52 protein-coding genes and 1 pseudogene (2 of these 53 running past the window's edge) are annotated in these 115,343 nt (G+C 60.5%); 23 read left to right on the forward strand and 30 right to left on the reverse strand.

Annotated elements, in window-relative coordinates; all coding sequences use genetic code 11:
• On the forward strand, nucleotides 1–1,181 hold the 3' portion of the coding sequence (locus J3U87_RS08330) for a hypothetical protein (RefSeq protein ID WP_237382579.1). It extends 256 nt beyond the left edge of the window; 1,181 of the gene's 1,437 nt are visible here — the last part of the coding sequence; its start codon lies beyond the left edge, outside the window; the stop codon is at nucleotides 1,179–1,181.
• A 299-nt stretch (nucleotides 1,182–1,480) separates the two neighbouring features.
• Here J3U87_RS08330 and J3U87_RS08335 read toward each other — a convergent pair whose 3' ends face one another.
• The 3 genes from J3U87_RS08335 to J3U87_RS08345 form a co-directional block, all read right to left on the reverse strand.
• Nucleotides 1,481–6,709: a trifunctional serine/threonine-protein kinase/ATP-binding protein/sensor histidine kinase gene (locus tag J3U87_RS08335; RefSeq protein WP_237382580.1), complete on the reverse strand. Its 5,229-nt coding sequence runs from the start codon at nucleotides 6,707–6,709 to the stop codon at nucleotides 1,481–1,483.
• 2 nt (nucleotides 6,710–6,711) lie between these two features.
• The gene (locus J3U87_RS08340) at nucleotides 6,712–8,559 is read right to left on the reverse strand and encodes a response regulator (protein ID WP_237382581.1); all 1,848 of its coding nucleotides are present in this window, start codon (nucleotides 8,557–8,559) and stop codon (nucleotides 6,712–6,714) included.
• A gap of 292 nt (nucleotides 8,560–8,851) precedes the next feature.
• The gene (locus tag J3U87_RS08345) at nucleotides 8,852–11,011 is read right to left on the reverse strand and encodes a two-component system response regulator (RefSeq protein WP_237382582.1); all 2,160 of its coding nucleotides are present in this window, start codon (nucleotides 11,009–11,011) and stop codon (nucleotides 8,852–8,854) included.
• Between the two features lie 348 nt (nucleotides 11,012–11,359).
• On the opposite strand from J3U87_RS08345, the gene J3U87_RS08350 reads away from it, so the two are divergent.
• The 3 genes from J3U87_RS08350 (at nucleotide 11,360) to J3U87_RS08360 (ending at nucleotide 16,624) form a co-directional block, all read left to right on the forward strand.
• Nucleotides 11,360–13,336 (forward strand): sigma 54-interacting transcriptional regulator, encoded by a 1,977-nt coding sequence (locus J3U87_RS08350; RefSeq protein WP_237382583.1) that lies wholly within the window; start codon nucleotides 11,360–11,362, stop codon nucleotides 13,334–13,336.
• Between the two features lie 1,126 nt (nucleotides 13,337–14,462).
• Nucleotides 14,463–15,305, forward strand: coding sequence for a hypothetical protein (locus J3U87_RS08355; protein ID WP_420038292.1), 843 nt, complete (start codon nucleotides 14,463–14,465; stop codon nucleotides 15,303–15,305).
• 17 nt (nucleotides 15,306–15,322) lie between these two features.
• On the forward strand, nucleotides 15,323–16,624 hold the full coding sequence (locus J3U87_RS08360) for a DUF4785 domain-containing protein (RefSeq protein WP_237382585.1): 1,302 nt from the start codon (nucleotides 15,323–15,325) through the stop codon (nucleotides 16,622–16,624).
• A 1,020-nt stretch (nucleotides 16,625–17,644) separates the two neighbouring features.
• Here the strand turns inward: J3U87_RS08360 and J3U87_RS08365 are convergent.
• From J3U87_RS08365 to J3U87_RS08425, 14 genes are all read right to left on the reverse strand, one after another.
• Nucleotides 17,645–20,479 (reverse strand): tetratricopeptide repeat protein, encoded by a 2,835-nt coding sequence (locus tag J3U87_RS08365; protein ID WP_237382586.1) that lies wholly within the window; start codon nucleotides 20,477–20,479, stop codon nucleotides 17,645–17,647.
• A 349-nt stretch (nucleotides 20,480–20,828) separates the two neighbouring features.
• Complete coding sequence (locus J3U87_RS08370) at nucleotides 20,829–21,896, reverse strand: SpoIIE family protein phosphatase (RefSeq protein ID WP_237382587.1); 1,068 nt, start codon at nucleotides 21,894–21,896, stop codon at nucleotides 20,829–20,831.
• A 1,318-nt stretch (nucleotides 21,897–23,214) separates the two neighbouring features.
• Nucleotides 23,215–29,694 (reverse strand): carboxypeptidase regulatory-like domain-containing protein, encoded by a 6,480-nt coding sequence (locus J3U87_RS08375; protein WP_237382588.1) that lies wholly within the window; start codon nucleotides 29,692–29,694, stop codon nucleotides 23,215–23,217.
• A 4-nt stretch (nucleotides 29,695–29,698) separates the two neighbouring features.
• Nucleotides 29,699–30,766 (reverse strand): AAA family ATPase, encoded by a 1,068-nt coding sequence (locus J3U87_RS08380; protein WP_237382589.1) that lies wholly within the window; start codon nucleotides 30,764–30,766, stop codon nucleotides 29,699–29,701.
• A 15-nt stretch (nucleotides 30,767–30,781) separates the two neighbouring features.
• A complete protein-coding gene (locus J3U87_RS08385) occupies nucleotides 30,782–32,287 on the reverse strand; it encodes a trypsin-like peptidase domain-containing protein (protein ID WP_237382590.1) in 1,506 nt (501 codons plus the stop codon).
• Nucleotides 32,288–32,337: 50 nt separating this feature from the next.
• Nucleotides 32,338–32,685, reverse strand: a complete 348-nt coding sequence (locus J3U87_RS08390) for a CU044_2847 family protein (protein WP_237382591.1) — start codon at nucleotides 32,683–32,685, stop codon at nucleotides 32,338–32,340.
• 187 nt (nucleotides 32,686–32,872) lie between these two features.
• On the reverse strand, nucleotides 32,873–33,199 hold the full coding sequence (locus tag J3U87_RS35235; protein WP_420038259.1) for an ArsR/SmtB family transcription factor: 327 nt from the start codon (nucleotides 33,197–33,199) through the stop codon (nucleotides 32,873–32,875).
• Nucleotides 33,199–33,840, reverse strand: a complete 642-nt coding sequence (locus J3U87_RS08395) for an SRPBCC family protein (RefSeq protein ID WP_237382592.1) — start codon at nucleotides 33,838–33,840, stop codon at nucleotides 33,199–33,201. The genes J3U87_RS35235 and J3U87_RS08395 overlap by 1 nt, the downstream gene beginning before the upstream one ends.
• 480 nt (nucleotides 33,841–34,320) lie before the next feature.
• A complete protein-coding gene (locus J3U87_RS08400) occupies nucleotides 34,321–35,529 on the reverse strand; it encodes a glycosyltransferase (protein ID WP_237382593.1) in 1,209 nt (402 codons plus the stop codon).
• Nucleotides 35,529–36,341, reverse strand: coding sequence for an alpha/beta fold hydrolase (locus J3U87_RS08405; protein WP_237382594.1), 813 nt, complete (start codon nucleotides 36,339–36,341; stop codon nucleotides 35,529–35,531). The genes J3U87_RS08400 and J3U87_RS08405 overlap by 1 nt, the downstream gene beginning before the upstream one ends.
• Nucleotides 36,238–37,104, reverse strand: a complete 867-nt coding sequence (locus J3U87_RS08410) for an alpha/beta fold hydrolase (protein WP_237382595.1) — start codon at nucleotides 37,102–37,104, stop codon at nucleotides 36,238–36,240. The genes J3U87_RS08405 and J3U87_RS08410 overlap by 104 nt, the downstream gene beginning before the upstream one ends.
• Entirely contained in the window at nucleotides 37,095–37,373 is a 279-nt protein-coding gene (locus tag J3U87_RS08415; protein WP_237382596.1) for an acyl carrier protein, read from the reverse strand. The genes J3U87_RS08410 and J3U87_RS08415 overlap by 10 nt, the downstream gene beginning before the upstream one ends.
• An 11-nt stretch (nucleotides 37,374–37,384) precedes the next feature.
• Nucleotides 37,385–41,908, reverse strand: coding sequence for a type I polyketide synthase (locus J3U87_RS08420; protein WP_237382597.1), 4,524 nt, complete (start codon nucleotides 41,906–41,908; stop codon nucleotides 37,385–37,387).
• Nucleotides 41,909–42,054: 146 nt separating this feature from the next.
• Complete coding sequence (locus tag J3U87_RS08425) at nucleotides 42,055–49,233, reverse strand: type I polyketide synthase (protein ID WP_237382598.1); 7,179 nt, start codon at nucleotides 49,231–49,233, stop codon at nucleotides 42,055–42,057.
• A 1,635-nt stretch (nucleotides 49,234–50,868) separates the two neighbouring features.
• Between J3U87_RS08425 and J3U87_RS08430 the strand changes: the two genes are divergently transcribed.
• Nucleotides 50,869–51,702 (forward strand): class I SAM-dependent methyltransferase, encoded by an 834-nt coding sequence (locus tag J3U87_RS08430; RefSeq protein ID WP_237382599.1) that lies wholly within the window; start codon nucleotides 50,869–50,871, stop codon nucleotides 51,700–51,702.
• On the forward strand, nucleotides 51,699–57,080 hold the full coding sequence (locus J3U87_RS08435; protein ID WP_237382600.1) for a trifunctional serine/threonine-protein kinase/ATP-binding protein/sensor histidine kinase: 5,382 nt from the start codon (nucleotides 51,699–51,701) through the stop codon (nucleotides 57,078–57,080). Before J3U87_RS08430 ends, J3U87_RS08435 begins: the two co-directional genes overlap by 4 nt.
• 316 nt (nucleotides 57,081–57,396) lie before the next feature.
• Here J3U87_RS08435 and J3U87_RS08440 read toward each other — a convergent pair whose 3' ends face one another.
• A complete protein-coding gene (locus J3U87_RS08440) occupies nucleotides 57,397–59,211 on the reverse strand; it encodes a hypothetical protein (RefSeq protein ID WP_237382601.1) in 1,815 nt (604 codons plus the stop codon).
• Nucleotides 59,212–59,652: 441 nt separating this feature from the next.
• On the opposite strand from J3U87_RS08440, the gene J3U87_RS08445 reads away from it, so the two are divergent.
• Nucleotides 59,653–60,840 (forward strand): YcaO-like family protein, encoded by a 1,188-nt coding sequence (locus J3U87_RS08445; RefSeq protein ID WP_237382602.1) that lies wholly within the window; start codon nucleotides 59,653–59,655, stop codon nucleotides 60,838–60,840.
• A 34-nt stretch (nucleotides 60,841–60,874) separates the two neighbouring features.
• On the opposite strand, the gene J3U87_RS08450 is transcribed toward J3U87_RS08445, so the two are convergent.
• Nucleotides 60,875–61,513 carry an ECF-type sigma factor gene (locus J3U87_RS08450; RefSeq protein ID WP_237382603.1) on the reverse strand — a complete coding sequence of 213 codons (639 nt, stop codon included), beginning with the start codon at nucleotides 61,511–61,513 and terminating at the stop codon, nucleotides 60,875–60,877.
• Nucleotides 61,514–61,779: 266 nt separating this feature from the next.
• Here J3U87_RS08450 and J3U87_RS08455 point away from each other — a divergent pair, with 266 nt between their 5' ends.
• Nucleotides 61,780–64,623, forward strand: coding sequence for a serine/threonine-protein kinase (locus tag J3U87_RS08455; protein WP_237382604.1), 2,844 nt, complete (start codon nucleotides 61,780–61,782; stop codon nucleotides 64,621–64,623).
• A gap of 71 nt (nucleotides 64,624–64,694) precedes the next feature.
• On the opposite strand, the gene J3U87_RS08460 is transcribed toward J3U87_RS08455, so the two are convergent.
• The gene (locus tag J3U87_RS08460) at nucleotides 64,695–65,393 is read right to left on the reverse strand and encodes a hypothetical protein (protein ID WP_237382605.1); all 699 of its coding nucleotides are present in this window, start codon (nucleotides 65,391–65,393) and stop codon (nucleotides 64,695–64,697) included.
• Between the two features lie 398 nt (nucleotides 65,394–65,791).
• Between J3U87_RS08460 and J3U87_RS08465 the strand changes: the two genes are divergently transcribed.
• Entirely contained in the window at nucleotides 65,792–67,288 is a 1,497-nt protein-coding gene (locus J3U87_RS08465; protein WP_237382606.1) for a sigma-54-dependent transcriptional regulator, read from the forward strand.
• Nucleotides 67,289–67,509: 221 nt separating this feature from the next.
• Here J3U87_RS08465 and J3U87_RS08470 read toward each other — a convergent pair whose 3' ends face one another.
• Nucleotides 67,510–69,063 (reverse strand): J domain-containing protein, encoded by a 1,554-nt coding sequence (locus tag J3U87_RS08470; protein ID WP_237382607.1) that lies wholly within the window; start codon nucleotides 69,061–69,063, stop codon nucleotides 67,510–67,512.
• A gap of 350 nt (nucleotides 69,064–69,413) precedes the next feature.
• Here J3U87_RS08470 and J3U87_RS08475 point away from each other — a divergent pair, with 350 nt between their 5' ends.
• Together J3U87_RS08475 and asnB are read left to right on the forward strand one after the other, a co-directional pair.
• Nucleotides 69,414–69,950 (forward strand): glycosyltransferase, encoded by a 537-nt coding sequence (locus tag J3U87_RS08475; protein ID WP_237382608.1) that lies wholly within the window; start codon nucleotides 69,414–69,416, stop codon nucleotides 69,948–69,950.
• Nucleotides 69,951–70,011: 61 nt separating this feature from the next.
• Nucleotides 70,012–71,889: an asparagine synthase (glutamine-hydrolyzing) gene (gene asnB / locus J3U87_RS08480; RefSeq protein WP_237382609.1), complete on the forward strand. Its 1,878-nt coding sequence runs from the start codon at nucleotides 70,012–70,014 to the stop codon at nucleotides 71,887–71,889.
• A 24-nt stretch (nucleotides 71,890–71,913) separates the two neighbouring features.
• Here asnB and J3U87_RS08485 read toward each other — a convergent pair whose 3' ends face one another.
• Together J3U87_RS08485 and J3U87_RS08490 are read right to left on the reverse strand one after the other, a co-directional pair.
• Entirely contained in the window at nucleotides 71,914–72,663 is a 750-nt protein-coding gene (locus tag J3U87_RS08485; RefSeq protein WP_237382610.1) for a LytR/AlgR family response regulator transcription factor, read from the reverse strand.
• Between the two features lies 1 nt (nucleotide 72,664).
• On the reverse strand, nucleotides 72,665–74,386 hold the full coding sequence (locus tag J3U87_RS08490; RefSeq protein WP_237382611.1) for a sensor histidine kinase: 1,722 nt from the start codon (nucleotides 74,384–74,386) through the stop codon (nucleotides 72,665–72,667).
• Between the two features lie 208 nt (nucleotides 74,387–74,594).
• Between J3U87_RS08490 and J3U87_RS08495 the strand changes: the two genes are divergently transcribed.
• Nucleotides 74,595–76,349: a serine hydrolase gene (locus J3U87_RS08495; protein WP_237382612.1), complete on the forward strand. Its 1,755-nt coding sequence runs from the start codon at nucleotides 74,595–74,597 to the stop codon at nucleotides 76,347–76,349.
• A 1,879-nt stretch (nucleotides 76,350–78,228) separates the two neighbouring features.
• On the forward strand, nucleotides 78,229–83,799 hold the full coding sequence (locus J3U87_RS08500) for an ATP-binding protein (protein WP_237382613.1): 5,571 nt from the start codon (nucleotides 78,229–78,231) through the stop codon (nucleotides 83,797–83,799).
• Between the two features lie 69 nt (nucleotides 83,800–83,868).
• Here J3U87_RS08500 and J3U87_RS08505 read toward each other — a convergent pair whose 3' ends face one another.
• The gene (locus J3U87_RS08505) at nucleotides 83,869–84,132 is read right to left on the reverse strand and encodes a hypothetical protein (protein ID WP_237382614.1); all 264 of its coding nucleotides are present in this window, start codon (nucleotides 84,130–84,132) and stop codon (nucleotides 83,869–83,871) included.
• Nucleotides 84,133–84,733: 601 nt separating this feature from the next.
• Here J3U87_RS08505 and fabD point away from each other — a divergent pair.
• On the forward strand, nucleotides 84,734–85,693 hold the full coding sequence (gene fabD, locus J3U87_RS08510) for an ACP S-malonyltransferase (RefSeq protein WP_237382615.1): 960 nt from the start codon (nucleotides 84,734–84,736) through the stop codon (nucleotides 85,691–85,693).
• 333 nt (nucleotides 85,694–86,026) lie between these two features.
• On the opposite strand, the gene J3U87_RS08515 is transcribed toward fabD, so the two are convergent.
• The 3 genes from J3U87_RS08515 to J3U87_RS08525 form a co-directional block, all read right to left on the reverse strand.
• The gene (locus tag J3U87_RS08515; protein WP_237382616.1) at nucleotides 86,027–86,674 is read right to left on the reverse strand and encodes an HAD family hydrolase; all 648 of its coding nucleotides are present in this window, start codon (nucleotides 86,672–86,674) and stop codon (nucleotides 86,027–86,029) included.
• 79 nt (nucleotides 86,675–86,753) lie between these two features.
• The gene (locus J3U87_RS08520) at nucleotides 86,754–87,518 is read right to left on the reverse strand and encodes a nitrilase-related carbon-nitrogen hydrolase (protein ID WP_237382617.1); all 765 of its coding nucleotides are present in this window, start codon (nucleotides 87,516–87,518) and stop codon (nucleotides 86,754–86,756) included.
• Between the two features lie 115 nt (nucleotides 87,519–87,633).
• Nucleotides 87,634–88,800 (reverse strand): methionine aminotransferase, encoded by a 1,167-nt coding sequence (locus J3U87_RS08525; protein ID WP_237382618.1) that lies wholly within the window; start codon nucleotides 88,798–88,800, stop codon nucleotides 87,634–87,636.
• Nucleotides 88,801–89,009: 209 nt separating this feature from the next.
• On the opposite strand from J3U87_RS08525, the gene J3U87_RS08530 reads away from it, so the two are divergent.
• Nucleotides 89,010–89,888 (forward strand): alpha/beta fold hydrolase, encoded by an 879-nt coding sequence (locus tag J3U87_RS08530; RefSeq protein ID WP_237382619.1) that lies wholly within the window; start codon nucleotides 89,010–89,012, stop codon nucleotides 89,886–89,888.
• Nucleotides 89,881–90,726, forward strand: a complete 846-nt coding sequence (locus J3U87_RS08535; protein ID WP_237382620.1) for a cupin-like domain-containing protein — start codon at nucleotides 89,881–89,883, stop codon at nucleotides 90,724–90,726. The genes J3U87_RS08530 and J3U87_RS08535 overlap by 8 nt, the downstream gene beginning before the upstream one ends.
• 121 nt (nucleotides 90,727–90,847) lie before the next feature.
• Here J3U87_RS08535 and J3U87_RS08540 read toward each other — a convergent pair whose 3' ends face one another.
• Both J3U87_RS08540 and J3U87_RS08545 read right to left on the reverse strand, forming a co-directional pair.
• The gene (locus J3U87_RS08540) at nucleotides 90,848–99,490 is read right to left on the reverse strand and encodes a putative Ig domain-containing protein (protein ID WP_237382621.1); all 8,643 of its coding nucleotides are present in this window, start codon (nucleotides 99,488–99,490) and stop codon (nucleotides 90,848–90,850) included.
• A gap of 13 nt (nucleotides 99,491–99,503) precedes the next feature.
• Nucleotides 99,504–102,098 carry an S-layer homology domain-containing protein gene (locus tag J3U87_RS08545; protein ID WP_237382622.1) on the reverse strand — a complete coding sequence of 865 codons (2,595 nt, stop codon included), beginning with the start codon at nucleotides 102,096–102,098 and terminating at the stop codon, nucleotides 99,504–99,506.
• Between the two features lie 320 nt (nucleotides 102,099–102,418).
• On the opposite strand from J3U87_RS08545, the gene J3U87_RS08550 reads away from it, so the two are divergent.
• From J3U87_RS08550 to J3U87_RS08565, 5 genes and pseudogenes are all read left to right on the forward strand, one after another.
• Nucleotides 102,419–106,711, forward strand: a complete 4,293-nt coding sequence (locus J3U87_RS08550; protein WP_237382623.1) for an immunoglobulin domain-containing protein — start codon at nucleotides 102,419–102,421, stop codon at nucleotides 106,709–106,711.
• An 11-nt stretch (nucleotides 106,712–106,722) separates the two neighbouring features.
• Nucleotides 106,723–108,933: a cohesin domain-containing protein gene (locus tag J3U87_RS08555; protein WP_237382624.1), complete on the forward strand. Its 2,211-nt coding sequence runs from the start codon at nucleotides 106,723–106,725 to the stop codon at nucleotides 108,931–108,933.
• 216 nt (nucleotides 108,934–109,149) lie between these two features.
• Nucleotides 109,150–109,317: pseudogene (locus J3U87_RS35240) on the forward strand (hypothetical protein); the annotation flags it as partial.
• Between the two features lie 414 nt (nucleotides 109,318–109,731).
• On the forward strand, nucleotides 109,732–112,251 hold the full coding sequence (locus J3U87_RS08560; RefSeq protein ID WP_237382625.1) for a sensor histidine kinase: 2,520 nt from the start codon (nucleotides 109,732–109,734) through the stop codon (nucleotides 112,249–112,251).
• A complete protein-coding gene (locus J3U87_RS08565; RefSeq protein ID WP_237382626.1) occupies nucleotides 112,248–112,889 on the forward strand; it encodes a response regulator transcription factor in 642 nt (213 codons plus the stop codon). The genes J3U87_RS08560 and J3U87_RS08565 overlap by 4 nt, the downstream gene beginning before the upstream one ends.
• Nucleotides 112,890–113,227: 338 nt before the next feature.
• Here the strand turns inward: J3U87_RS08565 and J3U87_RS08570 are convergent, their stop codons facing one another.
• On the reverse strand, nucleotides 113,228–113,617 hold the full coding sequence (locus tag J3U87_RS08570; protein WP_237382627.1) for a VOC family protein: 390 nt from the start codon (nucleotides 113,615–113,617) through the stop codon (nucleotides 113,228–113,230).
• Nucleotides 113,618–113,757: 140 nt separating this feature from the next.
• Between J3U87_RS08570 and J3U87_RS08575 the strand changes: the two genes are divergently transcribed.
• On the forward strand, nucleotides 113,758–114,405 hold the full coding sequence (locus J3U87_RS08575; protein ID WP_237382628.1) for a CGNR zinc finger domain-containing protein: 648 nt from the start codon (nucleotides 113,758–113,760) through the stop codon (nucleotides 114,403–114,405).
• A 277-nt stretch (nucleotides 114,406–114,682) separates the two neighbouring features.
• On the forward strand, nucleotides 114,683–115,343 hold the 5' portion of the coding sequence (locus tag J3U87_RS08580) for a site-2 protease family protein (protein ID WP_237382629.1). The gene runs 53 nt beyond the window's last position; 661 of the gene's 714 nt are visible here — the first part of the coding sequence; the start codon lies at nucleotides 114,683–114,685; its stop codon lies off the right edge, out of view.

Raw genomic sequence — 115,343 nt, forward strand, 5'->3', positions numbered from 1 at the left:
AAACGCTCCATGAAGATGGCACGACCGTCCTGGCAGCCCCCTATCTAGGGTTTCGGCCTGCGGGCAACGTGGTCTACTGGCGCAAAACGAACCGCGCATCCCTGTTCATCATTTCCGCGACGACTCGGATCGACTTGGCAACCGGCCAATCTCATCAAAAAGCGGCATCGTCGTTTAAGTCGGTGGAGCCAACGGCACCCCAGATGAGCTTTGCCACAGCAGCGGAATTCGACGAGGAAACGCTCGTGGATTGTGCCACGACTTTCGTGATGTTTTCGGCCCCCGCCCTCGGGCCAGCCGGGATGGTCGCGGCCGCGGGCGTTGCGGTATTTCAAGTCCTGTTCAAAAATATCCTTCACAAGCCTAAAACCCCAAAGCTCGATTTTCAACGCCTGGCGAATGTGGTCGAACGGGTTGTCACCGCAGCATTTACCCGAGAAAAAATCCTCCACCTCAAAGAACAGATCAACGAAACGTTGAGATGGGTCCGCGCCTACTACGATTTGGGATGGGCGGATGACCCTGTCACTCGGGAAGATGTCAGATACCAAAACTTCATCTCGGGACTGGAGGAACAGTTCGAGCCTCATGCAAATGCTCTTCTCGACGCATTAGAGAAGGTCATGGACGAACCAGATTACCTGGAGTCCTATTTGCTGTTCATGACCGGTGCGAATTTGGCAAAAAGCATGTTTAACATGGACATTTTCGCCAGATCGAATGAATGGAATCCATCTGCCAATCCAAATTATTCGATTGGGACGACGTGCATTGACCGATACATCAAATTTGCCAAAGGCCAGAGGACGAAAATAGATGAGAAACTAGCCGCACGCGTTGCCCAAATCACGCCGGTTGACTTTTACTTTACCCGTTATACAAGTACCCATGGAGAGGGCGTGGTCTTTTTCAAGGACAATGCGACTGGAGAAACCCAAGAACAAGCAATCACTTGGCCGCAGAGGCCAGGAACCAATGCGCCACGAGATTCCGCATACTATACCGAACCGGAAAGATGGCGAAACGAGGTGCGCCCCAAGTACGTGGAGAAAGTGTCGGCAGAATGGAGTAAGCCATATTACAATGGCCGCGTCGAAAAGTCCCGCCAACTGGTAACCGATATGGAAAATGATTACAACAATACTTGGTTGCCTCTGAAAGATATTGACTTTTCTTCCTAACCATCGAAACCAAAATCCTGAAAAAACGGATTCACGACTTGCTCCGGGTGTCCCTTTCGGGCCCGGAGCATGTTCCACTCGGCGTTTCGTTTCGCGGAGCCGCCCCTTGGATCTTGGCGCCTTTTTCCTGACCGTCGCGACCAGTTGGCGTTGGAAATCCTGCCGGTCCCGAGGAACCATATCAACGCACGCCGCTGGTGCTTGCCCGCAGGTTGCGAACCGAAGTCAGGGTGATGGAATGATGCGCCCCAAAGCGTTTGGTGTCGCCGCGAATCGGTGACGCCGATCGACGGAACCCGTCAACTGGCCATGAGATTCGCGTTGGCCATGGTCGGCAGGATGATTCTGAAGGTCGTCCCACCGCCCAGCTCGCTGGTCACTTCCATCGTCCCGCAGTGCTCCTTGACGATGCGCTCACTGATCGCCAGTCCGAGGCCGGTCCCTTTCCCCTTCTGCTTGGTCGTGAAAAAGGGATGGAAGATCTTTTCCATGCACTCCGGATGGATGCCGGCGCCGTTGTCGGCGAATTCGATCACCGCCGAATCCACCAAATCTCCCGAGGTCCCCCAATGGGTCGTGATGGTCAGGGCGGCATCGGCACGCCCTTCCAAGGCATCGCGTGCATTGCAGATCAGGTTGATGAACACCTGCTCCAATTTGTGGGCGATGCCGTGGATGACCAGGGAGTCGCCGGCGAAGTTCCGGACGATACGGATGTTGTGCTGTTTGAATTGTTCACCGGTCATCAACAAGCTGTTTTCCAAAACCTGATGGAGGTTGACGGGAATGGGGACATCCTCGCCGGTCATCCGAGAGAAATCGCGTAGATGATTGACGATCTTCATCATGCGATCGGTGCCCATCACGATGTTGGAAAAGGTTTCGCGAATCGATTCCTGGTCCACCAGGTCCATGCCCAAATTCATCAACTCCAGTTGGGCACCACCGCGAATGAAGGCCAGGGGCTGGTTCAGCTCGTGTGCGACCCCGGTGGCCAATTCGCCGATCGCCGCCATTTTGCCCGAGTGAACGAGCTGATCCTGGGTCTCGCGAAGCTCCTGCGTTCGCTTTTCCACCTGGGCTTCCATATCGCCGTAGAGTTCGGCGTTCTCGATCGAAATGACCGCCTGGGCCATCAACAACCGCAGCACGTAGACGCGTTCTTCGGTGAAGCAGCGCTTCACGAGATTGTTCTCCAGGTAGATCACGCCAAAAAACTTGTCCTTGTGGCACAGCGCATCGCAGAGCACGGATTTCGGTTGGTGGGTGGCGATGTAGGGATCCGTCAGGAACCGCGGGTGATTGGCGGCATCGTCCAACACCAGCTTTTCCTTGGCGCGCGCGACATAGAGGGCGATCGATTGGGCGAAGGGCAGCGGTTCGTCCGACGATTTCACCTCGGATCCCATCGCGATGGCCTCGTCGAAGCACAGGTGCCCATCGCGCTGCAGGATGATGAACCCGCGTTGGGCCCCGGCGTTTCGCGCGGCGATCTCGAGGAAGGTCTCCAATAGCGGCTCCAACAGGATTTCGCCGGAGATGGCCTGCGAAGCCTGCATGATGGCCATCAAGTCGAACAGGGTCAACGGCTGTTCCAGTCCGCCGTCGGCCAATTCACCCTTGTCGGTGGCATCGCTCTCGGATCTCTTCAGTCTCATGCTCAGCGAGCTCAAGGAGGTTCCGAAGGTGTTGTCGAGTTGGGCCAATTTTGCCCTGGCCCCCCAAGAGGCGTAGTGCTTCGCGGCCTCCTTGACGTAGAGGTCCGTGAACCGATAGTGGCCCTGCGACAAATAGAACAGGGCCGCGCGTTCACAGGCCAACGCGGCTTCGGGCAGGAATTCCTCGTCGAGAGCCAGTTCGATCGCCTTGTCGAAGAGCGTCATCGCGTCGCGCATCCGCCCCTCGACGCGGGCCAGTTCCGCCGCGACCAAGGCGGCCTTGTTCTCGAAATTCGCGGGACACTCGGCCGACCATGCGTATAACTGCGCCAAGAGATCCCGTGCCTCGACGACCCGGATGAGGTCGCCCCCCTCGTCGAACCGGTGCAACGACAACAGCGCGAGCGCTTTGTAGAAACAGTGTTGCCAGACATTGATCATGCCCACCACACCACCGCTGTAGGATTCGGCCTCGTTCAGAAATTCGAGGGCGGCCGCGGGATTGCCGAAGTAGGTGGCCAGGATCCCCTTGCTCAAATACAGCGAGTAGAGAGAGGTGAGATTGTTTTTCTCCTTCAACACGGGCAGGTGGCGATCTTCGTGAAACACCTCTCCTTCGATGCGAAAATCCGGCAGCGGTCCCTCGATCAGGAAGCCGGTGGCCTGATGCCAAATTTTGGCGTAGGTGATACAGAACTCCTGCTTCAGCCCCGTCAACAGGTTCAGGTACTTCTTTTGCTGCTCCCAGTTCTCATTCAAGTGACGCCCGACAAACAAGATATAGGAGCAATAGAAGGCCGCGTTGTACGAGGCAAACTCAAAGCCACCCACTTCCAAGCCCGCTTGAACCCCTTCGATCATGGGGTTCAGCGATGCGCGTGCCGGTTCCTTCCAGTGGCGAATGTGGACGTTGAAGATTTCGTAGATCTGGGCCTTGATCTCCTTGCCGTCGTATTTGTCCAGAATGCGCAGGCCCAGCCGCCCGTACTCGTAGGCCGCCGCGGTTTGGTGCATGTCGCCGCACAGCGCCAAACCGAGCACCGCATAGGCATAGGCCGCATCCTCGCAATTGCCGAACTCGATGCACAGGTCCACCATGGTGAAGCACACTTTTCGGAAGGTGTCGGGGCTGGTCAAATAGGCGGGAGAGCCCGCGATACGCAGAATGTGGAGCGCGGCTCGCTTGTCGGCATCGGTCATGTCGTCCAAGTCGTACAGGTCCGCGAACGAAAGGCAGGCACCGCCGTCTTCCTGAAGTGACGCCGGTGGCGCCAAGGCCGGAAAAGACTCGCGAAGCGGCACGCCCAAACAGGTGAGCGCGTCGATGGCTCCGGAAATCGCCTCCTGCATCAGGTTCTCCCCGATACAAAACAGCATGTTCGCTTCGTAAACCGGAATCTTGTCCAACAGCGTGCGCGCGTGGGACAGCAGGATCTTCATCAGCTCTGCGGCCTCGGCGAACATGTCGTTGAGATACAGCAAGTTGAGTAGCGCCGTGTGAATGTCCAGCGAGAGCTCGTAGTGATCCTGCCAGGCATCTTCACCCAGATAGACCTTGGCGGCCCGCAAGTAGCTCAGGCTCGATTGAAAGGCGGTGGAGGTCTTGGCCTTGCGCGCCGCCGCCAGGTTCAGGGCGGCCAACCGGATGCGCTCGCCTGGATCGGTAATCAGGTCGGCGCCCACGTTGATCTGGTTGACGATTTCGAAAATCCGGCCATCCAGTTGGGCGTCCGGCGTGTTGGCCAGCAGAATTCGGCCGATCTTCAGGTGAATCTCTTTTTTACAGGCGTCGGGGTTCAGTTGGTAGGCGGCTTGTTGCACCCGATCGTGAAGAAATTTGAAGGCGTACTGGCGATCTTCGACCCATCGTCGCGCCGAATCGACGTCCTCCCCATCCGAGAGAAGCAGCAGAAAACCGGCACAGACCGCCGGCAGGATCTTGTGGAATACCTCCTGTCGCGAGGTTTCCTCGACCACCGCCAGGGTCGCCAGGGACAGTTGGTTTCCGATACTGGAAGCCGTGACCAGGGCCGCCTGGGTCGCGTCGGGCAATTTTTTGATCTTGGAAATCATCAGGTCGACCACATTGTCGGCCATCCGGGCCGACTTGATCCGCTCCAGGTCCCACGCCCATCGCCCGTTGGACTCCTGAAAGAAGATGACCCCTTCGTCGTGGAGGGCCTTCAGGAGCTGGATGGTGAAAAACGGATTCCCCTCCGTCTTTTGGTAGATCAGGTCCGAGAGCGGCGCGGCCTTTTCGAGCGGGAGCGCCACGGTCTCCGCGACCAATTGGTTCACCTCGGCGACGGCGAGGGGTCGCAGGTGGACATCGTGGATCGGTACGCCACCGGCCTCGATTTTCTGGAACATGTGTTTCAAGGGATGATTGGCGCTGACCTCGTTGTCCCGATACGCCAGAATCACCAGAAAGTGGTGCATCTCCGGATCGGTGACGAGGCGATCCAACAGGTTCAGAGACGCCATGTCGGCCCATTGCAAGTCATCCAGAAAGACCACGATCGGATGGTCCGCTCCACACAGATGCCGGACGAAGGTTTGAAACACCAGGTTGAAACGGTTTTGGGCCTCGCCGCCGGCCAGTTGCGGGATGGCCGGCTGGGGGCCGAGCACGATTTCCATTTCCGGAATGACTTCGGTGATCACCCGGCCATTGGGATAAAGGGCTTGATTCAAGTGAGTTCGCCAACGTTGCAGAGCTTCCTCGCTGGCGCTCAGAATGACTTTGGTCAATTCCTGAAAGGCCTCGATGAGCGAGGCGTAGGGTTGATTCCGCTGGTTCTGGTCGAATTTGCCCGAGATCAGGAAACCGTGGTTCTCGGCGATCAGGCTCTCGAGATCGCGCGCGAGCGAGGTCTTGCCGATTCCCGAATAGCCCGAGATCGAAATCAACCCGGCATCACCGCGGAACACCCGCTCACACTGGTCTCGGATGACGCGAATCTCTCGATCCCGGCCGAACAGGCGCTTGGGAATCGCAAACGCATGGTGGCGCTGCACCAGTGCGAGCGAAAACGTATCGCCCTGTCCCTCCGACCGGGCTCTCTCGAAGGCTTCCAAATCGCGAAACAATCCTTCGACGCTTTGATACCGGCGCGATGGGCTTTTTTCGAGCAGCTTCGCGGTGACTTGGGAATAGAAAAGCGGAATCTGGCAATTCGTCTCCCGCAGCGTCGGCGGCACGATCGCCATGTGGTGGTGGTAGAAATCGGATGGGGATTCGGCGACGAAGGGCGGTCGACCCGCCGCGAGGTAATAGAAAAGGGTCCCCAGCGAGTACACATCGGGCGATACACCCGTGATCTGATGGGAAAGCCCCAAATACTCGGGACACGAATGAGAAAGAATCTCCGTGTGGCTGTGTCGTGCCAAATCCGATTCCGCATCCTGGTGCCACACCTGCCAATCGTCGAATCCCAAAAGCAGCAAGGTGTTGGTCAGGGAGTTGATCCAAATGCCGCCTGGCACCATGGGCCCGTGCTGCATCCCTTCGCCGTGAAGCGCCATCAGGGCCAACGCCATTTGTTTCGAAAACAGCATCAAGCGCTCGGTGTCGGGAACGCCGTCGGGAAAGACGCGGGTCAGCGGCGAGATCGGCAGCGCAGGGAAGACCAACGTCGGCCCCAACGTGGTTTCACATAGATCGCGCGGTTTGACGAAGTGAGGCGATTGAATCCTGCACGACACGTCGTACTGGGTCTCGAGTCCGGTGCGCTTCCCGGGCGCGACGTAGCTATCGCGATAGGTCTTGAGAATGACCGGCATCTGGTTCGAGACATTGATCCCCTGGTAGTACTGAAAGGTACCCACCTGGTGTAGCAGCGCCTCCACGCGATAGTCGTATTCCCGCATGATCAACCTCTCGCCAATACGACCGGCCGAGTCACCAACGATTCGAGCTTCCGCAGCAGGTCACTCGGGTTTTGGGTTGGATCGATCACGCCCGCGAGCCCGAATTGGGAGATCGCCTCCGCTCGGGATGGAGGGTTCGGGGCCAACCCAACGAGCGGAATCCGTTTGGGCAGGACCGCCCGAAGCTCGCCCACCAAGTGCGGTCCCTCTTCGTCCAGGTGCTCGCAACGCAGCAACAAGGCGACCATTTCCTCCTGCCGTTCCAATTGCCGACAGATCACTTCGGGAGAATCGGCGATCATCATCTCGGCACCGTTCTGTTTCAGGGATTTGGCGAATTGGAAACCGCGCATGAGATCGCGGTCGAACAGGATCAACGGCTTCTCGTGAAAGAACCGGCCCTCGGAGGTCTGCTCCGCATGGCGTTCCGTCTCGCATCCGTCCGTTTCACGACGCTTGTCGATGTCCACGGATGGCTGCGCAGGGTTCGCCAGGGGAAGCGACACGTGGAAGACGATGCCCTCGGGCACGTGGCGCGTCACGCGGATGTCACCACCGACCATCTTGGCGAGACGGGCACTGATGGCGGGCCCGAGATCCATGCCCTGCCAATCGGCACGAGACAGAGGCTCCACCTCGCGAAAGGGCTCGAAGAGCCGCGTCCGCTCTTCGGGTGCCAAGTCGTATCCCGTGCGTTTCACATGTAAACCCAAGTGTGCCGGAACATCCATGTCCAGCGAAATCTCGACCGATTCGCGGCTGTAGCGGTGAATGCCACAGGTCGCCAGGTTTTCGACGATGGTGCCGAAGAGCGAAGGATCGATGAACAGGGCATCGGGCACCGAATCATCGCAACGAACGACGACGTCCGCATCGGTCCAGGCCAGGATTTGCTCGAGCCGTTCCCGACACCCGCTCAGCAGCTCCCGAACCACCACCCGTTCCGGCTCATTCTCCACCTGGCCGCTTTCCGCCAGATACAGCAGCACGACTCGTTGGAAATCCTCCAGCAAACGTGCCGGTGCCGAGCCGCCGTCATCGAGCACGAACCCCCGCTCGCCTTCCTGTCGCGGTTCGGGGCGCAGGGCGTCACTGCAATCCGGTCCCCCCACGGCTTTCAAACAGGCCTCGGTTCGTTCACACAGGCGGACCAGGGCATTCGCATAAAACCCCTTGGATCGGTACACCGACTCCAACTGACAGGCCAAATTGTGTTTGACGGCCGCCAGCTCCTTGCGATCCTTGACGATCTCTTTCTGCTGTTCCACGAGGCGTTGCCTTTGATGTACCAATTCTTCGTTCGACATTTGAATGGTCATGGTGAGGCTTTGCGATTCCTTGAGCAAAAAAGCTACGCGATCTTTTTCTTTGGCCAAGTTCTCTTCCGCCCTTTTGCGGAACGCCAACTCCTTTTGTAATTGTTTGTTTTTATCTTTCAATTCTGCTTCGTGCTTTCGCTTTTCCAGTGCATTATTTATGGCAAAAATGAGTTGAAACGGATTTTGCAACGGTTTTTGAATGAAATCAGAAATGCGATAGAGCGTCAGTAACTGAAACGCTTCGTCCAACTCACCGTGACCGGTCAGTACGATGACGTTGAGATTCCAACCTCTCGACGCGGCCTCTTTCAAAAAATCCCTTCCTCCCTGAACGGGCATGCGCAAGTCCAAGACGACGAGGTCGAAGGGTTCCTGTTCGTAGAGCGCCAACGCGACACTGCCGTTTTCGGCTTCGAAGCCGGCGTGATGCGTTCTCTTGACAATGTTCAACAGTAACTTTCGCACCATGGGCTCGTCGTCGACGATCAGTATCCTTTTCGAATCGAATGCACCCTGACAACTCTGCAACATGACCACTCCTAAAAACCCACCTTATCGCGTTCTCCCCTCGTGCGGAGAACGCGAAAAAACGAACCACAAGCACACAAGGTTTATTATCACAATGACTTATCGCGCTGTCATATACATTTCATCATCGACGACGTAGGCCGAAAGCCGTGGCCCGACTACCCATCGGCAACCCGCTACATCGATCGATTCTCTTTTCACCCAGAGCGATACACTCCCGCATTCGTGCTTCCATTCGGTTTTCACGCTGGAAGCATTTTCGAGTTTCGACATTCCGAGGTTAGGTCATTTCAATTCACAGTGCCGGTACACCGCGTTTTTCGAAAGGATATTTCAACGTCAATAGTTCGGTCAGGTCGACCAGGTTCAAAGGTTTCGAAAAATAATATCCTTGAAAAGCATCACATTGGTTCCGCTTCAAAAATTCTATATGTTCTTTCTTTTCGACACCTTCTGCCACAACCTTTAAATCCAGGCTATGTGCCAGTGAAATAATGGCTCTCACGATCGTATCCTCACAAGAGTCTTTACCGATATCCATGACGAAAGACCTGTCAATTTTCAGTACATCGATCGGTAAGCGACTCAAATAGTTCAAAGATGAGTAACCCGTCCCGAAATCATCGACAGCGATAGTAACACCGAGGTTGTGTATTTCCTGAAGAATGTGAACCGCGTATTTGGTATCTTCCATGAACATGGATTCCGTAATCTCGATCTCCAGGTTTTCCGGCTTGAAGCCGGTCTCTTTCAGGACTCGCGAGAGATTCCTGATGAAGTGCCCTTCCTTCAACTGGCGCAACGACACGTTGACGGCCAATTTCCAATCCTCGGAGATCAACCCCTGCCGTTGCAGGTTGCGGGTGATCCGGCACGACTCTTCGAACACCCAATCGCCGATCGTCGTGATGACCCCGGTACTTTCCGCGATCGGCACGAACTTTCCGGGACTGATCATGCCCAGTTCCGGATGGAACCACCGCACCAGGGCCTCCACGCCGATGATCTTGAACTCGTTGCCGTCCACCTTGGGTTGAAAATACACCTGGAACTCGTTCAGCCTGGCCGAAGCCCTTCTCAGTTCCAGAGTCAGGAGATTTCGCTCCATGACTTGCTCGTGCAATCGCGGCTCGAAAAATTGGATCTTGTTTTTCCCTGATTTCTTGGCGTGGTACATGGCCATATCGGCCGATTGAATAAGTTCTTCGGCCTCCGTGGACATGTCGGGAAATGTGGCGACCCCGATGCTGGAACTGATGACCGTCTCCCTTCCGTCGATGAGGTAGGGCTGGGACAGTGCCTTCCACAGCTTTTCGCTGAGTTGATAACAGTCGTCGAGCTTGGACAGGTCGTCGAACACCAGGCAAAACTCGTCACCCCCCAGCCTGGCCGCCAGATCTCCGATCCGAATGCACTCCTTCAAGCGCTTGGCGACTTCCTTGAGCAATTGATCTCCGGCTTGGTGCCCCAGTTGGTCGTTGACTTCCTTGAAGCCGTCCAAGTCGATGAAAAACAAGGCGAACAGTTTGGCGCGCCGTTTCGCCCGAGCGATGGTCGCCTCGAGGAATTCCCTGAAGAACGTGCGGTTGGCCAGTTCGGTGAGCTGGTCGTACCGCGCCAGACGCAACAGCCGCGCCTCCACCTCCTTGCGTTCGGTAATGTCGCGGAACACCATGACACCACCGGCATAACCCATGTCCTCCAGCGTCGCCGCATTGACCGTGAACGCCACGGGAAACCCCAATCCGTTGGATCTGTAGAGGGTATCGCTTTCGCGTTTGTAGCTGGAACCGGTGAAACAGGCCGCATAGATCGGGGTCAGCTCCCACTCGCCCACCCGGCTCCCATCGTATTTGGGGCCGAGGAATTCGAGCAGATGCCTGCCCGACAATTGCTCGTGGTTGCATCCCAATAGAGAGCCGGCCATCGGGTTGGCGAAGATGATCTTGCCGTTCAGGTCATAGCCGATGATGCCTTCACCCGCACAGTCCAACAACATGCGGTTGCGCTGCCCCGCCACGTGCAGGGACATCATGGTCTCTTTCAGCTTTTTGGCCTTGGCATCCATCTCGAGGAAGACGTGGACCTTGCTGCGGAGGATCTTGACGTCCAGTGGCTTGAACAAATAATCGACGCCACCGACCTCGTAGCCCCGTTTGATGTGTGCCTCGGATTTCATTTCCGCGGTGACGAAGATGATCGGCGTATCCTTGCTGCCCAGGTAACTTCTCATGAGCGTCGCGGTTTCGAAACCGTCGATCTCCGGCATCTGGATATCCAGCAAAATGAGCGCAAAGGAATGGCGCAGCACCAATGACAAGGCCTCCCTGCCGGAATGAGCCTTCACCAGTTGGGCATCCATGTCTTCCAAAATCTTTTCGATCACCAGAAGGGTGGATTGACAATCGTCGACCGCCAATATCATCGGTCGATCGTAATTTCGGTGTCCCTCCATGGATATCCTCCCCGTATTTTTTGCATTCTGGGGAAGGTAAAAAGGCAAGTCGTTTGCCAACCACCTCAAGATCCGTATAACTCGTTCACTTCAAAAGCCTTGAAAAGAGCACCTCGATCACTGGGCAAACCGTGACTCGCAAAACCACACAAAAAGCGGCCACTTTTGGCCGGGTCTCAACCGCAAACGCCCGAACCCGCCGAAATCGGGAACCGTGACTACCTGACCTGGGCAATCAGGCACCCACGGCACCCCGACCCCAGGAAATTCAAGTCCCCTACCGAACCCCCGATAAAACGAAAAAAGTTTCCCCATCGAAACGAGTCCCGAATGTAGTGAGATCGGTATATGAAACGCATCCTCGTGGTGGACGACAACACCATTTTCAGGAAAATCCTATGTCGTCAGATCCACGATTTGGGGTTCGAATCGGTGGAAGTCACCGACGGCCTCGCGGCGATTTCCCTTTTGGAAATGCGCAACCACGACGTTGGGCTGATTTTTCTGGATCAATCGATGCCGAAACTGAGCGGCATGGAAACCTATTTGGAGCTCAAGGAGTCGATCGACACCCTTCCACCGGTCATCATGATCACCGCGCACGACTCGCTCAACCTGGCTTTATCTTTCATGAAGGCAGGTGGTTGGGACTTTCTGGTCAAGCCCTTGGATCCCGATATCATCGGCGTAAAAATCCAGAAGGCCTTCCTGCAAAACCAAAGGGAGACGCGAGAAAACCCGTCCCAGCCGAAAAAGGCGCCGGCCCCTTTGGCCCCCGTTGCCTGCGAACACTTTCTGGGGTTTTGGTCCTGCTTGGACGATCGCGGGCTGCGGCAATGGTGGTCGCCGGGGTTTTATGACCTCTTGGGCTACACTCCTTCGGAAATTTCAGCGAGCGCGAGCCAATGGAAAAAGCTGCGTGGTGAAGGTGGTGAAGATTTCTTGAAGCGGCTACGGCGATCACCGGGCCCGGAGGACAGGTTCCTCACCGAGTGCAGGCTACGATGTAAGTCTGGAACGGTTCGTTCCTTTCTGGTCATGGGTTGCGGCGGTGCCGCCGACGCCGACGATCGCAACCTCTGGCGCGGGCTTCTGGTACCGATGACCCAGGCGGGCTCGAAGGATCGAGATTCGGCTGAGCTGACCTCGTTCCTCCAGCAAACCAACCAGCCGGCCGCCCTGATTCGAAACGGCACCTTGGCGATGTCGAACGCGTTGCTTCGCCAGATCGGTCGCGGTTCGGGAGGTCTGGAAGTGGGTTCCCGTGCCGCCGACGTTCAGGGTGAGATGAAGAGAAAAGGTTACCGGTCGATCGGCTTTCCGATCATCCAGGATCACCAGCCCAGCGAAGTCCGTTTCTTCTACCAACACGCCAGCGAACCTCCGGCGACGCGGGAAACCACGCCGCCTTCCGAACCGATCCGGTCCAAACTGGGCATGATCTTGGGCGCTTGTCCGGCCATGCAGGAGGTCTACCGAACCATCATTCGGACCTCCAAGTCGGAAACGGGGGTCATCCTCTACGGAGAATCGGGCACGGGAAAAGAGCTGACCGCCCGCACGATTCACAACCTGTCCAACCGATCGGGATGTTCCTTCGTGGCCGTGAACTGTGGCGCCGTGCCCGAGAGCCTGTTCGAAAGCGAGTTCTTCGGCTACAAGAAAGGCGCCTTCACCGGCGCGGACAAAGACAAGCCCGGCTTCTTCGACATCGCGAACAAGGGCACGCTCTTCATGGATGAAATCGGCGAGCTCAGTCTGGAAAACCAGGTGAAGCTGCTGCGGGCCCTGGACGATTACGGTTACATGCCGGTCGGTGCACGCAAACCCGTGCGGATGAACGTGAGGGTCATTGCCGCCACCCATCGGGATCTGGGCAAGATGATCAAAGAGGGCACGTTTCGGGAAGATCTCTTCTACCGCATCAACGTGATGACCATCCGGCTACCGCCCCTGCGACAACGCGCTGCCGACATCCCGATGTTGGCGAAACACTTCATGACCAACACGCCCAAGGGCCCGCATGCCAAGCTGTCCGCCAAACACCTCGAAGCGTTGAAGAATTACAGTTGGCCAGGCAACATCCGAGAGCTGATCAATGTCATCAGCCGCTTCAAAATTTTGGGTTTTCTGGAGTTCGCCCACACTTCCGGCGAAGGCCCCGAACCGGAATCGCTGTCCCTCACCGAGGCGGTCGAGGCGTTCGAGAGGAAAACGATCATCGAGAGCCTGGACCGTTTCGCATGGCATCGCGGAAAGACGGCGCAGGCGCTGCAGGTGCCCGAACGGACCTTGCGCCGCAAGATGAAGCGCTATGGTCTCTAACCCGAGTACAGGAAGCTTGGAAGGTAAGCCCTTCAACCCTAGACCGGTCTGGCCTTCGAGACATTCAAACCGGAACCCTGGAATCAAGGAAACCAGGAAGATCCCTGTCCGATCCCAACCCTGAGCTTTTCCTTTCCTGGCTTTCGCATTTCTTGGCTTCCTGATGAACACTACGGTTTCGCCGCCCGGCCCCCCGCAACAGAACCCACCACCCCCTGGGCTTCCAAAGGTCACTGCCCTCTTCAACCCGAGAGCGATCTGGCCTTGGGGAAATTAAAACCGGAACCCTGGAACCTAGGAACCCAGGAAGATTCCTGTCCGATCCCAACCCTGAGCTTTCTTTCCTGGCTTTCGCATTTCTTGGCTTCCTGATGAACTCTACGGTTTCGCCGCCCGGCCCCCCGCAACAGAACCCACCACCCCCTGGGCTTCCAAAGGTCACTGCCCTCTTCAACCCGAGAGCGATCTGGCCTTGGGGAAATTAAAACCGGAACCCTGGAATCAAGGAAACCAGGAAGATCCCTGTCCGATCCCAACCCTGAGCTTTCTTTCCTGGCTTTCGCATTTCTTGGCTTCCTGATGAACTCTACGGTTTCGCCGCCCGGCCCCCCGCAACAGAACCCGCCACCCGGTGGTAAACATCCAAGTTCCGTGAACGTAGCAGATCGGCCGGTCGACGTCCCCAAGAAACCGGGTTTCGGTCTTCAAGAGAGAACACGTTTCATTTCACTCACTTGCACGCACAAGCCCGAAGACGACCCTGCCGATTCGCGAGCTTTGGCCGACGAATAACCGGGCTTTCGGTAAAGAAAGTGTAAAGAAATTTGTTTACACCCGAGATCTTGTCTGCTAAGTTGAGCGGACATTCAAAAAATTACTTTCATGACTCCCCTTTCTTCGGGGTGCATTTTTCCCTTGATGTCGGGCCGCCTTTTTTGCGCCCGCACGGCTTCCTTCATTTTTACATCACTCGTTGGCTGGTTTTATTCCCACATCACCACGGCACGCCCGCATGGGTCGCGGGCCATTTGGGGGTCCTGTTTCCATACGACACCCTACCCCCCCGCCGTGAAAATATGCTATTGGAGAGAACATCATGTTTTCACGCATGCTTCTGGGGAAGCTGATGCGTCAGCTTTCGCTCGTCTTTTTGTTTTGTTGTACACCCTTTCTTTTCGCCAATACCGGCGTAGCTTTCGTGCACGGGACCGGCAGTCAAACCGATGCCCGCAACGACTATTGGACCGCGGAAATGATCGATTCCGTCCGCCAGGGATTGCCCAACGCCAATAACTACACCGTCATCAATTGCAATTTCGACAAGTTCATGTGGGAATCGGCCGCCGCCGGTTGCCTCGCGGGCCAATTGCTGGATTTCATCAACAGCAAGGGCATCACCGATCTGGTCGTCATCACCCATTCCAACGGCGGCAACGTCATGCGCTGGATTCTCTCGAATCCCACTTTTGATGCACGCTACCCGCAGATCATCTCGAAGATTCGCTGGGTCAACGCGGTCGCCGCCTCCAGTCTCGGCACCCCGTTGGCCGATGCCGCCGTCGCCGGGAACATCTTCGAACAGGCGGTGGGTTGGCTGTTGGGGTACACCTCCGACGCGGTCAAACAGCAGCAGGTCAGTTGGATGGCGTTCTACAACGCCAACTACCTCTACGGCACGTCCGGTCGTCCCGCCACGCCGGTCGGTTTTTACAGCCTGATCGGGACCGATGTGGAATCCAGCCCCTTCGATCCCGACAGCTACTGCGGCGGCTACACCCTCAACGTGGGTCTGGAAGTCACCCAGGAATGGTTGGACAACTGCTCCGACGGCTTTCTCGATTGCTCGAGCCAGGCCGGTGCCGGTCAAGTCTGGCTCTACGATACCCAGTTCAGCTCTGAACCGCTCAGTCACAATCAAAGCCGTCGCAAGTGCTTCGGCGTTGACGTGATCTTGCGTAACGATCTTTGAAGGGGAGGTTTGGAGACATGAACAAGACCATTTTCAAGCAGTTGGAAACCATCTGGCACAAAGGTACCCGAGGCCTGTTGAGCGCGGGCCTGGCCTCGACGATGCTCGTCTGGGGCGGCACCCCCGTCCAGCTCGAACCGACCCGAGACGCGGACCTGCACGCGGATCGCGTGATCCGGACCACCGCCAAGGCCCACCCCGTGGCGCCCGCGCCTTCCCGTGAGGCCGTTCGCTTCAGTTGGCCGATCGAGCGCGAAACCGAAATCGACCTGAACTACCGCAGCCACGAGGCCACCAGCAAGGGGTTCCGCCTCCTCGTTCGCGGCGAGGATTTCCGCAACGGCATCGCCCTGCCGCTGGAAACCTCGCGTGCGGTGATCGCGATCAACGCGGTCGGCGAAGATCGCGTGGCCTTGCGCGAAGCGGCCATCGACCCCCACGACGTCACGCTGGTGGCGAAAAACGGAACCGTCTTCCGCGGTGCGGAAGGCCTGGAGAAACTGGCCGCGCTCGAAGATTTGCAGAACGCACGCAAACAGCAGATGCCCGTGGCGACCACCATGTTCAAACTGGCGGGCCAGGTGGGTTCCGGCGAAGTGATGCTGTTCGCCGACAACATGAACCACGATCGCCAGGACCGCTACGTCATCCAAGTCTTGGAAAAGCACAGCGACGTGGCGCTCGGTCTGCGAACCGGCCGCGACACCTATCTGCCCGGCGAACCGATTGCCCTACAGGCCGATTGGCTCAGCGACACCTCGACCTTGACCACGGTTTCGCTGGAAGGCCGCATCGTCTCGCCCACCGGCAAGGTGCATCCGCTTCGGTTCGACGCCCGCAACCAACTGTCCCCCTTCACCTTGAGCGAGCGCGAAGCCGCGATCGCCGGATTGTGGCGGGTCGAAGTCACCGCGATCGGTGATGACGGCGTCCGGAAGGTGCGTCGCGACGTGGCGACCGCCTTCGCCCTGACCGAGCCCACCGCACGGTTTTCCGGCAAGGCCGAAGTCAGCCTGACCAAAAACGCACTCGTCGCCGGTCTCGAAGTGGAAGTCGGTTCGGCAGGCCGTTTCGAAGCGCGCGGCATCCTGTTCGGGACCGATGCGACCGGCGCCATGGTACCCGTCGCGGTGGCCCACGCCGCCGACTGGTTCCAACCGGGGCAACGCCTCCTGGCCCTGCATTTCGATGGGGAAACCCTGGAGCAGGCCGCGGTGGGTGCGCCCTTCGAAGTTCGCGACCTGCGCCTGATCCACCAGGATCGGCTGGGCTTGCTGCATCGCCAGGCCCAGGCCTTGCGCGTGGAGGCCATCGACTGAGCACGGGCACAACCAATTAGTGCCGACCCCCGTCGGCGCGATCCCTCTCATTGCAGACCGGAGTCGGAAACCCTTCCGTCTTCGTCAAACTCCCAGGGATGGCCGCATCGGAACGCGTTTCGGTGCGGCCTTTTTTTCGTTGGGTTTCCGATGAAAGGTATCAATCGAAGCGACCGAGCACAGATCGAAGCACCTCACCGGAGTTCGGGCCTACACCGGGAGGTTTCTTCGCGGAGCCGCCCCTTCAGGGCTGGTTTTCGGGAACTCCCAACAACCAGGGTTGCGGTGCCTCTGCGGCACCTTACCCTTCGCTGTAATGTGTGACCCTTACAGGGTCCCTGCTGGTGGCGCGCCTGCGGCACGCGTTTTAAATAAATGGTGGTCCAAAGGGACGTCCGGTCGCACCTTCAGCGCGACCCGGGGCAGGCCCATCCCAGCCTTGCGTTATGTCGGGATAGGCACCGTGAGCGACCAACCGGATGCCTCCATGGTCACCGCTCGCAGTCAACCGGTCACTTGGATGGGCACCGTCCGCGGCCTACCGGATGCCTCCATGGGCACCGTTCGCGGCCAACCGGATGCCTCCATGGGCACCGTTCGCGACCAACCGGATGCCTGGATGGGCACCGTTCGCGGCCAATCCTGGAGGGATGGCCAACCGAATGTTTGGATGGCTATACATAAAAACGCGTGCCGCAGGCACGCCACCAGCGGGCGTCCTGAAGGGACGACACAATACAGCGAAGGCGGTCCGGCGATCCGGTTAAAGAGCCGGAGGCGACGCAACCCTGGTTGTTCGAGGATCCCGAACCCCAGCCCCAACGGGGCGGGACTATGAAGACTCCCACCGAATGTGGCATGAACTCCTCAAGGGACCACAGAAGCGGCGACAACTTCAGGGAGATCGCACCACCTTCGAGAAACCCCTCGCGGAGCCGCCCCACGCATGAATCGCTTCGCATCATTCACGAACCGGGGCCTACCGCACCCGCTGATTCCACCTGGCGCGCAGGGGCCCTTCTAGTACTGTTCCGTCTTCGCGCGTTCCAATTCCTTTTTCAGCTCGTCGGAAAGGCCGGGCATGTTGAGGGCCCGGACCAAATCGGCATCCGCATCGGCCTTCAACCCCAATTGCCCACGCACCACACTCCGCTCGAGCAGGAGCCGCGCAATTTGAGGATGGTTCTCGCCGAAGGCCCGATGAAACACATCCAGTGCTTCGTTGAAGAGATCCAGCGCCTCGGCGGGTTTCCCCTGTTTCTGACGGAGATGACCCAGGTGCGCCAGGCATTCGGCCCGGTTCGAGTGATCGTTTCCGTAGATCTTCTCCAAAACCCCCCTGGCATTCACGAGCAGGTCTTCCGCCTCCGCCAAGCGGTCCAGGGCGATGAGGGCCCTCCCCAGGCTCATGCCGGCAAGGGCGGTCCGAGGATGATCCTCGCCCACATGTTTGGTGTAGATCTCATGGCCTTGGCGCATATGCGTTTCGGCCCGCACAAAATCCTCGGCCTCGAAGTACAATCGGCCGAGGTTGACCAGGGTGACCGCCATACGGGCATGACCCACGCCGAAGTCCCGCTCCTTTTTGGCCTTGATCTTCAGAAGATACCGTTCCGCCTCTTCGAACCGAGCCAACTGGATACAGGCCAGGGCCAGGCTGTTGAGCGTGATCAGCGTAAAGGGATGAAATTCGCCGTGAACCCGTGTGAAAATGGTGTGGGCCTTTTCCAGGTAGGCGGCGGCCTTCTCCGGTTGACCCATCTTTGCGTAGAGATTGCCCAAGCCGCTGTAGGAAATCCCCAGGTCGGGGTGATCGACCGGAAGATGGGATTCGCGGAGCCGAGCCACTTTTTGCAGCAGGGTTTCGGCTTGGGGATATTTCCCGTTGCGGTAGAGAAAATACCCGTAGTTGTATCGGGCCGTGTGAACGAGAAAATGGGTTTCCGGCAACTGGGATTCGAAAATGGCGTTGGCCTCCCGATGCAGCCGCTCCGCTTCGTCCATCTTCCCTTCACGGCCGTACATGACCGCCAAGAGGCCGTAGACCTCGCCCAAGGTGACATTGGTGAGACCGGCGGTCTGCATGTATTCGGCCGCTTCCTCCAGCTTTGCGGCACCCTCGTTTTCCCGCTCCATGTACATGTAGAGCTCACCCAAGGCCGCCAAGGCCTCCACGTGGTTGAGGCCACCCCGCTGGTGATCGCGCCAGTGAAGCAGGCTTTCCTCGAGATGCCGTTCGGCCTGGGGATAGAACCCCAACTTGGCGTAGGCGGCACCGATGGCCGTCAACAATCGGGCCCGAGTCGCGGGTTGCCCGGCCAAATCGCGCCTGATCCGGTCCGCACCCGTTTCCAGCAACTCGCGCGCGGTCACTTCTTCGCCACCGGTTTTGGAAGGGTCGTTGTGGGCGAACAGGCTTTGCATGAAGCGAACGACTTCCGCCGATTCCCTGTTGGCCATTTCCGCCTTGACCCGGGCGGCCTCGGCCCGCTGTGCTTCGGACAGGGCGATCCCCTTTTCCTTGGCCAGGCGATAGGTGTAGTAACCGGTGAGCGCACCGATCGCCAGGAAAAAGAGAACGGCGATACTCAGCGCGGTCTTGTGGCGATTGCAGTACTTTTTCCACCGGTAGAGCAGGGAATCCTTGCGGGCCGTAATGGGTCGGCCTTCCAGGTAATTGCGGATGTCCGCACCGAATGCGTTGACCGAGCCGTAGCGCCGCTGGGGTTCCGTATCGATGGCACGCATGACGATACAGTCCAGATCACCCCTGAGTTGGCGACGGCGTTGCGTGGGAGAGATGTCCCCGTATTCGAAGAAATCGACGGGCTTGCCGCCGTCCTGCATCACCGCCTCACTGGGCAGGAGCGGCGCACCGTCGAGAATGCCCCGTTCCATCTCGCGAAGGGTTCTGCCCTTGATGCGCAAGGGTTTGCGGTCGGTCAGCAGCAGGTAGAGCACCAAACCGAGCTGGTAGATATCCGTTTCGGCCGTGATCATCAGGCCGAGGAACTGTTCCGGTGCCGCGTAGTCCGGTGTCATGATCATGGCGCCGGTCCGGGTCAGGGCCTCTTCCTCGGTTTCCTCCAGCAGTTTGGCGATCCCGAAGTCCAACAAATGAGGGGTCCCGAACTCGTCGACCAGAATATTGGAAGGCTTCAGGTCGCGGTGCACGATGAGGCGGCTATGGGCGTATTCCACCGCCTGAACGATGGGCAGGAACAGTTCCAGCCGTTGCCGGATGGAGAGATTTTTCTTCCTGCAGTACGCGTCGAGTTTCTCACCGCGGATATACTCCAGCGCGAACCAGGACCGACCGTCATCACTCACGCCGCCGTCGATGAACCGCCCGATATTGGGATGGTCCAGCCCGGCCATGATCCTGCGTTCCCTGAAAAAGCGCTGCATGATGTCTTCGGTACTGAGGCCGGGCTTGATCAGCTTCAACGCGACCTTTTGGTTGAAGCCTTCGCCCGTCAGGGATGTGACGGACTCACCCTTGCCGGCAGCGCCTCGGCCGCCAGGTGAATCGCCTTCACGACCCGTTCCCAACCGTTGGGCCAAATAGACCTCGCCCATGCCGCCCTGCCCGATTTTCCGGATCAAACGAAAGGGTCCGATCACCGGACCCGGGGCCAGCTTGTCGTTGATTTCGGCTTCTTCCCGATCGCCGTCGGCCAACGCATCCGGGAACGGATCCACAGCCACCGGCTCGAAATCCAAAGTGGGTTCCCAAGTCTGGACCGGGGAGGCCTGTACCCCATCCTGGAGCGGCAGCGATTCCGTCGGGAGGGTCCGCTCCTGAGGGGTTTGGGCACATTCCGCTTCGCTGGGGTTTGGCTTTTTCTCGGACATAGGCGTTCCCGATTGGCTTGCCTGGAATGGGCCAATGTTCCCTGAAGGTTGGGTATTGAGTTGCGAGGGACTTGTTTCGCAGAAATTCTATCACGGAAATTTGGATCTCGGCGCGGGCTTGCGTCGGCGGACCCGGGTCCCGGCGACACGCTTTTCGAGAGCCGCGCGGCAATCGTCGCGCCCACTCGGGTGTACGAAAGCAGAAGAGCGAAGCCGCCACCCTCCAGGTCATCAACGTTGGAAAGGCCACGCTTCGCTCACAAAAAATACGTGGTGGTTTGCTGGCCGCGACCGCGAGCGGCTCACTCGGAGCGATCGCTTCGAAGTTCGCGGCTAGCGGGGGACCGGGTTACATCTCCTCGTCGGTCAAGCCCTTGACGATAATCAGCGATTTGTCGTCGAAGTGGAAATAAGGCATTTCCTTGATCGCGTTGAGCACGTGCTCCACGATCAGGTGGGCGCCGATCCCGGCTTTGACATAGGGCTGAAGAAAATGGCAGAACGAGTGGATGTCCGGATCGGATTGCTCGCTGATCAGGTTTTCATCGGCCTGGTACAGATCGAATTGCGTGATGCTGTTCATGTCCGCGTTGTCTTCGTAGCGGTAATACCCGATGGGATGATCGGGCGAACCCAAGGCGGGGCAGAAATCCTCGAGGCATTCCGACTCGAAGCAGCCGTCGGTCGCCAGGATCAGGTAATCGCCCGCGTGCAGGCGCACGTTGTGCGGCACATAGGGTTTGTAGAATTCGTCGGTATGGGAGAAATAACCCAGGGGCGGACCGCTGTTGGGCTCCAGGTAATAGAAGCGATTGCGTTGCGAGCTGTAGTAGAAGACCGGCAATCCGGTGCACACGAAATTGAAGGCGCCGGTGTCCACGTGGAACTGACCGTGCAGACCCACCGCACCCCGCGTCCGTGTGGCGCGACTGGGATTGGTACTGCGCACCAATTCCTGGGTGACCGGACCCTTGAGCAGCTCGTTCAGCTCGGTGAAGATATGGTTTTCGATCTTGCGGCGATCGCGAATGTGGGCATCGAGAATGTTGAGCAAGAGCCCGCGTATGTGTCCCGCCAGGAAAAACGCCTCGTAACCGTGGTTGGCCGTGTCGAATATAGATAAGCCCACTTCCCTGGTGGGAGAACTGGTCTCGGTCAAGGGTTCGTAGTCGAAACCGACGACGAAATCGCCACCGATGCTGACGTGATCGGGGATTTTGCACGCCTCGAGCAACGGCTCGAGATCGTATTCGCTGTCCCCCAAATGCGCGGTATTGGTATTGCGGGACTGACCCGCGAACTCGAAGGCACCTTTGCGAAAACCGAAACTCATTTTGTATGCATTGAATCGATTTAAATAGTCACGCAAAAACTGGGTGAGAAAGACTTTTTCCATCGGGTGCAATTTAGTTTCCATCTGATGACCGAGTTCCATTAAGCTCGTTAACGTTGCCATAGAAATCCTCGATAGTCCATAAACACTTTTTGTATCCGACCGGGTTCCTCACGCGTTTTTGTCCGTTCGGTCGGAGCGTGCATCGTTCGAAAGACAATCGCCGCACCTTGTCACAAAAAGACGAACAAGGCGAAAGGAGCCGCGGCGATCGTGTCGCTGTCAGGCGTCGCACCGGTGTCGACCCCCTTTCTAAACTACGTTTGATGACTGGGCTTAGCCTTATAAATCCGAGGCCTTTCCGTACTTTTTCCCGTTGGTTACGACACCTTTTCCCAGCCCGGACGGCAAGTCCGGCGGCGGTGTGATTTCGACGCGGGAAAAACGGTCGAGAATCCATCGCTCGGCGAACGAATCGAGCTGTCGAAGGTGTCGCGATGTCGCGAAAAAGGGAAACCATAGCCGGCGGACTGGCTACGCTTTTCGATGGGCTCGAAAGCCCAAGGTGATATTCCGTATCGCTACCTCTTAGTATGAAAAACGCTTCGCCCTGGGATCGCGAAGGTCCATTGATGCCGCACGGGCTTAATCTAGGAGAGGAAGAGCTTCAAAGAAAGAAAAGCATGCCGTGGAAGAGCAAAAACGTGAGCTTCACGGCATTTTGAGCATACTTGCAAACCTGGCTGCTACACCCGGCGCCACCGAATGACTTCGGCGGCTTCGACCTTCACGGGCGGGGCCCCGTCAAAAGGGACGGTTTGGCATGAGAGAGCGTGAAGTTCGGCCGAGTAAGTGGCCGGAAGGGCGGAATCGAGGCTCTCGAAATTTATTTTTCTTTTTTGAGAGCAGTTTTTTACGATCTAAGACGAGTCTATCGAAATCGGTTTCCGCTGAAAACCCCTTTACGCCGCTGCTCAAAACTTTCGTGACCGCCGTCAAACTCGCGCCATTTGCTTCTCTGAAACAGGCCTAAGAACAAACCTCATATAAATATCACAAACCGAATTTTCGCCGTGGCCTGCCGCGTTTGTTCGTGATTCTCAAATCACTGGCCCTGCTCCCGTGAATCTGTGTCGCTCTCCTGGAACGAATGGGTGCATTCGGCCTGCGATGGGTCTTGCCGGCGTCGAAGCTAAATCAGGAAGCCAGGAATAATGGAAACCAGGAAAAGCAAATACAGGGTGGGCCACCAAATGCTGTTCCCATCCTGGTTTCCATGGTTCTTGGTTTCTTGCTTCAGTTTTTGGGAGAAGGATCCGTGGCCTTTCGTCAGAAACCAAGTCGGGTGTTTCGTTCCCGAAATCGAGCTGGGCGCCTTCCGCGTTTGTTCGTGATTCTCAAATCACTGGCCCTGCTCCCGTGAATCGTCGATTGGCCGAATCAGAAAGGGCTTCCAGTCCACATCGGCTCCAGGGGTGAAGGGATTGCCCACCGTTTGCGGTACGTGCTGCATGCGGCGCTCGTAGCCGCTGGTGGCGTCGGACACGCCCGGCACCGGCTCGGCCGATTGGTAGCGGGTGCGGTCCACTTCCCTGCCCTGGCCGTCCACCAAAACCACATCACCCCACGCCAAGTTCAGCGGCACCACCGGATCGGCGATGTAGTTGAAACTCATTGGGACGACGATGTCACGAGACGCCGTCACCACCATTTCATCATCCATCTCGCTCGGGTCCATTTGGAAATCCAATTCGCGGGTTTCCCCTGTTTTGAGTGAGATCTCGGACCGAAGGGTTTGGAATCCGGTCATGGCCGCTGTCACTGTGTAGGAGCCATCCACATGAAAGAGGCGTACGTCGTAACGCCCATCGGCCCGGGTCACCGCATTGCGGGTAAGGCCCGACAGATCGTGAACAAAAGACATCAACACACCAGGCAGGGGATCCCGGTTCACATCCACCACTCGGCCTGTCAGGCGAGCTTTTAACGGACTCTCCGGCTCCTCCGTCAACATTTGAAAACCAACCTCTCGAATCTCCCCTGAGTATGCATCAATCTCCGTTCTTACCTCTCGCCGATAATCCGGAGTGTACGCAGATATGGTGTAGGGGCCACCGATTCGTGCCTTGCGCCACTCGTAGCGGCCATTGATATCGGTGAACACCACGTGGCTGATTGCCAGCGGTTCGTGAACAATCTCAACCGCTACTCCGGGCAACGGCCGATTTTCGGCATCGACCACCAGCCCGGCGATGGTGGTGTATTCAATGTCGGGACCTCGCCGCACGCGTTTCCCGCCAAACACCACCGCCGCCTCACCCTGGCGAAGCACGGCGCCTTCGCGGAACCGGAGCCAGCGATACCCGTTGACCAACAGCATCCAGCCGCTCAGGTCGAGGTCCTGGCCTTCCATGTTCAGGATTTCCACGAATTGATCGGACAGGGCGTCCACCACCCCATCGTCATTGGTATCGGCGCTGTCCCCCGGATCGCGCATCACCTCGGTGATGAACACGTTGCGCACCACCGAGCCCGACACCCTTTCGCGAGGCACCTTCCGCACATCGCTCCGGTTATCCACCGCCAAATAGGCCTTTTCCCCCTGCTTCTGGACCATTCCCGCCAGGTTCCAAAGCGTGGGCTCCTTGTTCGCCACGGAGATCTCGCGCGTCCAATTGAGCGAGAGCGTCACTTCCGCTCGAGATCCCCGGGCATCGGTCATTTTCCAAATGCCCTCGTATGCGGTCGGCGAGAGCGTCACTCCTTCGACGGCGACGCGTTGGGCCACATAGTTTCCCAACTGGTCGAGTCCGATCGAGGTCGGTGGGTCGCCAACTCCGGTTTCGGAGGTGCCGCTATCGGAGGTGCCGGTTTCGGAGGTGCCGCTATCGGAGGTGCCGCTATCGGAAGCGCCGGTGCCCTCGGGTGAGGTTTGCGGTTCGTCGTCGGGGGCGGGTTCCGGTTCCACGACCACAAAGCCGTAGGTGTCGCGGCCGTAGTAGTTGGGCGGGATCACCAGCCCGTTCGGGGTGATGCGAACCGTCGCTTCCACCGTTTGGCCGACCCACGGCAAGGGAGGCTCGCCCCTGATGGTCGTGGTGCCGCGGTCACTCGCAAGATCCAATTCGTTATTTTGGGTTCCTTTCACGCGCCCGCGGAGCCGCGCGCTTCGCTGGACCAATCGGCCGGCAGAGAAGCTTTCCTCGGATTCGGCGGGCAGCTCCCCGTCATAGAATTCGACCCGAAAAGAACCTCTCTGGATCGCATCGCCGGCGGGGTTCAACAAGGATGCGTCACCATCCAATGGTGTGTAGGCGGGAGAAAAATCCAGCGAATAGCGGCCTGAACCCTCTTCCGACAGGGCGAGGCGGCGATAGCCAGGTGCGCCCTCCACGCTTCGATCGCCAAATGCGAGGGGCCCGGGATTTAAACCCCTCACCTCGGTCCCGAAATAATTGGCATCCTCGCTGAGATAGAGCGCGACCGTACCGCCCCTGCCCGTTTCGTTCACTTCGAGAAAAGCACCCAACACCAAACCCGGAAAGCTCGCGGGAACTTCCTCGCCGTCGGAGAGGCGCTGCGCGAATGGCCGAATTTTCAACCCGGAAACCCGGTAGTGGGAACCATCCGTTTGCAGGGTGATCGCCTTGGGCCCGTTCTCCCAGCTCACCGTGTCTAGAACGCCGTCAGCCAGGTCGTCGCGATCCCCGACCCGGTTCGTGAGATAGACTTTGGGTTCGGCACCGAAACGATCCGGGATGCTCTTTATGTCGGACACCAAATTGATCCAACTCAACATGTCCAAACTCCCCTTGGGAACTCGGCCATTTTGAACGATGCACACCCCTGGCCTGTACCGTTTCACCACCTCGGGAGCATCCTTATCATCCCAGTCCCCCCAGGCCAGGACATCGACACCATCTTCCTGTTCCGGATCCCATCCCGCGCCGAGCCACATGTCGAAGTCCTTGAAGCGCACGCCGCACCCTTCGCCGCCATCGAGACAGGCGATGCGTCCTTGCCACTCGGGTTTGAAGACGTAGAACGGATCCTCCCTCCAGCTTTGGTGCCCCTGTGCCGCCGTCACATAACGTGTGGATGGATCTCTGGCCGCGAGCCCGTCAAAATTCGGGTGAAAGAGTTCGAAATCCGGAGCCAAGGGCCCCCGTGCCAAGAACCGGGCAAGACCATCCAGGTAATCCGAGTTTTCCGAACGCACCACGGCCCATCGCAACCGCTCGACCCACCCCATCTCCACCAGGCCGCCGATGAAGGCGTCCAAATCCAATTGGGCACGGTTCCCCCCGGCCGCATAGAGGAAGGCGTCTCCCTCCGGCCCCACCACCAGCGCGGTGGTGCCCTGTTCGTCGTCGGGAAAGAAAACCCGCATCGAGCCGAAGGGCTTCGACGTGGGTTGCGCGATCGACCCCGAATCGAAACGAACCTCGGCGTTGGCCTCGAAGGTCCCGTAGCGCGCCATCACCCGCACCGTTTCTTGGCCGCCATAAACGAACTCGGTTGTCGTGAAGGGACCCCGTCCAGCGTCGACCATCACAGTCTCGGGTGCAAACCCCTCCAAGGGAACCTCGACCGACGAGACGAAATTCGAGAAGTCTCGTTCCGGGGAGGCCCATCCCTCCTCGGATGCGATCCAACCCTCCACCACGAAGGTCGCGAAATAGGCGGCGTTTTGGAAAACCACGAATGCCTCGTCGATGTTCCGGACGCCCTCGAACCGCGCGAAGTAAGCCCTCAGTGCATCGAGATCCTCGACCGGATTCGCGAATGCGAGGCGTCGCGTCCAACCGACCCGAACGTCGGCAAAAGAAACCACTTCTCCCTGCTGCGGCGGGGTCAATGCGCCGGCGATTCCGGACATGAACAATTCCGGTGGGACGGGCAAGCGAGCCTTCAAGGTCAAGATATCGCCCTCGCGGACCCATTCGTTTCGCGACGGTGCGAAGAACGTCCGCCGGCGCAGTTGATCGGCCAACCAGGCGAGGTAAAGTGCGCGATCCGCGCGAAAATCCACTGCCTCCAAATCATCGGCGACGGACAGCGAAGTATCCGCCAACAAGGCGCTCCTGTTGTGGGCGAGCGCCTGTTCGAATCCACGAAATGCCAGGCCGATTTCGGCTTCGGCCTCGAGAATCCTGCCCTCCTGCACCACGGTCGGCAGGAAATCGGGCACGAGCGGCAAATCCGGAAGCGGCTTGGGCAGGAGGAACCAAATCGCCAGTACGGTCGCCCCGACCAAAACGCCCGGCCATCGCGGGCGCATGCCGAACAAGGGGTTGCCATCCGGGTATAGGAAGGCACGCCACCGTTTCGAGAGGCGCCAACGCATGGCCACGGGCTTGCGACCACTTGCCGCTTGAAAAAAAACGGGGTCGCGTAACGGACTGTCCAACGGCTCGGCCGCGGTTCGCCGAGCGCGGCTGGTGTCTGCGCGGCGCGCGATGTTCAGCGTGGCCCCTTCTCCCGCTTTGCCAGGCTCGTTGAAAAGACGCTCGATCGCCGCTTGAATGCGGCTGCGATCCCATTCGGGCGCCGCCGCCAACAGGGCGCCACGCAGCCAATCGGGCATCCAACCCTCGCGAAACCAAGGCAGCCGCCCCAAAGCCCCCAGGCGCGGCACGTTCAAAAGCGATGCACCCTCGGAGTCGGTCAGGACCTTCCCCAGGTACAACGTCAGTTCCCACTGAATGACGGGGTAGGCCGCGCAAGCGGTGAGCCACAGCATGCCCGGCGGGTCCAGGAATTGGCGCAATTGGGTCACCAACGATTCGATCTCCCGAGGCCGCGGTGCCGTGGGGCGAATCCAAGTGGCGGGTCGATCTCGCAAAAGTTTGGGAAAGGGACCGGTGAAGATCCGGGGTCGCTCCGAAAGCAAAGGATCGACATCATCGTTGGCGACCGGTCCGCCGAAATATCCGGCAAGGGAAAAGGCCGAAACAGGGACGACGGGCAGGCCCAAGTCGGTAAGTGCCTGCTCCGCATAACCCCGTTCCATGGTCGGCAGCGGCGTGAACACCGTTCGGGAGGCCCAGGCCTCGAACAGGGAACAGCCTTGGTGGAGGCGTCCGGTCATGGGGTCTACCAAACTGCCGGGATCGCAAAACAGCAAAAGTTGATGATCGGGGTAGCGTCCCAACAGTTCCTGCAAGGTCACGGTCTTGTCCCGCTGCTGCAACAGGCTGGGGTTGTTGGCATAGGTAAAGGTGGTCAGGTTGACCCCGTAATCGGCCAAGGCCGCCAAGAGGTGTTCGAATTGGCGGAACTGATGATCGGTAAGACTGGACCGATGCAGCAACACCAAGTACTCGCGTGGGGTCCTGGCCGTTTGGTAAACCGGCGTGAACATCCCGGCCTGCTCGACCGTGGCCTGGACGGTGCGCGCCGCATCCAGAACATAGAGCGGATAGGCCACGGGGCGGCGGAACCGCGGTGCCAATCGGCGCAGTTCCGCCAGGGAGAACACGGGAGGCGGCCTGCCGCTCACCTGGATTTTTTCGTCGGCCGGAAGGGCATCGGCACCGCGGCCCAGCAAAAAATGTCCGCGAACATCGAGACGCTTGAAGAGCCAGATGGCGAAGCATCCCAGCAACAGAAAACAGGCAAGTCCGCGAATCCAAGGATAATAGCGGCGATAGGCCCGCTGAAACGGGCTCAGGTAGGAAAAACCCGAAGCGCGCAACTCGGTGAGGGTACGGAGGATCGCGCGGAGGTCGGGTTCGTTGGACTTCCGATTTCGCGCGACGGCGGCCGCCAACTCCTGCCGGACAAGGGACAGGTGGGAACTCAATTCCTGAGCACATGGCTGACAGGATGGCTCGTCGACGAGGTCTCGCAAGCTTTGCTTGGCGCGCTCGACCCGTGCAGCCAGCAGATCCGAGCTCGCCCAATCGACTTCCCCCTCCAGGCCCGCGGTCATCACGCTTTTCATCAGCGCAAACAACTCCTGTTTTGCGCCTTCGACATCGATCGGGGCGGCCGGGGTCTCCGCCCTGCATGCGTTGATCTCTTTCTCGATTTCGGCCGCGAGCTCCTGGTAACGGCTGTTGGATTGCCCGGCATGCGCATCCTGCAGCAGGGTGAAGCCCCTGGCTTCCAAACAGGCCCGATGCTGCTCGAAGCGCCGCATCAAGTAGGCCGGCCAGGCTTCCAGTCGCACCAGGAACCCTTCTTTCATCCCTCCGAAACGCACCTCACCGGTGCCGCGGCGGTAGCCCTCCTTTTCGGCCGCCACCTGCCAATCGTCGGACAGCGCCGACGGTTCGAACACCACCAGGCCAAGCGGGTCCGAGCGCTTCTGTGTGACGAGGCCATACCCATTGTCGTTCAAGGTGACCAGGGCATCGGGTAGGGACACACCCAGATGATCGATCACCTGTACCCTCACCCGGGGCCGCATCCAGAAGACCACCGCCAACAACAGGGCGATGGACAGCAGGAGAGCCAAGCCCTCTCGGGCCGGGAACAGGCCAGATCGTTTCCTTTGTCGGGGTGCTTGGACATCCCCACCGCCATCCTCTCGATCATCCCGACCAGGCGGGGCGACCGGCAGCCCCGTTTCGAGCGGTCCCTCCATTGGAGCCTTTCGGCGAGCGGCCTCGGCGCGCTCGCGGGCCAAGTCGGCCGCCCACGGCTCGAACAACTGGGTCACGCGATCCTGTTCTTCCTCCGTGCCGGCGAGCACGGGACGAATCAGTGGCAGCCAGTCGCGAAGGTCCTTCGGCAACGTTCCCGCCGCGGCGAACTGCTCGGCCAGGCGTGCCACCGCCTCGTACTGACCCACCTCCAGCTTCCAGCCGCTGCCGCGCAGCAGGTCCAAAAACCGGTGGAGGTCGTGCACCACCTCCGCGACGGGGTCTGGCTTCATCGCATCAGACCCCGTCCCACAGTCGTCGAATGCGTTCCTGATCCTCGCTGGACTTGGAGAGCGTGGCCAAGGTCGCCTTGACCGGCAAATCGCTCAGACCACAATCGTAACCATTTGGTGAAGCATGCCTTAGAGCGCGCAGCCAGGACAATAGTTCGGCCGTGGCGGGTTTCTTTTCCAAACCGGCGGCACGCACTTTCAGGAAGAACTTCAGCGCATCGTCCAGCAGGGTCGTCCCTTTGAGTTCGCTGATTCGGCGCGCCGCCACTTCGGCAAAATGATCGTCGGGCGTGCGGACGTGGTAATACACACAGCGCCGCAAAAAGGCCGGCGGTAGATTCTTTTCGCCGTTGCTGGTCATCACCACGATCGGGCGAAAGGCCGGATCGGCTTTGACCCGAAGCGGTTTGTTCAGTTCGAGCACATCGAAGGACATGTCGTCCAGGGCGCGCAACAGGTCGTTGGGGAAATCCCGCGGCGCTTTGTCGATCTCGTCGATCAGGACCACGGACGGCTTGCCCTCGACCTCGTCCATCTCGTTCAGCGTTTCGTCGGCCACCGCTTCGAGCGGAAACATCCTGCGCGACACCTGCCACACCGTTTGGCGGTCGGTACAGGCATCGAATATGGCCCGTCCCAAGGCGCAGAATTCCAAAAAGCCCCAGGGATTGATGGGTTGCCGGGATTTGGCAGGGGCGGCCGAACCGGCTTTGGGTGGCTCGATCCCCATGGCGGCCAGGTCCCTGGCGATCTGCACGGCATTGAAGAAGGCCAAGGTGTTGAAATGGTAGAACAGGTCGCGAGCGGTGGAGGTGGACCGCGTGCGGAACTCGTGCACCGGCAACCCGTTCAGTTCCCAAGCCAAGCTGTAGGCCAGTTGGGTCTTGCCGCAACCGGGTTCGCCCGTCAGCAACAACGGTTGCCGCAAGGTCAGGGCGACGGTTGCCGCGGCCGCCAAGTCGGGATGGGCTCGATAATCCCGGGGATCCTCTTCTTTCTCCCGCGCCGATCGCGACCAGGAGATCGACTCGGTCCGTTGCGTTCCCTGCCCTTCATACACCAGGTCGGTCATTTGTCTCCCCTTCGCTCAACCCAAATCTTCGAGCGCTTCGGTAAAGGCCTTCATCGAACGCCGGCGAAACACGCCCTTGAACAGAGCTTTGATTTTCTTTTGGATTTGTTTGCGTTTGGCGGGCGGATAATCGGCCCCGTGCCTCTCGAGCCAATTGAGGGCGTGCTGCCACTTCAGGTGACTCAGTTCGGGTAAGGCGACGACCGCGGGCAAGTCTTGTCGGGTGGCACGCATCAGCGTCCTGCGCAGAACGTGCGGCCGGTGGCGTTTCTGCCAGAAATGAGAGAACAGGTGGAGCCAGTGGAAGTCGTCGTATTGGATGACGGCAAAGACCAACAGGTGGCAATTCCCCTTGGTTCGGTATTTCCCGATGGATTTGAGCCATTCTGCCAAGAGCAGGTGGTCCTTGGCCCAATCGCGAGCGGTGATGGTGACCGTGATCATGGCGCTTTGCCCGGCCAGGGCATCGGCCACCGAATCAACTGCCTGGCCATGGCGCAACAACGCTTCGCGCAGGTCTTTTTCCAACTGGTCGCAGCGTTCGCCAAGACTGTCCAGCTTGCGCCAGGGCAGGTTGTAGCGCTGGGGTCGAACGTTCAGGAGTTCCGGTAGGGTGTGTTGTTCCAGACGGTCGAGGAACAGGTCGGGTCGCTGGCGATCCTCGCCGAACACCAGCACGCACAGCGGTTCCCGCGGCGTTCGATCTCGATGGTGCGCAAAGGCTTCTTCGAAGTGTTCGGTGGGCACGGTGCGATCGGCAAGGAAGGGTGGCGGTCCCGACGGTTCCGTCGAGTGGAAGCGGAGGACGTGGTCCAAATTTCGTTCCTGAAGGAACCGCAGCAGCGAAGGGGCGGCAATCGCCAAACCTCGGGTGCCCTTGTTTTTGAACATCATGCCGAGCAGCCTGGCCGCCCCCGGCATCGATGGGTCCATCACCGGCCCGCCACTGTCGCCCGCCTTCACCTCGTAGTGGATGGGCTCGATTTCAAAGGCACGCAGCATGTCGCCGGGCGCCCGGCGAAAGTGGGCGGAAGGACCCACCCGCCCCTGATACTCGAAAAAGCCCTGGGAATCTTGCGAAGGCGACACAAAGTGAACCGTCGCCTGCTGCTCGGGCAACCGCGACGAGAGCAACAGCGCTTCCACGTCAGGTTGCAGCTCGATCCCTATCAACGCGAAATCGTGGCGATCCAATACCTCGGGGCAGGCCCCGTCGTCGGGTACTTGGATTTCCCATTCCAACCGCTTGGCTTCCACCGATGTTTCACCGAAAACCAGTTCCACCCTGACCCCGGCCAGGTCTTTGCGGAAATGCTGACGATACTGGGTCTTATCGGGGTAGAGCGCGTTTGGATCGGGCGGCAGGGGGCGGTAGGCGATGCACACATCGCGAATCACGTGGGCGCAGGTGAGCAGGTAGGTGTACCGATCGTCATAACCGACCACGAACCCCACGCCACGGGCACGGTTGTGCGCATGCCCGCTGTGAATGGAAAAACAAGAGTCAACGAATTCCGCCATGAGAAACCCATGCTGAGACGGTTGTGTTCGAAGTGGTTCCCCCTGGGGGTTCAATCGGATTCGGGTTCGGTTTTGGGACCGGTGTCGACACCGGCGCGCGGCCCGAAGATCAGTTTCACGCTCAAATTCGATTTGGCCTTGCCGCTGGTGACAAAAAGATTACCGGAGGCCTCAAAACCCAAGTCCAACTGAACCTCAGCCTGTTCGATCGACAATTCCTTGTTGAGTTCGCGCCAGGTGGCGTTGAATTGGCGGCAGATATAGCGCAAGGTCGGCTGGATCTTTTCGAAAGAGGTGCCGATTTTCCCACCTTCGCTGGATACCTGTTGCTCGAATCGAGGATCCACATCGATCTGGACGCGCAACCCATCTTCGAGAGTGACAATCCGTTCAGACACAGCAACTCCTTTCGAAAAGATCAGCGTTTCACAGGAAGAAGGGGGTAATCAGTTGATTATCGAAAATTGCTCCAAACAGGTCAATTCATTTCAAGGACACAACCCGATAAAACCGCCATGGCCGGGTTTGGCTCGAGGCGAAGGCCGTCGGAAAGGCATCGTCCGAAGCTGGGAGAGTCGTTGTCTGTCACCCTGATTGTTCCTTCCCTCGAGCAATTTCAGCCGCCAAAGCATTGAGTTTGGGCTCCCAAAATTGACGGAACGTTTCCAACCATGCATCCACCTCCCTCAGGGGTGTCACGTCCACCGCATATATGCGCCGGGTTCCTTCGGAGCGAACCGTGGCAAACCCATTTTCTCGTAGTATCTTGAGATGTTGGGAAACCGCCGGTTGCGAGATGGCGAACTCCTGGCGAATGATGTGGGTAATCCTACCGGAAGCATGCTCACCTTCGCGCAACAACTCCAAAATACGTCGCCGGACGGGATCGCCCAACACATCGAAAGCATGCATCAGGTTTCTCCCTCCGGAATCCCGGTATAAAAGGCGATGGTTCGTCGGGCGGTGGCCACTGAGGCTTCTGGATCTTCGCCAATTTCAATAACGGCCTGAGCCCAAGCTTCGCCACTTCCGGTAATGATCGCTTTTCCATCCCGGGACGCGGCAAACGCGGCTTCATCTATTTTTGGCTCCGTGGGTTGAGTCACGTGAAGCTCCAGCCCCAACAAGCTCAATTCCCAGCCGATTCCGGTTGCGCCTGGACCATATTCCTTCCAATGTTCTGACAGATGAGCAGTATGGGTAAGTTTCAGCCGCGTTTGGCCAGTTCCCTCGGACGAAAGCCACACTTCAACCCAGCTTTTATCACCTCCGAACTCCCAAGTGAGGCTTAAATGTTTCGGTGGCTCGCAGGCAATAATCTCACCACCCGCGTTACCCTCCAACTGATAGCGTCCATGCAATTTCAGATCGCCCGTTACCGGCATGAACCACCGGGAGAGCCGCGCTGGGCTGGTCAGTGCATCCCACAAATCTTCGAGGGTCGTAGCATAGGCGCGTCCTAGGGTAACCGCCCTCGCGGGTTTTCCTTCCACTTCCAGAGATGATACCGTGCGCAACACGGCACCAAGATGATGTGCTACATCGAACGTCATGAAGCCTCCTCAAGTGACTTTGACATTCATATAAGCACTCGCTTATATAAGCGTCAACTTAATTCTCTGAGCACTTTCATGTTGTATTGAGGTGCGCGTTCCACGACCTTTGAGATTAATCGATCTGGCATCGTCTTAACTTCCCGGGGCCTCGAACAACCAGGCCAACGAGATCAGAGGGCGGCCTTCCCCAATTTTCTGAACCGCCCGGGATTGCCGGAGACTATTTTGTCTGAGTTAAGCTACCTTAACCGGGTCATCCCGTTTTTTCCAATAGTTCATTCCATAACCCGTAGGCAGCACATTTCCGAAAACTCTGGTGAATAGCGCTTTGTATTTTTCATAACTCCATCCTAGTCAAGAAATGGAGTCTCCGGAAATCTCGGGGCGATTCAGTTTTCAGGGCACGTCCAGCCCAGTGCCCATCCAGGCGAGCCCACTTGGCGGTGACGACCTTTTGGTTACTGGATGGGCACCGGCCTAACCGGAGCAGGCGAGCCTCGTTTCGTCCCGTGGCGGCCGTTGGGGGCGTGCCAATTTCGATGGCGGCAGGCCGGCGGCCACTTCCGTCAGCGCCGTGGTCGCCATCGCCGCCCCGCCCGAACGACGGAACGATTGGCCGATGCGCCGGGCGGCCGCCTGGAAGGATGGCTCCTCGAGCACCCGACCCACCGCCTCGCGTACGGCATCGGCTGTCAACCTGCCGAAACGCAGGCGCAAACCCGCTCCGGATTCAAGCACCAACCGAGCGACGAGTGGCTGGTCGTCGCAGATCGGCGTCACCACCAGAGGCAGATCGTGCGCGAGTGATTCACACACGGTGTTGTGCCCGCCGTGGCACAACACCGCGCTCATGAACGGCAGCAAAGCCAGTTGCGGCACGCGCGGCGCGGCGATGACGTGCTCCGGCGCACGGGAAACCCAATCCTCGGGAGCGACCATGACCACCTGTACACCCATGTCGGCCGTGGCTTCGGCGACAATGTCGTAGAAGCGCGGGTCGCGATCGCGGTTGATGGTGCCCAGCGACACCAATATCGCGGGAACCTCTTCCCGCAGCCGGTCCCACGGGAAATCGATGCGCTCCGAGCGCAGGTTGGTGGAGGGGCCCACGAAGAGGTAGGGCGCCTCGAAACGCGGCAGGCTCCCGCAAAAGACCTGCGTGCTGAACACCAGGTTGGCGATCGGCGAGAGGTCGGGGCGCTCCATCGGTTCGAGGTCGAATTCCCGCTGCACCTCGGCCAAGGTCTGGACCAACCAGCGATCCGAGACATCCCACACCTTCATGATGCTGGCCGAGGTCGTGACCGTGGTGACGTATGGCACGCCCTTGCGCCGCGCCGCCAACCATCCCGAGAACATCAATTGATCGGTGACCACCACGTCGGGCCGGAAGGAGTCGATCGCGGCTTCCACCTCGGCCAAGCTGTCGCGACCCATCGGCAAGGCAAACTCGCGATACAGAAAGAACACGCTGGCCAGGCCTTGTTTGTGGCCCTTTGGATCCTTCAAGAACAGTCGCGTCTCCAGGCCGATCAGGTTCGATTCGGGCGGCAACAGATGACCGATCGCCGCTTCGTGGCCGACCCAGACGACGTCGTGACCCTGGCGCCGAAGCAGCACGGCGATGCTCTGCAACGGATTGACGTGGCCGGTCAAGGGCGGGACCACGAACAGGAAACGACCCATCACACACCTCCCGCGGCGGCCAGCGGCAAAGGTGATCGCGCCAGCCAGGTCAGCAGCCGGTCGCGCACGGCAGAGGTCGCCTCCCACATGATCGCGTGACTGCAATCGGGAAACAGGTGCAATTCGGCCCGCGGCATCAGGGCCGCCAGGCGCTCGCCGCGGTCGCGAATGTCGGATCGCTCGCCGTAGAGCGCCAGCACGGGGACTTCGATGGCGCGCATGTCCTGCTCGGTGATCGGAGGGGTGCCGCGCAGGTCTTCGATCAGCGTCGTTTCCTTGATCAGGCCATGGGCGTCCCGAGCCAGGCGGCGGCGCTTGGTATCGGTCTGGCGGCCAAGCCACGATTTGTAGCTTTCCCCCAGTTTCCGGTCGGCGGCCTCGCCCTCCAGGCCAAGGGTTTCGGCCATTTCCTGGCCCCAGCCGGGTACATGGGCGTGGCCTTCGATCAAGGCCATGCTGTGCACGCGATGGGGGAAGCGATGGGCGAAGGCCAGCGCGAGCAGGCCGCCGAAGCTGTGCCCCACCAGGGTCACGGGTTCCCGCAGGCCGTTGGCGTCCAGCACCGCACGCAATTCGTTCACGAAACTGTCCAAATCGTAGCCGGATTTCGGGCGCTCGCTACGACCGTGGCCGCGCATGTCGTAGAGCAGAACCCGCCGCTGACGAGACACGGGATTGGCCATGGTGAAGAACCAGCTCGAAAGGTTGTCAGTAATCAAGCCGTGAAGAAAGACGACGGTTGGCCCGCTCGGAACGGAATCGCCCATACGCTGCACGTGTAACTTCAGGCCCTGAATGTTCATTTCTGCCATGAAAAAACTCCTTGATCTGGTGGAAAACTTGATCGGGCGCGGTGAGATGCAGGTCGTGATTACCCTCCACTTCGGCCAAAGTACAGTGGGACAGGGCGCGCTTCAGGCCCGGCCCCTCGCAGCGCCCCAAGGACTGGGAGCCGTAGAGCGCGAGCACCGGTTGCGGCAGCGCGGCCAGCGCAGCTTCGGGGAAGGCCTGGGTTCGCTTCATGTCGCGCATGCAGCTCGTGCCATTGAGCAGATCGCTCAGGCGCTGGGCGGCGCGGCGCGAACGGCGACCTCCCTGGAGCAGGACCTCGGGAATGTAGGCCGCGGTCTGCTCGGGGGTGAGGCTGCGCAGGAAGCGCTCCAGTTCGAGGGTGTGCCAGGGCGGTAGGGCGGCCTCGATCAGCACCATGCGGCGCACCCGGTGCGGATGGGCCAAGGCGTAGGCCAGCGAAACCAGGGCACCCCAGCAATGCCCGACCAGGTCTACCGGTTCGCCCTCGGGGCTGGCGTAGTTGACGACCGCGGCCAGATCGTTGGCCAAGGTCTGCGGATCGTAACCCGTTCCAGGCATGTCGGACTTGCCGTGGCCGCGCAGGTCGTGCATGACGACCAGGCGGTCTTCGGCCAGACGGGGCCCGATGTGAAAGTACCAATCGACCAGGCTGCCCATGAACATGCCGTGGGTCATCACGATGGGGACGCGGTCCAGGCCGGGCACCGCGGGACCCATGGCCTGGACGTGGAGACGCAAGGACGGCGCGAAGATCATCGGCATGATTCGATGAACTCCACGATGTCGCCGACGGTCAATGCGACGATGGCTTCCAACTCCATACCGGAGAGATGCTTGGCAAAATTGAGATGATCGCCGAAGCGGTTGTTGATCTTCTCGGCGAGCACCACCAATTCGATGCTGTCCAATTCCAGTTCTTCCGAGAACACCGTATCCCGGGTGATCTCGACGTCGTCGATCCATTTTTCCTGGATGACCTCGCGAATCAGGCGGGTCACGATGTCGAAGGTGGTTTCTTGGGTCTGTAACATGGGGCTCTCCTCTATTCTGTCCAAGTGATGATGTAGTCCTGGGTTTCCTCGGGGGCCTGGCGCCTGGACCGGCGTTCGCCCGGCGAAGGGGATTCGGGGCCGGGCGTGCGGCCCGACGCGTTGCGGCTGGCGTAGGTCGCCACCCAGCAGGGGGCTCCCAGCCGATCCTCCACCTCGATGCGTTTGGGGTGCACGTGCGTGATGGAGAAGTTGCGGAGATCCGAATCGGGCACCGCGCCGCGCCATCGGGCGTAGGCCCGCTTGGCCGCCCAGAACCGCACCGCTTCGCGCGCGGGTTCGGTGCCTGGCAGCATGGCCAATTCGTCGTGGGTCAGGAAATGGGCGACGGAGGGCATGGTCTCCATGGCTTCGCCGTGCAGGTCGGCGACCGCCAGGCCCAGCGGGGTGCGGCCGAGACGGGCGACCGCCAAATCGCCGTGGAGCGCCACCACGATCAGCCAGCGCTCGTCGCGGTAGTGCGCCGTGACCACCCCTTCGGCGGGCCCTTCGATGCGGATTTCGGCGGGGAAGATCGGGTGCCGTGTCGCGAGATCCAAGTGGTGCCGCAAGGCGTCCTTGGCGACGATGCGCCCGTTCAGCCAGCGTCGTTTGAGGCGCGGGTCCAGGTCGCCGTATGCGTCGCGCTCCACCTTGGTCAGGAACCGGCGCGACAGTTGATCGCGCGACAGGGCCAGGCGATAGCGGTCGCGAAACACCAGCGCGCCGCACGGACGCGGTACGGCCAGAAGGTGGCGATCCACCTGCATGATGATGCGCCACAGGCGTTCGTCGGTCTCGAAACGGCGGTCGCGCCAACCTTCGATGCGCGCCCAGACCTGGTCGCCGCGCCAGATCACCATGTCGGCGCTCACTTCCTGGTCGGTCAGGCTCCCGATTTCCACCGAGCAGCCCAACTCCTCGCCGATCTCGGGATCGGGCCCGAAGAATTCGATGCGGCCGATGCCGATCGGCATGGCCAGCCGATCTTTGTCGTTGCGCGCCATGATCCAGTAACCCAGCAATTGCCCGGCGCTATCGAGCAGGCTGCCCGGCCCGCGCCGCAGCGCGATGCGCCCGCGAATGCCTTGGGGACCGATACCTTCCAGGGCCGTCACCCCCTGGTAGGCCGGGCCGTGGAACATCCACCGGTCGCGGTATAGGGTGTCGGCGTCGATGTCCGGCGACGTCTCCCCCGCGATCGGCGCGTCCGGTGCCTCGGGAATGTCGGGTGGAGCATCCGCGAGGACCGCCGTCGCGCGGGCATAGCCTTTCAAGTCGATTTCGAGGCGATGGGCGTCCAATCGCCGGGTCACGATGCGCAGATCCAGCGGTTCGTCCACCAGCAGCCAGCGAAACGCCTGAATATCTTCGAGTGCGGTCACGACGAAACCCGGCGCGGATTCGCGGGCGATATCCACCATGATCTGAAGCGACATCGTCATCGGCACGACCGGGTAACGATCGTTGAGAATCGGCCAATCGGGCGGTTGCGCGAAGAACGTGTGGTCCAGAAGTTCCGGAACCCTGTCGACCGAGAGGTGGCGGGTGAAGGTCCTAACCAGGGATCCTCCTTCGTCGTTCCCTGGTGGCCTCTCTCGCGAACCCGAGGCGGACCAGTCCGGCTCGATCAGGGATTCATTCAACCCGGGAGCCTCGCTCCGCTGCCCCGCCAGGGCGCGAACGACGTCGGAGCCCGCCGTTTCAATCTCCCCGAGCAACGATTGAAACGCGCGGCCCGCCGTGCCCGTGGGGCCCAGATCGGCGACAAAAGGCAAAGCGCGCCGATCGGGACGCTCCCCCCCACGCGGCAGTTCGAGCGGTGTGTTCAGCTCCACCAGGGGCACGCCCAATTTCAACCGCATCGTCGCGCGTTTTTCGGCTGAGGAGGAAGCTGGCTCGGACATGGCGGCCGGTTCCGCCCGACCCTCGCGAAAGTGACTCGGATCGACCGCCGCACCCTCCGCCCAAAGGGCCGCGCTCATGTGCGCCAATTGCTCCAATCCAGTGCGTTTGGAGAGGTTGGCGTGCAATGCAAGGTGCGGCCGATCGCCCAGCGTATCGGCGATGAAGCCCGGCAGGCTGCCCGTCCCCACCTGAACGAAGGTGCGAAAGCCGTCGGCGTACATTCGTTCGATCAGCGACCGAAAGCGCACCGGTTCGACGAGATGGCGCAACGACAGTTCGCGGATGGCGGGAACGTCCTCGGGATAGGGCGCGGCCAAGGTCGCCGACCACAGCGGGATGCGCGGCGGGAACATGGGGAATTCGAGAAAGAAGGCGCGATGGGGCTCCAGGTAGTCGCGATAGAGCGGCGAATGGAACCCGCTCTGGAAGGGCAGCACGCGGGTCAGGACCTGGAGATCCTGCAACCGCTGCTCGATCTCGGCGATCGCGTAGGGCCGGCCGCAAAGAATCACCTGGCGCGGGCAGTTCTCGTGGGAGACGGACAGGTCGTCCAAACCGATCATGGCTTCGCGGGCCCTTTCCAGACTGCAGCCGGCGGCCAGGAACTGAACGTCCGGCACGTTCAGGCTGCCGGGCTGGAGCTGCTCGCCGAAGGCGTCGGCCTCGCGCTCGGGCACGCAGCCCGCGGCCATCAAGCCGCTCCATTCGCCGATGCTGTGACCCGCGACGGCGTCCGGTTCGATGCCCAGCCGCAGCAGGGTTCGGTGAAGAAAGCGGTTGGTCTGGATGATGCCGATCCCGGCGGCAAGCAAATCCGACTGTAGCGCGCCGGGATCGGTACGGGCCGGCAGGGCCATGTGGAAATGGTTCGCGATGTCCGCCAATCGCGGTTCGAAGCTGCTGTCCACACCGGGAAAGACGAACGCCAGTTTGGCTTCCGGCGTGACGACGGGCCGGTTGGTGAAATAGATGCCGTTGCGCCCCCGCCACGGCACACCGCGTCGCACGATGGTCTTCGCCCGTTCCAATCGCGCCTCGGTGGGATTCACGATCGCCACCCGCCAGGAAGCCGAGCCGGCCTCGACGCAGGATCGCTTCTCGGTCAAGGCGCGAACCAGGTCCTCGCCATCTTCGGCCGCGAATACCGCCAACCGCGGCAGATCGGTGGTCGTCGCGCTCGGGGGCGCCACGAGCACGGTGGCCCTGGGGTCGACGACAGGGGCCGGGTCGGCTACGCTCTCCAACACCAGGTGGGCATTGATGCCACCGAATCCAAAGGCGTTGACCGCGGCAATTCGCGTTTCGCCCGCGCGCGTTTCCCATGGAGCACACACGTTCACGGGCAAGAACCGGGTGTCCCGCAGCGCGTCGCACGGGTGCTCGCAGTGCAGGGTCGGCAGGTGTTCGCCGTGATAGATCGCCAGCGCGGCCTTGATCAAGCCGGCCATGCCCGCCGCGGGCATCGTGTGCCCGATCATCGACTTGACCGAACCCAGGCCGATCGGTGGGTGCTCGGGCCGAGCCGATCCGAAAAACCGGGTCAGGGTCTCCAGTTCGGCCGCATCGCCGGCGGGGGTGCCGGTCCCGTGGGCCTCGAGGAAGCCCAGTCGCTCCGGCTCGAGGCCCGCTTCACGCCAAGCCCGTTCCAATGCCAACACCTGGCCGTCCACCGACGGGCTCATCAAGCTGCCCGTTCGGCCGTCGCTGGCGATACCCACCCCGCGAATCACGGCGTAGATCCGGTCGCCGTCCCGTTCGGCATCCTCCAGGCGTTTGAGGCACACCATGCCGGCGCCTTCACCGATCAGCAACCCGTCGGCGCGGCGGTCGAACGGCCGGATCTGTTGGTCGCGGGACAGGGCTCCCAACTGGCTGAACACACTCCAAAAAGCCACGTCGTGACTCAGGTGGATGCCGCCGGCCAGCACCAGGTCGCACCGCCCCGAGCGCAACTCGCGCACTGCCTGATCCACGGCGAGCAGCGAGCCCGCGCAGGCCGCGTCGACCGTGTAGGCCGGGCCGAAGAGGTTCAGGCGATTGGCCAGGCGGGATGCGGTCAAGTTGGGCACCAGGCCGATGGCGGTGTCGGGGCCGTAGTGGCCCAAGCCGCCCTGGAACTCGGCCTTCACCCGCGCCAACGCCGCCGCGTCGATGCCGGGCACCAGACGTTGCAGCGCATGGACCAACTGGGCCGAGGTGCGCACGTGCTGTTCCAGGCGGGTCATGCCGGCGCCGATGTAGTTGCCGCGGGCGATGATGACCCCGGCCTTGGCGGCATCGTAATCGCCCTCGCGATAACCCGCGTCGGCCAAAACCGCGGCCGCCAGTTTCAAGCTGATCATTTGGTCCGGTTCGGCGCCCTCGGCCGCGACCGGCATGATGCCGAAGACGAGCGGGTCGAAATCGACGAGATCGTCGACGAAACCGCCGCGCAGGCAGTAGAAACGATCGGGCGCGGCACTTTCGGGGTCGTAGAAAAGTGGTTCCCAGCGTTGCGGCGGTACCTCGCGAATGGCATCGACGCCGGTGCGGAGATTGTGCCGGAAAGCCGCCAGGTCTTCGGCTCCGGGAAAGAGACAGGCCATGCCGGTCAGGGCGATGGCACAGTCGGATCGGTCGGTCTGTGTCATGATCGCAATCCTCGATGAAATGAAGCTGAGGCGATTCGGGCGCCATCGGGAAGGGTTCCCGGGCACGCGGCGCGCAGGTCCACGGCGGCGCCTGGGGGGATCGCGTCGCCGATCCCCCCGATCGCAAGTTGCTGGACAGAAGGGGATCAGGCCAGGGCCATGTTCTCCGGGGTGGCGCACATCCACACCACCTGGGTATCCCCGCGATGGCCACGGTGAAGTTCGTCCATGAAGGCCGCCACCCCGGTTTCCGGCGAAATCAGGCCGATCCCGCGGCGCGCGTATTCGCGTTCCAGTTCGGGCGACACCATGCCGTGGCTCGCCCAGGGGCCCCAGTTGATCGAAACCACCCGGCCTTCCATCTGGCTCTGCAGCGCGTGGGCGATCTTGTCGAGCACGTCGTTGGCCGCGGCATAGTCCACCTGGCCGCGATTGCCGAAGGCTCCGGCGACGGAACTGAAGAAGACCACGAAGCGCGTATCGCGGCGCAGCTTCTTGGCCAGCACCAAGGCTCCCGAAACCTTGGTGTCGAAGACCCGCTCGAAACTCTCGCGGGTCTTGTGGCGCAACAGTTTGTCTTCCACCACACCCGCACCGTGGATCGCACCGCTGATCGTGCCGTGCCGGTCGTAGACACCATCGATAAAGGCCTCGAAGGCCTGGATGTCGCGCACGTCCACGGCCGAATAATGGACCTTGGCGCCCAGCGCCTCCATCCGTTGCAGGGTTTGCTCGATTTCGCGCCGGGAGAGGACGCTCTTGAGTTCGGCTTCGATGACCGAAGGCACGGCTCCTTGGTGGCGCTCGATCAGGAGGCGGCGCAAGGCCTGGGGATCTCGTGCCGCGGCCAGTTCGGCGTCCTCCGGCTCGGTGGGTCTCCGGGAACGACCCACCAGCTCGAAGGTGCAGCCATAGCGCCGAGCCAGGTCGATCGCGATCTTGGCGGTGATCCCGCGCGCACCACCGGTGATGATGATGACGCTGTCGTGGTCCAGCCCCAGGGACGCCACTTTCGCCGCCACTTCGTCCGTCAGGGGGGTGGGCACGCACTTGAGCGCGCGGCGGTTCCCCTGTTTGTAGGCGACCTCGGTGAGCGGGTTGTCGGCGAGCAGTTCGGCCTCGAGGTAGCCGGCCAGATCCTCGGCCGACTCGCCCAGGTTCAGATCCACCCAGTGGGCGCGAAGCTCCGGCCATTCCTTGGCCACCGATTTCACCAGGCCGGCCATGCCGCCTCCGCGCGAGAAATCGGCGCCCGGGCTGGCGGCGTCGCCCCGAAAGTGTCCGAAGCGACCACCCAGCCCGCCAGCCGCCAACAGGTACCCGGCGCCGTTGATCAGCAGGGTCCGAATCAGTTCGAAGCATTGCTTGATGTCGGTCACGAACGCATCGGGCGCCAAGCCGGCGAGGTGGATCAGGCCGTCGACGCGCCCAAAGCTGGCGGGCACCTTCTCACCGAGGGTGATGATGCGCACCTCGGCACCGTGGCGCACCAGGCGATCGCCCAAAATCGGGGCCAGGCCCAGGGTGTCGTCGGTGATCAGGAAATGCTTGCCGTCGAGGCGGTGATCTCCCTGAACCACTTCCGGCACTTCGTCGACCGCGAGCAGGTAGCGCGACATTTCGGCCCGTGTCGCCGCATCGCGCATCGCCGATGACGGAATGGGTCCTTCGAGCGAACCGGAATGTGGCTCGCCGGCATCGCCGGTGTCTTGGCCCGCGCGTTCCTCGAGCCAGCCCACCATCGCGCCCAAGGTCTTCATGGAGGCCAGGACCTCCATCATCGAGTCGCGCCGGCCTTCGCCGACCTTGCCGAAGCCCAGTTGCTCCGCCAGTTCGCCGACGATCTCCAAACGCTTGATCGAGTCGATCGAGAGATCCGCTTCCAAGTCCAAGTTGAGGTCCAACACGTCCTCGGGGTATCCCGTCCGTTTGCTGACGATACGCAACACCAGCGTCGCGACGCAGCGTGTCTTTTCCGGTGGTGCGACCTGCTCCGCCTGTTCCGCCACGGGCTCCGCCGCGGGAACCCGGTCCAGCAGCCAGTCGAGCATCGCCTGGAGGGTTCGTTTGGCCGCGAGCTGCTCCATCAGGGCGTCCTGATCCGCTTCGAACTGGCCCGAGAGGCCGAGCCGGCGCGTCAGTTCGCCGATGATCTCGATGCGCTTGATGGAATCGATCGAGAGGTCCGCTTCCAGGTCCAACCCCAGGTCCAGCATGTCCTCGGGATAACCGGTGCGCTCGGCGACGATCGTCAACAGGGTCGCCTTGGTGTCCAAGCTCGGCGCCATCGCCTTTGCGAGGTTCGCCTTCGCGAGGTTCGCCTTCGCGAGGTTCGCCTCTGCGTCAGGCAGCGCCGGTGCGCCAAACTCGGCTTCGGCGGAGATCATCGCCGCACTGGGCAGTGCCGGGGCGGGCGTGGCGCCCAGGTAACCCAGCATCACTTCGCGTCCGGCGTGAACCAGGTCGCGCACGCTTTGGAGGTAAGCGTGCACGACCTGGTCACGTTCGGACGGATGCGCCGGTACCGGCGCTTGGCCCGAAGTGCCGAGGGACAGTGGGTGGGACAATATTTGAAGACCGTTGACGGGAAGAGGGCCGTCCTTGGGGCGCGCCACCATGCCGTCGACCCACCAAACGGAGCGCGGCAGGTGTGCCGGTCCCTGACTCAGGTCCAAGACTTCGGCACCGCGTTCCTCGAGCACCGGCTCGATCCGCACGGGATGGCCCAAAACCGCCAATTGGCCAAGCGTGCGCAAAAGCTGCGGAAGTCCGGGCTCGCCGAGTCGATGGGTGGCCAGACAACGGTGGGGTTTTCCTTCGAGGATCCGGCCAACCAACCCGGTGAGCACCGAACCGGGACCGACTTCCACGAACAGGCGTGCACCGGCTCGGTACATCCGCTCGATTTGCTCCTGGAAACGAACCGGGCTGACCAGGTGACGCGCCAGCAGGTCCACGATGGCCGCGGGGTTTTCGGGATAGGGCCGGGCGGTGGCGTTGGCGTAGACCGGAAACCGCGGCGCGGCAAACGCCCGTTCGAGGCAGGCATTGGCGAACGCGGTTTCGGCTCGGGCGATCAGCGGACTGTGAAAGGCGCAGGCTACCGGAATTCGCTTGACCGTGTAACCGTGGTCTTCCAGCAGGACCCGGGCGCGGTCCACCGCGTCGGTCGCCCCCGAGATGACGGTTTGGTTCGGAGCATTCTGGTTCGCGAGCGCGATGCCCTCCAGGTCGTCGAGAAGATTTTCGAGTTCGGCCCGACCGGCGACCACGGCAGCCATGGTGCCGGGATCGGATGGGGCCGCATCCAGGATGCAGGCGGCCCTCTGGGCGCTGAGGGTCAACAGGTCGGCGCGCGACAGGGCATCGGCAACGGTGAGCGCCACCAACTCGCCGTAGCTGTGACCGCCCGCCATCTGGGGTTCCACACCGAATTTTCGAAGTAGATCGGCCATCGCCAGGCCGGTCATGCCCAGGACCGGTTGCGCCACGCGGGTGTCGGTGACGGCCGCCTGCTGGGCGGCACGCCGCTCCGAATCGTAGGCGGCAGGTGGGAACAACAGGTCCACCCATCGGGCGCCTTGTTCCAGGATCCCGTTCAATTCGGGAAAGGTGACGAACAGATCGCGCAGCATGTCCGGGCGCTGAGTGCCCTGACCCGGGAACAGGTAGGCGATCGGCTTCGGTCCGGCAACGCCATCCGTCGCGGCGTCCGTTTCGGCCTCGAAACGATTGACGTCCGGCTCCGCGCGCAACGCCTTGCCCAGGGCTTGGCGCAAATCGTTCAGGTCCTCGGCCAGGAACGCCACTTGGACCGGTCCCTCGCCAGAGCATGCGGCGGTCAGCGCCAAATCGCGCAGGCGAAGCGGCACATCACCCTCGAGAAATGCGGCCAAGGTCCGCATGTGGCGCAGCGCGACCTGACGATCGCCGCCCCGAAACAGGAACAGTTCCACCGGCCACTGGCCGCCCACCTCGGGTTGGCGACCAGCTTCGGGTGCCTGGGAAAGTACCGCGTGGAAGTTGGTACCGCCGAAGCCGAATGCGCTGACCGCCGCGCGGCGACGCTCACCGGGCCATGGGCCCGCGGCGTTCGCCAGCACGAAAGGACTGGCGCCCACGCCGTAGCCGGGATTGGGTTCGCGAATGTGCAGGGTCGGCGGCAGCACGCGATGGTACAGGGATTTGGCGCATTTGATCAGACCCGCGAGGCCGGCCGCGCATTTGGTGTGACCGATTTGGCTCTTGACCGAACCCAGGGCGCAGCTCCGCGGAAGGGCGCCGCCGTCACCGAACACTTCGTGCAGGGCCTGCAGCTCGGTGCGATCGCCCACGACGGTGCCGGTGCCGTGGGCTTCCATCAACCCCACTTCGCCGGGCAGAATGCCCGACATGCGGTAGGCTCGGGCCAGGGTGCGCGTCTGGCCCTCCTTGCGCGGCGCGGTCAGGCCCAGGCTCTTGCCGTCACTCGCGCCGGCGATGCCGTCCAGTACGGCGTAGATTCGATCGCCGTCCGCCTGGGCGTCCGCAAGGCGCTTCAGCACCACAACCGCCACGCCTTCGCCCAGCACGATACCGTCGGCCCCGCTGTCGAAGGAACGGCAAGCCCCTTTGCGGGACAAGGCCTGAACGCTGGCGAACATCAAATAATCGTTGATGCCGTTGTGGAGATCGGCCCCGCCGACGAGCACCATGTCACTGGTGCCGCTCATCAGTTCCTTGGCGGCCAGTTCCACCGCGGCCAGCGAGCTGGCACAGGCCGCGTCGACGGTGTAGTTCACCCCGCCCAGATCCAGGCGATTGGCGATACGTCCGGCGATCACGTTGGCCAGGACCCCGGGAAAAGAATCTTCGCTGAGTTTCGGCAATGCGGCATCCAACTCGGGTGGGATCTCGCCGAGGTAGTGCTTGAACAGGTTGCGGAACCCGTAACCGGCCGAAAGGTCGGTGCCCGATTCGGCGCCGAAAATGACCGAGGTCCGTTCTCGATCGAATGTGCGTTCGGCATAACCCGCATCGGCCAGGGCGCGACGCGCCACTTCCAGGGCCAGCAACTGCACCGGTTCGATGGCCGCCAGCGATTGCGGCGGAATGCCGTAGACCAGGGGGTCGAACGGAATCGGATCGATGAAGCCTCCCCACTTGCAGCCGGTCTTGCCGTCACTGCCGGTACCCTGTGGGTCGTAGTACTGGTCGACCCGCCAGCGGGTCTCGGGCACTTCGGTCACCGCGTCTCGGCCGTTCACGATGTTGGCCCAGTAACTCTCCAGGTCGGACGCGCCGGGGAACACGCATTCCATGCCCACGATGGCCAATTGCATTCCATCCGAGGCGGGTACCTCGATGAGCTCATCGTCGATCTTCTCCAGCAGGCGGGTGCCGTCCTCGCTGACCCGACGGTGCAGTTCCGCCATCGACAGCGTGCCGCGCTGCATGGCCGCGACCTGGCCGATCATGTACATGCCCTCGGATCGCCTGCGTTGCACGTCCACCGAGATCAGGTCGTCGCCACGGCGTTCGATGCCCTTGGCCGCCAAGCGGAGGCGACCCACATTCAGGTTTTCCAGGGCCTGCCAGATTTCCTGGGCGTCCTTGTCCGCCTCCCGCAGGCAGGCCTTCTCCTGCTCGAAAGCCGTCACGTAAGGCGTGTCCAGACAGCGCGTCGTATGGCCCGGCGCGGTTTCCAGAAGGACGGTTCGCTCGCCATCGAGCACTTCGCGCTGGTAATCGGCCAGGACCGCACCACTGGCCACCGCTTCGTAGGTCGCGATGTAGGCCGATCCCATCAGCACGCCGACGGCGGCGCCACGGGCGGCGAGCGGCGCGGCCAGTGCGGCGACCATCGAGGCCGAGCGCGCATCGTGAATGCCACCGGCGAACAGGACACTCAACTCTTCGGGCCGCGGAAAGGCGAGCAGCCGCTCCACCTGCTGATCCCAGAGGCCGAAACTGGAACGGGGCCCCACATGGCCGCCGCACTCGCGACCCTCGAACACGAACCGGCGTGCGCCGTCCTCGAGAAACATGTCCAGCAAGCCTGGAGCGGGCACGTGCAGATAGGTCCGAATCCCGGCCTCCTCGAAGGGACGCGCCTGGGAGGGCCGCCCACCGGCGATCAGCACCGCTGCCGGTCGGGTTTCCAGAATCAAGCGCTTATGGATGTCGCGCAAGGCCGCGGGCGCAAATCCGAGAATGCCCACACCCCAAGGTTTCTCGCCCAAAAGCTCGCGGGTCTCCAACAGAAGGTCGCGCGCCTGGGTCTCCCCCAACAGAGAGAGCGCCAGGAAGGGCAGTGCGCCCGCTTCGGCGACCGCGGCCGCAAACGGCGCCGTGTCGCTCACGCGGGTCATGGGTCCCTGCACAATCGGGAACCGGGTGCCCTGCGCTCGTGCGAAGGGGCTTCCCGGCGCCAGGGAACGCAGGGCGCGCGCCTGGCGCAAATGACCGCGAATCCCCTGCTGAAACCCATGAACCAGGTGATCCACGGTTCGGTAGGTCGCGGCGAGCGTTTTCGCCAGGCCGGCTTCCTCACCGATGGGGGCGAATTGGGTTTTCGGATCTTCCCATCCCAACCGGTCGCGAATCTGCTCGGGCTCGAGTTGCGCGGGATCCACCTCGGACAGGCCGGCCTTCGCCAGAACGCGGTACCCACCGTACACGCGGGTTTCACCACCATCCAGGGTTTGCAGCAGCTCGCGCGCCGATGGCGGCAAACTCGATTCGCGCAGAAGGCTCAACTGGGTGTCGAGCACCACCCCGGCGGCACCGGCGGCGACGGCCGCGGCGGCGCTGTGACGGCCGATGCCACCCTGAGCATAAATCGGAACCCGATGGATTTCCGCAAGCAGGCGCTGCAAGAGAATGAAGCAACTTTCGTCGCCCACCGAACCGCCGCTCTCGTTGCCCTTGGCGATCAAACCGCAGGCGCCGCGTGCCACGGCCTGACGCGCTTCGGCCAGGCTCTTGACCTGAACCAGGGTGCGGTGGGTGAACATGAAGGGTTCCCAATTGCAGGTCACATCGGCCACGACCCATTGCCAGTTGCGGGCGTGTTGCGGCAGGGGTGGGTTCAGGCCGGGCGAAAGGCGAATCCCGAAGGGGGCGGTGGACTTTCGCGCCATCTCCTCGAGGTGGCGGGGCGCGTTATCCGGATCGCGCCCGAGATCGAGAACCGCCAAAGCGGGTGTGTCGTTGAGGGCCAGGGCCAGACGGAGATCCGGTACATGAAGTGGCGTCATCCCGATCAACGAATAGTTGAACTTTTCCCAGCCAGTATTACTATGTTTTTTCATTTCTTCAAAGGCGATATCTGATTTTTTGGACATCTCTCAGTCTCCTCGAAAGGCACAGGCAGCCCAACCGGATCGACCCATTGCATGTGCTTCGTAAATCATTCACGAAAAACACGCACAATGAGATTACTTCGAGTATCACAAGCCAATGATACTGAACCCGGTATGATTCGAACTGCCTTTTACCGTAGAATTGACGGCGAGCATATAATGTGATTGAACTATTCGTTCACAAAAAGATAAATGGAAGATGGAAGGCGCCGAAGCAAGCCGAGACATCGCGTTCGCGCAACGGCCTCGGCGTGAGCCACGATACAGCTCTGGTTTGTCGGTTGTGAGGCATGCTGAGTGGGACACGCCAAGCGAGGCGCGCTGAGCGCGTCACGCCATACGAGGTGAGGAAGATCCGCGAAGGTCCACGAGGTCATCGACAAAGGAAGAAGACGCGCGGAGGTGGGCAGATCACACCGTCGGCCGCAATCCCGGCAAAAGCCATGGACATCAGACTTGGACGCGGCCGGATGGGTCCTTGTCGCGCGGGTGGGTTCAACCCCTCGGCGCGACGCGTGACGATTTCACGCTCGTAGTGCCGGCGTATGTAAGTACCGCAGTGGAACCAGATCGAGTGGGTCGCACGCGTTGACGACTGGCCGCGCGAACGCTCGTGAACTCGCCGCCTGGGCGCACGGATCCAGCCGGTGTCGAACGGGAAAAAAAGGCGGCCGGGTGATCAGGAGAATGAGTCGGCTCAACAGTAAAGACGCGACAGCGAACGGTCGCTGGAGGCCGGGAAGTCCCTGCGGATGGACGTATCCAAAACTGGATCGAGAAAACGATCGCCGTTCCGGTGCGGCCAAGAGTTTCCGGACGACGACAAACATGATGCGGGACATGGTTGCGAAAAGGACAAGCGACAAACGGTGACGAAACATCATAATATCCCCTCAATGGAACCGAGTTTCCTGATAAAGCAAGAAGATGGGGCCAAAGGAAACAAAAAGGGATAGAAGCGATAGAAGGGAATGGCGCTATATGCTGATACGCAATGAATGAATAGGCGGAAGACGTGACTTGGAAGTGAATCAAAAGAATGCAAGTGATGCGATATGGATAGAACCGAATCAAGGACAACTTGTATTTTAGTTGTTGACCAGAAAGTTCAGCAAAAGACTTTCCAAAGAGAAGCACGTCTTGATTCGTATTTTCCGGATTCCCACGAAACTTTTCAAATCAAATTGTCGCGAACCGTAGAAATCCTGCAGCGAGATACCGTCGATGTCGCGAATGGTGGGAAAACGGCGCATGAACGGTAGCCCCGAGCTGTAAGATGGCGAATGTTCCGACACTGTGTTCAAATTATTTCCGGATCAAAACAAATTAACTTCAGCCCATTCATCCACGACAACCGTATCGCTCCCCGAAAATCATTTGTTTTACTCAGATGTCAAGTACCTGTCGCAACTCGAGCCCCTGCTCACGGGAAACGGATTGCCTGCACGCAGATCCAGGCGATGGATAGCCCACAAATTTGCTGATTCGTCATCAATACGGCGCCCCATCTCATTGCGAAAAATAATGATCAATGCGAAAATTCATTAAAACCATCTCTTTTGTCCGTTCCAATCACGCCGAGCGGTTCAAAGCCCTTCCATATGAAGTAGGCACCTCATGTCACCGACCGAAATCCTGGATCGATATCACCAGTGCAGTGGCCGCACCAGCGACGTGTTTCCATTTTGGCTCCATGCTTCGGGCCAGTGCTCTTACGAGATGTTGGTCAACCGAACGTCCGAAGCACACACCGGCGACGCCCGCATATTGGACTTGGCCTGTGGCGACGGCTATTTCCTGAACCTACTCTGGGAAAAGGGCTTTCACCATCTGACCGGGTCCGACCGCAGTGGTGCGGAACTGGAGGCGGCGCGGGAGCGGCTGACATCGGCGGTACGCTTGGACCGCGCCGACGCCCATCGGCAGCCCTACGACGATCGCTCGTTCGACCTGGTCACCTGCCACATGGCGTTGATGCTCATGAAACCGCTGGCGCCCGTTTTGACGGAAATTGCCCGCATTCTGAAAAGCGGAGGACGGCTCATCGCCCTCGTCCCCAGGCCACTACTGGATCCGGTGATGGATTGCTATCGCGAGGCATTGCAGACGGTTTGCGCCGAAACCGGCCTAAAACCCCTTCAGTTGGGCGATCCCCAATTGTCCCGACGCAACGCCGCGACGCGGCTGCTGGAGGCGTGCGGCCTGGGTGGCGAAGTGAGGCTCGAAGACCTGGTCGTTCAGAGGTCGGGCTCCGTGGAAGCGCTATGGAATGCCATGGCAGCCTCCTACGACGTGTTCCGGCTGCCGACCACGGCCCGCACGCGATTGCGCCAACGGGTATCGGCCAAGTGGCGCACCTTGTCGTCCGACGGTGATTCCCTGACCTGTCGCATGGGTCTGCGCCTGATCACCGCCGTCCGAATGGAAGGGCGAGACCCGAGCCCGCAATGATTGCGTTCAAGGCGTTCGAAGTCCATCGCACCCTTTTCCAGGGAAGGAACTCGATCGTGGTGAGCGCCTCGTGCAAAGCGACCCGGAAACCGGTGATCCTCAAGATCCTTCGTGAGAATCGAGCCTCCCCCGAGCGGATCGCGCGTTTCCACTTCGAATTCGAACTCACGCGCGAGCTGTTCTCAGACAGGGTCATCGAGGCCCAATCCCTGGAACACGACCGGCACTACTGGTTCCTGGTGTTGGAGAACTTTGGCGGAAGCTCGCTCGATCAGCTCGCCCTGGCCGGCGGTCTCTCGATCGGGGACTTTCTCGACTTGGCCCTGAAGATGGTAGACGCATTGGCCTTCATTCACAGCCGAGGTGTCGTCCACAAAGACGTCAACCCCGCAAACGTGGTCCTCAATCGCGACACCGGCGCCCTCAAGTTCATCGACTTCGGGATTTCCACCCGCTTGGCATTCGAGCAGGCCTCCTTCGACAACGTGCATCGATTGGAAGGCACGCCGGCCTACTTTTCACCCGAGCAAACGGGTCGCGTCGCCATCGGCCTCGACTACCGCAGCGATTACTATTCGCTGGGGGTGACGTTCTACCATCTACTCGCGGGAAGACTTCCCTTCACCGACGGAGACATGGCCGCCCTCGTGCACGCCCACCTGGCCCGCGACCCGGAACCGTTGCACCTCCTGAATACCTCGACGCCCGCCATCCTGGCAAGCATCGTGGCCAAGCTGATGGCCAAGGACCCGACCCACCGTTACCAATCGGCGGCGGGTCTGCGCACCGACCTTCTGCGGTGCCGCCGTTCCTGGAAATCGAAGGGCGTGATCGAACCCTTCCCCCTGGGCGAGCGCGACCTGCCTATCCGATTCCAAATTTCGACGCGCCTCTACGGCCGCGAACGAGAGCTGGCACGGTTGCAATCGGCCCTGGAGGGCGTGGAGGCCCGGGAAGCCGACCTGTTGTCGATCCCCGGCTACTCGGGGGTCGGCAAGACATCCCTCGTTCGGGCGTTGTACCGACCGCTCACCGAAAAACGCGGCCTGTTCGTCTCCGGCAAATTCGAGCAATTGAGCCGAAGTCGACCCTACCATTCGCTGATTCAGGCATTTCGCGGCATGCTGAATCACTTGCTGGCCGAACCGGAACCCGTACTCCATCGATGGCGCCAACGGTTCCGGACGGCCTTGGATCCCAACGGCATCCTGCTCACGGAGGTCCTCCCCGAGCTGAAGCGGCTGACGGGCGCATTTGCGCCCGTGGAAGAACTGGAACCGGGGAAGGCGCAGGCACGCTTCAACCTCACGCTGCGACGATTCCTCGAAACGTTCCTGGCGCAGGGCCGCCCCTTGGTCGTGTTCCTGGACGACGTGCAATGGGTCGACGGGGGTTCGTTGGACTTCCTGGAAAACCTGCTGACGTACAGCCCGCCCAAAGGGCTGTTGTTCATCGGCGCCTATCGAGACAACGAGGTGGACGGCACCCATCCATTGACCCTGTTCATGGATCGCCTGAACCGCGCGGGCAAGGCCTTGGAGCATATCGCCTTGCAACCGCTGACCCTGCGCGACACGGCTGAACTGATCGGCGACAGCCTGCACCGATCCGAGGACGAGGTGGGCGACCTGGCCGCAACCGCCCACGCCCGAACCGGCGGCAATCCCTTCTTTCTGAAAGCGGTTCTCAAGGACCTGCACGACCAAAAAGCGATCTACCTGTCCCGTGACAAGACCCGCTGGATGTGGGACACCCAGGCCGCCATCGCCAAAGACATCACGCCCAACGTACTGGCACTGGTGGAGAAAGAGTTGCTTCGCCTGCCGGGAGATGGTCGCGAGGCCCTTCGCTGCGCGGCCTATTTGGGTCACCGCTTCGAACTTCGGATCCTTGCCGCGATCCTCGATGTCCCACGGGGCGTTGCACTGGACCGGCTCTGGCCCGCACTGAACAAGGGACTGATTCTTCCCCTCGACGATGGCTACAAGCTCGTCGGTCGCCGCGGCGACAGCTCGGCCCCCGATCGAACCATCTCCTTCAAGTTCGCGCATGACCGCATTCAACAAACGGCGTACGACCTGGTTCCCGAACCGTCTCGAGCGGAACTGCACTGGCGAATCGGGCAATACCTGCGCAAGGAAGAGGGTTTGACCGGATCGGCTTTTTTCGAAATGGTCGATCAACTCAACCTCGGCGATGGGGCAGCGCGGCGCGACGAGCGCATCCTCCTTGCGAAACTCAACTTGGATGCAAGCCGCCAAGCCAGGGCGGCCGCGGCTTTCGAGCCGATGTACCGCTATGCAGTCCAAGGCCTGCGGCTCCTGGACCAACGAACGGACCGCGCTCAGCCAGGCCGATCCTTGGCATCGTTGCCGCCAGAGGAGCAGGTCACGGCCCAGCTCCTGTACGGCGAAGCGGTGGAGGCCGCATTTCTGAGTGGGCTTTTCGACCGGCTCCCCGATCTGGTGGAGGCACTGCTCGGCCGGGTCGACGACCCCTCGGTCCGCCTCAAAGCCCACGAGACGCTGGTCCAGTATTACCGAACCCAAGGCGATCACCGCACGGCACTCGAATACGGCAGCCGGATCCTGGCGGAGCTGGGCGTGACGCTGCCGACCGAGCCCGACGCCGGTTACCTGCGACAACGCTTGAAACGCATCGAGGATCTCCTGATCGATCGGCCCATCGCACACCTGGCCGAGCTGCCCCAGATGACCGACCCGACCAAACTGGCCGCGATGCGCATTCTCGACCAGCTCATCCTGTGCATGGGCTCGCTTTCCACCGATTTGTATCCCTATGCGCCGGTCAACCAGGTGCTGCTCTCCATCGAACACGGCAATACCGACACATCGATCAACGCCTACTGCTTTTACGGCTGCTTCGTATGTGCCGCGACCGGGGATTACCAGGCGGCTTACGCATTCTACAAACTCTCGATGGCCCTGATCGACAAGCTGGGCGCTCGCCGGCACGAGCCCAGTGTCGCCAATCAGGCCGGTCTCTTCATTCGCCCGTTCAAGGAGCCGATCCCCGCCATCGCAGCCGATTTGGAGGGCCAATACGAGCGCGGCCTGCAGCACGGCGACATACATATCAGCGTCAACTCCTTCAACACCCAGGGGGCGGTCTTGTTTGCCGGCGGCCGCAACCTGGATCGCGTGGTCCAGGTGTTCTCCAAAAGCGAAGAGATCCTGCGCCGCTGGAAGAACGACTTCTTTTTGGAGTGGCAGAATTTCAACATGCAGGTCGCAGTCAATCTGCAGCGGGCCTGTGCCGAACCCTGGCGGCTCAGGGGGCCCTTTTTCGACGAACAGGCCTACCACCAACGCCCCGACACTCAAAAGAACCACATCACCCTACTCCTGGCGAGTGCCTTCGGAACCATGCTCCGCTTCCTGTTCGGCCGGTTCGACGCGGCTGCCGCCACCGCCCTACCCCACGCCGATACCCACATCGTCGGGGTCGGCATCGCCGCGACGGTGCTCGCCACCTTCCGCGCGCTCGCCCACCTGGCACTCTGGCCGAACGCGGCACCCGATCGACGCGAAAGCCTTTGGGCAGCCATCACCGACGATTTGGAACGGCTTCGGCGCTGGGCCGAGTCCTGCCCGGGTAACTTCGCGGCCTCGGTCCACTTGATCGAAGCCGAACGGGCACGCGTGCTCGGCCGGGATCGGGAAGCGGGCGAGGCGTACGACGCGGCCATCGAATGCGCTCGAGCGAGCGGCAATTTGCTGCACGAGACGCTCGCCTTCGAACTGGCGGCCCGCTATCACCTTCAAAAAGGCCGGGAGCGTCAAGCGGCCTATCATCTGCGCGATGCCCATTACGCCTGCCATCGGTGGGGAGCCCGATCCAAAATTCGCCACCTCGAAGCCACCTATCCCCATTTGCTGGAGGCCCCTACGCCCCATCTCCACACGTCCGACCACACCACCGTCGACATCACCGGCCAGCAGGATTCCGCCCTGCTGGACCTCACCGCCATGGCCGAGGCCGCCCACGCCATTTCCGGGGAATTGGCGTTCGACCGGCTCCTGCCCCAGTCGCTGAAAACCCTGGTGGCACACGCGGGGGCGCAACGGGGCTCCCTGATTCTTCGCGACAACGACGCACCGGTATTGCGGGCATCCTTCGAAGCCGACACCCGAAACGGGTCGCGGTTGGACAGGGCGGCCATCGAACATTGTGGGGAAAGGATGCCCGTTACTTGGGTCCGGTTCGTTTGGAACACCGGCCAAACGCTGACCTCGGAACACCGGCAGGATCGAGACACGCCTTTGGACGGCGATCCCTACGTGGTGCGGGTCGCCCCAAAATCACTGTTGGTGACCCCGATCCTGCTCCAGGAGCGCATCATCGGGATCCTCCATCTGGAGCACCGAACCTGCGCCGGCTTGTTCACGCTCCCGCGTTTGAAAGTCATTCGCCTGCTTTGCGCTCAGGCGGCCATTTCCATCGAGCACGCCAATCTCTACCGCGACATGGAACAACGGGTTTTCGAACGAACCGAAGCGCTCGAAGGCGCCTTGGACCGGCTCGAGGCCCAACATCTGGACCTCAAACGAGTGCAGGGTCACCTGGTCCATCACGAGAAAATGTCGTCGCTGCGGCCCTTGACCGCCGGGATCGCCCACGAAATCAACAATCCCACCTGCATCGTGGACACGGTCAACCAGAACCTGATTCGCGACATGGGCAAATTCAGGGGCGAACTCCTGGAGATGGCCGGTGAAGATGCCCCGGCCGAGATTCTCGATTTCCTGAAGAGACGGCTGGACGGTTTTGTGGCCGGCCTCGCCAAGATCGACAATGGTGCCCGGCGCATCCGGAACCTGGTCGAGGACCTCAAGACCTTCACGCACCACGACGAGGCCGAGGAGAAGCGGGTGGAGCTCGTCTCGGGGTTGCGCGCGACCGTGAACCTGGTTCGCTCCACCTTGGGACCGAACATTCGGCTCGAGTGCCGATTCGATGCGAACCCCGTCCTCGAATGCCGGCCGGGTCAGTTGGATCAGGTGTACCTGAACTTGTTGATGAACGCCCAGCAGGCGCTGGCAAGGCGTTGGGGCTCCCAGCCGGACGGCACGCTCGTCATCGCCACCCGGATGGACCGCGACGAGGTCCACATCCGTTTCGAAGACAATGGTTGCGGGATGGACCCGCACACCCGGGCGCGCATATTCGATCCCTTTTTCACCACCCGGCCGGTGGGCAAGGGTACGGGACTGGGATTGACGATCGCCTACGGCATCGTTTCCGAACATGGCGGACGGATCGAGGTAGACTCCATCGAAGACGAGGGGACCACGATCACCGTGGTTCTGCCCCTGAGGGCGAAGCAGGGGCCGGCACCGGAATCCTCGCCAGAGTGAGGGTTTCCGCAACCCTCTCCCCTCAACCCGGGCCGTTTTCTTGCGGTAGAGGGTCCTCGTCAAAATAATCGTCGGGTCCGGGATCGAACGTGTAGCATCGCGCGGTGGCAACGACGTAATCCTGGAGCGACAGGGTGCGATTCGTGGCTTCTCGGCCACCACCCAAGGACGTCTCGAACGGCGACGGCCCGGAGCATAGGGTTCTTTCTGCGGGTGATTCAGGCATTTCGTTCCTCACGTCGTGGGTTTTCGGCAAGGGCCAGGAGATGGCCCGGGCAGCGCGTCGGCAGTCGGCAGCCGACGTTTCGCGGGCATTTCATTTTTGAATCTGTTCGATCGTCCGCTCCGAGAAGTTCCCCGTCGTGACGAGGGTCTTGAAAAAGGGTCCCACATCCTTTGGCTCGTCAAACACCGGCTGCGTGCCCATGCCCAAGGCACAGCGAATCTCGCGGGACTCCTTCTCCAGTTGACACCGCAATGCTCGGTCATCTCGAACAAGCTGCGCCAGGGCATCGAGCAACGTCGCGAAGATGGTCAGGCCCATGGCGAACTTGGGAAGTAGCGACCAGGATTTGTTTTTGGACCGATCGCGGCAGAGCACCGGTTCGACGCCCGGCAAGAAGACCCTTTGATAAATACCCGAGATGAAATCGTCGAGGGGATCGGGCCCAAACGCGGGCCTGAGAAGCACCTTCTCGAATGGGGGGATCGACAGCGGCAAGGGCACCCATTCGACCATGGTGTGCAGGACGGTGTCGGATCCGACATCGTTCATGACGCCATGATCTCTCGCCTCGAACACGATGAAAGCCAGATAGCTGTATAGGGTGGCCTGCACCAGGTGAGGAATGAAGAACGTGTCGAAGACTTCATTGAGTGCGAGTCCCGCATAACCCCAAGCGTGCCGGTAGCGCCGATGCCAAAGCAACATTTGCGACATCGCCAGACTGGAACTGTTGTAGAAGGCCCCCGCTTCGAACACCTGTTCGAGCATCTTTCGCTTCTGCACGAAGGCGGTCAGCATTTGGGCGATGAAAACCTGGAGATCCTCCTCGAACTGTCGTGAATCTCGAGTGGTGAAGGATTTCAGGAATTGGACGCCAGCCAGGTAGGCCAGCCCCCAGGGATAGAATGCACCGCAATATTTCAGGGCCCGCTCACTTTTGCTGAGAGCGGTTGACAATCTCTGTTCCGGTATCTCTGATCCGGAACTGCCGAACAGGAACGCTCTCATATTGACGATGCAGGCCGCCAGGTGGGCATTGGCCCAGATGTAATCGGGGCGAATCGCCACCGCCCGTTCCAACAGCGCCAAACTCCCTTTATAGTAAACAACCCGCATTTTGGCCGCCCCGGTCAAATCCGAGGGAGAAAACCAACTGTTGGCGATGATTCTGAGATATTCGCCAAAATGGGCCAGCGACCATGCGTCGTCCGGCTTCGCGGATACCGCTTGACAGACAAAGTCGATGTACTCTCGGGCAAAGTCCCAAACGGCTTCCGAGTAGACCATGGTTTCGGTATTGGGCAAGAACTGAAACGCTTTCAACACGACCTGCAAACCGGCATTCCCTATATGTGCCGCCAACCATCGATAACGTGCCGGTGCTGGCCTGATTAAGGTTTCGTCGCCTCCCGGCAGGACCAGGAACATGGGGTTTGGTGGCATCCCCAGATTCATCGCGATTTGTATGGCGGGAGGGATCCGAGATTTGATCCGATCTTCCCGATCGTCGTCCTCCTTCAATGCAGGAACGGGCTTCAATGGAGGAACGGGAAGGATTACGAGTGCGAAGCGATCCGGGGATCCTGCCTTGAAAACCGCGATGGGGTGCATGGCTGGATCGGTAATGTCGGGCGCCACCGCCGCGATGAGCGGAACCAGCGGGGTCGGCATCTCCGTGTAGCCCTGTTTCCGGGTACTGTCTACCAGATCGAGCCAAAGACAATCGGTGACCTGCGCTTCTACCCAATACTCTCCTGCGGAGGTGAAGTACTCCTCCATGATTTGTTGATAGCTCAGGAGCGCATTTTGCCACAGTTGATTCTTCTCGTAATTGATGCCTATTTGGAATTTATCCAACAAATTCGGCGAAGCGGAGTTACCAAAAGCTGCCTGACACGGATTCATGACATCGGTTCCTTTCGATCCATATCTGAAACAGGTCGCATAGGGCAAGCGGAGGCTACATCAAAGGGTCTGAGAGAATCGAGCCGCCATCGAGTTTTTTCCGTAAAATCCAAAACTCACACAAGCTATGAATGATCAAATCATGTTGATGAAATTATCAAACTGGAAAAATCATTACTTAGCACAATCATTCATTTTTGCACAAGAAATTATTTGACCTTCAATCGGATCTCTCGCGAATGCAAGAATAAGCTGAATCAGGCCCAGCACAGGCCTTGTCTCGTCTCATCCACAAAACCGGCGCCTCCGCCTCGGTGGGTGATTCGTTCCAACGGGTGCCTTCCAATTGGCGGTTTCGATTTGGAGGTGGCTCCAGAATCCCCGCTCGCAGCGGTGTTTTGGGCCAGGTCCGTTCCCGGATCACGCCGACAGGAGTTCCACATGCCCCCAACGCGGGAGAATCCCACACCGGTTGCCGCCTCCGAAATCCAGCGTTCGAGAAAACCCGAAGAAACCCTCCGCTGGATTTCGCCCCACTTGAAAGCCGTGGGCATCACCCGCGTAGCCGATCTGACTCGGTTGGATTCATGGTTGGGGTTTCACGTTTTTTGTGCGGTTCGCCCCCGCGGCGTGCTCCTACAGAGCACCACCGGCAAGGGAACGACGGCGCCAGCCGCGACCGTTTCGGCCTTGATGGAGGCGACCGAGCAGTTCCACGCCGAAAGCGCCGATCACCGACGGTTTCGCAAGCCGAATTCGATCCCGCGAGGGGCCGCTCGATGGCGGTCCCCCGCTTCCGGCAAGGGGCCCCGCTTTATGGCCGGTAGCGCCGAACGCGAGATCCATCCCTGGGTCGCGGGTGAAAACCTGCACGACGGGGAGCGGCTGTGGTTGCCCGCCTCGCTCGCCTGGTTTCTGGAACCGACCCTAGTGCGAACCCACACCAACGGGCTCGCCGCTGGGAACGATCGGCCGGAGGCGACCTTGCACGGACTCTACGAATTGCTGGAACGAGACGCGGTTTCCCGGTTGACGGACGGATACAGGATCCATTTCGGGGACAGGTGCCGCGCGATCGATCCGACGACGATCGAGACACCCTGGCTGGCAACCATCCGCGATGCGATACGAGAAGCGGAGGTGAAGCTCATCCTGCTGCGGGTGCAGAGCATCGTTCCCGTCCACACGTGCTGGGCGGTCTTGTTGGATCGACGGCCACACCATCGCGTGACCGCCTTCCAGGCCGGTTACGGCACCCACACTTCGCTCGAGGTTGCGGCGGCGCGAGCGATCGGTGAAGCGGTACAGGCGCGCTTGACGGCCATCCACGGCGCCCGTGACGATTTGCCCGACCAAGCGGTCTTCAGCGATCGTGACGCGGCGTGGAAAGGCCCGGCCTACCGCTTCTTCGAGGCACTGCGGCCGGATATCGACTGGCACCAGGCCACCCGACTTTCCACGGGGCCCGATTCACACTCATCGGACCGGGTATTGGCCTGGATGCTGGACGCCCTCGCCGCAGCCGGCCACGACAAGATATACAGAATCGAGTTGACCCGACCGGAAATCGGCGTCCCGGTGGTGAAAATGATCGCCCCGAGCCTGCGATACCGCCGTTCCCTGTTCTGACCGAGTCGGCCTTGGACCGCGAATGCTTGCTACCTCAGGTTTTCCGTCCCGAAAAGGTGGGATGCAGCCTCTTGAAGAGCCAGAGTTTGGCGGCGGCCCATTCCTCCTTGACGGTGGTTTTCGAGATCTCGAGGATTTCGGCCGTTTCCAAGATGTTCAAACCCAGGATATAACGCAGGGTCACCACTTGGGCGCGGCGTGGATTCCCTCGTTCCAATTCGCTGAGTGCCGTGTCGATCGAAAGCAACAGGGCCGGGTCCACGTGGTGGTGACCCGAGGATTCCGAACGGAGATCGAGGAAATCGTCATCCAGGGAGACCGTGCCCTTCCCGCGTTTTTGGGCGGTCTTGGCGCGAATGTGGTCGACGATGAGATCGCGGATGATTCTACTCGCGAACCAAAAGAACTGCTGCCGATTCAAGAAGGACAGGTCCCTTTTTTTCACCAGCTTGAGATAGGCCTCGTTGACGAGTAAGGTCGGCTGAAGCATGTCGCCCCGCATCGAGAACCCGCTCAAATGACGCCGAGCCTCCCCATGGAGGTAGTCGTAGAGCTGGCCCATCAAACGGTCCAGCGCGGCGCGCTCACCCTGGCCCCACTCTTCCAAAATTTTCGTGATGCCAAGGGGCAAGGCTTCCAAGGGATCGAGCTGGGGGATCCGACGCTTCTGCATTTCGCGCTCCTGGCTCGGACTCGTTTCATACCGGTCCCGAAGAACCGCCTTCGGGTTCACGGACTCGGACGGTTGTGGCCATCCTGTCGCACTCCCGTTACGGCCGGGTCACCGCGAGTCTTTCTCGACCGAACCTGAATGCCGAATCGACCCATGATCAAAGAATCGGACGGGTACAGCATCTACAAAATAATCATCGAGTTGCGGGATAATTAAAAAATAAGGAAAATTAAAAATCAACCCAAAGTTATCTTGCGGAGCCCTGTATGAGCGATTCATCCCAACGCCCAGCCATCGAGGCCCTTTTCGATATCGCCATGAACCTGGAGGATGCCGCCCGTCAATCCTATCTGGATCTCGTCATCCACGGTGACAAGCAGCTTGGTTTGGAGCTCGAAGAGCTGCTCGAATCATGCGGTCGGTTCGGAGATTTGCTGGAGAGACACCGCCCGATGGGTCACCTCGCCGACAGGGGTCCATCCAAAGTTTTTCCCCACCCGGACGCAACCGGTGAGCCCTTGCTCGAGCATGGGCGATTCGACCGGAGTGACATCGACACCACAGCCGATTCCCCTCCGACCGGGGCCACCGAAACCGGGGATGGGCAACCGTCCCAGGCCTCATCGGACATCCCTTTGCCCGATCGCATCGGCCCCTTTCAAGTGTTGAAGCTTTTGGGCCGTGGCGGCCAGGGCAGCGTGTACCTGGTGCGACAGAAGCATCCGGAGCGGGTCATGGCGCTCAAGCTCGTCAACCCCATGGCCGCCTATCACATTTCACCGGCGCGTTTCCGACGGGAGTATCGCATTCTCTCTTCCCTCGATCACCACCACATCGCGCGAATTTTCGAAGTCGGTAAAACCCAGGCAGGGCTCCACTATTTCACTATGGAGTACATCGCCGGCAGCACCATCACCGAATATTGCAGCCGGCACCAACTCGACCTCGAGGCCCGCCTCGAACTCTTCGACCAAGTTTGCGACGCGATCGAGTACGCCCACCGCAAGCTGGTATTGCACCGCGACATCAAGCCCCAAAACGTTTTGGTCACCGAGGTCAACGAGCGCCCGGTGGTCAAGGTCATCGATTTTGGGATCGCCAAGGTCCTGCCCCAAGCCGACTGGTCCCGAGATTTCCAGACCCAGGCAGCCTGGGTGGGCACCCCGCTGTACCTCGGACCTGAATCCTTTTTAGGGACATCGCCCGATATTCGCGGTGACATTTACGCCCTGGGCATGTTGCTCTACGAATTGGTGGCGAGGGTTCCCGCTTTCGATCTTTCACGTTTTCAAGGCCTGCCCCACGAGGAAGTGATCCGGATCCTGCGCGACGAAGATCCGCCGCGCCCCAGTTCCCACGGCCGTGCGAACGGTAGACAGGGCGCGGGTGACGATTTGGATTGGATCATCATGAAAGCCCTGAACAAGGAACCCGATCTCCGCTATGCCACGGTCGCCGACCTGCGCGAGGACTGTCGCAACTACCTCGCCTGCCGACCGGTGGCCGCCAAGCCGCCCAAATTCTCCTACCTCCTGGGCAAATTCCTGCGCCGCAACAAAACGTTGGCCGCTTCGGTTTCCAGCATCACCCTGCTCGTCATCGTGGCTCTGGTGGTCACCCTGCTGGCCAAAAACCAGGTGGAACACGCATTGCGCCGGTACCAAAACAGCTTCCAAACCCTCGAACGAATTCTCACCACCCCTCACCAGTTGGGCGTCCATACGCGCGTGATCGATCTCATACACGAATCGGATCCTCATCTATCACAGCCATTCTCCGATGACCCGACCCTGGAGGCCGATCTTCGCGTCCTCTGGGGCAACACCTATTTCGGCCTCGGCCTCTACGATCGGGCCATCGATCAATTGGAGCGCGGCCGGATGTTACGCGAGCGGGAAAAGGGCAGTCACCACCCCGAAACACTGCGCGTCCACTACTACCTGGGCCGCGTGCTGGCACGGACCGGCGCCGATCCCGAGAAGGCCCATCGGCTGTTGTCCCAAACGTACCGACACCAGAATGCTCGAATGGGCATGACCCCGGAAACGGTCGAAACGCTCACGGCCCTCGCCTACCTCATGTTCGAGCGAGGTCGCAGCGAAGAACTGGAAGCCCTCTTGGAAAAAGCCGAATCGGAAATCGCCGGCATGCCGCCCACCGTCGCCAAGGCCAAATGCCTCAACGTGCTGGCCACCTCTCTCCACGCGGGTCGAAATAGCGCCGAACCACGGTTCCGGGAGGCGCTGGCCATTCAACGACGCATACTGGGCGCCGACCACCACAACACCTTGGCAACCGCAAGCAATCTCGCCAATCACCTGCGCAAACGCGGCCAGTTGACACACAGCGAGACACTCTACCGCCAAGTGGTCCAAGCCCGCACGACCAAGTGGGGACCCGACCACGACCGCACCCTGATGGCCCGTCAGGGACTGGCGATCTGTTTGGCGGACATGGGCCGCTTCGCGGAGTCCGAATCCTCCCTGCGCGCGGTATGCAGCGGTTTCGAAAAAAAGGGGAATCCGGTGCGCCTGCTTTCCGCCCGCGCATCGCTCGGCATCGTCCTGCAGAAGAGCGGCAAGCTGGAGGAAGCCTCCGTTCACAACAAAGAACTGTTGAAAGCCTATCGCGAATTGGCCCCGGATTCGGCGCGAGTCCACCAGCTTCAGGTCAACCAGGCCGATCTGCTGATCCAACTGAACCGGTTCGAAGAAGCGCGAACCCTCATGGTGGAGACCAAAACGTGGTTGGCGGCCACCCATGGTTCGGGCGATCCGGTAACGATCGCCGCACAAGTCACATTGGGACAGGCTCTCGAAGGACTCGGAGCTTACGGCGAGGCGGAGCATCATTACGCACAGGCACTCGCCACCTTGCGTCAACACAACCCGTCAAGTCCCGAACTCCCCTACTACCAAGCCATTCGAGGATTCAACCTGGATAACTTGGGTCGAGGGAAAGAAGCCGGCACGATGATCTCGGGAGCCCTCGATCAGGCTTCCCATCCCTATCGCGGGCTCATTCTCGACCTTTTACAGCGGCTCCGGGAGCGCCAGGGACAATCCCGCCACCCCAACGATTCCGACCGCGCCATGCCCTCTCGGCAATGAAAGCCCGGCCACGATGACCGGGCCGAGCTCGAGGTGACATATCATGTGCCGCGAATCTCATCCAACGAGGTTCAACCTTCGGGGTCTTCCGTGTGGTTCTGGGGCGTGGTGACCATCGATACGACGGGTTTGCTCCACTCCCGCCAGGAGCCCCGCAGGAACCCGGCGTCTTCCGAATCGTGCGGGACCGGCTGGATCACGACGCCACCGTCCCGCCAGGTCACCCACCATTTGGCGGCCTCGAGCGTGCCATCGTCTCGGGATTCATAACCCAACAACCAAAAGCCATCGTCGTGGGCCACTCCGACGAGGGGCCACCCGAAGGTCTCCGGCAGGAGATGGGGCCGGGTGACCTCTCCGTATTCGTCCAGCACCAGCATGAAGCCAGTGAGGCCCTTCTCCGACTCGAGCAGGTGACCGGCCACCCTCAACTGCCCGGAAAAGGCACCGATCAACAGCACCTGGCGGCGCTCATTCATGACGACCTGGGCAATCGTGAGTTCACCGGAACATCCAAAATCGACGGAGGCCAAAGGCGAGCCGTCCGCTTCGTACTGAACCAGCAGAGCCCAATGGTGTGACGCGGTGTGGTCGCGGGGGTGCTGTGCCTGGAAGGTATACATCGCGGGAGGAAAAACCTCCGAACCGGGATCCCGGGTTTGGGCACCCAACGGTGCGATGAAGGCGACCTGGGCCAGCAACGTGATCATGACGAGCCTGGGTCGGAATAACGAAGAGAAAAGGGGGATCGGGTTTCCAAAACGAATCATGTCGTAACTCCTTGGGTAGAAATCCAGGTGGCGGCGCCTGCCGCGCATCCGGTCCCCAAGACCAGGGCAAATGAGAGGCCAAAGCACAACATGATTATTTTAAACAACTTACAGCCCTACACCTACTTCTGGCGTGACGATCGTAGTCACCCGATTCTCCCGATCGATACGCGATCTCGCCCTTCTGGCACGGGTTCGGGTTCCAGGCAGTCCGGCAGTGACGCTGCGAGTCACTGTGACTTTTCGGGTCACCCCGCCCTCCTCGAACGCTGCATTATCGAACAACCCTAAATTCCCTTACAAACCGCGGTTTCCTTTGATTCACCCACATGTCTTTGCGAAAATGGCAGCCACGGCGCCCCTTGTTTCCAATCCAGTGCAAACGGGATTGTTTCGCCATGGCCATTTTCAAAACGAAACCGACTTCGATCCGCGAAACCCGTGCAACGCCTCGCCGCGGCATCCTGTTGGTAGACGACGAACCGGACATCCTCGACGCCATCGCCGAGTCTCTATCGGATCGATACCGGGTGGAGACGGCCACCTGCGGTGAAGAAGGGCTGGATCTTCTCGCCAGGCTGGGCGCGTCGGAAATTCAGGCGATCATCGCCGACCAACGCATGCCCGGGATGAGTGGGGTCGAATTCCTGGATCGCGCCCGTTGCCTCTACCCCGAAGTGGGTCGCATCGTCCTCACCGGCTACACCGATTTCCAAGCGGCGGTGCAATCCATCAACCAATGTAAGGCGTCCGCCTTCCTGCTCAAACCCTTCGATCGTGGAGACCTACTGAACACCATCGAAAAAGTGTTGCACGAAGCGGACTTGCGCAACCAGGCCGTTCGCAACCTCACCCTGAAGGGCATCGCGGGAAGTCGCATGCGCGCCTTCCTGCAGAGTCACGCGACGATCACGGACAGCGATGCGACGGTTTTGATCCAGGGGGAAACGGGTACGGGAAAGGAATTGGTGGCACGGGCACTTCACGACAACAGTCATCGAGCCGGCAAACCCTTTGTCGCGATTCACTGCGCGGCGCTGCCGGAAACCCTGTTCGAAGCCGAACTCTTCGGCCACCGGCAAGGTGCTTTCACGGGTGCGCATCGCGACCGAAAAGGGCGTGTCAATCAGGCCCGTGGCGGGACTTTGTTCATCGACGAGGTTGGCGAAATCCCCCCGAGCGTCCAAGGCAAGTTACTTCGTTTTTTTCAATCGGGGGAATACCAGCGTGTCGGCTGTGACATGGTGGGTCATGCGGATGTACGCATCGTCGCCGCCACCCATCGGAACCTCCGGGAAATGGTCGAAGAAGGTTCCTTTCGTCAGGACCTGTATTACCGCTTGAACGTCCTGGTCCTATCGGTTCCGGCATTGCGCGAGCGATTGGGCGATCTCCAGGAATTGGTGGAAATGTTTCTAATGAAATACAGCAAAGGTGCCAAGACCTTGAGTCGACAGGCGTTGATGGTTTTACACGGATACGACTATCCGGGCAACGTGCGCCAGTTGGAGCACTGCATCCAGCGAGCGTGCGCCCTATGTCAAATCGGTGAAATCGGGCCGCACCATTTGAGTCCCGAAATCTTGGAGCACTTCGGCCGGCACCAGCCGCTGGACGACGGGGCCTATCGATTCGAAGAGCTCACCAACGCCGAATTGAAAGCCGCACGGGCGCTGGTCTCCAAGCACGCCGTCGAGAAGCTCGAACGCACCTTTTTGAAGCAATTGATGGCGCGGTTCGATTCCATCGTCGCGGCCGCCCGACATGCGGGAATGGCTCGGGCCTACCTTCACCGATTGCTGACCAAACACCAGTTGAGACCGCCGAAGCCGAGTTCCGAGCGGTCCACCGAGCAAGCGCGTGCCTCTTCCCGATCGATAAACCCGACGAAATAGTGCCCATCCGGAAGCAGGGTTTTCCTGAAAATGCTCCACTGAATTGGCCGGATTCGCCATGCCGACGGGTATCTGCAGGCAGGTATCGGGTTTCAGGTATCAGGTATCAGCTAATCGCCTACGAACAAGCATCTTGCCAATACCTGACGGCCGAGGGTCAAGAGCGTACCCAGCCAACCACCTTGGCCGGGGCAACCAATCCGTTTCTGGGTGGGCACGAGCTAGGCGATGTGCCGTTGGGCCACGCTGTAAAGCCAGGGGGCGATGTCCGAACGCAGCCAGGAAAGGTAATACTGGCGTCGGAAAAACGTTTCGTCCTCGATTTTTTCCAGCAGGTCGATCACCTGACCCACATCCAGGTACGACTCGCGCAAGAACTGCAAAGTCGCCGGTCGCCAATGTTTCTTGTACAGCTTCAAGGTGAACCAGTGGGCGGCCTGCTCGCGCCACATCTGGAGCGGTCCGTGCACCAGAAAATGACGCACGCCCCAAAGACCCAGGCCGAACACGATCAACTTGGCCAACCCTGGCAGCACGGCCAGGAAGTAGAAGGCGAACCACAGCGGCAACAGCAGCCCCATGAACAAGATCAGGGCCCAACCCAACCAGTTCGCCGCACTCCAGAAAAAGGTCAGCGCGTCCTTGTCGCCCAGCACGCCCAACTGCACGAGGAAATGCCGAATTTTGTAATCGGCGATGCGTGGCGACCAGGCCATCTCCGTGTCTTCGTCGTCGGATTCCAACAGGAGGGACAACCGGTGGAAGACCTCGAAAAAGGGCCCGATGTCGGACCCGGCGGGAAACGCCGCCAACAAGGCCGGGCCGTCGTCCACCAATTCGATCGCCCGCTCGACGAACAGCTCGCGAGCCCGCGACCAATCGGCATCGCAACAGGCGACGATGGTCTCGTGAAGTTTGCGTCGCAGGGGCGTGCCGTCCAAGAACGACGTCACGCCGGCGCGGTAATCCCAGAGGGCTTCGAGAAAATCCAGCTCCAGTTCCAACTGGTCGGGCAAATCGTGGAGTTGGTAGTTGATGTAATCGAAGAATTGGGCCAGCCAGCCCTCTTCCGCGCGCCAGAAAGCGCGACGCACCACCGTAATCATGAACACGAGGCGGTGCGGCATGCGATCGCCGCGCAGTCGCGATTCGCACTCGTAGAGCAGGCCCTTCCACTCCTCGAACGGGATTTCGCCCAGCAAACCGCAGAACGGCTCCAGTGTATTGGTGTAGAAGTCCGCCGGGGCCAGCATGTCCGCCATGCGCGATACCAGGCGCACGAGGTCGGCCGCGCCCAACGAGAGCCAATACCGATGCCACAGGCGTTCGAGCAGCTCGTTGCGGGGAAAGGCGCTACGGCCCCGCAACAACCAGAACCCGAACCGGCGATCCAGGTCGGGCTCGACCAGATCGGACAGGCAGGCCAGCATGACGTAGTGCTCCGCTTTCTTGGAGGTCAATTCGCCCAAGAGCCGAAACAAGGATTCCGGTGTCTGATTCCCATCCAGCGGCGGCAGGGGTTGGGCAGGCGGCGGTGGCGGTTGCTGTGACATCGCGGGTGGCGGCGGGCCACCCCCTGCGTCGAGCTCGCGCAGCAGGGTCTCGTAGGCCTGGCGCAGACGCATGAACTCGTCGGGAAACCGATCGGGCTTGAAGCGGCGCAGGAGCGTGGTGTAGGCTCGCTTCAACTGCAGCCGATCGAAGTCTTCGGGCAAGCCGAAGAAACCGCGCGGGTCGTCGGGTAGAAGGTGCCAGGACGGAGTATCGGAATTCATGCGTCGAGCGACCTCGATTCGAAACGGGCTGCAGGCCCGCGTTTCGATCCTATTCAAACATGCACGGGATCGCGGGACAATGCGCCAAGTCGCGCGTACTCACGAAGATGGCAATCGACCGCGCGATCCAGGGCATCCGTTTCGGTCCCATGGGCACCCGCGGCGCATCCCCGCTCGGCCAGGCCTTCGGGGTCGTCCAACATTCAATCCGGGGCCGTTTCGAAATCGCCGTCCCGGACGGCGGCGCCAAATCGGTCCCGCCCGAAAGACGCCATTTGTACTAACATCATACATAGGGTCGACGGTCACCTCACCAATCCCCCATCCGTATTCGCGACGAATCCCTTTTCATGATTTCGATTACCATCCCCATCTACAACGAAGCCGCCAACGTGATGGAACGCCACCGCCAAGTCACGCGGGTCGTGCAGGGCCTGAACCGGTCCGATGAAGCCATCCCGGTCAACTTCGGCAGGCGCGGCGACTGCGGCGAGGCGCCCGATGCGCCGGTTGGGAAGGACCGCCACCTGCGCGCGATCCACTGCCTCCGCAACTTCGGTCAAACCATGGCGATGCGCGCCGGATTCGACCATGCCCACGGCGACATCATCGTGCCGATGGACGGCGACCTGCAGCACGGCCCGGCCGGCATGCCACGGTCGTTGGCCGTCATGGCTTTCACCACGGGAACCGCGAGCATTTTCCAGGGGTTGCTTGCGGAAACGCCGATCCGCATCTACTGCGACACCCACGACAAAAAAAATGGCGCGATCACCGGCGATTCGCGAGTGCCCGCTCGCGCGGCCGATTCGAGGATCGAGCCACAGGCGAAAGTCGCCGAACCACAGGCACCGGACGCCGCGGTCACCAACGAGGCCCTTTCTTGAACCTGGTCTCGATCGCGGCCACGTGGGTCGGCCGAACCCGTTCGGTCGGGGAGGTTGCTGCGTGTGTGGCCTGACCGGTTTTTATGGCCCAGGCGACCGCGACGACCTGCGCCGAATGACCGACCGCCTGCTGCACCGCGGCCCGGACGGCGAGGGGCTCTGGCAACACGACAAGGAGCCCCTGTTCCTGGGGCACCGCCGCCTGGCGATCGTGGATTTGGCCGGGGGCGATCAACCGATGTGGACGGCCGAGGGGGACCTCGCGGTGGTCTACGACGGCGAAATCTACAACCACGCCGAGCTGCGGTCGGAACTAACCGAGTTGGGCCACCGTTTCCGCACCGATCACAGCGATACCGAAGTCTTGTTGCACGGCTACCGCGAATGGGGTCAGGCGATCCTGGATCGCCTGAACGGCATGTGGGCCTTCGCCCTGTTGGACCTGCCGCGCCAGCGGCTGTTCTGCGCGCGCGACCGCTTCGGCCAGAAACCGTTCTTCTACGCCACGCGACCCGGCTTTTTCGCGTTCGCTTCGGAGCTGCCCGCCCTCCTGGCCCACCGCCACGTCTCGGCCGAACTCGACCCGGTGGCGATACGCAAGTACTTCGCGTACAACACGGTTCCTTCCCCTGGAACCGGTTACCGGCACATCGCGCAATTGGAACCCGGCGGTGTGGCGGTCTTCGAGTTCGGATCCGGTGTGGCCCGCACACGCCGTTGGTGGCGCTTCGCCATCGAACCGGATCCGGCGATGCTCCACGAGCGGGAAGACCGGCTGGCCGAACGGTTGCGTTCGCTGCTGGCGACGGCCGTGACGCGAAGACTGATGGCCGACGTACCGATCGGCCTGTTCCTGAGCGGCGGGCTCGATTCCTCGATGGTTACGGCCATGGCCACCGGGGCCGTGCGAACTTTGGCCATGCAGGCGCCCCTGCCCAGCTTCTCCATCGGCTTCGACGAACCCAGTTTCGACGAGACCGCGGCCGCCCGAGCGGCCTCGCGACACCTGGGCACGGATCACCGCGTTTGCACGTTGTCTCGGAACCAAGCCCCCCAGTTGGTGGACGAAGTTTTGGGAAAACTGGGTCAGTGGCTGGGTGACAGCTCCATTCTGCCGACCTACCAGCTCTCCGCTCATGCCCGCGAATCGGTGACGGTCGCACTGGGTGGCGACGGGGCGGACGAGCTTTTCGCCGGCTACGCACCGTTTCGGGCGCTGCAAACGGCCGGATGGTACCGCCGCTACGTTCGCGGCCGACTCCACCGCGCCGTGACCCTGTGCGTGGCGGCCCTGCCCACCAGCCACCGCCACATGAGCTTCGATTTCAAGCTGAAGAAGGCCATGAAGGGATTGGCGGTCTCGCCGCGCCTTCAGGTCCCGGTCTGGATGTCTTCCCTGGCCCCGAAGGAAATCGACCAATTGTTCGGCGAACCGATGCCGACCGCCGAGCTGTTCAGCGAGGCCATCGACGTGTGGGATCGCTGCCCTTCGGTGGATCCCATCGATCGGGCGTTGGAGTTCTTCACCCATCTATATTTAAGTGAAGGCATCCTGGCCAAGGTGGACCGCGCCGCCATGATGCACGGCTTGGAAGTGCGATCGCCCTTCCTGGACATCGAACTGGTCGATTGGGTGCGACGGCTGCCGGCGGCGCTCAAGCTGCGAGGTCGGCACACCAAGTACCTGCTCAGGAAAGCGGCGCGGCCGATCCTGCCGCGCAAGGTGATCGCGCGGGCCCAGCAGGGCTTTGCGGTACCGGTGGGTCCCTGGTTCCGCGACGGCCGGTTGGCGCTGGACGCCACCCGGCGCGTCGCCGGATTGGACGAAGCCGAGGTTCAGCGCCTCATGCGCGAGCATCGCGAGGGGCGCGCCGATCACCGCCTGTTCCTGTGGAACCTGCTGGTGGCCGACCGCGTGATCGCGGATGTCCCGAAGTGACTCTCCCGAAACGAACCCGCCCGATCAGGCAAAGCGGGCGCGCAATTGCTGGAGTCGGGTTCGACCGATCGGCAGGGCCGTCCCATCGTCGAGCACCAACGCGTAGCTGCTTCCCGGCATATTGCGTATTTCCCGAGCGAGTTCCAGGTTGGCGATGTAACCGCGATGGATACGAACGAAATGGGGCGGCAGTATTTGTTCCAGTCGATCCAGGGACTGGTGATGCAAGCGCGGGGAGCCTTCGTCGAGATGGAGTTCGCTGTAGTGGCCGGCCGCCTTGATGTAACACACGGCCGTCAGGGCAACCCGTGTGGTTCGGCCCGGCCGTTTGATGGCCAGGGAACGCACGACGCCATCAGATCGGGACGCCGCCTCGCCCTGGCCCGCGGGCTGTCCCGCCACCGGTCGCCGTCGTGCCTCGGCCAGGAAGCGGGCGAGCGCCTTCTCGAGGCGTGCCCGTTTGAACGGCTTCAAAACGAAATCCAGGACGCCGTGCTCGAAGGCCTCCAGTGCTCGCTCGCGATAGGCCGAAATGACGATGGTCTTGTAATCCGCCGATCGGCAATGGGCCAACAACGCGAAGCCGTCCACGCCTTTCAGGTTCAAGTCCAGCAACAACAGATCGAAATGGGTCCGCGTCACGATGGCGGACGCGGCGGGCCAGGTCTCGGCCCGTTCCAAACACTCCAGCTCCTCGCCCAGGTAGGCGCGCACGATGTTTTCGATGTAGCGACCGATGCGTCGTTCATCTTCGACGACGAGTACCTTTACCATCCTAGGCCCCTTTGCAATCGAGTTCGATCCGAGTCTGCCAACCGCCCGCGACCGGACCGGCGGACATCCGCCAACCGTCTCCAAACGCTTCCTCCAACCGAGCTTCGATGTATCGGGTTCCGGTTCCGGCAACGGGGGCGGATTCGGTTGCCGGCAAAAGGCCGTAGGCGGTGAACGTGATGTGGGCCTCATGCCGGCCTGAGCGACTCGCCAACTCGAAGTTCAGACCCCTGTCGTCCGGTTCCATATGGGTCAAACCATTTTCGACCAAGGTGTGGCAGACAGCCGGCGGAACCAAAATGGTTTCGTCGCCGTCGGCGGACAGGTGGAACTGCTGCTCGTGGCGGAAGGCCAGCACCTTCAGGTGGGCACGGCACAGTTCGATTTCTTCCGACAACGGCACCAGGGTGCGTTTAGACATGTGGTTCAGCATCGACAGTTCCTCGGCCAAGGCCTCGATCATCTCGACGGCCTGATCCGGCTGCTCCTCGATCCAGGCAACCAGGCTGGTCAGCGTGTTCATCAGAAAATGGGGCTGCAACTGCTTCCTGAGCAACTCCAATTCCAAGCGGCTGTTGCGCAGCCGGGCGGCCTGCTCGCGTCTGTTGCTCTCGGCCCAGCGAACGGCCAATGCCCGCATCATGGCCAGGACCAGGACCGCAAAACCCAGGAACAGGGTGACATCATAAGCCGCCACGATGGCGAAGCAGGCAGTCAAGCCAAATGCGGTTTCCCGCGACCCCGGCCTGCGGGCCAGAACCGCGGTCATGGCTTGTGCCCAGGAGATACTCAGGCCCACGGCCATGTGCAGCCAGGCGGACAGGTCGTAGTCCCAACCCTGCCACTTCGTCCAAACCACCGCAAGCCCGACACCCGCTACCGGCCATAGGGAAAGACCAAAACATTTGCTGCAGAAGGTCGGCAGCAACAAGGCGATCACGATCGTCAGCCACGCGATGGCCTCCATCCGATGGAAATGCAGATAGTAGGCGTAGTCGAAGACGTATTTGCCGTATTCGAGCAGGGCGAGCGCACACAGCGCCAGCGCCATCGATCCGAAAACCAACACGTCGGAACTGCCTGCATCCACCACATAAGAGGTGGTGTAAAAGCAGCCACAGAGGAGAAACATGCCGGCGAGCAGGAAGGTCCACGCCGTCAGCCGCAACGGATTGCGTACCAGGTCGCGCTGTTCGCCAACCACCAACTGGACCGGTTGAAGATCCATCTTGACCACGTGGTAATTGGACAGGTGCAGCCTCAAACGATGATTGCCGGCGGAGACCGCCTCACGCGGCAGCCGGTGGACCACGTGATAGAAGCCGGGTATCTCGTCGGCCCGATCCACCCCGAGTTTGCCGTTGGTGGCCAAGCGCGCCCCGTCCCAGTAGAGTTCATAGGCGCCCATCACGTTCACGTACACGGCCGGATCCTCGAAACCTGGATCGGCTTCCCATCGAAAATCGGCCTCCATCTCCCAATGGCCGTGATGAACGGGCACCCTGTAGGCCCATTCGGTAGTCGCGGGGGCTTGCCCACAGTCGCCCGACTCGGGCCAAAACCTCACCTCTTCGGCCCAGTGAATCCGGTCGCCGAACAGCAATTCGTAGGCGTAGTACGAATGCCAACCACCAGGGCCGTACAGGAACAGCAACGCGGCCGGAATCACGACCAGGACGTACGTCGAACCGGGTGGGATCACGAATTTGCGGGGAACCGACAAGGCAGCATCCTCTCGCTGGACAGCGCCGAATCCGTGGGAAACCGGTTGTAGATCGGCCGCCGATTTGGACCAGAGTATAACAAAGCGGGATGAAGCAATTCCCGTCGTTCGTGCATTCCCTGAGCAGCTCAGGCAAAATCATTGGAGCACCGCCCGGTAAACGGCGAAACTGCTGGCGATGACACAAACACACCGGGAGGCGATGAGTATGAAATGGTTGAAGATAGGGTTCATCCTCGTTGCGGCGCTCGGCTGCGGGCTGGTCGCCCAGAGCAAGCCGGGTATCGCCGAACAGATTCAGCCCGTCTTGGAGCGCCAAGGCGTATCGGCCGCGTTGAAGCAGTTGGACAAACTGAGGACCGAACGGCCTGGCGATTTCGATTTCGGCCAGGAACAGCTCAATCGGCTGGGGCACGCATTGCTGAGCCAAAAGCGGACGACGGACGCCATCGCGGTGTTTGAAGCCAACGTGCAACACTACCCCGAATACGCCACCCCCCACTACTGTCTGGGTGAGGCCTACCTGGCCGCCGATCGCGTGGCCGACGCGATCGACCGTTTCCAACGGGCGCTTCGATTGAGTCCCACCTCTGGTTGGATTTGGGACCAAATGGCTGAAGCCCAATTGCGACGGGGAGATCGAGCGGCTACCCGGCAATGGCTCGACATCGCACTCGAGCGCCATCGGAACCAACCCGAAGCATGGGAAACCGCTTCACGAATTTTGTCACATTGGCAGTTGTGGCCGGAGTTGGACGCGCTGCTCGCCCGCCAGGTGGCCGCTTTCCCCCGGCAAGCCGATCCCTGGGATCGCTGGATCGTCTCGCTGGTGGAGCGCGGTGAGAAGGCCGCCGCCAAAGCGAAGCTCTCACAAGCGCTCGACCGTTTCGATGGGGTTCGATTGTGGCGCTGTCGCCAGCCGATGGCCGCGATCGGAAGCCCGGTTCCGGAGGCGGACGACGGCTGGCCGACCGGTTCGCCAGCGGCGGCGGGGCTCGACCCCGCACCCATCACCGCGTTGGATCGCGCGGTCGACAAAGGCGATTTTCCCCACGTGCAAAACCTTTGTGTGGCGGTCGACGGCAAGCTGGTCATCGAAAAGAACTACAACGATGGTACCCGCTACAAGCTTCACGACCCCCGCTCGGTCGGCAAGAGTTTCACCGCCACCCTGGTCGGGCTGGCAATCGATCGAGGACGCCTGGCCGATACCCGGGTCCCCGTGTTCCCCTATTTCACCAAAGAGATGAAAACTCGAGATCGCAAAAAGGAAGAGGTTCAGCTTCACCACCTCCTGACCATGAGCCCTGGCTTCGACGCCTTCGACGACCGGCCTTCACCGGGCTCGGAAGACACGTATCAACAAACCCGCGACTGGTTGGGTGTGGTGGTCAATTTGGACATGGTCTACCAACCGGGCAGTCGTTTCGTCTACAGTTCGGCCGCTTCGATGCTGGCTGCCCTGATGGTGGCGCGTGCCATCGATGAACCGTTGGCGACCTTTGCCGATCGCACGCTGTTCGCGCCGCTGGCCATCAAGAGTTGGCGCTGGAACAGGACGCCGAAGGGCGAGCTATACGGCGCCGGGAACCTGTGGCTGCGCGCAAGGGACATGGCCAAGTTGGGCCAGCTCTACCTGGATGACGGCAAATGGCAGGGGAAACGGGTCTTGTCGTCGGCCTGGGTGAAAGCGGCCACCGGGAAACAAATCGACATCGACACCGAAAGTGACTACGGCTACTACTGGTGGCGCGGCCGTTATCGGCTGGGCGAGCGCGAAGTGGCCTGTTTCTATGCCTCCGGCAACGGCGGCAATCGCATCACCGTCTTCCCCGAACTGGGGACGGTGGTCGTCATCACGTCGACGGCCTACGGCCGGCGCATCGGCCACGAGCACGCGGATCGCATCATCAGCGAACACGTGCTGCCGGCCCTGGCGAAACGAAGCAAACCGGCCAGGTGATCGCATCCTCGGTTTGGCGCGCGTCACGCGGCGCGTGGCCACCAGGCCCGCGAGAGACCATGACGACGAGTCCGTCCGATTTCCAGGGCTGCCCGACCATGCTCCCACGCTCGAGCGTCGTCGCCCCCGAAGCACCAGGGTCGAATTACCCGAAGCGAGAGAGAGGCGTCGCGCCTGTAGGTGGAGCAGCCTGCTCCACCAATCGAAGCAACATATGTAACAGAAGTGGGTTACACCATAGAGCGAAGCCGATACCCTCCCTCACGACCCCAATCCAAAGCCGTAAAGTCCAAGGTTCCCACATCGAGAGAGAGGCGTCGCGCCTGTAGGTGGAGCAGCCTGCTCCACCAATCGAAGCAACATATGTAACAGAAGTGGGTTACACCATAGAGCGAAGCCGATACCCTCCCTCACGACCCCAATCCAAAGCCGTAAAGTCCAAAGTTCCCACATCGAGAGAGGGGCGTCACGCCTGTAGGTGGAGCAGCCTGCTCCACCAATCGAAGCAACCCAAACTGCGTTTTCCAGAACGATCCTGAGAGCGAAGCATTTCCACCTGTAGGCGGGACCTCACCTTAAGAAATTAAATCCGCTTGGCCTGCCTGAGAGTCGAGAGACTCGTCGTGCAGGGCCGGTTAGGCAGGGCCGGTTAGGCAGGGCCGGTTAGGCAGGGCCGGTTAGGCAGGGCCGGTTAGGCAGGGCCGGTTAGGCCGCCGCACCTTCCTGGCACGACACACCTCACCGCATAGGGGAACTTCGAGGTTCCCCACTCCGAGGTCCTCCGGGGAAAACCAGGCTACGCTCTTTGGCGTTACTCGCTGAATCGAGGAGGGTTGCTCCGACTGGTGGAGCAAGCTGCTCCACCTACACGCCTGACGTCTCTCTCGACATCCGGGCTTCCGGCAGATTGGGACTTCGATGAATGCGTGGCTGCCAACACTAGATGCTTCGCTCTTAAATAGTTTGAAAAGACGAGGTTACGCTACTCCGACTGGTGGAGCAAGCTGCTCCACCTACACGCCTGACGTCTCTCTCGACATCCAGGCTTCCGGCAGATTGGAACTTCGATGAAAGCGTGGCTGCCAACACTAGATGCTTCGCTCTTAAAGAGTTTGAAAAGACGAGGTTACGTAACTCCGACTGGTGGAGCAAGCTGCTCCACCTACACGCCTGACGTCTCTCTCGACATCCGGGAACTTCAACCTCGAGTACTTCGGTCAAGACGATCCATCGCTAGTGGGAGCTTCGCTCTCGAGATTTGCCTGAACTCGTGGATTGAGCGGCTTCGAAAAGTCGGCCCGGCTCACCTACAGGCCCGGTTCCTCTCTGGAACTCCGAGCCCTTTCCGCGAACTCCTTCGAGAGGCCCGCGGGCTTCCCGTCCCTGTTCGACCTGCTGCAGTGCCCGCCCTCAAAGCATTCGGGGACTCCTCGCGGGGATCGCTTCGAGCCGTTCAGCGGGCCGCTGAACCTACCTGGCAGGACGCCTCTCTGGGCATGCTGGCACGCCTCGCCCGCGTCGCCCCGACTGATGGAGCAGCCTGCCTGCGCGGCCCGGCTCACCTACAGGCCCGGTTCCTTTCTGGAGTGCCGGACCCCTCCCGCGAACCCCTTCGAGGGTGGCCTCCCGAGCGACCGTCGGGCCTTCGCTTTCGCCCATTTGGGCACACCAAACCAGGGGCCGCGAATTCTGTGAAAATCCGGAAAACATCGGAACCACACCCACCCCGACATGCGCCGCAAGCGCACGCCAACTTGGCTTTGCTTTTCCACAAGGCAATGGATATCATGGGGGACATTCCAGTTCGCCAAGTAAACAGCCAGGTTTCCAAAGAGCGCTTCCATCGCAGGAACCATCGCTCTTGGACAGGGGGATTTCGGTGACCAAGCTCTTCTTGAACGACGACGACCGTATCGCGATCATCAATCGCGGCGAGGCCGCCATCCGCTTTTTGAACGCGGTGGAGGACTTCAACCGCGAACGCGGCACCTCGCTCTCCACGGCCGCCTTGTACACCAGTCCCGACAAACACGCGCGCTTCGTTCAACGCGCCGACGTCGCCTACCATCTGGGCGACGCGCTGGAACCGGATTTCGGCCAGTACGACGATCGGGGCATGCCGCTGAAACGCAGTCCCTACCTTCAATACAAACGCCTGGAGGAAGCGCTGCGCGCCACCGAGGCCCGCGCCGTCTGGGTGGGTTGGGGCTTCGTGGCCGAACACGCGGCCTTCGCCGACCTCTGTGCGGAATGGGGTGTGGTCTTCATCGGGCCCACCGGCGAAGCGATGCGCAAGCTGGGCGACAAAATCGGTTCCAAACACCTGGCGGAATCGGCCGGTGTCTCGGTCTCCCCCTGGAGCAAGGGGCCCGTACCGGATGTGGCGGCGGCCCGCCGTCACGCCGAGGCGATCGGCTACCCCCTGGTCATCAAGGCCACGGCCGGCGGCGGCGGGCGCGGGATCCGCCGCGTCACCCAAGAGAGCGAGCTGGAGGAGGCGTTCCACACCGCCACCTCGGAAGCGGCCAAGGCCTTTGGCGACGGTACGGTCTTCATGGAGAAGATGGTCGTCAACGCCCGGCACCTGGAAGTCCAAATCGTGGCCGACACGCATGACAACATCTGGGCGGCGGGGGTCCGCGATTGCTCGGTCCAGCGCCGCAACCAAAAGGTCATCGAAGAAGGACCCGCCGTGATCCTGAGCCCGGCCCGGGCCGAAGATTTGAAGGACGCGGCCCGCAATATCGCCCGCGTTTCCGGCTACCACAACGCGGGCACCGCCGAATTCCTCTTCGACGAGCAGGACGAACATCTCTATTTCATGGAGATGAACACGCGCCTGCAGGTAGAGCACCCCGTCACCGAATTGAACACGGGCCTGGATCTGGTCAAACTGCAGCTCCACGTGGCGATGGGCCTGACGCTGGACGGCGAGCCGCCACCGACGCGCGGTCACGCCATCGAAGTGCGCCTCAACGCGGAAGATCCCTACAATCAATTCGCCCCTTCGCCCGGACGCATCGAGCTTTTCAACCCGCCCGGAGGCGCCGGGGTCCGCGTCGACAGCGGGGTGGAGACCTACAGCGACATTCCCGCCTCGTTCGACTCGATGGTCGCCAAGATCCTGACGACCGGCAACACCCGAGCGGAGGCGATCGCCCGGATGCGGCGCGCCCTGGCCGACACGACCATCGTGATCCACAACGGCACCACCAACAAGTCCTTCCTGCTGGAACTGCTGCAACACCCCGACTTTCTGCAGAACCGCATCCACACCGGTTGGCTGGACGCGCTGAACGCGGCCGGCGGCATTCGCTCGGGCGCCAACCGCGAGGCGGCCCTGATCGCGGCCGGTATCGAAATCTACTCGCGCACGCTGCACCAACAACGCCAGGAGTTCTTCCAGACGGTATCGCGCGGCCGACCGCAGCGCCTGCCCGTGGCCTCCACCGCCGAAGTCGAAATGAAATTGGACGGACAGAGTTACAAGTTCGAGATCCGGCTGGTGGAACCCAAGTACTATCAGATCGTTCACGAAGACCGGCACTTCGATGTCAAGATGGTCTGGGATTCGCCCCAAAAGGCCCGACTCTACTACAACCAAACCAAGTACGATTGCGTGGTGGTCCCCAAGCAGGAGGACTTTCTCGTCGAAATCGACGGCGCCACCCATTTCGTGGCCCAGGATTCGGGCGGCCTGGTGAAGAGCAACTCGCCGGCACTGGTCCTCAAACTCAACGTGGAAGTGGGTCAGGAAATCTTCGCCGGTGATGCGCTGCTCAGCCTCGAAGCGATGAAAATGGAAATGGTGATGCAATCGCCCGCCAGCGGGGTGGTCAAGGAAATTTTCGTCAAGGCCAACGACCAGGTGAGCGCCGGCGATCCGTTGATCAGTATCGAAGCCTCGACCAACGGCGATGCGACCGCGGACGTGGGCGAACGGGCCACCTTCGCCTACGACAGCAAGCCCGAGAAGGAAAAGGACGACCACGAACGGGTCCTGCGCGGCTGCGTGGGTTTCATGAAGGGATTCGACGTGGACGGCAGCTCGTTCGAGGACATGTTGGCGCGTTTGGACAACACCATCCGAACGCTCGCCACGACGCTCGATGGCCCGGATATGCTCAACACGTTCCTGGAGAAACTGTACCGTCTCTACCTGGACATCGAGTTCCTGTTCCTCAAGGAAGTGGCCGTCTCCGAAACCGACGTCAGTTCACCCGAACAAAATTTCTTCATCTATCTCCAGTTGCTGCGCACCGGCCAGGAGCACCCCGCCGAGGATTTCGTCGATCGCCTCAACCTCGCCTTCCGGCACTACGGCCTGGACGTGGAGAGCGGGGTCGACAACCTGGAAGAGATCATCATTCGGCTGTTTTACTCGCACAACAACCTGGAACTGAAGCAGCGGTTGTTGCGCCACGTCCACGGCACCTTCGGCGAAACCGGCGCCTTCACCGAAAGCAAACGCCTGCGGCGCTCGGTGGACAAGGTGTTCCACGAATCGCGCAGGGCCTTCAAAAAGCTCCACAACATCATCGTGGACTTCCTCTATTCGGTGTTCGAGCAGGCCTCGTTCTCCTCGGCGCTGGAAACCTCACTCACGCAAATCGAAAAAATGCTTTCCACCATGGAAGCGACCGCGGACGAATCCACGCGCCGCGAATTGATGCGCCAAATCGTGTACTCGCCGCACCCGCTGATCAAGCTCTTCGTCAACAAGTTCGCCGACGCCACCGATCTGCAGCGGGCCACCTACAGCGAGATCCTGCTGCAGCGCCTGCACCTGGACATGCAGCTCAAGGAAATCCGGTCGCGCATCGAGGACGGTATCGCGATCACCAGCAGCAGCTACACGGTCGACCGCATTCAGGTCCTGTCGATCACCGTCGCCGATTTCTTCGAACGCCTCGATACGGTGCTGACATCGATGGCCGATCTGGTGCGCCAGCAGCGCGAATACCAGGAAGTGGTGATCGACCTCTACCTGCACGCCAGGGAAACGCAGAGCACCGACCAGTACGCCGAACGTTTGAATGCGGCCATTCAGCAGTTCCCCAAGTACGCGCAAATGTCGCGCATCCGCGTCATGATCGGCGACACCATTTCGATCCCACACTGCTTCCTGTTCATCCACGACAAGACCGGGTACATCGAGCGCCGCCAGTACCGCGGCATCACCGAAACCATGGGCCAACGGTTCTACATCGAACGGCTCCAGGGCTTCAAGACCGAGCGCTTGCCGACCGAAGAACAGATCTACCTGTTTCACTGTGTGGCCCACCAAAACGCCGACGATCAACGGTTGATCGCCTTCACCGAGGTTCGCGAACCGCCGCCTTCGATCAAGGGCACGCCCTTCGTGTATCCCGCGCTCCACCGCGAGTTCCTGCGCGTCCTGCGCGCCATGCGGCAGCGGCAACACCAGTTCGGCAGCTCGCGCAGCGGCAGTTTCTACTGGAACCAAATCATCATCTACATCCGGCCGCTTCTGGACGTCACGCGCGAGGACCTGCTGGCCTATCTGCGCTTCATCATCACCGGTTACGAACACGTCCACCTGGAAAAAATCCGGATCTATTGCCTGCTGGACCAACCCCACGGCGATGTGGCCAACTTCCAGATCGAGGTCAATTTCCCGGCCGACGTGGGCATCGAGCTCAAGTACTCGGCACCCTCCACCCCACCGATCCAGCCGCTGTCGAAGCGCGACCTGAGCCATGCCCTCTCCCGCCGCCGCGGCCTCAACTACCCCTACGAGGTGTTGGACCTGCTGACCAACGGCTACTTCCACAAGGGCGAATTCGAGGAATTCGACATGGAGCGGGACGGCGACGACTGGCGGCCGATCTCGGTCAAGGGCCGCCCGGCGGGACAGAACCCGATCGGCGTGGTCTTCGGCATCATCACCAACTTCACGCCCAGCCACCCCTCGGGCATGGAACGCGTCATCGTGTTGGGCGATGGCAATTTCGGGTTGGGCTGCCTGTCGGAGCCGGAATGCCGTTCTTTCCGCGCCGCGTTGACCCTGGCCCGTGAGCGGCGCATTCCACTGGAGTGGTTCTCGATCTCCAGCGGCGCCAAAATATCGATGGACAACGGCACCGAGAACCTGGATTGGACAGCCCGGGTCCTGCGCGACCTGATCCAATTCACCCAGGAGGGCGGCGAGATCAACCTGATCGTCGACGGCATCAACGTCGGCGCGCAATCCTACTGGAACGCGGAAGCCACCATGTTGATGCACACCCGGGGCTGCCTGATCATGACGCCGCGGGGCACCATGCTGTTGACCGGCAAGGGGGCGCTCGACTACGCGGGCAGCGTGTCGGCCGAAGACAACATCGGCATCGGCGGCATGCAACGCATCATGGGCCCCAACGGCCAAGCCCAGTATCCCGCCAAGAACCTGTTGGATGCCTGCAACACCCTGTTCCGCTACTACGCGCTCACCTACGTGTCGCCGGAGGATCACTATCCGCGCAACTACAGCGTCACCGATCCCGAGGATCGCGACATCACCTTGGAATCCTACGCCTTCAACCTGACCCCGGATTTCAAGCGCATCGGCGACATCTTCGGCGATGCCACCAATCCCGGCAAGAAGAAGCCGTTCGACATGCGTCAGGTCATGCGGGCCGTCGCCGACAAGGACCAGAAACCGCTGGAACGCTGGCCGCTGATGGCGGAAGCCGACAACACCATTGTGTGGGACACGACCCTGGGTGGTTTTTGCGTCTCGATGATCGGCATCCAATCCTTCCCCATCAAACGCCGCGACGGGGTACCCAACGACGGGCCCGACACCTGGACCGGCGGCACCCTGTTCCCGCTTTCCAGTAAAAAGCTGGCGCGGGCCATCAACGTGGCCAGCGGGAAACGGCCGATCGTGCTCCTCGCCAACCTCAGCGGTTTCGACGGCTCGCCCGAGTCCCTGCGCCGCCTGCAATTGGAGTACGGCGCCGAAATCGGCCGCGCGGTGGTCAATTTCAAGGGGCTGATCCTGTTCTGCGTCCTGTCGCGCTACCACGGCGGCGCCTACGTGGTCTTTTCCAATGTGCTCAATCCGGGCCTCAAGGCCCTGGCCCTGGAAGGCACCTACGCCTCCGTGATCGGGGGCGCACCGGCCGCGGCCATCGTGTTCCCGCGCGAGGTACGCAAGCGGACCATGAAGGACGGGCGGATCGACGCCCTGCAAAAGGAATTGGAAGTGGCCGCGGCCAACGAGCGCGACGGCCTGCGAGCCCGATTCCAAGAGGTCTTCAACGAAGTCTACAGCGAGAAACAGGCGGAATTGGCCGCCGAATTCGAGGGTGTCCACACGGTGCAGCGCGCCAAGGACGTGGGTTCCCTGGACGACATCCTTCAGGCCCCCAAACTGAGACCCTACCTGATCGGTGCCCTTCGCGAGGAACACCAATCGGGTTATTGGCTGAACCGCGAGCAGTGAACGATGGCGGCGCGACGGTTCGCCGCCATCCTGAATCAAATCCGGATGAACGAGTCGGCTCGCCGTGGTTCAAGCGTGCTCCAACAGGTCGAAGCAGGTGCCGGCGATGGCGACGGCGGTCGCTTCCCGGATCAGCGGATCGGTCGAATGGAAGGTGCAGATCAACCGGCCCTGAAACGTGAAACCGAGCGGGACCGTGCCGCGCTGGCCCGAGATTTGTCTGGAATGGATGAACCGTTCCGTCAACCGAATCGGGCCGCAATAGGCACTGCAAGACGGCACTTCGCCAGGAAATACCGTGATGGATGGGAAAGGGCGATTGATTTCCCGCATAGCCAACCACCTATTTTTTAAGAACCGACAAAATATGCCAAAAACCTATAATAACGAAAATTCAGTTATAAACGCATACAAAGCCATTTTCGCTGGCCGGATAATCATGCGAGCCCTCGAGACACGAGGTTTTGGGTATCGCAACGCGATCGCCCACCCCAGCTAAGCCACTGAAATGAAAAGTGCTACTTTGGAACCCATACCCGGGCTCCAAAGTGCGCGGAGCCCTTTTCAGGAAAAAATCTCAGCCAGGGCCCTCTCTGGTTTTGACCCCGTGTGAGGCTGCTGTTATGATGTGCCGTTTGTGAGGTATGTCATCGTGCCGCAGCCCTTTCCGTGAGCTTCGATTCATTTTTTTCTTTTTGCGCTGATGGGGAACGTGCACCTGACACCCACACGGGTCGAGCAAGTTTCGACCCAGTCCCTCGATCGATCGGAACACCCATATCGGACACGCCCGACTTTGTTCATCGCCTCCGTGCTTCCCATTCATTTGCGTGCCGGTCCTGTTTCCAATCGAGCCCGGTGTTCCCATAACGCGCGCTCCCGTGGCGGAGCCGCATCGACCCGAGGGATGCGACACTTAAGGAGTGATGAAACCATGAACGCTGATTCCATGTTCCTGTTCCCTGGCCAGGGTTCCCAAGTCGTAGGGATGGCCCGCGACCTTCACGACCGGTTCGCTTCCGTACGCGATCTTTTCACCTGTGCGAGCGACATTGCCGGCTTCGACGTCGCCGCCACCTGTTTCGAAGGCCCCATGGAAACCCTGACCGAGACTCGGAACCTGCAGCCCGCGTTGACCGCCGTCGTCCTCGCCTGCTATCGCGCCGCGGTCGAAACGCGTGCCGCCGAGCCCGCCTTCGTCGCCGGCCACAGCCTGGGTGAATACGCCGCCCTGGCGGCCGCGGGTGTGCTCACCGTGGAAGATTGCTTGAAACTGACGACCGCACGCGGCCGCCTCATGCAGGCCCAGGCCGAAGCCAATCCCGGCGCCATGGGCGCGGTCTTGAAGCTGGCCCCCGAGATCGTCGCCCAAATCGTCGAGGAGCTGGCCGAGGAGCACCTGATCTGCCTCGCCAATTTCAACACGCCCGAGCAGTTGGTGGTTTCCGGAAGCGAAGCGGCCATCGAGGCCTTGACCGAAAAAGTGAGCGAGGTTCGGGGTCGGGTTCGCAAATTGAAGGTTTCCGGCGCCTGGCACTCGCCCCTGATGAAAGGTGCCGAAACGCCGTTCAACGACGTCATCGACACGGTGACCTTCGCCGACGCCCGGATCCCGGTCCTGATGAACGTCACCGGTACACCGGAGCAGGACGGTTCGGCCATCAAGGAGAACATGAAACGGCAGATGTGCAGTGGCGTGCGCTGGTGCCCCGCGCTCCAATACGCGTGGGACGAGGGCGTGCGCCGTTTCGTGGAGTTCGGGCCCAAAGGTGTTTTGGCCAAGATGATGAAGGCGATCGCCGCCGATCCGGGCCAAATGGAGACCCTGGTGGTCGACAACCCCGAGAAGCTGGAAAACTGGAGCGCATGGGAACTGACCACCCCAGCCGTTTGAGTCATTTCGGGCCGTTCAGCGCAAACGCGAACGGCTCGAATCGCCTCGGGAAAAAGCATTTTTTCCTGGGAGGAACCCTAAGTCGGGCCGCTTCTGTGACGAGGCTTCGCGGGGACCTTCCCCGGCTCGAAGGACAGTCTCATGGCATGCGCGGCCTTCGACACGGTTCTTTTAGGCCTTGTTGGTTGTTTTGATCAACCCGATGACGGGAATCAGGCCGTGCCAGGTCGCACCATCGGGTTGATCGGTCACGATGATTTCACGTTGGTCGACGATTTCGGCGGCGAAATCAGGTTCCGGAAGGCTCCCACCGATGGGCCATCCCCTCCAGAACTACAGCCACGCCCGTAACTCGGTGACAACGTCGAAGCAGGCACGCGGGGCGTGATCCATCAACGCCTCACGACCGTGGGCGCCGCTCGTCACGCCCACCGCATCCATGCCCGCCCGGGCCGCCATCTCCAGGTCCAGCGCGCTGTCGCCGATCATCAGGCAACGCGCGGCATCGGCGCCGCTCTCCGCGACCAGCGCGTGCAACATGGCCGGCTCCGGTTTCGGCAGGCTCTCCCCCGCACAGCGAGTGTGTGAAAAGAATCGATCCAATTGGTAATGGCCCGTCTCGCGTTCCATGCCCTCGCGCGATTTGCCCGTGGCCACCATGATGCGAAACCCCGCCGCGTTCAAAGCGCCCAACATCTCGGGCACGCCCGGAAACAAAGGGGACAGGGCCAGCTCCGGTCCCAGCCAAATCTCGCGGTAGGTGGCGGTCATTGCGTCTACGTCCGCATCCGGACCGGCGAGCTGTCGCAATGCGTCTTGCAGGGGAATGCCGATCAACACCCGAGCGGCCTCGGCCGAAACCGGCGCCACGCCGGAGGCCTGGAAGGTCCGCTCGAAACAAGCCAGGATCCGGGGAATCGAATTGATCAGGGTACCGTCCCAATCGAAAATGAGCGTGTCGTAACGAGATGTGGAGGACATGAAAACCTCTTCTTCACTTGAAACCAGGATAAAGGCGCCAGGCTGCGGGTCGATCGGCGGAAGGTCGCCGCGACCGGCCTCACATGTCGGCCAGGAACGGCCACTTTTCGCGGGTGCGCGCCACCTCGCCGGGGTCGATGTCGACCGCGAACAAACCCTGGCCCCCACCACAATCGAGCAGCACGTCACCGTTCGGCGCCACGACCATCGAGGAACCCACGTATTCGCGGCCCGCGCCGTCGCTGCCGATGCGGTTCACGCCAACCACGTAGCACAGGTTCTCGATCGCACGCGCGACCAACAGGCTGCGCCAGTGATGAACCCGCGCGGACGGCCAGTTGGCCACGTAGGTGACCATGGTCGTCTCCGGCATCATCGGGCGCACCAGCTCGGGGAACCGCAGATCGTAGCACACGTAGGGACTGATCTGCAGGCCCGCCACTTCCCAACGCATGGCCTCGGAACCGGGCCGATACTTGAGGTGTTCGCCGGCGTAATTGAAGGTTTTCAGCTTGGCGTAATGACGGCTGTCGTCGGGCGTGACCAGGTAACAACGGTTCTCCTGGCCGCCTTCGACCTTGTGAGGTAACCCGCCCATGACCGCGCAGTCCAACTCGCGAGCGAGCTCTTGCATCGTTTGAAAGCCGATGTCGAACGATTTGTGGGCCTCGTGGTTCATGGTGAACCCGCACGACCAGAGCTCGGGCAACAGCAGCAGATCGAACGACGCGTCGGCCGCATCCATGGTCCGTATCGCTTGCCGTACCAGGTCGCGCACCCGTGCGGCGTTGCCCGCGGCGTTCTCCCAGAGAATATCGAATTGAATCAATCCCAATCGAGCCACAATCAGCCTCCTTCCGGCCATCGCGCGGTGCCGGGCGACAAGCGTCCAGGCACGCGTCGGGATCGCCCAGCCGGGTATTTCCTAGGCCGGAGATCCAACATATGATTCATCTGGTTCATCCCTTCAGACGGGCGAGCCGTTCGAGTCCGGCATCCAGGGTTTCGGTCTTTTTCGCGAAGCAGAACCGCAGGTAATTGAAGGGCGCCTCGTCCTGATGTTTGTAGAACACGCTGATCGGAATGGCGGCCACGGCCACCTCGGATTCGAGCAGGTCCATCGCGAATTCCAGGTCGGGTTTGTCGCTGAACGCCGAGAAGTCGGCCAGTACGAAGAAGGTGCCTTCCGGCCGGATGACCTTGAAACCGATGTCGGACAGGGCCGCGCAAATGCGTTCACGCTTCGCGGCGAGGTCCGCGTGCAACGGCGGGATCAGGCTGTCGCGGCGCTGGATCGCTTCCGCCATGCCCCACTGAAACGGCGTCGCCACCGCGAAGGCGATGAACTGGTGCAGCCGGCGAATGGCCTCCGTCGCGGCGGGCGGTGCGATCGTGTAGCCGATCTTCCAACCCGTCATGGAAAAGGTCTTGGCTGTGGAGGAAATCGTGATGGTGCGGTCGCGCATGCCCTCCATCGCCGCCATGTGGATGTGGCGATGTTGGTCGAACAGCAGGTGCTCGTAAACTTCGTCGGTCACGGCGATGACGTCGTGGGCCACGCAGAGATCGCGAACCAGGCCCATCTCCGCTTCGTCGAAGACGCGCCCGGTCGGATTGTGCGGGGTGTTGATGATGATCGCCTTGGTGCGCTCGTTGAACGCGGCGCGCAACCGGTCGGGATCGAAGCGAAATTCCGGCGCGACCAGCGGAATCGGCACGGCCTGCCCGCCCGACATTTCGATCGTGGGCACGTAGGTGTCGTAAATGGGCTCGAACACGATGACTTCGTCACCCGGTTCGATGATCGCGGTCAAGGCGGCATACATCGCCTCCGTGGCGCCGTTGAGCACCGTGATCTCACGCTTGGGATCGAACTCCAGACCCGCCTCCGCGGCGTATTTTTCCGCCAACGCCTGGTTCATCACGGGTACGCCGGGCAGGGGGGCGTATTGGTTGTGGGCCTCGGCAATCGCCTTGCGGGCCGCTTCCTTGATCGGTTCGGGTCCGTCGAAATCAGGAAAACCCTGTCCCAAATTGATGCACTTCTTTTCCAGCGCCTTGCGCCCAAGTGAATCGAAAATACTGGCACTGTAGGGTCTAAGCTTCCGCGACATCCACTGTGGCATGAACTGCTCCTTGGCGTTGGTTTCAGGGGAAGGGTTTCCGCGAGGCATTATACCTAAATTGCGCGATCCTCGAGAGTGTTCGTGGCGATCCGTCCTTCCGGAAACCGAACGGGTACCCTCTGCAACCAAGACCTCTCCCTCCAGCGGAACCCTGGAGCACACAACCCGTTCCGGGCTACAATGACTCGATTTGCTCGAGGAGGATCCGTTTGTCCAATGCCACCAGCCCCACTCCCGAATGGTTCGACCGTGCCTGGAACCACCCGTTCGAAACCCACACGATTCCGGTCGAAGGCGCCGACATCCGCGTCCTGACCTGGGGCGATCGCGGAAAACCGGGGTTGTTGATGGTCCACGGCGGTTTGGCACACGCCGAGTGGTGGCGCTTCCTCGCACCGCTTTTCGCCGACGACTATTTCATTGCCGCCCTGGATCTCAGCGGGCACGGTGACAGCGGGCACCGCGACAATTACGGCGGGTTCTGGCCGAAAGAAGTCATGGCGGTTCACCGCGACATCGGTTTCGCGGATCGACCGGTGTTGGTCGGTCACAGCATGGGCGGCCTGATGACGGCGTATTGTGCGGCGACGTTTCCCGAAGCCTGGTCCGGCGCCCTGATCTGCGACTCCCCCATCACCCGCTTCCCCGAGGGCACGCCGGATCCCGATTCACCCAGTGCCGGACCTCGCATTCGCCACTACCCCGACTTGGAAACGGCCGTCGAGCGGTTTCGGCTGCTGCCGGCCCAACCCTGCGCCAACGATTTCATCGTGGACGCCATCGCCAGGGCATCGCTGAAACGATCGGAGGGTGGCTGGACCTGGAAGTTCGATCCCCACGTTTTCGAAACCTCGGATCGACGGTCGGTCAAGCCGTTCCTCTCGCAGATTGCTTGCCCCTGGTGGTTGCTCCGCGGCAGTGACAGCACCCTGGTCGGCAACGAGGTGCGCGTCGACCTGAACGAACTGGGCCTCAATTTCGTTCCGCTGGTCGCCATTCCGGAAGCGCACCACCACGTGGTCCTGGACCAGCCCCTGGCCTTCACGGCGGTCCTGCGGGCCTTCCTGGCATCCATCGGTCATGTTTGAGGCTCCCGGACTCGAACCCTTGCCCGTGTCGTCGGCGATCGACCGCGCGGTTTTCACCCGAGACTATGCCCGCCCCCGTCGCCCGGTCCTGATCCGCGGCGCGGTGGCCCACTGGGGCGCGCTTGCCAGGTGGACACCGTCCTTCTTTCGCGAACACTTCGGCGACAGGCCGGTGCGGGTCGAAGGCCGGTCGCTGAGCTTCGGCGAGCTGGTCGACGCGATCGAAGCCTCGACACCCTCGCAACCGGCCCCCTACCTGCACAACCACTACATCTACCACCACCTGCCGGAAGTGGTCGCGGACATCGAACCCCTGCCCGAGATCTGGCATGGCAACCTGCTGCAACACGCGCGATTTCCTCACGCCGGGCTCCTGCCCGACGGCAAGATCGGCCTGTTCCTGGGAGGCGACGGGGCCTCGTTTCCGGTGCTCCATCGCGATACCTTCCACACCCACGCTTTCGTCACGCAGGTGTACGGCACCAAATCGGTGTGGCTGTACGGGCCCGACCAAACCAAGCGGGTCTACCCCAAGCCCGAGGTGCCCACCCACTCCCGCATCGAGCACCCCCACGATCCGGATTTGAACACCTACCCGGATTTCGCCGAAGTCCGCGGATACACGGGCACGCTGACCCCGGGCGATACGCTCTTCATTCCGGCCTGGTGGTGGCACACCACCTACATGCCGGAAACCTCGATCTCGGTTTCGGTCAACTACGTGGACGCCACCAACCGCTGGGCGTTCTTGGCCGACATCTGGCGGGAGCGGGACGGGCGCCGGCCGCTGCGCAAGGTGGCGACGATCGCCAAAATCGCCGCCCTGGCCTGGCGATGACGCCGGGGCACGCCCGAGCGGAGCCGCGGACAAGCGAGCACACACGTTCGAATTCGAGATCTCGGATACCCCAGTCGGCGCTGCAATGGGTTCTCGGCCCCGTCGCGATTCCCAAAAGGCGTCACTCACAACGACACCTTCTCACAAGACCCAAGACATTGAACGAACGGGTCCAACGAGACAAGATCCCTTGAAAAGGATCCTCACCATCGCAGGAACCGGATCCGATACGGAGGCACGAAAGAGGACCTGGAACGAGCGGTATTTCGTCGAAAACCAACCGATCGATCCAGGTGCATGCTTCTCCCTCGTTCAGGGCCAGCGTCGGAATCGACAAGTGGACGAAATCTCGTTTCAGCGGTTCCCGTCCGGCGGCCGCGACCCGCAAGTGACCTAGAGCGGCCCGCTCCGAGAAAACCATCCAATCGTCCGGTAAATCGTGCTCGAGATTGGATCCATCCATCTGCAAAAGCTGATGATCGTAGCTCAGGGTGAAGGCGAACGATCGTATCCCCGTGCCGGGGAGCTCCAGACCCATGGAATAGTCGAATCGTTCTCCGAGCTCCGGGTCTAAATCGGGAGCGGTCGCGGTCCCTTCCGTGAAGCCATCCTTCTCCAGGGTGACACAGGCGAATTCGTCATCCAACCCTGACGCCACCCGCATGATCATGGATGCGTCCAAGGCGCTGATCGAACCGTCACAGGTCACGTCGGCCAGGCAGGCGGGAAGAGGTTCGAATACGGAGGGAATTCCCGCGTCGTGTTTCAAGACTTGCGCGGCATCGTATGAGAGGATTTCGCCGTTGCCGCTCACATCGCCGGGCAGGCACCCCCGATCGACGAGATCCAACACCAGGCGAAAAGCCTGTGAACGTTTGTCCCCGAGCAAGGTGTGGGGCCCCAATCGGGTGTGATGGGCGAAGGTCCCGAATGCAGCCAACCGGTCGGTTTGCGAATCGTAAGTCACACGTCGGAGCGAGTCCCGACCCCACCCGCCAAGGCGACGAACCCAAAGCGGTTCCCCACCAATATCGAATTCGACCAGAAACCGATCGTGATCCCATAAGGACATCAAACCCATACCACCCATGTGAACAGGACCATAGAAACCGCCACCGAGAACCATCCCTCGGCGGGTCTTGGTCATGACTTCGGCGAAAACCCGGCCATAATGGTCTTGGCCGTGGAAAACGCGAGCCCAGTGGAAATCGCCATCCTGGTGAAACCGCAGGAGAAAACCATTGATCCCTTCGCTTTCGCCGGCAATTTGGTGGTCTGCTACGACCAATCGATCCTGAAACCTCCCTGCAAGCCACACACTGCCTGCGTCGTCCAACGCCATGGTGTCCAGGGCGTCGGGGAACTCGCTACCTAATGTCCGGAGCGATTGAAGGGCACCATCGGCAGTGAGATAGGCCATAAAAATGTCTACATGGCCTCGAGAGTGGAGTTGTCGATCGCCCAGTTGAGCGCCTGAATGGAATTGCCCTCCCCAGATGAGGTCTCCCGCCTCGGTCAGCACCAAAGCCTCGCTCTGTTCGTGTTCCCCACCGACCATGGATTGCACCCAGTCCAGGGCACTCTCGGAGTCGAAACGAGCGAGAAGGGCTTCCGTATGTCCCACATGTGGGAGTGTCACGTCGCCGATCACAGCCCCCGCCCGATAATGAGTTGCCAGATAACAGGAGCCGTCTGCGGCGAATCGCCAAATTCCGGAACCCAAGCCATGGCCTAGAATCCGGGCCTCTTCCAAATTGCCGTCCACATCCAGTAGTAACTTCAGCACCGCCGTTTCGGCCGAGGAGATTTCTTCCCCCGATGGTAGTCGAAGTGTCCCGGAAAAGGTCCCGACCACCTGCAGTTTCCCCTGGTCCTCCCGCAAATGGAAGTCTTCGAACCCACTCGATTCGGTCACGGGAAAGGTCTGGAACCATTCCAAAGACATATCGGCCCCGTATTTGGCGACAAAGCCCTGGGCTTCGCCCAAAGGCCTAACGGTACGGTTCCCGAAAACAGCAGATCCACGCAGGGTACCGACCTGGTAGTGGCGGCCTTCTCGATCCACTTCCTGTTTTGCGACAAACAAATCACTCCCCGCGGGCGAAATCGGCGTGGCCTCGATCACTCGGGCCAACACACCACCACGCGGTCGACCTACGACGACCGGATCGTCGCTGTACACGATTCGATCACCGCCATGGTCGTCTCGAATGTGGGCGTAGAGGTAATAGATGCCAGGCTCGACGCCTTCCGTCGACCATAGATGACTGTTGGCCAGACCGGCATCGCGTTCGTTCAGATTGGCCAAGATGAGGTGTCCATCTGCGCCGTCCGCATCGACATCGAAATACAGGGAGATTCGCCCACCGGTTCCCAACTGGTCGCGATCCTGCCAACGGATGAGGAACTCGTTGAAAGCCACATCTTCAAACCCGTCGGGTTCGACGAACGCAAATCGCGCCGAATCCGCTACGGGCTCCACACTCAGTGGGGCCATTTGCGCCAAGAATGAGTCGACACTTCCTTGCGCCTGAATCTCGGCCGGCCCGATCGCGATGCGATCGGCATGGGAGCCGGCGATCAAGGGAAACCCGGCGGTGCCAAGCGACATCGCTGTGATGGAAGAGGTACCGAACCCACTCGCCCCATCGACCCATGTGAAGTGACCCTCTTCATCGACTCGAGCGAGAACGCCGGCTTGCGGACCTCGAGCACGCAACTGCCAGGTGCCGAAGTCGGCAACCGCGGCAACGCTGTCGCGGGCGGTCGTGCCACCAAGAAACACGCCGCCCTGGCCGTCGGGGACCAAACAGGAGAACTCGTCGAATCGCAGGCCTCCGGCTCGTCGCGCCCACGCCAGGGAACCCTCTCGACCGCGCACCACGAAGCCGTCTCGATCCCCTACCGACTGCAACACGTCATCGCCGAAAGTGACATCATCCGAAAATCGACCCGCGAACCAGAATACCCCGTCGGGCGCCATCGCGAAATCCAGAAGTTCCGCATAGGCTCCCCCACCATATCCCAGCCAGTCGACGACGCGCCCTTGATCGTTCAACTCGGCGCGGAAGATTCGCCAGGGTTCAGGCTGGTCGAACTCGTGATCGTCCCAGGCCAGGGAACCCTGATAATTGGCCGCGACATGAATACGGTCATCGGAATCCAAGGCCAGGTGAATATTGTTGGCGCTACCCGTGCCCTCGGGCGCGGAAGCCCAGAGAACCCGACCCTCGTGGTCGAATTTGGCGACGAACACCGAGAAGGTCGAACCCGCACCGGGAAGATCGTGACCGCCAATCGAAAGGTCCTGGGTGTAACGTCCCACCACGTGCGCGCGGCCCTGGGCATCCAGGGCCAACTCGGTTCCGTATGCAGTGGGACCGCCCTCGGTCACATGAACCCAGACGGGCTCGCCCTCTTCGGTCAGACTGGCGACGAGCACGCGATGCCCGCCGGAACCCGGTGGATTCGAGTCCAGCCATGGCACCGTGCCCAAGAGGAATCCGGTCGCGAAAATGCGACCGTCCTCATCGAGGACAATATCGTAGAAATGCACCGCCCTGGATGACCCGTATTCGCGAGCCCATAGGAGCCGGCCCCGTTGGTCATAGCGAGCGAGAAAGGCACTCGTCCCTTCACCGGATGCGTGCAACAACCTATCGCCCAACCGCACCCGGGTGTGAAAGTAACCGGAAACCAGGGTATGCCCCTGGCTGTTGGTGCTGATCGCGTGGACCCTCAGCGGGTCGAGGCTTTCGCCGGTGCGGATGTAATCCAGTCTCACCGGCGCGTGTCGATGCGCGATTTCCAAGGGGTAGGCGGCTCGACGAATGACCTGGTTCCCGTGATCGTCCGCCACGACAGCGAAGAGGTGGTAGGTGCCGGGCGGAACCTCTCTCGTGTCCCAGTCGAAATGATTGATCTCGCGCTCCAGGGGCATCCCCCGAAAAATCGCCGTGCCGGATTCACTGGTCGGGTCGTTCGCATAGAACGCGGATACATGAACATTGGGGGTATTGTCGTCCGTCCAACGAAGGGTCGTGAACCAATCGACGGATTCGGCCTGGCCACCGGATTGAACAAACGCGAAGACAGGATCAAAGCCATTGGCGTCGATCGAAATGCGAAAGGTCGTCTCGGTTTGAAGGGCGGGCTCGCCATCGTCGGTCGCCACGACGGTCACGATCATCGTGCCGGCCTGGTTCGACGCCCCTTGCAGGAGGCCGTCGGCAAGAAGTACCAGGCCTTCCGGTAGGGGCTCGGCCGAAACGTGAAGCGCATCCCCGTCCGGATCCTCGAAATATGCCTGAAGATCCAAAGAGAGGGATTCATTGACCCTCGATGACACGTCCGGAATGGGTTGCCGCAAGGTCGGAGGCCGATTGCCTCGAGCCACGTGCAGATCGAAGCGATGTGAAACCGACCGAGGGGTGGCTCGATCGTCGGCCACCTCGAAGGCGACGGGAAAGAGACCTTCGATCGCAGGTGTCCCCTGAAGCAGGCCCGCTGAAGATAGGTCGAACCCCGCAGGCATTTCCGTGACAGAAAACACCAGCGCATCGCCATCGGGATCTTCGAAAAACGGGGCGAGATCCAGAGAAAAGACCCGACCCACACGAGCTTGACGGTCACCCACTTCGGCGACCAACACCGGTGTGCGGTTGGGAACACTCGAGGGGTCGCTCGGGTCGGTACCGGCTTCGTATTCCGCTACATTCGAATGGGTATCGCCGTCGAGATCGTGCTGGGCATCGCGAGAATCATCCGGGTCGAGCTGGTGATCGAGTTCGAACCCGTCCGGCATGCCGTCTTCGTCGCTGTCGTGATGACGGGGATCCGTTCCGGCCGCGAACTCGCCCAAATTGTCGAGACCATCACCATCGGGATCACCATGGGCGTCGGTCGGATCCTGCGGGTCGAAGCCGTGAAGGGTCTCGAAATCGTTGGGGAGCCCGTCCCGATCCATATCCAGATCGATGATGGTGACGTTCAAATCGACTCGGGCCTCGTTTCCCGAGAGATCGGTGCCGGTCAGTTCCATGTTCGCCAATCCGGGTTCCGAGGGGAGCACGAATTCAGCTTGCCAAACAAGGCGGTCCGAATCGTCGTTGGGCACGCCATCTCCATGCAACACCGTGCCGGCCGCTGTTTGAAGGGTAATCCGAGGCACATCGGCCAGGGGTTCGTCGGCGGTGACGGTCACGATGAATGGCCGGCGAGCCACGGCCTCGAGAAACCGGGCAGTCAAAAAGGGCGGCCGGCCATCCAACACGAGTGTGCGCCAAACCTGGCGATTGTGGACATCCAACGTCAGCGTGAGGCTGGGGCCGACGAGATCCTGCCACTCGGCATGAAGGGAGTATGTCGCCGCGGTCAGGCCCTCGGCCAAGGAGAAACGACCCTGTTCATCCGTCCATCCAAGAACTACGGCATCGGGCCCGTTCATCACGACGCGGGCATTGACCAGCGGCCGTCCATCCGGCCCAGACACATAACCCGAGACGACGAAAGCCGGCGCGACAATCAGCGTCGCCTCGGCGGATTCGACATAGCCGGCGATGTTGCGCGCGACGGCCCGCAGACGATAACTGCCGGGAGTGAAGGGCGCAAGCCACGTGGCCGTCCATCGATGATCCGTGTCGACCGGCACGTCGGCGACCACCAGCTCCCAGTTTCCGGCATCGTCGGCGATGAACAGACGCACTTCACGAATCCCCACCCGGCTCGGTTCTTCACCGGAGGTCCTCGAATCGCTCGCCAACCCGTGGATGGTGAATGGTTCACCGCTGGTGGCCAGTAACGTCGTATCGAGGAACGACACGCTGGGAGGAATTCCACCCTGAGCGGATCGGTCCAAAGTGAGAACCTGCCTTTTCATAATGGTGGAGCCCAGACCGTCGCCTGCCGAAAGTCGTATTTCGAAGGCCACGGGGCCGGTGTGGGGTGACCATCGATCGGGCGCAATCCAGCGTACGCGACTGAAGGGAATCGCGGCCCCGGGCGGTGTTTCGTCTACGAAGCGGCCGCCTTGTGCCTGCCAGTGGAAGAAAGGGTAGGCAAGTCGCACATTTCCCAGCGAATCGATCACGCTCCCTTCGACGAAATCGGTCATCTCAGCCTCTAACACCGCGGTAAACAGGCCAGCATACGGACTCCCCTCGCCTTCGATGCTCAGGGGCCGAATCACGGAAAGCGACACTGTTGGCGGCTCGATACCCGCAACAAAGGGCTGGTCGAACCACTGACCCAAGGTGGAGCTGTCTTGCGACCAGGCGAAATCGGCCGCGGTGATGACATGCGGATGGAACGCATCGATATCACCGTTCAAGTTGGCATCGGCAGCCATGATCCGATGCAGCATCAGGAAGCACTCCTCGCGCAGGATGGGCCTGTCGGGCGAGAAAGAGCCGCCGTCCTGTTCACCGCTGACCACGCCAAGGGCTTTGGCTCTGTAAACGTAGCCCGCCAGAGGAGCCTCGGCCGGAAGATCGTCGAACAACATATGGGGTTCGACGGCGGCTGGATCCATGACTCGTCGATTCCACGCCTCCATCAAAGCCTTGACCGCCGACCTCCGGGCGAGATGGCGTTCGGGCATGAAGAGCGACACCGGCCGGCCGTCGTCCTCTCGGTTGAATACGGAGATGGCGAGATCGTCGTCCATATAGGTAAGGTGGGCCAAAAAGGCCACCGCGTCGAAAAACCAAGTGTCCGGATCGCGGATATCTCCGAAAGGCACGGTTGGCTGGGCTCGGTCGGACCATTGGCGAAAGCTGCGCGCTGCATGACCCAGCCCGCCACCGAGGGCCCGAAAGATCATGGCCGCAAATTCTGCGCGAGTCGCCGGGCGCGTTCCCGCCAGATCCAAATCTTCGGGAAGCTGGAGCACTCCGGCCTGAACCAGGAAGTGGGCTGCGGCCTGTGCGTGCTCGCTGACGTTGACATATGCCGGCGAATCCCCCGTCAAGGAAAAACTGCCGCCCCCGGTCCAAGCGGTAGTGTGTTTGCGCCCCCCCTCGGGCGTGTCGGCATCGCTGGCCTGGAATTCGAAATCATAGCGACCCGGCGCGCCATCCACCACCACGTTTCGCGAAAAAGCCTCGTCCTCCCAGAAAAGTACCGCCTCACGCCAGCCCCCACCCTGGCGCCGGTAGCGCACTTTGACGTCGACCACGTAATCGTCGGGATCATGCCAACGGCTGACGAAGTGGAATTCATCGCCCGGAGAACCCGTCTGGGGTTCGACACTCCCGGAAAGGTACCTGGGCGGGGGGTCGTCGGTGTGAATGTCGACTTCGGCGGAATACGACGACCAACCGGTCGTGCCGTCACAATCCGAGGTCTCGTTTCCGGCTGCGAGCCGGTACGCATAGGTAGTGTTTTGCTGCAGGCCGGTGTGTGTATAGGAACGTGCACTACCACAGTACAAATCGCGCCAGGTTTCCCCGACCGCTCTCCCCTGCAGGCGATACCTGACGGCATCGGTCACCCTATTCCAATCGACGCGTACGGTCGTCATGTCGATCGGTTGGGGGTTCGGCGGCGAAGGTCTGGATGGCACGGGCAATGGCTCCGTGCGTGCGGGCTGCAAACGTCCCGGCGCGCTCCACCCCGGCTCTCCATGACAGTAAGCCTGGGACAGTCCGGCGCGAACCCGGTAGCGATAGAGCGTATCCGGTTCCAAGTTTCGATCGGTGTAGGTACGCGATGTTTCGCAGGAAATAGTGTGCCATGCCCCGCTGGTTCCCTCTTGGCGCTCCAAGCGGTAGCGGGACGCGCCGGAGACGGGGCTCCAGGAAACGCGTATGGTGTGGGGGCCCAGAACCGAAACGGAAGGTCGGCTCGAGGGCGCGCCGGGCGGCACAGCGTAGTCGACTTTGAGGTCGACGAAATCCACATATCCGCTTTGACCGTTGCTGACGCGATCGTATACGTACAACCGCCAGGTTCCCTCCGGGTGTCGACCCTGAAAGTCGTCGGTTTCGCGCCAATTCAGCCAAATGTCGTCATCGTCGGAGGCGTCGTCATCGTGCCCCGAATCGGTGGCACCGCCGGTCCCTCGCGGCCAAAGACTGGCGATGTAGGCGTCCGGACTGCGAAGCCGCATCTCCATGTCGGAAACGACCACGTCGGTGATTTTCAGCTTGTACCGCACCTGGGTGACCATGGCGTTGTCGGGTACGTCACCCGTCGTGAGCGAGACCACTGCAGTTCGGCCATCGTCGACATCGGTATTGTGGCTGGTTCGCGCGCGGACCAGGCTGGTGTCGAGCCGCAATTCACAGGATTCGAGCCGGCCGGGGTTCCCGTTGCGCAGGTCGCGGAGCCACCACTTCCAAGCTCCGTTTACCGGCTCTCCATCCATCACCACCAAGTCATACCGACCTTGAAGGTAGATGTCGTTGTCATCGGCGCTGTCGTCATCCTCACCCTGATCGGTGGTGCCACCCGTGCCGTAGCGCCACACGATCAGTCGTTTTCCGGTCGGGCTTTCCAAGATGATTTCCATGTCTTCGACATCGACGGAAGCCACCTTGAGGGCGTAGTCGAGAGAGGTCACCACCGCATCTTGGGAGGCGCCTCCGAATTCCAGCGTGTAGCGAACGCCATCGGACGCTCCGTCGGGGATGGCGATGGAAAGGTCGGAGCGCGAGACGACCAGGGTTTCGGCCTGCAAAGGAACTACCCACAGAACCGCGACCACCGAGAACAGGACGCAAACCTGGGAGTGGGACAGAGGACTCGGAAATCGAAAGTAAAACATGGATACACCATCCTCACTCAAAAAATGCTTTCACGATCAACTTGGCCATTTCGGCGCGGGTTAAGGGCTGATCGGCGCCAAAAACAGGGCCTTCGCTGCTCGGATATCCGTGAACCCAGCCCTCTCCAGCAGCCGCACGAATCCAGGGATAATGGGGATGATCACCTTCCAGATCCGTGAACGAAGGCTCTTGGTGGGGCCCCGTCGGTGGAGGTCCGTCCACTTCCAGCCTGGCTCCGTTGGCGAGCATGTGGACGACCTCGCCGCGAGTGATCGGGCGATGTGCCTCGAAGTTCTGACCGGTCGGAAAGAAAGACACCCGGCGGATGTCGATGCCGGTGCCGGCATCCGCACCGACATTCGGGTTGTGAAAGGCAATCCCGAGTTCCACAGGGAGCGCATACCAGGAAGTGGCATCGAGGTCGGGATAAGGCAGGGATCCAGTGGTCACTCCGCTCAATCCCATGGCGCGGATCGTCATGACCAGTGCTTCGAGTCGCGTGACTTGCCCACCGGGGCGAAAGGTACCGTCGGGATAGCCGTTGATCACCCCTTTCTTGTGAGCGATCGCCAGGTGGCGAATCAGTGCTTCGTCGTTCGAGGGAACGTCCGAAAAAGGTAAGACATCGGTGTGCCGCAGCATACCCTTCAGGATCTTGGTATCGATGAGGTGAGCGATCGCCAAGAACACCGGCTCGTATCGAATCTTGTTGATGGTCTTCATGAATTCAACGGGAGGAGCCATAAGATAGTCAGGCACATAACAACACCGCTTGAAATCGTCGTCCTCTCTTGCCCCTTCATTTAAAGTGGGTGACCAGGTGCCCTCGATGGCTGCCTCGATGTATGCCTTGCGATCTTCTTCCAGGTAAATCCCGCTGAGCCCCTCTCCTTCCAAATCCTCGGGATTCGTACGATAGGAACCCTTCAGCATGCGATCGTGATGGTAATCCATGAACAGGACGTGGGTGTGGAAGCCATCACCTTGGTACCCGGTTCGACCCTGCATGTCGGCCACGGTCAGATGATCGGTCGGTTCGGGGTGGAAATACGCGATGTACGAAGTTCCCTGAACCATGCCCTCTCGTTGCCAGGGGGAATACATTGTCACGGATTTCGTTCCCTCGGGCGGAGCCGAAGGAACGATCATCGAGTCGTAGGAATAGCGAAGGTTGAACAATTGGCTGGTGACGGGTGAAGGCCCGTCATTCAAATAACCATAGCCCATACGGACGGGGCCCAATTCCTGAACCCCATCCTCGGCAATTCCGAATGCCAAATTATTCCAAACATCAGAAATATTGTTATTTTTCGTTCCATCACCTTGATTTCCCGGGCGGCCGCCGTTGGCATTGATTCCCCCAAAGAAATACAATTTACGCTTATAAGATTCACTCATCTTATATTGATAAAGCATGTTCACACGAGTAAGCCATGGATTCAAGAGGACAGGCAGTGCATAGGTTTGAGTTCTATTGGGACCAAGCACATTGTAATAATATCTCAATACGATATTCCAAGGTTCGCCTGTGTCGCCGAAGACATCGACTACCGGCAACACTACATCCTCTCGTCTCAATACCCTTTCAAGTTCCTTTCGATAGTAATGATCGAAACAATCCGTTTCCGGTATCCTCACTTCTGTTACAGTGCGATCTTGTATCTCGTCGAATAAATGATCCAAGTTTCTTGCTTCCGAAGCATGAACAATACCCGGAAATGTCCAGGCAATGATTCTGAGTACATCACGTGGGTATTCTTCTCCAAAGGTTTCCATCAAATGGCGAGAGCCCAGAATCCCGTCGTAGTTGTCCCATTGCAGATCGTTGGCGCCAAAGGTATAGAGATCTTTGAACACCGTGTTTCCCCCAACCCAATTCGGCACGGCTGCCGGGCTGCCGTGGTGCACTCCACTGAGCAGCAGGATCTTGTCGGCGTACTGAGTCGGCAGGTCGTGTTCTTCGAAGGCGGAACGCAAGACGATGGTGCCCATGCTGTGGCCGATGAAGATGGCCTTGTCATCGAACGACGGCTCGTCCACTCGTTTGAAGAAGCGGCGCAATTCGTTGTCGGTCGATCCGGGCCAATCGAGAAAATGCTTGAGAATGCTCGCGTTGTAGGTGACATGTTTGTACGTCGGGTAGCGGTATAGAAACACTTTGAAATGAATGCGGTAGGGATCCAATTTGTCGAAAAATTTAAGTAGGTTGGCCCAATAGGAAGCTGCCGAATCCACATCGTGGATTTGGGCCATGGGATTCGCCGAACCGGGCTTGCCTTGCCAGCCATGCACCAACACGATGGGTATTCGGGCTCCGAGTGGCAGACCCGTACCGGTTGGTTTGAACGGGTCTTCGGCGTCGCCCTTGTCAAACCAGTAGTCTTCCGGGGAATAGAGGTAATGGGTCCTCAGGTGATCGGCATATCCGGTCTCATCGGGCCAATTGTTGACCAGCGAATCGGTGCTCGATCGCGTGTGTTCGAGCGTCGTGTAAAGATATCCGGACCCCTCGCTTCCGCCCTCGTTCGTGACGGATGCATTTGGAAAATCTAATCGATCGCCGCAAGGTGCCATCGCCCAAAACAGTAAGATCCATACCTGGTTCATCAGATACTCCCATTCGGTTATGTATTCGGGGCGGGCCCCGCCGAACACGACGCCCCGTCATGGCCGCTTTTCGATACGCGATACAGAGTGACCGCGCCATTCCACCAGATTCGTTCTGTTTCGAAAATGGCCCAAAAGGGCTAGGTGGAGGCCACCCATCGGGGCCAATCGCATCCGGTCCGAACGGGTCATGGTGCCGTTTCCGCATTTCCGTCATGCTTGGCGAACCATTCCACGATTCCCGCCCAGGTGGCGCCGGCCCGCATTGCGCGATCTACCGAGATCGCGCGCTGTGGCTGAATCCGGAGGAGATGTTCCAAATGACGAAATCCATGATTGTCCTTCCATACTTGTATTTGGCTCTGCCGTTACTGGCCCAAGTGCCGGTATCGTTACCGACGCAGGAGGTACCCGTCACCGAGCGCTTCACCGTCCCCATCGAGGTGGGCGACATGACGGACCTGGGTATCGAGAGCTTCGACCTCGAACTCCGCTACGATGCGGGCGTCCTCACCCTGGATCGGGCCGAAAAGATCGGCACCCGATGCGCCGACGCGATGGTTCAGTTCAATGGCGAGACTCCGGGTGTCGTACGGATTTCCATGTCCAGCCAAGTCCCCCTGACCGGCTCGGGTACCTTGATCCAGGTGCAGGGTTCCGCCCGAGTCACGGGCGATGGTGCGCTTCACCTGGAACGGATTCTGTTCAACGAGGGTCACCCCAACGCAACCATCGAACAGGGCGCCCTCACCGTATTCGATCTGCAGCCGGTGACCTTCACCCAGCAACCGCCGTCCCATGACTTGTGTGCGGGGGAGCCGCTGATCCTCTCGGTCGAAGCGGCGGGTAGCCCGCCGATCACCTACCAGTGGCGTCGTGACGGAATCGATCTGCCGGGAGCCACGCTCGCTCAATTGCATGTACCAAACACCGAGGAGACCGATAGCGGAGCCTACACCTGTGTGGCCACCAATCCAGCGGGCACCGGCACCAGCGATGCCGCAGTGATCGCGGTGGGCGCCGCCCCCCGCATGTTGAGCCCACCCCGGGTACCGATCGCCTGTGCCGGTCAATCGGTCACCCTGCGGTTCGATATGGACGGCCCGGAGCTGGGTTATCGGTGGCAGAAAGACGGAACGGACCTGCCAGGTGCCGATGGCGCCGATCTGACGCTACCCGCGTTCGACCAAGAAGACGTGGGGGCCTATCGCTGTATCGTCACCAACGCTTGCGGCACCACGACCACCCCCGATTTGCCGCTGACGCTGGACCAGCCCGTGGCGTTGACCGCCCAACCCCAATCCGCATACGCCTCGAAGGGAGCGAGTCACAGCTTTTCTGTCGCGGCGGAGGGCAGTCAGCCGATCGCCTACCAATGGTTTTTCCGAGATGACCCGATCCCCTACGCAACGGCCCCGGAACTGACGATTGCCCCCGTTCGCTACGACGATTTGGGTCACTATCGTTGCCAAGTGCGCAATGGCTGTGGCAGCGTCGATTCCGACACGGTTTTCCTCAATGCCTATGATGTCGTGGGCTCCTTTACCTCGAATGACGATGAGGGGCGATTCGGCGAAGAGGTCCAGATTCACGGTGACCAGGCTTTGGTCACCAGTTCCCGTGATTCCCAAATCCAACGGTACATGGGGGCGGTCGACGCCTATACCCTGGTGGCGGGTGAATGGCGTCAAACCCAGCGCTTGACCGGTTCCGAGCCCACGACCAACGCCTATTTCGGCACCAGTATCGATCGGTACCAAGATCGGCTGATCGTCGGGGCGCCGGGCGAACCCGCGGTATACATCTTCCGACTCGAAAACGACCTATGGGTTCAGGAATCCAGGTTGACTCAATCGACCACGAGCTTCGGTCAAAGCGTCGCACTGGGCCAAGATTACGCCGCTGTCGGAGCGCCCGAGCACAACGGTCGTGGTGCGGTGTATCTCTATACGTACAGCGGTGGACGCTGGAATTACCGAACTTATTTGAGCCCCTCCCAAAGTGGAAGCCAACGATTCGGTGCCGCCCTGGAAATCCACGCCACCCAAGTCGCCGTCGGGCGACCCGGTGCATCCAATCAGGGCGCGGTCAGCATGTACACGTTCAATGGCAGCCGTCTGGTCAGTCCCATCGAGATCACCTCCGCCACTCAGGGGAACAATGCGCAGTTCGGGGCCAGCCTCGCCATGACCGACGATCTGGTTCTGGTCGGCGCCCCATATGACAACCGTGGCCGCGTGTTCTCGTTTCGAAGGATCGGCGGTACCTGGATCCAGGAATTCGAGTTTCAGCCGCCCCCATCCGGCGGCAGGTATTATCCGGTCTTCGGTCGCTCGGTGGCAATCGACGGGAATCGGGTGGTCATCGGTGGGCCGAGCGGGCGAAGCCCCTATTCGGTCGTCAGCGTGTTCGAGAGGGTCGGAGATGCTTGGGCTCGCCTGGTCGACTGGAGACCCGCGGACATTCTCAACTTTGGCGAAGGGGTCGCCATCAGTGGACCCAACGTGCTGGTCGGCACACAAAGTTCCGCCCATTTCCATCACTTGGGCACGCTTCCCGGCAACCCGTGCCCCAAGCCGTTTCTCAGCCAACATCCCCAATCGGTCAACCTGCAGCAAGGTGCCGCGCACACCTTCGAGGTCGCCGTGGAAACCGAAGCGGCTCCCTCCTTCCAGTGGTATCACAACGGGCGGATGATTCCCGGAGCCGATGGGTCGGCCTTCCACATCGCTGCCGCCCTGCCTGCCCATCAGGGTGTATACCATTGCGAGGTCACGACCGCTTGCGACACGGTTCGCTCCAGCGATGCAGGTCTCACGGTCGGCGAGATCACCGATCGGCTACCCTTCGTGATTCCCGAGCTGGAAGCGGGGGATCTCCTGGGTCCGATAGCGGTTTCCGGGAATCGGGTGGCGTTGGGGGCGCCTGGCGATGACGACAGCGGCAAGGGCGCCGTCTACGTCTACCGCTGGTCCGGTGACGCCTGGTTGCGCGAAGCGAAAATCCTCGGTCACTCGGGACCCAGTTTCGGCAGCAGGCTCGACCTTTCCGGTGAACGGTTGGCGATCCAGGGCGGCGGAGCATTGTACCTCTACCATTTCCAGGGTGGGTCCTGGGTGCTCCGGGGAGAACTGACCCCGAGTCAATCCAATACCGGCTTTCCCGGTGCGTTCATCGTTCGAGGTGACGACCTCTTCGTGGGCCAGGCCAAAGTCGATTCCAATCGCGGCGAACTGATTCGATATCACTGGAACGGTACCGTCTGGCAGTCGCGAGGCAAACTCCTTTCACTGGAAGATCTGCCAACCAACGCGAACCTGGGCGACCGACTCGCTCTCACGGGTGACCACCTGATTGCAGGAATGCCCAAATATAGAAGCAACGAAGGGAGCGCCCTGATTTACCGACGCCGCAAGGGGGTTTGGCAGCCGGAACGCCTGCTCACCCCACCCGATTTCATCAATGGCACCCTTTTCGGCAACGGTTTGGCTGCCAGCGGCAACCAACTCGCGATCGGAGCGACCGGCAATGACGAACTGACCCCAAACGGTGGCACCGTTTATCTGTATGAAAATCAAATGGATACTTGGCGATGGTCACAAAAAACGACGCCTTCCGGTGTGGAGCAAGGAGACGGTGTAGGCGCCGAGTTGGCACTCGATGGAAACGCGCTGCTCATCGGTTCGCAACAAGACGATGAAGGGGCAAACGCTATGGGCGCCGCCTTCCTGTTCCAACGAGACCAGGAAGCATGGCACGAACGGAAAAAGTATATAGATCCCGACGGGCACGCCGGAGACCGAATGGCTTCCTACCTGGCGCTCCAGGGCGATCAGGTTTGGCTGGGCACCAAATACGCCGATCTCACCGGCGTCGATTCCGGCAAAATACTTCTTTTCGGTGAGTTACCCGACAATCCCGATTGCCTTCCCGGGGATGTCACCCGCAACGGCCAGATCTCGCCTCTCGACGCCTCGCAGGTATTGATCCACGTAGTCGGGTCGCCGACCGAGTTCGATCCCTTGCCCGCCTGCGCCGCCGACGTGACCTGCAATGGCAGCATTACGGCCTTCGATGGCGCTCAAATTTTGCGGTTCAGTGCCGGAACCATCGATTCCCTGGATTGTGTCGCATCCCGCCGAGCACCCGATGGTGACCTAATGGTCACCGACACCCCGACCGAGGCTGTCCCCTTCTCGGTCCCGCTGGGCTGGGTCGGTGCGGAAACACTCTCCTTCGAGTTGGAGATTGACTTCGATCCGACAATCCTCGCCGCCCGGGGCGTTCAGGCCGAACTGCCCCGCGATTGGCAATGGCGAGCACAACGAACCCCCGACGCCATCATCTTGGCGGCTGCCGGTGCGAGCCATCTACCCGATGGACGTGGAGATTTCCAGCTCCACTTCATTCCGTTGAGACTCGGTCATTCGGAATTGCGTGTCAGGGTTGTCTCCCACAATGAACACGACGAACCGAATGGGGTCGAGACCATCGACATCCACATCCTGCCCTGCGAATCGGGGACGTTCATCGACGCTGTCGGTTCCTGGCCCGATACCGGCCTTCTCGATGTGGTGCAGTCCCTCCAATGTATGGATGACCACGCGCGATAAGGAGCATCACCATGAATATCAAAGCAGCCCTCGTCGTGTGGTTTGCGACGCACGCTCTCCTGACGGCTCAAGTAGATCTCCGCCTGCCGGAGGTCGTCACGGCGCCTGGCCAATGGCTCTCTATCCCACTTGAAACAAGCACTTTGTCGACCCACAACGTCCTGGGTTTCTCTTTGGTTCTGACATTCGATCCGGAAGTGGTCTCACTTTCGAATGTCGTACTCGACGACACCCTTGCCGCACCCTTCACCATGGTCGTCAACCCACAACCGGGACGCCTCATTGTATCGGCAGCGGGAGCGTCACCGCTCATGGGTGCCGGTACGCTATTGCGGGTCACCGGTCACGCCGTCGCGGACGGCTTCAGCCCCGTGATATTGGAACGCTTCGAATTCAACGAGGGCGATCCAAGCTCCAGCCTGCACCACGGCTCGATTCGGGTCGGTGAGACCAACGAAACCGAACCGTTTCATTTGGCTCTCGCGGAGGTGACAGTCGGCCCGGGAGAGGCGTTCAGGGTCGCCCTGAATCTAGAATACCCCGGTTTGGGTGACCTTTTCAGTATCGAAGGTGTTTTGCGCTTCGATGCCACTTCAGTCAATATCGATGGCGCTTCGCTCGAAGCTCTCACGGAAGGCTGGCAGTTGGCCACCCAGATAACTTCATCGGGCGAATTGGCCTTTGCACTCGCCGGAGCCGACCCAATCAGGCAAAGTGGCTCTGTTCTGCGGTTTCACGGTACGGCGGTCGCTTTGGGCAATGCTCCCCTCACGTTCTCCGATATCCAACTAAACGAGGGTCGTCTCGAAGTGTCGACCCAAGCCGGCAGGGTCATCGTCACCGACGAACCGTCGGCGACACGAACCCTCTCGATTCCGGCGGGCACCGCCACCACCGGTGCAACCTTCGAGATCCCCCTACGCCTAGATCGCCTGGGCGACAGCACGGTGCGATCGATTCAATTCGAGCTCCATTACCAGGCGGACCTCTGGCAATTCTCGCGATTGAAACGGGAAGACTCGCTTTTGTGGCACTGGCACCTGGCCGTTTCGGAGACCGAACCCGGTTTGGTTCGGGTTTCGGCCGCAGGCGCCTCACCCCTTACCGAGAGCGGCGAGTTGCTGCGCATCGAAGGGCGCGCCCTCTCTGCGGGTCGGAGTGACATACACCTGACCCAGGTCCTGTTGAACGAGGGGGAACCCGTAGTCGCCGTTCAACATGGGCGGCTGGACATCGTCGAAAACCAGCCGCCCTCGGCGACGATCCAAGAGCCGGCCTCCGATCTCGAAGTCACGGTCGACCAACCCATTGTTTTTCGGGGTCACGCCGAAGACCGGGACGGCCATCTGCCCCTTTCCTGGTGGTGGGTTTTTGACGGCGGAATTCCGGATCGGCGGGAACCAGGCCCCTTTACCGTTTCCTTCCTCGAGCCAGGCACCTATTCGATCCAACTACGGATTACCGACGGGCTCGGTCTCGAAGCCGACCTGGCAACCCGAACGGTACACGTCGTGACCGGTACGCCGCCCCAGGCTTTCATCGAGGAACCCGCCACCGACATGCGCATTCACCAAGGACGGTCTCTTTACTTTCGCGGTGAGGATCACGCCGAACATCGACAGCTACCATTGGAATATCGCTGGGATTTCGACGGGGTCGCGCCCCCTGATTCCCGCGTTGAGCCCGGCTTGGTGACCTTTTCTCAAACCGGCGAATACGCCGTCACGCTCAGCGTGCGTGATCGTTTCGGTCACGTATCGCCAGAGCCCGCGGTCCGCCACATTCAGGTCGAGCCATGTCCTTTCGTGGCAGTACCGCCCTCGATACCCCATGGATTGGATTCGCCATCCCTATTTGCCGAATTGGCGTGCCTCGAATCCACGGACACCTGGTACTGGATTCGATCCGATCGACCCGACTCGCCCTTCGGATTCGACGAGAACCCGATCTCATTGGATGGCACCATCACGACGTCAACCGACTTTCAATTCGTTTTTTTACAGGGCGGAGAAAATACTCGCCATTTGAATACGCGACTCTTGGTCGCTCGAAATCCAAGATTCCGGGATTTCAACGGCGATGGCCGCCATTCGTTCGACGACTTGTTGACGGCGCTTCCCTTTTGGGGATTGGCCACACCCGATGCCGACGGCGATGAGAAATTGACCGTTCTCGATTTGTACTACATTCCCGGAGTCGAAAACGTCACCGAGAACCCTTGAAAGAGGAGGCCGAGACCCTTGATGAAGTGCCCCCCATAGCATGAGAGCGTTTCAATAGAAGGATTCACAATCACAAACAAACCAGAATAAACACAAACTTCGAATTAACCTATTTCTCATTGTTTTTTTAAAGGAGCTACGATATAAAGCTAAATTCTTGATTCAAGTAAACACTCGCACACAATTGGGAACATCAACCTAATGAATACCGCGAAGATGGCTGTATCACTGTTTCAAATCTTTTTTTTGAGCGTTGGCCTCCATGCTTCCACTGATCACGAATTCAGCGATGCTGTTTTTCGCACACTCAACACTTCAGACGGGTTATCTCAAAGCAACGTATTTTGTTTAATTCAGGATCATCATGGTTTTCTTTGGGCAGGCACCGAAAACGGATTGAACCGATACGACGGCCAGAACTTTCAAAGTTTTTTGTTCCGATCCGACGATCCCGCTACCCTTTCCGACGATTGGATCTGCGCACTCTGGCCCGATCCGAATGGCACCCTGTGGGTCGGCACTCGGATGGGCATCGATCGGTTCGATCCAATCACAGAGACGTTCACGCATTTCCCATTCGTTTCAGGTCCACGTGAAGGCTGGTGCTTGGCGCGTGACGGTCAGGGGCGTCTTTGGTATGGGACCGATGACGGGCTGTTTTTCCTGGACATCGAAGCTGGAAAGGTTCGTTCCTTTCCCCTAGCCCCTCTGCTGGCGGGTGCCTGGCAACGAGAATGGAATGTTCGGGCAATATTGCCACATGGGAACTCGCTCTGGATCGGAACCTGGGGTGGCGGCTTGGTCGAACTCACCTCCCTCGGCCAGGCTCGTCACATCCCCGTGCCGGCGCACCAAAACCGCATTCGTGCCCTTGCGCCGGATCGGACCGGCCAGATCTGGCTTGGCACCGCCTCCGGTGCGGTGGCCTTTTCCCCCACGGAGCGCACCTTCGCGGAAACCCATTTACCCGACCTGGAAATACCCGCGGTTTTCGAAGACCGCGACGGCAGCATTTGGTTCGGGACTCGCGGTGCGGGCCTCTTTGTGCTGCAGCCTGATGGAGGTCGGCTCCACCCGTTCACCCATGGCCCTCACACCAAGACCCGCAAAGGTTCGATCGTCTGGAGCATCACACAGGATCGGACTGGGGTCATGTGGTTTGGATTCGGCTCGGGACAGGGCATCGGTCACTGGATCGAACCGCTGTTCCACCTGGAGCGGGCCGATCTCACCGAGCCCACCGGACTGAATGAGCCCTGTATCTGGTCCATCTACCGCGATCCGGCGGACCGTCTCTGGCTCGGCACCGAATCGGGTTTGTCCATGAAGCCTTCGGAAAAAGCGGGGTGGCGCCATTACACCGCAGCCGAGCACCTGCCAGAGAGCCGGATTTGGACCATTGAACCCGGCTCCGACGGAATGCTTTGGTTGGGTACCAACGAGGTAGGCCTGCTTCGGTTCGATTCGGATCGCGAAATTTCGGTACCGATTGCATTACACAGAGATGCGGCCACTCAATCCAAACCCGCCAAAAGCGTCCCTTGTTTGGCACACGATCGCGATGGGCGGCTCTGGATCGGAACCAAGACGTCGGGCCTGTTCCGTATCGAAGACTCCAGATCGCAACCTCGTTGGCTTCAAGGCAAACTGGATCGAGGTCGCCTGGACTTGACGCAAACCGAGATTTTCGCCTTATGCCCCGATCCGAAGGGCGGTATGTGGGTCGGCACTCATGGTGAGGGCCTTCTTCATTGGGAGGAGGACCGCGGTCGATTCACCCAGTGGTTCGGGAACGACGATCACGGCCACCATGTCAGAAAGGATCGCATTTGGACACTTCACCTGGATTCGCGCGACCGCTTGTGGCTGGGCTTCAAGAGCGGCGGACTGGCCTACAAGGAACGGGACTCTTCCGGGTTTTTTCGTTACACCACCGCCAACTCCCAATTACCCGACAATACCATCTACACGATCGAGGAGGATCGTCAGGGGTTCCTGTGGCTCAGTACCAATCGAGGCCTCTCACGACTTGATCCCACCAACGACACCTGGCTGAACTTTTCACCGGAACACGGTCTCCAAAGCCACGAGTTCAATTTGGGGGCTTCCTTCGCAGCTCGTGATGGAAGACTCTATTTCGCTGGCATTGACGGCTTCAACACCTTCATGCCGAGTGCGCTTTCTCTCGAAGAAGATCGAGCTCCTTTGAAAATCCTCGAGCTTCAGGTCGCCCGACAGGGGCGCTGGGTGTTACCACGAACCAATGGTTCCATCCCTCTAGCACCGAACATCGCGGAACTCAGGCTTTCCTTTGCCCGATTGGATTTTGTGAGCACGGACAGCACCGCGATGGCTTACAAGCTGGAAGGAGTGGACAGATCCTGGATCGAAACCCAGGGAAATATGGGACAAGCCCGTTACACCTTTCTTCCATCGGGCTCCTATACCTTTCGGGTGCGCTCCGCGGATTCCCTGGGGAGATGGAGTGATCGCGAAGTGGCTATCCAACTCGACATCCCCCCTCCACTGATCGAACGAGCCTGGTTCCGATCGGTGTTGGCCGCCGGTGTCCTCACCATCTTGTGGCTAGCGATGTGGCTCTACGGCGAACAGCAGCGAAAAACGCGCGCTTGGATCCAAGAGGCATTGGAAAAAGAGCGATTTACGCTGGAAGAGAACCTGCACGACGGACCCTTGCAATCGGTCAAGGAATTACTCCTTCGCCTCGATTCAGCCAAAACGACCGACCCACAGTTCGTCGAGCCCCGCTGGGTTCGCCGAGGACTGTCCGACATCCGCGAAGGTATCCAGCAAGCATGCTTCGCGTTATTGCCACCGTCGCTGCGCATGTTCAGCCTCGCCTCCGCAATACAGGAATGGGTCGAAAGCCAGAATGGACAGGAACCCGAGTTGTGGTTCAAGTGTCATGGCTCGGACGAGGCGCTTCCCGAAGATCTCAAAATCGGCCTTTTTTCCGTGTTCCGAAAGGGCATACAGAATGCGATCCTCCACGCTGCCGCATCCACCGTGACGGTCAACCTGACCATTACCAAAACGCGCGTGACGTTGCGAATCCAAGATGATGGCGTCGGTTTCGAATCGCTCTCCCGGCCAGGCGAACGCGCACGCAATAAACATTTCGGCCTGATTTGCGCCGAAGAACGCGTGCGTTCCATGAAAGGCCGTCTCCAAATTCATTCCAAGCTCGGACAGGGCACGACCTTCAAGGTTCAAGTCCCCCTTCCGAGGGCCCGCTCCTTTGCCTTCGTCCCCAAATCTTGGATACCCACCGCCGCTGAGAAGGAGTTTCGACCGTGATCCGAATTGTCGTCATCGATGACCACGAGGTCGTGCGCGAAGGGCTGAGATCGAGGTTGAATGCCTACGACGACCTGGAATTGGTCGGCGAAGCAAGGACCGGCACGGAGGGGCTCGCCTTGATCGAAGCCAAACAACCCGATGTCGCCATTCTAGACTTGGTGATGCCTGGCCCCACGAGTGGTATCGACGTAGCCAAGGAAGTTAAAAAACGTCAGTTGCCCACCAAGATTCTCATTTACAGTTTCTACAACAAACCCACCATGATTTTCGGAGCACTCGACGCGGGTGCTATGGGCTATCAATCCAAGTCGGAATCTCTCGAAGAGGTCATCGAAGGCTGTAGGGCCGTGGCCTTTTCGGATCGCTGGTGGTTCAGCGGCGACATCCAGGCGATCGTCAACGCCAGACACATGCAGCCTTCACGATCCAAACTGACCACGAAAGAGAAAGAAGTGCTCCGGTGGCTGTCGCTAGGTTACGAAAATCTCAACATCGCCGCCAGACTCGACATCAGCGAAAACACCGTAAAAAATCACCTAAAATCAATTTATCGCAAGCTGGAGGTGGCAGGCAGGGTTGGAGCGGCACTGTGGGCATGGCGACAAGGCCTGGTTAACGACATGATCTGGGAATGATCGGCGTTCCCAAGGCTTGCCGTGGCCAAGAAGACTCCTCAGACTAGACCGTGTCCATCCAGAAACGAAGGATCGTAATGGACTTCCCCTGATTGGATTCAAAAACCAGTTTTCTCGGGACCCTACACCCTCGTCAGGCAAGGTGAATCAAGCCGCCGGTATTCCCAATCAGGCCATACCCTCGAAATCCCTCACACCTACCATCAGCCCACGCCATCATGAGTTTGTCGGTGTGGGGATCAATAGTTTGGCCTAACTGGAGGAATAATTCCTCGGCTTCCCCCGATAACAGTAAACATGAGACTCATGAGATGATTCAACTCCTCAAAAAACGGCCCTCACTCCCCGCTGCCGTCCCATTGGTTGGCGCCGGCCGGAAAGTCCTGGGATTGTGGTTTGACGACACAGAAATCGTGACCCGACGGAGCCTTCATGACCCACCAGGTCCTGACCTGCCGCTTGCGCTCGGCCCCTGCCGCTTCGAGGCGCGCCACCTCGGCGTCGACGTCGTCGGTCTCGATGTCCAAGTGGACGGCGGGTGAATCCTCACTTTGCTGTAACAGCACTTGAATGCGGTCGACCGGGACCTCCATCTCCACGTAGCGTTTGCCGAGATCGGCGCCTTCGGGCGGCCGACGCCCCAAGGCGTGACTCCAAAAGGCGACGGCTTGCTGGAACTCCTGCGGGGGACAGTCGATGACGAGCGTGCAGAGCTTACTTTGGTGCATGGGTGTTCCTCCATAGGTGTGGGCTGTATCTTTTTCTACCATCAAAATCATTTTTGGTGGTTAAACATATCTTTATTCATTCAACCAGTCAAATGGTTTTTACTGGTTACAGTCTTCGTCACTGGCATTACAATGACGCCATGAGCGACGCCATCTCTCCCGTGGCCGAGATCCAGCGCATCGGCGGACATCTCTGCCTCGACCTCACCAATACCGTTCACCACCGCTACCGCCCCCAAGACGGCGACTACTTCACCGGAGTCGCCGACGTCCTGCAGTGGGCGCTGGACAGCGACTTGATCGATCTCGAGCGGCGCGACGCCTACCATGCCCAGCTTCGCGAGGACGCCGATTCGGCAGATCGCTTCCTCGAGGACGTGATTTCGTTGCGCGAGTCGCTTTTCGAACTGTTCACGAGCACCGCGTCCGGGCGGGAGATCGCGGCCAGGGACCTGGCCGTTCTCAACCGCGCCCTGACGGAGGGGGCGGCGCTGCGGCGATTGGTCTGGGCGGATCCCCACCCGATCTGGCAATGGTCGACCGAAAACCCCTGGAGCATCCCTTGGCGGCTGGCATGGTCGGCCTCGGAACTGCTGTGCTCCCCGATGCTGGCCCGGGTCAAAGAGTGTCCGCCGCCGGACGGGTGCGGCTGGTTGTTCCTGGACCGATCCAAAAACAGGTCGCGACGCTGGTGCAGCATGAGGGATTGCGGCAACGCGGCCAAGGCCAAACGCCACTATCGCCGCAAAAAAGCGAAGCGCAAATCTTCGGCCGAGGCACACACTTGACCCAGCCGATGCCCGCAGACCCGTTTTAGTACCTGGGCCTTCATCTGTGATCGAGAGCGGTTCTCGTGAATCTTTCGGGAACATGCCCGGGTGCGCCTGCTCAACCCACAGGTATTGCGTCGCTTATGCGGTTTTGGATGCCTCGGTGTCGGCTCGCCAACCGGTCGTCCTGGGTCGCCGTCCGATCCTCCAGCGAATCCGATCGGCGTTCGGGTACCGCCCCCGCGGTTCCGGGTTACAATAGCAGTCTTGCCTTGAACCGAGTGCGATCCGCGAGATGCGCGATTCGATTCCCCCACAACTGCGCTACAATGCGCCCAGTCCGAAACGGAGGTGCCCTATCAACACTGATTTGATCATTCTCCTGCTGCTATGGTCGATTTCCTTCACCTTTTCGCTGACCCTGCACGAGGCCGCGCACGCCTTGGTCGGCAAACTGGGTGGCGACCTGACGGCGTATGCGACCGGTCAGGTCAGCTTGAACCCCATCCCCCACATGAAACGCGAGCCCATGGGCATGATCGTGATCCCGCTGGTCTCGTTCTTCATCTACAACGGGGGCTGGATGCTCGGCTGGGCCTCGGCACCCTACGACCCCATATGGGCCGAGCGACACCCGCGTAAATCGGCGCTGATGGCCCTCGCGGGCCCCGTTTCCAATCTCATCTTGTTCATTCTCAGCGCCATCGCCTACAAGATGCTTTACGCCTTCGGTACCGGCATGTCCGAGGAACTGTTCACGACCCTGGCCATGCTCGCGCTGATCATGTACAAGTTGAACCTGATCCTGGCGCTCTTCAACTTCATTCCCCTGCCGCCCTTGGACGGTGCCGAGATCATCCTGCTGTTCTTTCCGGAAAATCAGGCATCCATGATCCGCGCGCGCATTCGCAGTCTCGGCATTTTCGGACTTTTCCTGGCCTGGATCCTGTTTCCCT

The organism is Sulfidibacter corallicola (assembly GCF_017498545.1).
Taxonomy (GTDB): Bacteria; Acidobacteriota; Holophagae; order Acanthopleuribacterales; family Acanthopleuribacteraceae; genus Sulfidibacter; species Sulfidibacter corallicola.

Coding starts and splice junctions, on each gene's coding strand:
- J3U87_RS08400 (WP_237382593.1), bottom strand. CDS start 35,529: ATGGGTCGTTTCCTGTTCGTGGTCCCGCCCTTGACCGGCCACGTCAAT.
- J3U87_RS08415 (WP_237382596.1), bottom strand. CDS start 37,373: ATGTTACAGACCCAAGAAACCACCTTCGACATCGTGACCCGCCTGATT.
- J3U87_RS08380 (WP_237382589.1), bottom strand. CDS start 30,766: ATGACCGACCTGGTGTATGAAGGGCAGGGAACGCAACGGACCGAGTCG.
- J3U87_RS08465 (WP_237382606.1), top strand. CDS start 65,792: ATGGCCATTTTCAAAACGAAACCGACTTCGATCCGCGAAACCCGTGCA.
- J3U87_RS08430 (WP_237382599.1), top strand. CDS start 50,869: ATGTCACCGACCGAAATCCTGGATCGATATCACCAGTGCAGTGGCCGC.
- J3U87_RS08370 (WP_237382587.1), bottom strand. CDS start 21,896: ATGGAAACTAAATTGCACCCGATGGAAAAAGTCTTTCTCACCCAGTTT.
- J3U87_RS08405 (WP_237382594.1), bottom strand. CDS start 36,341: ATGGCAGAAATGAACATTCAGGGCCTGAAGTTACACGTGCAGCGTATG.
- J3U87_RS08375 (WP_237382588.1), bottom strand. CDS start 29,694: ATGAAGCCAGACCCCGTCGCGGAGGTGGTGCACGACCTCCACCGGTTT.
- J3U87_RS08365 (WP_237382586.1), bottom strand. CDS start 20,479: ATGTCCGAGAAAAAGCCAAACCCCAGCGAAGCGGAATGTGCCCAAACC.
- J3U87_RS08525 (WP_237382618.1), bottom strand. CDS start 88,800: ATGCCACAGTGGATGTCGCGGAAGCTTAGACCCTACAGTGCCAGTATT.
- J3U87_RS08515 (WP_237382616.1), bottom strand. CDS start 86,674: ATGTCCTCCACATCTCGTTACGACACGCTCATTTTCGATTGGGACGGT.
- J3U87_RS08570 (WP_237382627.1), bottom strand. CDS start 113,617: ATGCACCAAAGTAAGCTCTGCACGCTCGTCATCGACTGTCCCCCGCAG.
- J3U87_RS08335 (WP_237382580.1), bottom strand. CDS start 6,709: ATGCGGGAATACGACTATCGCGTGGAGGCGCTGCTACACCAGGTGGGT.
- J3U87_RS08455 (WP_237382604.1), top strand. CDS start 61,780: ATGAGCGATTCATCCCAACGCCCAGCCATCGAGGCCCTTTTCGATATC.
- J3U87_RS08460 (WP_237382605.1), bottom strand. CDS start 65,393: ATGATTCGTTTTGGAAACCCGATCCCCCTTTTCTCTTCGTTATTCCGA.
- J3U87_RS08410 (WP_237382595.1), bottom strand. CDS start 37,104: ATGCCGATGATCTTCGCGCCGTCCTTGCGTCTCCACGTCCAGGCCATG.
- J3U87_RS08350 (WP_237382583.1), top strand. CDS start 11,360: ATGAAACGCATCCTCGTGGTGGACGACAACACCATTTTCAGGAAAATC.
- J3U87_RS08555 (WP_237382624.1), top strand. CDS start 106,723: ATGAATATCAAAGCAGCCCTCGTCGTGTGGTTTGCGACGCACGCTCTC.
- J3U87_RS08385 (WP_237382590.1), bottom strand. CDS start 32,287: ATGGCGGAATTCGTTGACTCTTGTTTTTCCATTCACAGCGGGCATGCG.
- J3U87_RS08535 (WP_237382620.1), top strand. CDS start 89,881: ATGTTTGAGGCTCCCGGACTCGAACCCTTGCCCGTGTCGTCGGCGATC.
- J3U87_RS08575 (WP_237382628.1), top strand. CDS start 113,758: ATGAGCGACGCCATCTCTCCCGTGGCCGAGATCCAGCGCATCGGCGGA.
- J3U87_RS08445 (WP_237382602.1), top strand. CDS start 59,653: ATGCCCCCAACGCGGGAGAATCCCACACCGGTTGCCGCCTCCGAAATC.
- J3U87_RS35235 (WP_420038259.1), bottom strand. CDS start 33,199: ATGCATGCTTTCGATGTGTTGGGCGATCCCGTCCGGCGACGTATTTTG.
- J3U87_RS08355 (WP_420038292.1), top strand. CDS start 14,463: ATGCGTCAGCTTTCGCTCGTCTTTTTGTTTTGTTGTACACCCTTTCTT.
- J3U87_RS08450 (WP_237382603.1), bottom strand. CDS start 61,513: ATGCAGAAGCGTCGGATCCCCCAGCTCGATCCCTTGGAAGCCTTGCCC.
- J3U87_RS08540 (WP_237382621.1), bottom strand. CDS start 99,490: ATGTTTTACTTTCGATTTCCGAGTCCTCTGTCCCACTCCCAGGTTTGC.
- J3U87_RS08485 (WP_237382610.1), bottom strand. CDS start 72,663: ATGGTAAAGGTACTCGTCGTCGAAGATGAACGACGCATCGGTCGCTAC.
- J3U87_RS08395 (WP_237382592.1), bottom strand. CDS start 33,840: ATGACGTTCGATGTAGCACATCATCTTGGTGCCGTGTTGCGCACGGTA.
- J3U87_RS08495 (WP_237382612.1), top strand. CDS start 74,595: ATGAAATGGTTGAAGATAGGGTTCATCCTCGTTGCGGCGCTCGGCTGC.
- fabD (WP_237382615.1), top strand. CDS start 84,734: ATGAACGCTGATTCCATGTTCCTGTTCCCTGGCCAGGGTTCCCAAGTC.
- J3U87_RS08545 (WP_237382622.1), bottom strand. CDS start 102,098: ATGAACCAGGTATGGATCTTACTGTTTTGGGCGATGGCACCTTGCGGC.
- J3U87_RS08470 (WP_237382607.1), bottom strand. CDS start 69,063: ATGAATTCCGATACTCCGTCCTGGCACCTTCTACCCGACGACCCGCGC.
- J3U87_RS08550 (WP_237382623.1), top strand. CDS start 102,419: ATGACGAAATCCATGATTGTCCTTCCATACTTGTATTTGGCTCTGCCG.
- J3U87_RS08475 (WP_237382608.1), top strand. CDS start 69,414: ATGATTTCGATTACCATCCCCATCTACAACGAAGCCGCCAACGTGATG.
- J3U87_RS08360 (WP_237382585.1), top strand. CDS start 15,323: ATGAACAAGACCATTTTCAAGCAGTTGGAAACCATCTGGCACAAAGGT.
- J3U87_RS08505 (WP_237382614.1), bottom strand. CDS start 84,132: ATGCGGGAAATCAATCGCCCTTTCCCATCCATCACGGTATTTCCTGGC.
- J3U87_RS08345 (WP_237382582.1), bottom strand. CDS start 11,011: ATGGAGGGACACCGAAATTACGATCGACCGATGATATTGGCGGTCGAC.
- J3U87_RS08435 (WP_237382600.1), top strand. CDS start 51,699: ATGATTGCGTTCAAGGCGTTCGAAGTCCATCGCACCCTTTTCCAGGGA.
- J3U87_RS08420 (WP_237382597.1), bottom strand. CDS start 41,908: ATGACACAGACCGACCGATCCGACTGTGCCATCGCCCTGACCGGCATG.
- J3U87_RS08340 (WP_237382581.1), bottom strand. CDS start 8,559: ATGTTGCAGAGTTGTCAGGGTGCATTCGATTCGAAAAGGATACTGATC.
- J3U87_RS08425 (WP_237382598.1), bottom strand. CDS start 49,233: ATGTCCAAAAAATCAGATATCGCCTTTGAAGAAATGAAAAAACATAGT.
- J3U87_RS08440 (WP_237382601.1), bottom strand. CDS start 59,211: ATGAATCCGTGTCAGGCAGCTTTTGGTAACTCCGCTTCGCCGAATTTG.